At 62.0% G+C, this 111,736-nt stretch carries 118 protein-coding genes (2 of these 118 only partly in view); 43 read left to right on the top strand and 75 right to left on the bottom strand.

The annotated features are described in order from the left end of the window. The 6 genes from PQR32_RS19965 to PQR32_RS19940 all read left to right on the top strand — a co-directional run. On the top strand, positions 1-488 hold the 3' portion of the coding sequence (locus tag PQR32_RS19965; RefSeq protein WP_408230542.1) for an ABC transporter permease. 367 nt of this gene lie to the left of the window's left edge; the window shows 488 of its 855 coding nt (coding positions 368-855); the start codon falls outside the window, past its left edge; its stop codon occupies positions 486-488. Further along, positions 485-1,276 (top strand): ABC transporter ATP-binding protein, encoded by a 792-nt coding sequence (locus PQR32_RS19960; RefSeq protein ID WP_408230539.1) that lies wholly within the window; start codon positions 485-487, stop codon positions 1,274-1,276. The genes PQR32_RS19965 and PQR32_RS19960 overlap by 4 nt, the downstream gene beginning before the upstream one ends. A gap of 64 nt (positions 1,277-1,340) precedes the next feature. Continuing rightward, positions 1,341-2,339 carry a HEAT repeat domain-containing protein gene (locus PQR32_RS19955; protein ID WP_408230536.1) on the top strand — a complete coding sequence of 333 codons (999 nt, stop codon included), beginning with the start codon at positions 1,341-1,343 and terminating at the stop codon, positions 2,337-2,339. Then, on the top strand, positions 2,336-2,614 hold the full coding sequence (locus PQR32_RS19950; protein WP_408230533.1) for a DUF971 domain-containing protein: 279 nt from the start codon (positions 2,336-2,338) through the stop codon (positions 2,612-2,614). The genes PQR32_RS19955 and PQR32_RS19950 overlap by 4 nt, the downstream gene beginning before the upstream one ends. Positions 2,615-3,005: 391 nt before the next feature. Further along, the gene (locus PQR32_RS19945; protein ID WP_408230530.1) at positions 3,006-4,415 is read left to right on the top strand and encodes a hypothetical protein; all 1,410 of its coding nucleotides are present in this window, start codon (positions 3,006-3,008) and stop codon (positions 4,413-4,415) included. Between the two features lie 591 nt (positions 4,416-5,006). Further along, positions 5,007-7,160, top strand: a complete 2,154-nt coding sequence (locus tag PQR32_RS19940) for an RHS repeat domain-containing protein (protein ID WP_408230527.1) — start codon at positions 5,007-5,009, stop codon at positions 7,158-7,160. Between the two features lie 513 nt (positions 7,161-7,673). Here PQR32_RS19940 and PQR32_RS19935 read toward each other — a convergent pair. The 6 genes from PQR32_RS19935 to PQR32_RS19910 all read right to left on the bottom strand — a co-directional run bounded on the left by PQR32_RS19935 (position 7,674) and on the right by PQR32_RS19910 (position 12,901). Then, complete coding sequence (locus PQR32_RS19935) at positions 7,674-9,764, bottom strand: family 2A encapsulin nanocompartment cargo protein cysteine desulfurase (protein ID WP_408230524.1); 2,091 nt, start codon at positions 9,762-9,764, stop codon at positions 7,674-7,676. Then, on the bottom strand, positions 9,739-10,671 hold the full coding sequence (locus PQR32_RS19930; protein ID WP_011493308.1) for a family 2A encapsulin nanocompartment shell protein: 933 nt from the start codon (positions 10,669-10,671) through the stop codon (positions 9,739-9,741). The genes PQR32_RS19935 and PQR32_RS19930 overlap by 26 nt, the downstream gene beginning before the upstream one ends. Positions 10,672-10,781: 110 nt before the next feature. Continuing rightward, positions 10,782-11,057, bottom strand: a complete 276-nt coding sequence (locus PQR32_RS19925; RefSeq protein WP_408230520.1) for a helix-turn-helix domain-containing protein — start codon at positions 11,055-11,057, stop codon at positions 10,782-10,784. Next, on the bottom strand, positions 11,054-12,034 hold the full coding sequence (gene epsC / locus PQR32_RS19920; protein WP_408230517.1) for a serine O-acetyltransferase EpsC: 981 nt from the start codon (positions 12,032-12,034) through the stop codon (positions 11,054-11,056). The genes PQR32_RS19925 and epsC overlap by 4 nt, the downstream gene beginning before the upstream one ends. A 45-nt stretch (positions 12,035-12,079) precedes the next feature. Beyond that, positions 12,080-12,547: a rhodanese-like domain-containing protein gene (locus PQR32_RS19915; protein WP_408230514.1), complete on the bottom strand. Its 468-nt coding sequence runs from the start codon at positions 12,545-12,547 to the stop codon at positions 12,080-12,082. Between the two features lie 198 nt (positions 12,548-12,745). Continuing rightward, positions 12,746-12,901 carry a hypothetical protein gene (locus PQR32_RS19910; protein WP_408230511.1) on the bottom strand — a complete coding sequence of 52 codons (156 nt, stop codon included), beginning with the start codon at positions 12,899-12,901 and terminating at the stop codon, positions 12,746-12,748. A gap of 414 nt (positions 12,902-13,315) precedes the next feature. Here PQR32_RS19910 and PQR32_RS19905 point away from each other — a divergent pair, with 414 nt between their 5' ends. Further along, complete coding sequence (locus PQR32_RS19905) at positions 13,316-13,912, top strand: nitroreductase family protein (RefSeq protein WP_408230508.1); 597 nt, start codon at positions 13,316-13,318, stop codon at positions 13,910-13,912. Positions 13,913-13,960: 48 nt separating this feature from the next. Here the strand turns inward: PQR32_RS19905 and PQR32_RS19900 are convergent, their stop codons facing one another. The 11 genes from PQR32_RS19900 to PQR32_RS19850 form a co-directional block, all read right to left on the bottom strand. Next, complete coding sequence (locus PQR32_RS19900) at positions 13,961-14,278, bottom strand: 4Fe-4S binding protein (protein ID WP_408230505.1); 318 nt, start codon at positions 14,276-14,278, stop codon at positions 13,961-13,963. Further along, positions 14,275-15,924, bottom strand: coding sequence for an FAD-binding protein (locus PQR32_RS19895; RefSeq protein ID WP_408230502.1), 1,650 nt, complete (start codon positions 15,922-15,924; stop codon positions 14,275-14,277). The genes PQR32_RS19900 and PQR32_RS19895 overlap by 4 nt, the downstream gene beginning before the upstream one ends. A 49-nt stretch (positions 15,925-15,973) precedes the next feature. Further along, complete coding sequence (locus PQR32_RS19890) at positions 15,974-16,786, bottom strand: ABC transporter permease (protein ID WP_408230499.1); 813 nt, start codon at positions 16,784-16,786, stop codon at positions 15,974-15,976. Between the two features lie 20 nt (positions 16,787-16,806). Beyond that, complete coding sequence (locus PQR32_RS19885; RefSeq protein ID WP_408230496.1) at positions 16,807-17,607, bottom strand: ABC transporter ATP-binding protein; 801 nt, start codon at positions 17,605-17,607, stop codon at positions 16,807-16,809. A 34-nt stretch (positions 17,608-17,641) separates the two neighbouring features. Further along, positions 17,642-18,679, bottom strand: coding sequence for an ABC transporter substrate-binding protein (locus tag PQR32_RS19880; protein WP_408230493.1), 1,038 nt, complete (start codon positions 18,677-18,679; stop codon positions 17,642-17,644). 44 nt (positions 18,680-18,723) lie between these two features. Next, positions 18,724-19,656, bottom strand: coding sequence for a TauD/TfdA dioxygenase family protein (locus tag PQR32_RS19875; RefSeq protein WP_408230490.1), 933 nt, complete (start codon positions 19,654-19,656; stop codon positions 18,724-18,726). Between the two features lie 709 nt (positions 19,657-20,365). Then, on the bottom strand, positions 20,366-20,506 hold the full coding sequence (locus PQR32_RS19870; protein ID WP_408230487.1) for a hypothetical protein: 141 nt from the start codon (positions 20,504-20,506) through the stop codon (positions 20,366-20,368). A gap of 17 nt (positions 20,507-20,523) precedes the next feature. After that, a complete protein-coding gene (locus tag PQR32_RS19865) occupies positions 20,524-21,570 on the bottom strand; it encodes an ABC transporter substrate-binding protein (protein ID WP_408230485.1) in 1,047 nt (348 codons plus the stop codon). 41 nt (positions 21,571-21,611) lie between these two features. Beyond that, the gene (locus PQR32_RS19860; RefSeq protein ID WP_408230483.1) at positions 21,612-22,442 is read right to left on the bottom strand and encodes an ABC transporter ATP-binding protein; all 831 of its coding nucleotides are present in this window, start codon (positions 22,440-22,442) and stop codon (positions 21,612-21,614) included. Further along, complete coding sequence (locus PQR32_RS19855; protein ID WP_408230480.1) at positions 22,436-23,491, bottom strand: ABC transporter permease; 1,056 nt, start codon at positions 23,489-23,491, stop codon at positions 22,436-22,438. Before PQR32_RS19855 ends, PQR32_RS19860 begins: the two co-directional genes overlap by 7 nt. Before the next feature lie 369 nt (positions 23,492-23,860). Next, a complete protein-coding gene (locus PQR32_RS19850; RefSeq protein ID WP_408230477.1) occupies positions 23,861-25,204 on the bottom strand; it encodes an LLM class flavin-dependent oxidoreductase in 1,344 nt (447 codons plus the stop codon). Positions 25,205-25,464: 260 nt separating this feature from the next. Here PQR32_RS19850 and PQR32_RS19845 point away from each other — a divergent pair, with 260 nt between their 5' ends. After that, entirely contained in the window at positions 25,465-26,277 is an 813-nt protein-coding gene (locus tag PQR32_RS19845) for a VOC family protein (RefSeq protein ID WP_408230474.1), read from the top strand. 58 nt (positions 26,278-26,335) lie between these two features. On the opposite strand, the gene PQR32_RS19840 is transcribed toward PQR32_RS19845, so the two are convergent. The 4 genes from PQR32_RS19840 to PQR32_RS19825 form a co-directional block, all read right to left on the bottom strand. After that, positions 26,336-27,076, bottom strand: coding sequence for an ABC transporter ATP-binding protein (locus PQR32_RS19840; RefSeq protein ID WP_408230471.1), 741 nt, complete (start codon positions 27,074-27,076; stop codon positions 26,336-26,338). 62 nt (positions 27,077-27,138) lie between these two features. Continuing rightward, complete coding sequence (locus PQR32_RS19835) at positions 27,139-28,008, bottom strand: ABC transporter ATP-binding protein (RefSeq protein WP_408230468.1); 870 nt, start codon at positions 28,006-28,008, stop codon at positions 27,139-27,141. 11 nt (positions 28,009-28,019) lie between these two features. Beyond that, the gene (locus tag PQR32_RS19830; RefSeq protein WP_408230465.1) at positions 28,020-29,843 is read right to left on the bottom strand and encodes an ABC transporter permease; all 1,824 of its coding nucleotides are present in this window, start codon (positions 29,841-29,843) and stop codon (positions 28,020-28,022) included. A 40-nt stretch (positions 29,844-29,883) separates the two neighbouring features. Beyond that, the gene (locus PQR32_RS19825; protein ID WP_408230462.1) at positions 29,884-31,062 is read right to left on the bottom strand and encodes an ABC transporter substrate-binding protein; all 1,179 of its coding nucleotides are present in this window, start codon (positions 31,060-31,062) and stop codon (positions 29,884-29,886) included. A gap of 339 nt (positions 31,063-31,401) precedes the next feature. Here PQR32_RS19825 and PQR32_RS19820 point away from each other — a divergent pair, with 339 nt between their 5' ends. The 6 genes from PQR32_RS19820 to PQR32_RS19795 all read left to right on the top strand — a co-directional run bounded on the left by PQR32_RS19820 (position 31,402) and on the right by PQR32_RS19795 (position 37,310). Next, complete coding sequence (locus PQR32_RS19820) at positions 31,402-32,415, top strand: LysR family transcriptional regulator (RefSeq protein WP_408230459.1); 1,014 nt, start codon at positions 31,402-31,404, stop codon at positions 32,413-32,415. Next, positions 32,412-33,908, top strand: a complete 1,497-nt coding sequence (locus PQR32_RS19815; protein ID WP_408230456.1) for an NAD(P)-binding domain-containing protein — start codon at positions 32,412-32,414, stop codon at positions 33,906-33,908. The genes PQR32_RS19820 and PQR32_RS19815 overlap by 4 nt, the downstream gene beginning before the upstream one ends. Before the next feature lie 27 nt (positions 33,909-33,935). Further along, entirely contained in the window at positions 33,936-34,487 is a 552-nt protein-coding gene (locus PQR32_RS19810) for a CMD domain protein (protein ID WP_408230453.1), read from the top strand. Beyond that, positions 34,484-35,065, top strand: a complete 582-nt coding sequence (locus tag PQR32_RS19805; RefSeq protein WP_408230450.1) for a peroxidase-related enzyme — start codon at positions 34,484-34,486, stop codon at positions 35,063-35,065. Before PQR32_RS19810 ends, PQR32_RS19805 begins: the two co-directional genes overlap by 4 nt. 124 nt (positions 35,066-35,189) lie before the next feature. Next, complete coding sequence (locus tag PQR32_RS19800; RefSeq protein WP_408230447.1) at positions 35,190-36,368, top strand: ABC transporter substrate-binding protein; 1,179 nt, start codon at positions 35,190-35,192, stop codon at positions 36,366-36,368. Positions 36,369-36,614: 246 nt separating this feature from the next. Next, positions 36,615-37,310, top strand: coding sequence for an HD domain-containing protein (locus PQR32_RS19795; protein ID WP_408230444.1), 696 nt, complete (start codon positions 36,615-36,617; stop codon positions 37,308-37,310). Between the two features lie 131 nt (positions 37,311-37,441). Here the strand turns inward: PQR32_RS19795 and PQR32_RS19790 are convergent, their stop codons facing one another. From PQR32_RS19790 to PQR32_RS19770, 5 genes are all read right to left on the bottom strand, one after another. After that, a complete protein-coding gene (locus tag PQR32_RS19790; protein WP_134456050.1) occupies positions 37,442-37,633 on the bottom strand; it encodes a DUF2964 family protein in 192 nt (63 codons plus the stop codon). Between the two features lie 350 nt (positions 37,634-37,983). After that, a complete protein-coding gene (locus tag PQR32_RS19785; protein ID WP_408230440.1) occupies positions 37,984-39,546 on the bottom strand; it encodes a DHA2 family efflux MFS transporter permease subunit in 1,563 nt (520 codons plus the stop codon). A gap of 82 nt (positions 39,547-39,628) precedes the next feature. Next, positions 39,629-40,870: an HlyD family secretion protein gene (locus PQR32_RS19780; RefSeq protein ID WP_408230437.1), complete on the bottom strand. Its 1,242-nt coding sequence runs from the start codon at positions 40,868-40,870 to the stop codon at positions 39,629-39,631. A gap of 42 nt (positions 40,871-40,912) precedes the next feature. Continuing rightward, entirely contained in the window at positions 40,913-42,430 is a 1,518-nt protein-coding gene (locus tag PQR32_RS19775) for an efflux transporter outer membrane subunit (protein WP_408230434.1), read from the bottom strand. Between the two features lie 71 nt (positions 42,431-42,501). After that, positions 42,502-42,939, bottom strand: a complete 438-nt coding sequence (locus PQR32_RS19770) for a MarR family winged helix-turn-helix transcriptional regulator (protein ID WP_408230431.1) — start codon at positions 42,937-42,939, stop codon at positions 42,502-42,504. Between the two features lie 227 nt (positions 42,940-43,166). On the opposite strand from PQR32_RS19770, the gene PQR32_RS19765 reads away from it, so the two are divergent. Further along, complete coding sequence (locus PQR32_RS19765; protein ID WP_408230428.1) at positions 43,167-43,850, top strand: FMN-dependent NADH-azoreductase; 684 nt, start codon at positions 43,167-43,169, stop codon at positions 43,848-43,850. After that, positions 43,847-44,278, top strand: a complete 432-nt coding sequence (locus PQR32_RS19760; RefSeq protein ID WP_408230425.1) for a cupin domain-containing protein — start codon at positions 43,847-43,849, stop codon at positions 44,276-44,278. The genes PQR32_RS19765 and PQR32_RS19760 overlap by 4 nt, the downstream gene beginning before the upstream one ends. Positions 44,279-44,497: 219 nt before the next feature. Here PQR32_RS19760 and PQR32_RS19755 read toward each other — a convergent pair whose 3' ends face one another. Then, positions 44,498-44,869, bottom strand: coding sequence for a hypothetical protein (locus PQR32_RS19755; protein WP_408230422.1), 372 nt, complete (start codon positions 44,867-44,869; stop codon positions 44,498-44,500). Between the two features lie 296 nt (positions 44,870-45,165). On the opposite strand from PQR32_RS19755, the gene PQR32_RS19750 reads away from it, so the two are divergent. Next, a complete protein-coding gene (locus tag PQR32_RS19750; RefSeq protein WP_408230419.1) occupies positions 45,166-47,034 on the top strand; it encodes a glycoside hydrolase family 15 protein in 1,869 nt (622 codons plus the stop codon). A 117-nt stretch (positions 47,035-47,151) separates the two neighbouring features. After that, the gene (locus PQR32_RS19745; RefSeq protein WP_408230416.1) at positions 47,152-48,504 is read left to right on the top strand and encodes an MFS transporter; all 1,353 of its coding nucleotides are present in this window, start codon (positions 47,152-47,154) and stop codon (positions 48,502-48,504) included. 53 nt (positions 48,505-48,557) lie between these two features. Here PQR32_RS19745 and PQR32_RS19740 read toward each other — a convergent pair whose 3' ends face one another. Next, complete coding sequence (locus PQR32_RS19740; RefSeq protein ID WP_408230413.1) at positions 48,558-51,050, bottom strand: penicillin-binding protein 1A; 2,493 nt, start codon at positions 51,048-51,050, stop codon at positions 48,558-48,560. Positions 51,051-51,231: 181 nt separating this feature from the next. Between PQR32_RS19740 and fabV the strand changes: the two genes are divergently transcribed. Then, positions 51,232-52,428, top strand: a complete 1,197-nt coding sequence (gene fabV / locus PQR32_RS19735) for an enoyl-ACP reductase FabV (protein WP_408230410.1) — start codon at positions 51,232-51,234, stop codon at positions 52,426-52,428. A 45-nt stretch (positions 52,429-52,473) separates the two neighbouring features. Here the strand turns inward: fabV and PQR32_RS19730 are convergent, their stop codons facing one another. Next, positions 52,474-53,112 (bottom strand): TetR/AcrR family transcriptional regulator, encoded by a 639-nt coding sequence (locus tag PQR32_RS19730; RefSeq protein ID WP_408230407.1) that lies wholly within the window; start codon positions 53,110-53,112, stop codon positions 52,474-52,476. A 97-nt stretch (positions 53,113-53,209) separates the two neighbouring features. Between PQR32_RS19730 and PQR32_RS19725 the strand changes: the two genes are divergently transcribed. Then, positions 53,210-53,569, top strand: coding sequence for a darcynin family protein (locus tag PQR32_RS19725; RefSeq protein WP_408230404.1), 360 nt, complete (start codon positions 53,210-53,212; stop codon positions 53,567-53,569). A 30-nt stretch (positions 53,570-53,599) separates the two neighbouring features. Here the strand turns inward: PQR32_RS19725 and PQR32_RS19720 are convergent, their stop codons facing one another. From PQR32_RS19720 to PQR32_RS19710, 3 genes are all read right to left on the bottom strand, one after another. Continuing rightward, positions 53,600-53,947: a hypothetical protein gene (locus PQR32_RS19720; protein WP_408230401.1), complete on the bottom strand. Its 348-nt coding sequence runs from the start codon at positions 53,945-53,947 to the stop codon at positions 53,600-53,602. 135 nt (positions 53,948-54,082) lie between these two features. Further along, a complete protein-coding gene (locus PQR32_RS19715) occupies positions 54,083-54,706 on the bottom strand; it encodes a glutathione S-transferase family protein (RefSeq protein ID WP_408230398.1) in 624 nt (207 codons plus the stop codon). A gap of 98 nt (positions 54,707-54,804) precedes the next feature. Then, a complete protein-coding gene (locus PQR32_RS19710) occupies positions 54,805-55,752 on the bottom strand; it encodes an AraC family transcriptional regulator (protein WP_408230395.1) in 948 nt (315 codons plus the stop codon). Positions 55,753-55,971: 219 nt separating this feature from the next. On the opposite strand from PQR32_RS19710, the gene PQR32_RS19705 reads away from it, so the two are divergent. Next, on the top strand, positions 55,972-56,802 hold the full coding sequence (locus PQR32_RS19705) for an oxidoreductase (RefSeq protein WP_408230392.1): 831 nt from the start codon (positions 55,972-55,974) through the stop codon (positions 56,800-56,802). 115 nt (positions 56,803-56,917) lie between these two features. On the opposite strand, the gene PQR32_RS19700 is transcribed toward PQR32_RS19705, so the two are convergent. Beyond that, entirely contained in the window at positions 56,918-58,534 is a 1,617-nt protein-coding gene (locus tag PQR32_RS19700) for a hypothetical protein (RefSeq protein WP_408230389.1), read from the bottom strand. 515 nt (positions 58,535-59,049) lie between these two features. On the opposite strand from PQR32_RS19700, the gene PQR32_RS19695 reads away from it, so the two are divergent. From PQR32_RS19695 to PQR32_RS19685, 3 genes are all read left to right on the top strand, one after another. Continuing rightward, complete coding sequence (locus PQR32_RS19695) at positions 59,050-60,399, top strand: glutamine synthetase family protein (protein WP_408230386.1); 1,350 nt, start codon at positions 59,050-59,052, stop codon at positions 60,397-60,399. A gap of 46 nt (positions 60,400-60,445) precedes the next feature. After that, the gene (locus tag PQR32_RS19690) at positions 60,446-61,804 is read left to right on the top strand and encodes an aspartate aminotransferase family protein (protein WP_408230604.1); all 1,359 of its coding nucleotides are present in this window, start codon (positions 60,446-60,448) and stop codon (positions 61,802-61,804) included. 61 nt (positions 61,805-61,865) lie between these two features. Continuing rightward, positions 61,866-62,513, top strand: coding sequence for a GntR family transcriptional regulator (locus PQR32_RS19685; protein WP_408230383.1), 648 nt, complete (start codon positions 61,866-61,868; stop codon positions 62,511-62,513). A 252-nt stretch (positions 62,514-62,765) separates the two neighbouring features. On the opposite strand, the gene PQR32_RS19680 is transcribed toward PQR32_RS19685, so the two are convergent. Continuing rightward, positions 62,766-63,662, bottom strand: coding sequence for a LysR family transcriptional regulator (locus PQR32_RS19680; RefSeq protein ID WP_408230380.1), 897 nt, complete (start codon positions 63,660-63,662; stop codon positions 62,766-62,768). Positions 63,663-63,808: 146 nt separating this feature from the next. Between PQR32_RS19680 and tam the strand changes: the two genes are divergently transcribed. Together tam and PQR32_RS19670 are read left to right on the top strand one after the other, a co-directional pair. Next, a complete protein-coding gene (tam, locus tag PQR32_RS19675) occupies positions 63,809-64,585 on the top strand; it encodes a trans-aconitate 2-methyltransferase (RefSeq protein WP_408230377.1) in 777 nt (258 codons plus the stop codon). A gap of 163 nt (positions 64,586-64,748) precedes the next feature. Beyond that, positions 64,749-65,114: a hypothetical protein gene (locus PQR32_RS19670; RefSeq protein ID WP_310811900.1), complete on the top strand. Its 366-nt coding sequence runs from the start codon at positions 64,749-64,751 to the stop codon at positions 65,112-65,114. A 643-nt stretch (positions 65,115-65,757) separates the two neighbouring features. Here PQR32_RS19670 and PQR32_RS19665 read toward each other — a convergent pair. From PQR32_RS19665 to PQR32_RS19650, 4 genes are all read right to left on the bottom strand, one after another. Further along, positions 65,758-67,437, bottom strand: coding sequence for a sensor domain-containing protein (locus tag PQR32_RS19665; protein ID WP_408230601.1), 1,680 nt, complete (start codon positions 67,435-67,437; stop codon positions 65,758-65,760). 321 nt (positions 67,438-67,758) lie between these two features. Beyond that, positions 67,759-68,157, bottom strand: a complete 399-nt coding sequence (locus tag PQR32_RS19660) for a hypothetical protein (protein WP_408230374.1) — start codon at positions 68,155-68,157, stop codon at positions 67,759-67,761. After that, positions 68,126-68,812, bottom strand: coding sequence for an SOS response-associated peptidase (locus PQR32_RS19655; RefSeq protein ID WP_408230371.1), 687 nt, complete (start codon positions 68,810-68,812; stop codon positions 68,126-68,128). The genes PQR32_RS19660 and PQR32_RS19655 overlap by 32 nt, the downstream gene beginning before the upstream one ends. A 98-nt stretch (positions 68,813-68,910) precedes the next feature. Beyond that, positions 68,911-69,168, bottom strand: coding sequence for a hypothetical protein (locus PQR32_RS19650; protein WP_408230368.1), 258 nt, complete (start codon positions 69,166-69,168; stop codon positions 68,911-68,913). 429 nt (positions 69,169-69,597) lie between these two features. Between PQR32_RS19650 and PQR32_RS19645 the strand changes: the two genes are divergently transcribed. Continuing rightward, positions 69,598-70,047: an ester cyclase gene (locus PQR32_RS19645; protein ID WP_408230365.1), complete on the top strand. Its 450-nt coding sequence runs from the start codon at positions 69,598-69,600 to the stop codon at positions 70,045-70,047. A gap of 803 nt (positions 70,048-70,850) precedes the next feature. On the opposite strand, the gene PQR32_RS19640 is transcribed toward PQR32_RS19645, so the two are convergent. Beyond that, complete coding sequence (locus PQR32_RS19640) at positions 70,851-71,978, bottom strand: ATP-binding protein (RefSeq protein WP_408230362.1); 1,128 nt, start codon at positions 71,976-71,978, stop codon at positions 70,851-70,853. Between the two features lie 126 nt (positions 71,979-72,104). Between PQR32_RS19640 and PQR32_RS19635 the strand changes: the two genes are divergently transcribed. From PQR32_RS19635 to PQR32_RS19610, 6 genes are all read left to right on the top strand, one after another. After that, the gene (locus tag PQR32_RS19635; protein ID WP_408230359.1) at positions 72,105-72,479 is read left to right on the top strand and encodes a response regulator; all 375 of its coding nucleotides are present in this window, start codon (positions 72,105-72,107) and stop codon (positions 72,477-72,479) included. A gap of 508 nt (positions 72,480-72,987) precedes the next feature. Further along, positions 72,988-73,194 (top strand): hypothetical protein, encoded by a 207-nt coding sequence (locus tag PQR32_RS19630; RefSeq protein WP_408230356.1) that lies wholly within the window; start codon positions 72,988-72,990, stop codon positions 73,192-73,194. Between the two features lie 24 nt (positions 73,195-73,218). Next, a complete protein-coding gene (locus tag PQR32_RS19625; protein ID WP_408230354.1) occupies positions 73,219-73,635 on the top strand; it encodes an antirestriction protein in 417 nt (138 codons plus the stop codon). Between the two features lie 33 nt (positions 73,636-73,668). Then, positions 73,669-74,211 carry a hypothetical protein gene (locus tag PQR32_RS19620; RefSeq protein WP_408230351.1) on the top strand — a complete coding sequence of 181 codons (543 nt, stop codon included), beginning with the start codon at positions 73,669-73,671 and terminating at the stop codon, positions 74,209-74,211. Between the two features lie 10 nt (positions 74,212-74,221). Next, positions 74,222-74,527 (top strand): hypothetical protein, encoded by a 306-nt coding sequence (locus tag PQR32_RS19615; protein ID WP_408230348.1) that lies wholly within the window; start codon positions 74,222-74,224, stop codon positions 74,525-74,527. A 107-nt stretch (positions 74,528-74,634) separates the two neighbouring features. Next, positions 74,635-74,994 carry a hypothetical protein gene (locus tag PQR32_RS19610; protein ID WP_408230345.1) on the top strand — a complete coding sequence of 120 codons (360 nt, stop codon included), beginning with the start codon at positions 74,635-74,637 and terminating at the stop codon, positions 74,992-74,994. Between the two features lie 300 nt (positions 74,995-75,294). Here PQR32_RS19610 and PQR32_RS19605 read toward each other — a convergent pair whose 3' ends face one another. The 25 genes from PQR32_RS19605 to PQR32_RS19485 are packed head-to-tail and all read right to left on the bottom strand — an operon-like array spanning position 75,295 to position 95,810. Next, positions 75,295-75,480 (bottom strand): hypothetical protein, encoded by a 186-nt coding sequence (locus PQR32_RS19605; protein WP_408230342.1) that lies wholly within the window; start codon positions 75,478-75,480, stop codon positions 75,295-75,297. A 46-nt stretch (positions 75,481-75,526) separates the two neighbouring features. After that, a complete protein-coding gene (locus PQR32_RS19600; RefSeq protein WP_408230339.1) occupies positions 75,527-75,754 on the bottom strand; it encodes a hypothetical protein in 228 nt (75 codons plus the stop codon). Continuing rightward, complete coding sequence (locus tag PQR32_RS19595) at positions 75,751-75,960, bottom strand: hypothetical protein (RefSeq protein WP_408230336.1); 210 nt, start codon at positions 75,958-75,960, stop codon at positions 75,751-75,753. Before PQR32_RS19595 ends, PQR32_RS19600 begins: the two co-directional genes overlap by 4 nt. Before the next feature lie 38 nt (positions 75,961-75,998). Continuing rightward, the gene (locus tag PQR32_RS19590) at positions 75,999-76,394 is read right to left on the bottom strand and encodes an XkdW family protein (protein WP_408230333.1); all 396 of its coding nucleotides are present in this window, start codon (positions 76,392-76,394) and stop codon (positions 75,999-76,001) included. A gap of 2 nt (positions 76,395-76,396) precedes the next feature. After that, positions 76,397-77,332 (bottom strand): hypothetical protein, encoded by a 936-nt coding sequence (locus PQR32_RS19585; RefSeq protein WP_408230331.1) that lies wholly within the window; start codon positions 77,330-77,332, stop codon positions 76,397-76,399. Positions 77,333-77,379: 47 nt separating this feature from the next. Further along, positions 77,380-80,706 carry a TipJ family phage tail tip protein gene (locus PQR32_RS19580; protein ID WP_408230328.1) on the bottom strand — a complete coding sequence of 1,109 codons (3,327 nt, stop codon included), beginning with the start codon at positions 80,704-80,706 and terminating at the stop codon, positions 77,380-77,382. Beyond that, positions 80,706-81,296, bottom strand: coding sequence for a tail assembly protein (locus PQR32_RS19575; protein WP_408230325.1), 591 nt, complete (start codon positions 81,294-81,296; stop codon positions 80,706-80,708). Before PQR32_RS19575 ends, PQR32_RS19580 begins: the two co-directional genes overlap by 1 nt. Beyond that, positions 81,290-82,078, bottom strand: a complete 789-nt coding sequence (locus tag PQR32_RS19570) for a C40 family peptidase (RefSeq protein ID WP_408230322.1) — start codon at positions 82,076-82,078, stop codon at positions 81,290-81,292. Before PQR32_RS19570 ends, PQR32_RS19575 begins: the two co-directional genes overlap by 7 nt. A gap of 7 nt (positions 82,079-82,085) precedes the next feature. Then, a complete protein-coding gene (locus PQR32_RS19565; RefSeq protein WP_408230319.1) occupies positions 82,086-82,787 on the bottom strand; it encodes a phage minor tail protein L in 702 nt (233 codons plus the stop codon). After that, positions 82,784-83,278 carry a phage tail protein gene (locus tag PQR32_RS19560; protein WP_408230317.1) on the bottom strand — a complete coding sequence of 165 codons (495 nt, stop codon included), beginning with the start codon at positions 83,276-83,278 and terminating at the stop codon, positions 82,784-82,786. Before PQR32_RS19560 ends, PQR32_RS19565 begins: the two co-directional genes overlap by 4 nt. Then, on the bottom strand, positions 83,275-85,404 hold the full coding sequence (locus PQR32_RS19555) for a phage tail tape measure protein (protein ID WP_408230314.1): 2,130 nt from the start codon (positions 85,402-85,404) through the stop codon (positions 83,275-83,277). Before PQR32_RS19555 ends, PQR32_RS19560 begins: the two co-directional genes overlap by 4 nt. A gap of 6 nt (positions 85,405-85,410) precedes the next feature. Next, positions 85,411-85,563 carry a hypothetical protein gene (locus tag PQR32_RS19550; protein WP_408230311.1) on the bottom strand — a complete coding sequence of 51 codons (153 nt, stop codon included), beginning with the start codon at positions 85,561-85,563 and terminating at the stop codon, positions 85,411-85,413. Between the two features lie 38 nt (positions 85,564-85,601). Further along, the gene (locus PQR32_RS19545) at positions 85,602-85,937 is read right to left on the bottom strand and encodes a hypothetical protein (RefSeq protein WP_408230309.1); all 336 of its coding nucleotides are present in this window, start codon (positions 85,935-85,937) and stop codon (positions 85,602-85,604) included. A gap of 1 nt (position 85,938) precedes the next feature. Next, positions 85,939-86,886, bottom strand: a complete 948-nt coding sequence (locus tag PQR32_RS19540; protein ID WP_408230306.1) for a phage tail tube protein — start codon at positions 86,884-86,886, stop codon at positions 85,939-85,941. Next, positions 86,883-87,242, bottom strand: a complete 360-nt coding sequence (locus PQR32_RS19535) for a DUF3168 domain-containing protein (RefSeq protein ID WP_408230303.1) — start codon at positions 87,240-87,242, stop codon at positions 86,883-86,885. Before PQR32_RS19535 ends, PQR32_RS19540 begins: the two co-directional genes overlap by 4 nt. Then, a complete protein-coding gene (locus tag PQR32_RS19530) occupies positions 87,239-87,736 on the bottom strand; it encodes an HK97-gp10 family putative phage morphogenesis protein (RefSeq protein WP_408230300.1) in 498 nt (165 codons plus the stop codon). Before PQR32_RS19530 ends, PQR32_RS19535 begins: the two co-directional genes overlap by 4 nt. Continuing rightward, a complete protein-coding gene (locus PQR32_RS19525) occupies positions 87,733-88,074 on the bottom strand; it encodes a phage head closure protein (protein ID WP_408230297.1) in 342 nt (113 codons plus the stop codon). Before PQR32_RS19525 ends, PQR32_RS19530 begins: the two co-directional genes overlap by 4 nt. A gap of 2 nt (positions 88,075-88,076) precedes the next feature. After that, positions 88,077-88,646: a head-tail connector protein gene (locus tag PQR32_RS19520; RefSeq protein WP_408230294.1), complete on the bottom strand. Its 570-nt coding sequence runs from the start codon at positions 88,644-88,646 to the stop codon at positions 88,077-88,079. 10 nt (positions 88,647-88,656) lie between these two features. Further along, positions 88,657-89,841, bottom strand: coding sequence for a phage major capsid protein (locus tag PQR32_RS19515; protein ID WP_408230291.1), 1,185 nt, complete (start codon positions 89,839-89,841; stop codon positions 88,657-88,659). Positions 89,842-89,851: 10 nt separating this feature from the next. After that, positions 89,852-90,559 carry an HK97 family phage prohead protease gene (locus tag PQR32_RS19510; protein ID WP_408230288.1) on the bottom strand — a complete coding sequence of 236 codons (708 nt, stop codon included), beginning with the start codon at positions 90,557-90,559 and terminating at the stop codon, positions 89,852-89,854. A gap of 4 nt (positions 90,560-90,563) precedes the next feature. After that, positions 90,564-91,895, bottom strand: coding sequence for a phage portal protein (locus PQR32_RS19505; RefSeq protein WP_408230285.1), 1,332 nt, complete (start codon positions 91,893-91,895; stop codon positions 90,564-90,566). 11 nt (positions 91,896-91,906) lie between these two features. Further along, positions 91,907-93,637, bottom strand: coding sequence for a terminase large subunit (locus tag PQR32_RS19500; protein ID WP_408230282.1), 1,731 nt, complete (start codon positions 93,635-93,637; stop codon positions 91,907-91,909). Further along, positions 93,609-94,088, bottom strand: a complete 480-nt coding sequence (locus tag PQR32_RS19495; RefSeq protein WP_408230279.1) for a phage terminase small subunit P27 family — start codon at positions 94,086-94,088, stop codon at positions 93,609-93,611. Before PQR32_RS19495 ends, PQR32_RS19500 begins: the two co-directional genes overlap by 29 nt. Positions 94,089-94,110: 22 nt before the next feature. After that, positions 94,111-95,184 carry a DNA cytosine methyltransferase gene (locus tag PQR32_RS19490; RefSeq protein ID WP_408230276.1) on the bottom strand — a complete coding sequence of 358 codons (1,074 nt, stop codon included), beginning with the start codon at positions 95,182-95,184 and terminating at the stop codon, positions 94,111-94,113. A 5-nt stretch (positions 95,185-95,189) separates the two neighbouring features. After that, a complete protein-coding gene (locus tag PQR32_RS19485) occupies positions 95,190-95,810 on the bottom strand; it encodes a ParB/Srx family N-terminal domain-containing protein (RefSeq protein ID WP_408230273.1) in 621 nt (206 codons plus the stop codon). A 208-nt stretch (positions 95,811-96,018) separates the two neighbouring features. Between PQR32_RS19485 and PQR32_RS19480 the strand changes: the two genes are divergently transcribed. After that, the gene (locus PQR32_RS19480; RefSeq protein ID WP_408230270.1) at positions 96,019-96,270 is read left to right on the top strand and encodes a hypothetical protein; all 252 of its coding nucleotides are present in this window, start codon (positions 96,019-96,021) and stop codon (positions 96,268-96,270) included. A 515-nt stretch (positions 96,271-96,785) separates the two neighbouring features. Here the strand turns inward: PQR32_RS19480 and PQR32_RS19475 are convergent. From PQR32_RS19475 to PQR32_RS19440, 8 genes are all read right to left on the bottom strand, one after another. After that, positions 96,786-97,106 (bottom strand): HNH endonuclease signature motif containing protein, encoded by a 321-nt coding sequence (locus tag PQR32_RS19475; RefSeq protein WP_408230267.1) that lies wholly within the window; start codon positions 97,104-97,106, stop codon positions 96,786-96,788. 423 nt (positions 97,107-97,529) lie between these two features. Beyond that, on the bottom strand, positions 97,530-97,742 hold the full coding sequence (locus PQR32_RS19470) for a hypothetical protein (RefSeq protein WP_408230264.1): 213 nt from the start codon (positions 97,740-97,742) through the stop codon (positions 97,530-97,532). A gap of 228 nt (positions 97,743-97,970) precedes the next feature. Beyond that, entirely contained in the window at positions 97,971-98,462 is a 492-nt protein-coding gene (locus PQR32_RS19465) for a RusA family crossover junction endodeoxyribonuclease (RefSeq protein ID WP_408230261.1), read from the bottom strand. Beyond that, entirely contained in the window at positions 98,459-98,848 is a 390-nt protein-coding gene (locus PQR32_RS19460) for a DnaB-like helicase N-terminal domain-containing protein (protein ID WP_408230258.1), read from the bottom strand. The genes PQR32_RS19465 and PQR32_RS19460 overlap by 4 nt, the downstream gene beginning before the upstream one ends. Before the next feature lie 8 nt (positions 98,849-98,856). Then, entirely contained in the window at positions 98,857-99,051 is a 195-nt protein-coding gene (locus PQR32_RS19455; RefSeq protein ID WP_408230255.1) for a hypothetical protein, read from the bottom strand. After that, positions 99,048-99,518, bottom strand: coding sequence for a hypothetical protein (locus PQR32_RS19450; protein WP_408230252.1), 471 nt, complete (start codon positions 99,516-99,518; stop codon positions 99,048-99,050). Before PQR32_RS19450 ends, PQR32_RS19455 begins: the two co-directional genes overlap by 4 nt. Beyond that, complete coding sequence (locus PQR32_RS19445; protein ID WP_408230249.1) at positions 99,515-100,459, bottom strand: hypothetical protein; 945 nt, start codon at positions 100,457-100,459, stop codon at positions 99,515-99,517. Before PQR32_RS19445 ends, PQR32_RS19450 begins: the two co-directional genes overlap by 4 nt. Before the next feature lie 109 nt (positions 100,460-100,568). After that, a complete protein-coding gene (locus tag PQR32_RS19440; protein ID WP_408230246.1) occupies positions 100,569-100,979 on the bottom strand; it encodes a YdaS family helix-turn-helix protein in 411 nt (136 codons plus the stop codon). A gap of 557 nt (positions 100,980-101,536) precedes the next feature. Here PQR32_RS19440 and PQR32_RS19435 point away from each other — a divergent pair. From PQR32_RS19435 to PQR32_RS19395, 9 genes are all read left to right on the top strand, one after another. Next, positions 101,537-101,773 (top strand): hypothetical protein, encoded by a 237-nt coding sequence (locus tag PQR32_RS19435; RefSeq protein ID WP_408230243.1) that lies wholly within the window; start codon positions 101,537-101,539, stop codon positions 101,771-101,773. Between the two features lie 10 nt (positions 101,774-101,783). Continuing rightward, a complete protein-coding gene (locus PQR32_RS19430) occupies positions 101,784-101,915 on the top strand; it encodes a hypothetical protein (protein ID WP_408230240.1) in 132 nt (43 codons plus the stop codon). A gap of 31 nt (positions 101,916-101,946) precedes the next feature. Further along, positions 101,947-102,837: a YqaJ viral recombinase family nuclease gene (locus tag PQR32_RS19425; RefSeq protein WP_408230237.1), complete on the top strand. Its 891-nt coding sequence runs from the start codon at positions 101,947-101,949 to the stop codon at positions 102,835-102,837. After that, the gene (locus PQR32_RS19420) at positions 102,834-103,964 is read left to right on the top strand and encodes a RecT family recombinase (protein WP_408230234.1); all 1,131 of its coding nucleotides are present in this window, start codon (positions 102,834-102,836) and stop codon (positions 103,962-103,964) included. Before PQR32_RS19425 ends, PQR32_RS19420 begins: the two co-directional genes overlap by 4 nt. Positions 103,965-103,993: 29 nt before the next feature. Next, positions 103,994-104,506 (top strand): hypothetical protein, encoded by a 513-nt coding sequence (locus PQR32_RS19415; RefSeq protein ID WP_408230231.1) that lies wholly within the window; start codon positions 103,994-103,996, stop codon positions 104,504-104,506. A 162-nt stretch (positions 104,507-104,668) separates the two neighbouring features. Next, positions 104,669-104,881, top strand: coding sequence for a helix-turn-helix transcriptional regulator (locus PQR32_RS19410; protein ID WP_408230228.1), 213 nt, complete (start codon positions 104,669-104,671; stop codon positions 104,879-104,881). A gap of 59 nt (positions 104,882-104,940) precedes the next feature. Continuing rightward, entirely contained in the window at positions 104,941-106,605 is a 1,665-nt protein-coding gene (locus PQR32_RS19405) for a P-loop NTPase fold protein (protein ID WP_408230225.1), read from the top strand. A 61-nt stretch (positions 106,606-106,666) separates the two neighbouring features. Then, positions 106,667-107,218 carry a hypothetical protein gene (locus PQR32_RS19400; RefSeq protein ID WP_408230222.1) on the top strand — a complete coding sequence of 184 codons (552 nt, stop codon included), beginning with the start codon at positions 106,667-106,669 and terminating at the stop codon, positions 107,216-107,218. Between the two features lie 110 nt (positions 107,219-107,328). Further along, complete coding sequence (locus PQR32_RS19395; RefSeq protein WP_408230219.1) at positions 107,329-108,741, top strand: hypothetical protein; 1,413 nt, start codon at positions 107,329-107,331, stop codon at positions 108,739-108,741. 108 nt (positions 108,742-108,849) lie between these two features. Here the strand turns inward: PQR32_RS19395 and PQR32_RS19390 are convergent, their stop codons facing one another. The 3 genes from PQR32_RS19390 to PQR32_RS19380 form a co-directional block, all read right to left on the bottom strand. Then, complete coding sequence (locus PQR32_RS19390; RefSeq protein ID WP_408230216.1) at positions 108,850-110,154, bottom strand: tyrosine-type recombinase/integrase; 1,305 nt, start codon at positions 110,152-110,154, stop codon at positions 108,850-108,852. A 258-nt stretch (positions 110,155-110,412) separates the two neighbouring features. After that, positions 110,413-111,627, bottom strand: coding sequence for a porin (locus tag PQR32_RS19385; RefSeq protein ID WP_408230213.1), 1,215 nt, complete (start codon positions 111,625-111,627; stop codon positions 110,413-110,415). 46 nt (positions 111,628-111,673) lie between these two features. Further along, positions 111,674-111,736: the 3' end of an APC family permease gene (locus PQR32_RS19380; RefSeq protein ID WP_408230210.1), read on the bottom strand. Its footprint extends 1,389 nt past the window's final position; 63 of the gene's 1,452 nt are visible here — the last part of the coding sequence; its start codon lies off the right edge, out of view — the gene reads right to left on this strand; the stop codon is at positions 111,674-111,676.

Raw genomic sequence — 111,736 nt, 5'->3', positions numbered from 1 at the left:
CGCCGCTCGAAGTGTTGCGGCCGATTCCCGCGGTCGCGTGGATCCCGCTCGCCATCCTGATGTTTCCTTCGTCGGAGATGAGCATGATGTTCATCACCTTCATCGGCGCATTGTTTCCGATCCTGCTCAACACGATCCACGGCGTGGAAGGCGTCGATCCGCGGCTGGTCGCGACGGCGCGGTCGCTCGGCACGCGAGGCGGCGCGCTGTTCAGCGAAGTGATTCTGCCGGGCGCAGCGCCTGCCATCGTCACGGGCCTGTCGATCGGCATGGGCACCGCGTGGTTCTGTCTGGTGAGCGCCGAGATGATCGCGGGCCAATACGGGATCGGCTATTTCACATGGGAGTCGTACACGTTGCAGAACTATGCGGACATCGTCGTCGGCATGCTGCTGATCGGCGCGTTGGGCATGGGCAGTAGCCTGCTGGTGCGGCGCGCCGGCCTGGCGCTGATACCGTGGTACCGGATGGAGGCGTCGCAGCGATGAGTACGCAATTGCAATCGAAACCGGCGGGACGCATCGACGTGCGGGCGCTGAGCGTGGAGGTGGGTTTACGCGAGCAACGTTTCACCGCGCTCGATCAACTGGAGTTCAGCGTCGAACCAGGTGAGTTCGTGTGCGTGCTGGGACCGTCGGGATGCGGTAAATCCACCCTGCTGGCCGCGCTCGCCGGTCATGTAACGGCCAGCGCGGGCGAGATCGCCGTCGACGGCGAACGGGTGCTGCGCCCTCACCCCGAACGCGGCCTCGTATTCCAGCAGCACACCCTGTTTCCGTGGAAGCGCGTGATCGACAACGTCGCGTTCGGCCTGAAGATGAAGGGCCTCGCCGCCGACGAGCGGCGCCGGCAAGCGAGCGATCTGCTCGATCTGGTCGGCCTGAGCGGATTCGGCACACGTTATCCGGCGCAATTATCGGGCGGCATGCAGCAACGCGTGGAAATCGCGCGCGCGCTGATCAACCGGCCGCGTGTGTTGCTGATGGACGAGCCGTTCGGCGCGCTCGACGCGCAAACACGCCGCATGATGCAGGCCTTGCTGCTCGATGTGTGGACCCAGGTCCCCACGACCGTGCTGTTCGTCACGCACGATATCGACGAAGCGCTGTTTCTCGCCGACCGTATTCTCGTGCTGTCGCAGCGGCCGGCGCGCATCGTCGCCGATCTGCGCGTGACGTTGCCGCGTCCGCGCGACGACGAGACCACGACCGAAGCGCAATTCGTCGAGATCAAGCGGCGCTGCCTCGCGTTGCTGCGCGAAGCGGCGGCGGCGTGACGGGCTTCGCCCGCCCGACCGGCGTAATGGCCCTATTCGTTCCACTTCACACATCACTCCATTCATGACCGATATCTCGCTTCCGCTGACGTTCGACCCCGACTCTCTCGATCCGGAAGCCGCCGAACTGCTGCCGCGTTTGACATCCACGGACGCCGCCGTGCGCCGCATCGCTCTGCTGGCGCTCGCCGACCTCGAGGACGAAACCGTGCTCGAACCTATTGTCGCGGCCTTGCGCCACGACACGTCTTCGGAAGTCCGCGCTCAGGCCGCCCAGGTGCTGGGTGCGTGGGAACGTGCCGACGCGGTAGAGGTGCTCTGCGCGGCATTAATGGATCCGGTCGACGAGGTCCGCGAGGCGGCGGCACAGAGCCTCTCCGGTTTGAAGGACCCGCAATCGGGAACGCTGCTCGTCCCGTGGACCACGCATCAGGATCCGTTCGTGCGCCAGGCCGTGCTTCGCGGACTGCGCGAATTGCGCTATACGGGCGCACTGGAACCGGCACTGGCCGCGCTGACAGCGAGCGAAGACCTCGTGCGGCTCGAGGCCGTGAGCGTGCTCGGCTGGCTGAAAAGCGAGCGCGCGCTTGGCCCCCTCACCCGCATCGCCGCGCATGATCCGAATGCCGCCGTGCGGCGCGCGGCGATCGGCGCGTTGGGCATCGGCGCCGCGTCGACCGAAGACACCGTTGTCGCGTTGCTGGGCGCGTTACGCGATGCCGCATGGCAGGTCCGTGAAGAAGCGGCGGCTACGCTCGGCAAACTGCGCGCGACGGCCGCGCGAGATGCGCTGATCGAGGCGCTCGATGACGACTACTGGCAAGTCCGGCTGCAAGCGGTCCGTGCCTTGGGCAAACTACACGACGCAAGCACGAGCACGGCGGTCGCGTCGCTGTTGACGCACGCGATCAGTAATTTGCGCAAGGAAGCGGCCTTGTCGCTCGGCGAACTGGGCGACGCAGCGTCGTTGCCGGCCTTGCAGGCGGCCGCCACGGATCCCGATCCGGAAGTCCGCAAGGCGGCGCGAATCGCCCTGACTCAAATCGAAAGCGCACGGCGATGAATGCCCCTCAGCAGATCACGGTCCACGCCGCGAGCGGGCGATTGTCCCTGAAGTGGGACGACGGTCGCACGCAATCAATCGACAACACAACGTTGAGAGACCGCTGCCCTTGCTCGACATGCCGCCGCCTGGCGCATTCGGGCAAGGCGCGATTCGATTCGCCGCGTGTCGCGATCGTCGACATGCAGCCGATGGGCTACGGCATGCAGATCGTGTTCAGCGATGGGCACGCACAGGGGATCTACCCGTGGGAATATCTGAAGAGAATCAATTGAATGCAGGCGCCAAGGCCGATGGTTTAGGACCTGACGCAAGTGCTTTCAAGAATAGTTGCGTCGATCAGTGACGCGATTGACGGATGAAAACGAGTTTAGGCCCTGTCCGTAGCGCTTTCAAAGCGGGCGGCAACTGGTCGAATTCGCGCTTTACTACGCCATACATTCCTACGCCATAACATTCGCACACACGCTTTTTCGCGCCGCGGCCTATCCAATACAAGTCATGGACTTCGGCTAAAAACGCGCATCGAGTGAACTATCACCACCCGCTCGGGATGCTGACCGACACACTGCCTCTTACCGCGTACACCGCGCGGATCTCTCGCGTGTCGCGCATGCAGATCAGCAGAACGCGACACGTATATCAATCAGCTACCGGCGAATGAATATGGCATTGAACACGAGTATTGGAATGCGGCCGCTTACTGGCCAGGAATCATACTGGGGCGACGTGAAGCTCACGCCAGAGGAAATCAGGCTCATCAACGCAAGCCCAACGCTGCAGTCCCAGCTACGGGACTACGGCGCCGATGTGAGTTCGGGCAAGTTGAAGCCAATGACGATCGGCAAGGACAATGGCACCTATTTCGCAGGCCAAGACGAGCGACGCATTGTGGTCGGCAAGGATGTCAATTCGTCGGGGAGCGCTGGCGCGATGGTAGGCTCCCTGTCGCACGAAATCGGTCATTACGAAAATCAGGCGAATGAGAATACGTTCACGTCCCGGTACGAGGTTAATCCGCGCGACCCTAACGCCTATAGCGTAGCGGCGTTAACCGGGGCGCATGGGGAAGGCGAAGCAGTCTTTAACAACTGGCAGGTGCAACAGGACATCGAAAAGAACACGGCCACGCCCAACGCGCCCGGAACCCGAATCTACCTGGGCGGACATAACCTCCAACAGAAGCTCGATGACCAGCATGCTGCCGATGTCCATGACGGAAAATCGGACGCAGAGGATCGCAACCATCTCATCTTCGCCGGAATGAACGACTACGTTAATGAAGTCCCCAGCACCGCACCGGACAAAAGCTACTACCAGTATTACGGAGATTCCAGCGGCGCATCGGCGCCTGTGCCCGGCCGTCCGAAGGAGGTCGTATTTGGCGGCGACGACAAGGGCGACATCAATCAGATGACGGAGAGCTGGCAGTCCGGAGACCATGCCATACAGACATTCTCCGGGGGAAAGATCCAGTCTTCAGAGTTACTGGACGGCAAGGGCAAGGTGACTTCCGCATCGGTTTACGAGCACAACCAGGACGGCGGCTATTCGGTCGACGTCAAGAACGGCAACGGACATGAAACCGAACATGCAGACTTCAACGCAGACAAGTCAGGCACAGTCCGCAATTACGCAAACGACGGCTCGGCGCAAGCCACTTCGTTCAACGCCGGCAATCACAACACGCGGATTGTGGTTTACGACGCCAAGGGCCAAAAGTTCGATGCGAATTATCTGGACCCGGACACGGGCTATTCCACGAACCAGGACCATACGACGCCGGACGGTGGCCACACGGTGGCCGACTACGATACACAGGGCCGCGTCCGTTCGCAGTTCCAATACGATCGCAATGGGAACCCCATGTTGTCGGCTGACTTCGACGAAACTGGCAGGAATACATTCGCTGTGAAGTACAACAACGACGGCAGTCGGGCCGTGGCTAAGTTCAACGCCGACGGTTCTCAAACCGACCATGTCGTCGACAGGAACGGCAACCGGGGGCAGGATTACACGTATCCGGCGGCGGGCGTGGCAACGCCGAAGGGCGCACCGGCTCCGGTACAGAGTTAGCCAGTTAAAGCCATCGAGACGTCCAGACCGCAGCGGCAACCAGTCAGGCCGGCGCCTGCCGCTCCCACACGGCAGGCACACGGCAGGCAGCGAGCAACCTGCCCCAGTCCCCCGCCAGCAACAACGGCGGCAGCGGACGGTCTGTATATGCTGCGGTCGATGATGGCTCGCAACTAGATACGGCCGACGCATCCGGAGCGGCCACTGGACGGACCGCGATGCAGACAGCGGACACAGATTCCGACACAGACCGTCAGACGGCCATGAGTCCGCTGCCGCACCTGCGGCCTGAGCAAAGATGCGTAGCTTCGTTGCTGATCCGTCGCCCGACTTCAATTGTCACAGTCTTGGGTACACCCTTCTGGCCGATCGTTTTCGAAATGCCAGCGCGCGGCAGCGTTCTCCGGGCACGCAGTACAAATCCTTCAGCGCGCTATTAGTGCCGAATGAACAGCTACCGCCACGAAAATCCGCGGAAGCACATCCTACCCTAACCGCGCATTGCGCGGCCGTGCCGCCGATCTACTGCTGTCGAGTCGCGCACTGCAGCTCGGGACGGCATGCCCTCAATTGACTGAAAAGGATGACATCATGAGCGTGAACCTGCAACCTGTCACCGGCCAGGAAGTCCTCTGGGGCGACATGAAACCTACGCCGAATCAGCTCAAGCTGATCAACGCGAGTCGGACCTTCGTCTCGGATATCCATGAAGCAGATGAACGAATCAAGAGCGGCGCGTACCGGCCTATTGCGGTGATCAACGACTCGTATACGCAATTTGATCCGGTTCGCAAACAAGTCATCTTGACTCCGCAATTGCTTAATGATGACGATACTGAGCTGCTCGGAACCTTGTCTCACGAGCTAAGCCATTTTCTCGACGATCCCAAAGAGAGGGCATTCGCACAAAATTACGGTGTCAATCCCCGCGATCCGGACGCATATAACCAGGCGGCCACGAGGTACATAAGAGCCCAGGCTGTAGCGGAAGGCAATCAATGGAAGATCGCTCGGGAAGTCGAGCAGAACACAGCGACGCCAGATCGGCCGGGGACAAAGCTCACAGGAGCTGGTTCACCAGCGCTCTTCCCATATTTCGACGAAGCCTACGCAAAGAACACCAACGCTGGTCTTACGGAAACGCAAATCCAGAACCGGCTCATCTCCAGCTTCATGGGATCTTTCGCGAACGGTCCGAGTGACGTTGGCGCCGGCAGCGAGTACAACGCTGACGGCAGCATGAGCGGATCCGCGCCTATCGAACCCGGCCAACCGACGGTTCACTACAACAGCGACGATCGCGGCGACATCACGTCAATGACCGAGACGTGGCCGTCCGGCGACGTGTCCACACAGACCTTCAAGGATGGCAAGCGCCTGCAATCGCAAACAGTCGACTCGCAAGGCAAGCCGTTGCGGACGGCCAACTACTCATACTACCGCCCTGACGGCAGCTATGGCGTCAACGTAACGGACGGTGGCGGAAAGACGATTCAGCAGAGTGACTTCAACGCCGACGGTTCCGGCACTGAGCGCGGCTACCGTCCGGACGGCTCGCGCATGGAAACGCAATTCGGCCCCACCATGAAAGGGGAAGATGCGTACTTCTCCGCGGAAAACCGGACCAGGCTGATGACGCAGTACGACTCCCAAGGCCGGGAAACCCAAAAAGACTATTTCGATCCCAACGAGGGAGTCGACACGAATCAAGTCGTAACACGTCCGAACGGCAGCAAGACGCTGTATTCATTCAACGATCAGGGCAAGATCGGCTTGCAGAGCGACTACGACGCCAAGGGAAACCCTGTTGACAAGTACCGTTACGATCCCGGCTCGGGACGGGTTTCGTCACACACGCATTACAACCAGGACGGCAGCCGCACGCTGGATTCGGTGCGCGCCGATGGAAACGGCACGCGCGTGACCATCAAGAAGGACGGCAACCGGTCCGTGGAGCAGCCCATGACGTTCAGCGCGACGGATCAGCAGGCGTTCAAGGAGCACAGCGAGCGCGCGGCGAAGATTGCACCGCCGCAGCCGGTCGGTGCGGAAACAGCACTCGGTGGTCAGAACAACTACTACGATCCAGGCAACAACCGCCTGACCAATCAGGACATCACCCATCCGGATGGCAGCAAGACGAGCTATGCGTACAACGACCAGAACCTGGTGGGATACGAGCAGAACTTCGACAAAAACGGGCGCATTGTCTCCGCCAGGCATTACGTCCCGGCAGGAGGGCCGGATGTGATCGTCCAGTACGCTCCGGACGGCGGCCGCCAGGTCATGAGGCCCAACAACGGGCAACCGGTGGTCGAACACTACAACGCAGACAACCAGCTGACGCGGAAACAGATGATGGGTGGCGGTGAGACCGAGACAGACGATTACGATCCGCTGTCCGGCCGCGCCGGGGACACGACCGTGCGGAAGCCGGACGGCGGCCATTCCGTCTATTCATACAACGATCTCGGCAACGTGGGCGAGAAGGTCGACTACGATTCGAAGGGCCGACCGACCGCGTCCATCGCCTTCGACCGCAACGAAGGCACGGGCACGCTCACGACGGTCGACTACAACAGGGACGGCAGCCGCAATGTCACAAAGGCTGATCGTTCCGGCGCACGGGCCTATACCGTCGGCAGCGATGGGCAGGTCTCCGCCACGCAGTCTCGCCCACTGACTTTGGCCGATCACGCAGCCTTGAATCGATGGATGTGGAGCGCGGGCATGACAACGGGTTAGGCCGGGACACAGCCGCAGGCACAGCAGACTGCTCCTGTAGCGCCAGACGCCACCGCCGGGCAGTCCGCCTCGTCAGGCGCGAACGGGTCCGGCGATCAGACGGCGCCGGCGTCGACCGCTGATGCAGGCCAGAACGTTTCCTTCGACTCTGACGCCTGACCCGGCACTCCGCTAATGTGCCGCCGCCATGCCGCTCCGTATAGCGGCGTGGTGGCGGCCCGTGCGTGGACTCGATTGAGGAGAAATCGCTCAACGCGCTCGCGCGCCGATGCAGTTCGAAGCCTTTGCGATCGAGCGATAACGTACCCGGCGGCGGCGCGACTCGCGTATCCGATATCGTCACCCGATGCGGCGGGTACACGCCGCTGCGCTTACGGATCGTGGAAAGTTAAGCGGCCCGTACCTCAACGGTGACGCGCACACGACGCGTCCAGCGCCAACCGGCTGGTTTGGAAAAGCCGTTGCGCAAGTAAGAGTAAGAAAAGCGGCGGCCATCGCGACCGCCGCTTATCGTCAACGTCGTGAAGACAGCCGCCGCACGACCGACACCAGCGCGTCGACTTCATCGCAGGTGTTGTAGAACGCGAGCGACGGCCGCACGGTTGCTTCGACGCCGAAGCGCCGCAAGATCGGCTGCGCGCAGTGATGCCCCGAGCGCACCGCGATGCCCTCTTCGTTCAGCGCCTGCCCCACTTCCTCCGTCTCGTAGCCCTTCAGCACGAAGGACAACACGCTGGCCTTGTCGCGCGCCGTGCCGATCAGACGTACACCGGGCACCGGTTGCAACACGCTCGTCGCATACGCCAGCAGATCGTGCTCATAGCGCGCGATATTCTCGATGCCGACGCGCTGAACGTAGTCGATTGCCGCACCCAGCCCGACCGCATCGGCGATATTGCCCGTGCCGGCTTCGAAACGATTCGGCGGAGGCTGGAACACCGTGCGCTCGAAAGTTACGTCAGCGATCATGTTGCCGCCACCCTGCCACGGCGGCATATCTTCCAGAATCGCGCGCTTGCCATAGACGACGCCGATGCCGGTCGGACCGAATACCTTGTGACCCGAGAACACGAAGAAGTCCGCGTCGAGCGCCTGTACGTCCACCCGCATGTGCGACACCGACTGCGCACCGTCGACGAGTGCCTTCGCGCCCGCGCGATGCGCCAGCTCGACGATTTCCTTGACCGGCACGACGGTGCCGAGCGCGTTGGACACCTGCGTGACCGAGACGATCTTGGTCCGGTCGTTGAGCAACCGCCGGTATTCGTCGAGCAGAACCTGGCCACTGTCGTCCACCGGAATCACGCGCAGCTTCGCGCCGGTTTGCGCGGCAAGCTGCTGCCACGGCACGATGTTGGCGTGATGCTCGAGGTGCGAGACGATGATCTCGTCGCCCTCGCCGACATGCTTCACACCCCACGTCTTCGCGATCAGGTTGATCGCCTCGGTGGTGCCGCGCACGAAGATGATTTCCTCCGGCGACGCCGCGCCGATGAAACGCTGCACCTTGCTGCGTGCGGCCTCATAGGCGTCGGTGGCGCGGCCGGCCAGCGCATGCGCCGCCCGATGGATGTTCGAGTTTTCATGCGCGTAGAAATACGCCAGCCGGTCGATCACCGCCTGCGGTTTCTGGGTGGTCGCCGCATTGTCGAACCATACGAGCTGACGGCCGTTGACACGCTCCTGCAGGATCGGGAAATCCCGACGGATCGCATTCACATCGAATGGCGGATGCGCTGACGGCCCGGCATGCGGCACGCCGTGCGCCGCGCCGGGTGTCTGCCCAGGAAAGCGCGACGGCTCATTCAGGCTCAGAAAATAATGCGAGCCGTCCGTGTGCTGCGACGGCATCGGCGGTGGCGCCGCGTGCGAGGCGGCCGGACGGTCGTACGGGAAACGTTGCTCGGCAAGCGGTTCATCGACAGCGGGCAGACCGAACGATCGCGCACTCACCTCGTTCCACACCGGCACGACGATATCCGGCGACGCCGCTGTCGGCGTGTGAGGCTGTCCCAACTCGCCCAGAAAATAGTACGGCGATGCAGATGCCGGCGAGACCGGCGACGCAACTGACGCAGGCGACGCACCGCCGGCCGACGGACGCTGCGCGCCATGTCCCTCTGGCACACCCAGCGCGGCTCCGCCAAAGCGCGGATCGAGTGCGGGCGCAACGGTCACCACGTTATCCGGCAAGCCGTTCGCAGCCGTGGCATGCGGCGCCAACGCGGGTGCGCGATTACCCAGCGACAGAATCTGCGTCGGCGCCGAGGGCAGCAGGTTGCCACCGGGCACATGACCTTGCGGCAACGCTGCGCCGGGCACACCGGTGCCCGTGCCGCCAGGGCCCGCGAGTGGCGAACCAGCCGGAGCCGGATTGCTGATTTCGCTGGTCACGGGCGCCGTGAACGGCAGCGTGCCGGCGACACCGGGCGTCGCGCCTGCATGCGAAGCAGTGCCCGGCAACGCCGAGAAGAACGCATTGGCGAGCGACGCCAACGTCGCCGGATCGGGCAATCCCGCAGGCAAACCCCCAGGCGGACCGGTCGGCACATCGTGCGGCAGGACGCTGTCCATGGGCTTACTTGTAGGTGTCTGGGTAGTCATGGTACTTGCCGATCTCCACGTCATCGAGAACTGCCAGCGCGTCCGGCGAATGCACCGCAAGCGAGCAATAGAGCGAGATCAGATACGACGCGATCGCATGATTGTTGATGCCCATGAAGCGAACCGACAGACCCGGACCCTGCTCGCCGGCCACGCCCGGCTGGAACAGGCCGACCACGCCCTGGCGCTTGTCGCCCACGCGCAGCAACAGGATCTTGGTCTTGCCGTCGGCGACCGGCACCTTGTCCGACGGAATCAACGGAATACCGCGCCACGTCAGGAACTGCGAGCCGAACAGGCTGACGGTCGGCGGCGGCACGCCACGGCGCGTGCATTCACGGCCGAAGGCGGCGATCGCAAGCGGATGCGTCAGGAAGAACGCCGGCTCTTTCCATACCTTGGTCAGCAATTCGTCGAGATCGTCGGGCGTCGGCGCGCCGGTCAGCGGAAACACGCGCTGCTCCTCGGCCACATTCGCGAGCAGGCCGTAGTCCGGGTTGTTGATCAACTGACTTTCCTGCAACTCCTTGATCGTCTCGATCGTGAGGCGCAGTTGTTCCTTGATCTGATCGTGCGGGCTGCTATACAGATCCGAGATCCGCGTGTGCACGTCGAGCACCGTGCTGACGGCATTCAGGAAATACTCGCGCGGCTGCTCTTCGTAGGGCACGAAGGTGCGCGGCAGAATGCTCTCGTCTTCGCGCGCGGTGCAGGCGGCCACCACGGCTTCGGGATTCTTCACCTGGTTCAGACGATAAATGCCTGCCTCGACCGGCAGCCATTGCAACAGATGCGTGAGCCAACGCGGCGTGATCGTGGCAAGTTGCGGAACGGTTTTGGTGGCATTGGCTAGTTGCCGTGCTGCGGTATCGCCGAGCGCCGTCAGGCCGCCCACTGTTGCTGTCATCTGAAGCTCCGGGGTTGATAGAAGAAAAACGGGAAAGCTTATGAGCGAAAGTGATTATCGGGAGGCAACCCCAGCCCTTCAACATGCTATAGACGGCAACAGAAGGTCTGCTAACTCGCCGGGACTGGATCGACACGCAAGGGACGCGCGAGTGCGGAGATGTCCGCGCCGTCGGAAGATGGATTGAGCAGGCGTTCGATCGGCACCTGGAACGCGCGGGCCAGCTTATCGACCGTGACGATCGACGCGATGGCGGAACCGCGTTCGATCTCGCCGACATACGATCGGTTCAGTCCTGCGTGTTCGGCCAATTGCTCCTGCGACCAGCCGCGTGCCTCGCGAAGGCGCCGCACAGCGGCGCCGAACTCCCTGACGAGTCCGCTCATCGCGCGGCTCCCGCCGCCGCGACGTGCTCAGCGCCTGCATGAACGCGCGGTGGGCGGTCGAGCCCTGCGGCAGCCTCCGTGCCTTCGTTGCGCGACACCGCCTGCGTCACATGCGAACCCGGCGCGACGTCCTGTGTCAGCCACACATTGCCGCCGATCACCGAACCCTGTCCGAGCGTGACGCGCCCGAGAATCGTCGCGCCCGCATAGATCACGACGTCGTCCTCGACGATCGGATGACGCGCGTGGCCTTTCTCCAGATGCCCCTGCGCATCGCGTGGAAAGCGCTTCGCGCCCAACGTGACGGCCTGATAGAGGCGCACCCGTTCGCCGATGACAGCCGTTTCCCCGATCACCACACCGGTTCCATGATCGATGAAGAAGCCGGCGCCGATCTTCGCGCCGGGATGGATGTCGATACCGGTTTGCGCATGCGCGAGCTCGGCGACGATCCGCGCCAGCAGCGGCAGGCCGAGTCCATAAAGCTCGTGCGCCAGCCGGTGGTGAATCATCGCCAGCACGCCGGGATAACAGAGCAGCACTTCGTCCACGCTGCCCGCCGCGGGATCGCCGTGAAACGCCGCCAATACGTCGCTGTCGAGCAAGGTGCGAATCGCCGGTAGGCGCGCCGCAAAAGCGCGCACCGTGATGGCCGCCTGAGTCTCGATCGTGTCGGCGGGCGGCGGTTGATGCCGGCTGCGGTAGTGCAGCTCCAGCCGCGCCTGGGCGAGCAGTGCGTGCAGCGCGGCGTCGAGCGCATGCCCGACGTAGAAGTTTTCGCTTTCCTGACGCAGATCGGGTGGCCCGAGCCGCATCGGAAAGAGCACGCCTTTGAGCGTATCGATGATCTCCGCGAGCGCCTCGCGCCCCGGCAATTCCCGCCCGCCCGGTTCGAGCGAGCGCTTCTGCACTTCGCGCCATTGCTGACGGACCGTTTGAAGCGCCTCAACAATCTCATCGACATCAAACACAGCCACAGCGGTTACTCCCCGTAAAGTGCAGCGTGGACGATCCGGTTCGCTTCAGTCCTGAATCCATGGCAGCCCGTGAAAGCGCCAACCATTGCTGGCGCCGCGCCGTTGCGCGCCATCCAGTTCCCCTTCAAAACCTTCCAGAACGTTGAAAACCTGCGTGAAGCCGGCTTTCGCGGCGGCCTCGGCGGCTAGCGCCGAGCGGTTGCCGCTGCGGCACAGCAGCAGCACGACCGCATCTTTGCCGGTCTTGGCCTCCAGTTCACGCACGAAGCGCGGATTGCGCGTCAGACTGGTGCCGGTTGCCCAGGCGACATGCAGACTGTCCGGCACGAGTCCGACAAATTTGCGTTCTTCGGCAGTGCGCACATCCACCAGTACCGCGTCGCCGGCCTGGACGAGTGCCCACGCAGCCTGCGGCGACACGCCGCCTGCGTAGGAGAGGCCGGCTTCGGCCGCGTGGGAGCGCGCGGCTTCGAGCAGCGCGTGGGTGGGTCGTTCTGCGAGTTCAAGCGTCATGACGTCTCCTTCGATATCGCGCGAATCCTTACGCGCTGGTTCAAGGCACCGGCGAAAGCAACCGCCTATAGCCATCAGGAGACACTATGAAAGAGACGCGGCCGAAGCCGAACTAATTAATTGTGATTTCTAAAGAAGCATCGGTTTGGTCGCTCCGGCTCGCGGCCACCCTGCTCCACGCCACCGTCCGCCGCGAACTCATTCCGGCATGTCGAGCGGCACGACAAACATGCCCGCGGTGTATTCCATATGGAAATAGCCGCAGCGTGCGTAAGCCGCGATGCGTTCGAGCCGTTCGGCAGACTGGCATGCGTAGCTGGCAATGGGTGTCTCGCGCGTGGTTTGCTCAGACATGACGGGTGCGCGATTTGACCATTGCTTTCGCAGACTTCGCACAGGATGCCGAAGGCCGCCCCAGATCAGCGTCGTTGAAAGCGTGGCCATGCGGCCTCCGTCGATTCATTGCCCTACGAACGAATCTAGCGGCCTGAAAAAGGAAGCGCAAACAAGGTTTTGTGGATTAGTTTTCGGAAAACGCATTAAACGCTAATCACGCCGCGCGCAGAGCGACGCGTCAGGATGACGCCGGGCATGAAGACACACGTCGAGCCGGATTTGCGAAGTCGAATCGATCGCGGAATAACGTTGCGAGAATAAATCGGTTCGGTCATGCAGAGCGCTCGGATAAAGTGATCCGGCATCGCCAGGGGCATCTTTTTGCCTCTCAGGCTCAAGCGTCGAATTCATTCTTCCCAGGAGCAACCACCCATGACGACATCGAACGCACGTACGGCCGACCATTCGATCGACCGGCAATTCCTCGACCGCTGGTCGCCGCGCGCTTTCCGTTCTGATCCCATCCCCGAAGCCACGCTGCTGACGCTTCTCGAAGCGGCCCGCTGGGCACCCTCCTCCTATAATTCCCAGCCGTGGCGATTCGTCTATGCACGACGCGACACGCCCCATTGGGAACAATTCCTCGGATTCCTCAACGAATTCAATCGTGGCTGGGCGCGACACGCCGCGGCCATTGTCATCGTGCTGTCGAAGAGCACGTTCACGCCGCCCGGCGCCGCAGCCGAAGTCCCCGCGCCGACTCATTCGTTCGATACCGGCGCCGCGTGGGGCTATCTGGCGCTACAGGCCAGCCTCTCCGGGTGGCATGCGCACGGCCTGGCCGGCATCGAACGCGAGAAGATTCGCCAGGCACTCGCCGTACCCGACGTCTACTCGATAGAGGCCGCGATTGCGATCGGCCGCGCGGGCGACAAGGCGTCGCTGCCTGAAGCGCTGCAGGCGCGCGAAGTACAGAGCCAGCGCAATCCGCTGTCCGTCATTGCGTCCGAAGGGCGGCTCGCGCTCTGACGAGCGGTTTCGAAGCGGCGCGCGTCGATGCGCGCCCATCACGGTTTATCAATGCGCCCGAACCAGCAACTCGTAGCTCGCGTCCTGGTTCGCGGTCGACTGCCGTGCGCGACCCCAGCCGACTGCGCGGCGGTAGTGCCCAAACACCCTGTCGCTGAGTTCGCCGACCGGCATCGGCCCGGTTTGGGGCGCGACGAAAAGCGCATCTTCGGGACAATACAGCTCACACATGAAGCAGGTCTGGCAATCGTCCTGGCGGGCGATACGGGGCACGCCGTCCTGCACGGCGTCGAACACATTGGTGGGACACGCGCGCACGCAGATGTTGCAACCGGTGCAGCGCGCGCTGTCGACGATTTCGATCATGCCGGCACTCCTTCAATTTCAGTAGCCGGCCGCGACACGGCCAACCTGTCGATCCAGACTTCGTCCAGTCCGCCGCTCAACAGACGCTGCCTCTGCGACGGGTCGAGCGCGGCATGCTCGCGGCGCCGATGCATGCCGCGGGTCTCCGTGCGTTGTTGCGCGCTGCGATACATCCAGCGCGAGGTCGCCAGCATCGCCGCCGCCTCACGCGCACGCACGGCATCCAGCGCACTTCGCGCCGGCGCGGCACGGCGCACGCGATGCCACAGCGCATCGAGACGCGAGAGCGAGTCATCGAGCAGATCGCCCTGGCGAGTCCAGTTGCGCTGTGTCGGAAACACTTCGTGTTGAACGCTGCGAATCACTTCATTGCTGTCGCAAGGCGCCGTGCCGCCGCCGTCGCGCAATCCTGCGCCGCCGGCACGCAAGACCCTGCGCGGGCGCGCGGAACGCCATTGTGAACGGGCGTAGTCCGCCGCGCCCGCACCGGCCCAGAAACCCGAAGACATCGCCCACGCCGCGTTATGACTGCCGCCGCCGGTAAAGCCGCCGCAGATCAGTTCGCGCGTCGCTGCATCGCCGGCCGCATAGAGTCCCTCGACCGAGGTCGCGCACGTCTCGTCGATCAGATGGAGGCCGCCAGTGCCCCGCACCGTCCCTTCGAGACGCAGTGTGACGGAGAAATGCTGCGTGAATGGATCGATGCCGAGCCGGTCGAACGGCAGGAAGAAGTTTGGTTGCGCCGTGCGCATCCATGCGCGAATCTGTTCGTCGGCGCGATCGAGGCAAGCGAACACCGGTTGGGTCTGCAGCGTTTGAGCGATCACACCCCGCCCGTGCGACGAACCCGCGCCCGGAATCACGGACCCGTCCCGGTAATAGAACGTCGCCCAGTTATAGAACAGCGATTTCGTTACCGATGAGAACGCCGGCCCAAGGCCATAGGCGTTCGAAAACTCCATGCCTGACAGCGCCGCCCCGGCTTCGGCGGCCATGAGCTGGCCGTCGCCGGTGAGGACGTTACAACCCAGCGCATTGCTGAGAAACGCACAGCCGCCTGTCGCGATCACGACTGCACCCGCGCGCACGATCCACGCGTCGCCGGCCTGGCGATCGACGCCCGCCGCGCCGGCTACCGCGCCGCCTTCGTCGACCAGCAGTTCCAGCGCCGGGCTGTGATCGAGTATGCGGACGTTGGCTTCCTTGACGCGCTTGCGCATCAGGCGCATGTACTCAGGTCCTTGCAACGACGTGCGTCGTTGCTGGCCGTCTTCGTCGACCGGGAAGGGATAGCCCCACTCGGCTAGCTGCTGCGCGTTGATCCAGGTCTGCTCGAGCACGCGATCCATCCATGACTGTTCAGCGAGCTCTCCGCCCAGCTTGAAACGGCTCGCTTTCGCGTGGCCGCGCGCGTCGTCGCCGGGCGGCACGTACCAGACGCCCGTGCCGGCCGGCGCGGTCGCGCCCGACGTGCCGCAAAATCCTTTGTCCGCCAGCACCACGCGCGCACCGCTGGCCGCCGCGCTGATCGCCGCCCATGCGCCGGCCGGTCCGCCGCCGATCACGAGGACGTCGGCGTCATGCCGCACCCCACTGTCCGCGGCCGTCACCGGTGGCCGGCCGTGTTTTCCCGCATTGTCCGTCATGAAAGACATTCCCTAAGTGATGCACCGAGTGCCCGACGAAGGTGAACGCTCAGCGTTCGCCCTGCCAGGCCGTCAGCCGCCGCTCCGCCAGCAGGACGGCGTGATTGAACACGAGTCCGAGAAGCGCGAGCGTGACGATGCCCGCGTACATCTTCGGAATCTCGAACGTGAATTGCGAGTAATTGACGAGGTAACCGAGTCCCGCCTTCGCGCCTACCATCTCGGCCGCGATCAGCACGAGAATGGAATAAGCGCCCGCGACACGAATGCCCGTGAAAACAGTCGGCACCGACGCGGGCAGCACGACCTTTCGAAAGAGCTGCAACGGAGTCAGCCCCATCGAGAGCGCGGAGCGGATCAGCAATGGATCGACATTGCGCACGCCGCTCACGGTATTGAGTACGACAGGCCAGATGCATGAGTACACGACCATCGAGACTTTCGATGTCTCGCCCATGCCCAACACCAGCACAAAGACGGGCAGCAGCGCGAGCGGCGCCGTATTGCGAAACAACTCGAGCAGCGGATTGAGAATCTCCGCAAGCGTGCGATACCAGCCGATCACGAGACCCAGTGGCACGCCGATGGCCACCGCAATCGCAAAGCCGCCCACGGCTCGCGTCGCGCTGGCAAACAGATGCTCGGCGAGCTCGCCCGAACGCACCATCTCGAACAGCGCGCCGAGTACCGTCGAAAATGGCGGCAAAAAGGTCGCATCGACCCAGCCTGCGCGCGGCAGAATCTCCCACAGTGTGCAGAAGGCAACGATGGCAACGCTGCCACGCAGCACGCGCGGCAATGCAGTGACGACACCCGAGGCAAGCGAGTTCGCCGCTGAGAATCGTGTCGATAAGGTACTCATCACTCAGACTCCTTCCTGTATCAAGCCGCATGCGCGACCGCGAGGCGCGAAGTCGCCCGGCGGTGATGCGTCAATTGCCAGATCTCGTGTCTGAGCCGCACGAATTCCGGTGTCGAGCGCAAATCTTCGGAGAGGTCGCCGCGTTCGAGATGCACGTCGAGTGCATGGGTGATGCGACCGGGTGCGGCCGCCATCACGAGGACCCGTTGGCCGAGATAGATTGCTTCATCGATTGAGTGCGTGATAAACACGACGGTCGTTCCGGTGCGTTGCCAGATGCGCAGCAGTTCGTCCTGCAAGGTCTCGCGTGTCTGCGCGTCGAGCGCGGCAAACGGCTCGTCCATGAGCAATACGGCCGGCTCGAAAGACAGCGCGCGCGCAATCGCAACACGCTGCTTCATGCCGCCGGATAGCTCATGCGGATACCGATCCCCGAACCCGCCGAGGCCGACCAGATCGAGAAACGAACGGGCGCGCGCGGCACGCTCGGCCTTGGGAACGCCCTTCGCTTCCAGACCGAACTCGATATTGCCGAGCGCCGTCTTCCACGGAAAGAGCGCGTACTGCTGGAACACGATGCCGCGATCGAGCCCTGGTCCTTCAATCGCCTGGCCGTCGATCAGTATCTGCCCGCGATCCGGCTTCGCGAGCCCGGCGACCAGATCCAGCAAGGTTGTCTTGCCGCAGCCGCTCGGACCGACCAGCGTAACGAACTCGCCCGCCCGCACATTGAACGACACGTCCTCCAGCACGCTGAAGTGTCCGCGCCGCTTGAGATGAAATCCCTTCGTGACGTTGCGCACGCCGATTGCAGCACCCATATTCGCGGGCCTCGTGATTCGACGCAGTGGCCGCCTAATGGGCCGCCACCGACTGGTTGAACGGATTGAACTGATTCGAATAGATGTTTTCGGGCTTCACCTGACCGGGCTTCAGCACACCGTTTTTCACGTACCAGTCGATATATGTCGTGAAGTCATTGGCGTCGATCAGGCCGCCCTTGCCGCCCACGCCGGCCGATTTCCAGTAGTTGACGATCGAGGTATCTTCATTGCGACGCCGCGCCTCCACGATCTTCTTCAGACGCGCGATCACTTCCGTACGCGGCGTGTTCTTCGCCCATTCAATCGCGCGCGCCGTGCCGTCGACGAATTTGCGCACCGTGTTGGGGTTCTGCGCAATGAAGCGGTCAGTGAACAGATAACTCGCGTAGCCGAACGAGCCGAAGAGTTGATAGTCGGTGGTCAGCAGCGTCGCACCGCCGTCCGCGAGCAGCTTGTCCTTGATGATGTCTTCGAGGAACACGGCATCCAGTTGTTTCTGCCTGAGCAACTGCGCGAGATTGACCGGCGGCGCCGCGACGAACACCACCCGTTGGATCTCTTCCTTGGACAGGCCGGCCTTCTCGAGATACGCGGTCACCAGATACTGTTCGTAAGCACCCGGCGTATTCACGCCGACCTTTCGACCGATCAGGTCACGCGCGCTATGGATCGGACTGCCTTGCAACACGAACAGTCCGCCATTGGTCTCCTTGTCGGTGCCGACGTAGGAAATCACCGCCTTGACGGGCGCATGCGCCGCCACCAGCTTGACGATCGAACCGTTGAACGCACCGCCGAAATCGACGTCGCCGGTGACCGCCGCCTGGATATCCTGCGGCCCGCTAATCGTATTGCCCACCCATTTGAGTTTGATCGGCGCAAGGTAGCCCAGGTCTTCGGCGAGTTCGGGATACAACACCTTGCTGGCCCACCCCTGATAGCGCAGCTCGAGCTTCTCAGGGGTTTGCGCCAGCGCGGCGTTTCCGAAAGACATCACGCCTGCGACGAGCGCCGGCAGATAAAACAGGCGAGCAACACGATGCCGCAAGTGACGCGCGGTTTGCTTCATGCTTCGATCTCCGTGATCCGACATTGACGGCGGGCGTACGCCGCTCAGAACACGCCGTCGTGTTCCAGCGTGATGCGGTGAATACGCCGGCGCGCCGACCCGTAGTCGCGCGCCGCGTAATGCTGGACCTGACGGTTGTCCCAGATCGCGACATCGCCGGCGCGCCATTCGAAGCGGGCCTGCACTTCGGGCGTCTTGATCAGGTCGTAGAGATAATTCAGCAGGCTCTGGCTTGCCGTCTTCGATACGCCGAGCAGATGGCTGGTATGCCCTTCATTCACGAACACCAGCTTGCGGCCGTTCTCCGGATGCGTCTTGATGACCGGCACTTCAATGGGCGGATACTTTTGCGCGGCATCGCGCACGCGTGCCAAACCGGCTTCGACACTTTGCTCGCTCGTACCCTCGGGAATGTCGTAGCCGCTCAACAGATCGGACAGCGCGTTCTTTTTGGGCGACGCAAAGAACGTGTTCACTGCTTTCAGCTTCTCGAAGTAGCGGGCCAGATCGGGATCCAGCAAGTCGTAGACTGCCGCCGACGAGGTCCAGATCGTGTCGCCGCCACCCCCCTCAGGAATCTCCTGCGCGTGGAGGACGGTGGCTTTGGGCGGCTGCGACTGCCATGAAACATCGACGTGCCAGTTGTCGGTGCCGCCCGATTGTGTTTTATCGCTGTGGGCAATGACCTCGATTTCCGGAAAGCCCGCGACGGCCGGCAGATAGATATTCTTGCGGATCGGGGTGCCGAAGATCCGCGCAAGCGCGACATGCTGTTCTGGCGTAAGCGTCTGCTCGCGAAAAAAGATCACACCGTGATCGACCAGTGCCTGCCTCACCGTTTGCTGATTGTCATCACTCAGAGGCTTTGACAGGTCGACGTTTTCGATCACCGCGCCGATCAATGGCTTGTACCGGCGTACGCGAAGATCCTGGTGGGCGGCGGATTGCTGATGCTGTTGCTCGAGCACTGTACTCATGGCGTCCTTCTCCTTGGGGTCGATGGCGTGGTCCATGAAAGCAGGATCGATGCGGCATCGGCAACCAACGATTCAGCGCATGCATATGCGTTGGGGAGCGATTCGATTAGTCGCCGTCGCGGCAAAAAGAGTCCATGAAAGAAGCGCTTTGGTTCGAACAAAAGCTTATTTCGAAGGCCGTTGCTGCTTGCCTATAGTCGAAGGTTGGGCGATTCGCGGCGCGACACCCGCATCGCGTGATGCGTCGCCTGCTATCACAGATGCATCCGCGCGGTCGCGACGCAACGCACTGGTATCGCTTTGCAAATACCAAATCGATATTGGCGTGCGCTCGGGACTGCTGCAGATAATCATCTATGTCATTCTGAGAACAGGTACTTCGAGGCCCTGCTTGAGCGGATCGGCACGCGCGCCGCGCTGTACGATCGCGAGAATCGATTCTTTTACGAAGACATCGAGGAACTGAAGGAAGCCGGCTTTTCTACGTGCAAGCGTGCCGGTTGAGGGGGGCGAACCGTGGATCGCCAGGCTTCTGGCCGCGAAACAGCACGCGGTAGGCGGCGCACTGCGCGTCGTGAATCTCTCGCTGCACATTGCGGGAGCAGGTGCATTGGCGAGGCCTGGTGTGAGCGAATCCCGGTCTACAGTTGCGGTTGCGGGCGTCGCCGACGCCCGCGTGTCGTTCAACTAGCCGTTTTCACCCGCAGCGTCAGGCGTTCGACACCTCACGCTGCCACACGCTCGACGCATACGCGGACTCGTCGAAGTCAGCAGGAATCTGCGCAGCGAGGCGCTTTGCATGCGCACCGATATCCGCGAGAAACAGATCGCGGCCGATGCGCCGGACCATTGCGGGATTATCGCGCTTTAGGCCAGCACATCCGAGAACACCCGATTCGCCAGGCGATTCGAATCGGTCCCGCTGTTGAGCACGCCCACCGCTTTCAGGTCGTCGGCATAGAGCGAGATTTCCTTCCTGAACGTATCGCCGACCGGATGATGGTGATCGGTATGGCTCTTGAGCATGGCGGCCAGTTGGCTCACCTCGGCGGACGGCGTATAGGCCGAGAAAATCGTCGCCGCGTCGTCGGGATGATTGGCGGTCCACTCGGTTGCTTCGAGCAACGCCTGCGTCAAAGCCTGCGCGGTAGCGCGATCTTTACGCACCAGCGAGCCACGCACGCCGAGCACGCAGCACGAACGCGTCTGGTACTCGCCACACAGATTGTTCGACACCTCATAAAGGTGATCGGATTCGCGGATCGTCCAGATGGTCGGGTCGCCATCCGCGATGGCCTGCACTTCACCTTTCTTCAGCGCCTCGCCCAACAGATTGGCCGGATACTGACGCCAGTTCACGTCGCGCTCGGGATCGACGCCGATCTTCTTCAACACAATCGCGAAGAAATTCTTCGTCGGGCTCGCCATATCGCTGACGCCGATCGTGCGGCCCTTCAGCCCAGCCACGTCGACGATGCCCGAGGCCCGCGTGGCCAGCAATCGCATGCAGCCGCCGTGAATCCCGGCCGTCAGTTTCACATCGAAGCCCTGTTCCAGTGGTTTGATCCAGCGCAGCGCCATGCCGACGCCCGCGTCGGACTTGCCTGTCGCGATGGCTTCGAGCAACTGGTCGGTCGAACCCGAAAAATTCACGAGCTCGACCTGCAAACCGTGTCGCTGAAAAAATCCCTGCTTCACCGCCACGGCCACGGGCGCGGTACAGATCGCGCCGGCGTTCCAGGAGAGTTTGAGCGGCTTGAGCGGAGCTTGCGGCGTTTGCGGCGTTTGCGCCAACGTCAGCGCGCCCGGCATCAACGCAGCGCCACCGAGCGCCGCCGCACCCGCGCTCCAGGCCGTCTTGCGCAACCATGCGCGGCGCGCCGGGCTCAATGGGGCTTCATCGTAGGGATTCATGGTGACTGTTCCTCAGGTCGTTTATCGATTGTTGTATTCGTTCAGGTGTCGAGGCCGAGTTGCGCGAGCACCTCGCGGCGTAATGCCACCAGTTTCGGATCGTCGCGATGACGCGGATACGGCGCGTCGTTGCGAACCTCGGCGACTACCCGCGCCGGCCGTTCGCTGAAGACGATCACACGATTCGCCAGCAACAACGCCTCTTCAACGTCATGCGTGACCAGTAAGACGGAGAACCGCGCGTCCTGCCAGAGTCGCGCGAGTTCGCCCTGCATGCGGATGCGCGTCAACGAATCGAGCTTGCCGAAGGGTTCGTCCAGCACCAGCAGCGCCGGGTCGTTGACGAGCGCGCGGGCCAGCGCGACGCGCTGCGCCATGCCGCCCGACAATTGATGTGGAAACGCCTCGGCGAATTCACTGAGACCGACCAGTTCCAGCGCCGCGTCGATGCGTTGCTGCACACGCTCCTCTTGCGGCCCGCTGCGCCGCGCAAAGCGCCTGCGCTGCGCCTGCGGACCGATGCCGACGTTGCCGCGCACCGTACGCCACGGATACAAGGTCGGATCCTGGAACACGACCACGCGCGACGGATCCGGCCCGACGATGCCAACGCCGTCGGCCTGCACGGTGCCTTGTGTCGGCGTATCGAGGCCGGCAACCAACCGCAGCAAAGTGGACTTGCCGCAACCGCTCGGGCCGAGCAGTGCGACGAACTCGCCCGGTTCGACCGCGAAGCTCAAATCCTGCAGCACCGGCAATGCGGCGCCACGCAGCGCGAATCGATGGCTGACGTGACGCACGTCGATGCGCGCGCCATCGCGGACCGGCGTCGCGGCGGCCGGCTGATTCAATACCTCGGGTACGGCTACCATTTGAGCAATCCTTTTTGCCAGGCCAGCAAGCGGTCGCGCAGGCGGAACAGCAGCGTGATCAGGCCGGAGCACATCAGCGCCATTACCAGCAGTGCGGCGTACATGTTCGAATACGCCGCCCAGCCCTGCGCCCATTGCAGATACCAGCCGAGGCCCGCTTTCACACCCATCATCTCCGCGACGATCAGCACCGAAAACGATGCGCCGAGACCCATGAACAGTCCAACGAACACCGACGGCAACGCGGCGGGAATCGCAACTCGCAGGATCAGGAAAGCGGGTCTCGCGCCGAGCGTGCGCGCGATGTCGTAATAAGCGGAGTTGACACCGGCCACACCCGACCAGGTCAGCACGGCAACCGGAAAAGCGGTGGCCAGCGCGATCAGGAACACGCTCGCGCTAAAGCTCGACGGAAAGAAGAAGAACGCCAGCGGCAGCCATGCGGTGGCCGGCAGCGGTCCAATCAGACGCAGAACGGGATGCACCCAGTAGCTCACGGCCTGCGACCAGCCGATGCTGACGCCCGTTATGAAACCCGCCGCTGCGCCGAGAACGTAGCCGTATGCGAGCAAGCCGAACGAATGCACGACACTCGTGCCGAGTCGCGGGTAGTCTTCGGCAAAGACGCCAATGAGCGCTTGAGGCGGCGCAAAAAAGGGCCGCGGCAACCATTCGAGCTGTGCCGTGACGGCCTCCCATGCGCTGATCCCGAGCGCCAGCGCGAGCAGCCACGGCATCGCGCCAAGCCATGCGCCGGTGCGCGTCGTCGCTTTCACGGAGGGCGGGGCACGCACGCCGGCGATGGCGGTTGCAATAGCGAAGGCCGCAAGCACCAGCTTGAGCGCAATGAATTGCTTTGTGTAGGGCCAATCGTCGAGACTCGGCCACCACCCGGTTTGCGCCGCACTGGCGAACCACGCGATGGCAGCAAGGCCCGCGATCAACACGCCGCGTGAGAGGCCGCGCGGTCTTCGGGTTCGGTCGGCGCCAGCCAGGTCCGTGTCGACGGCTGGAGCATGCGTCGCTATCGATTCGAGCTGGGTGGACATAAGCGTTACCGCCTCCTGCAGGGTGAATTGACGTGAGCTACTGCGGCGGCGAGGAGATCGCGGTGGAGTCGCTGCGACTGGTTCAGACCGCCATTAGCAAATCAAGTATCGCGGCGACGATGGTTCATTCAAACCAACTAATTTCGCTTGCTTATTTGTTTCGCGGCGCTGCTTCTGGGTGCATGACGGACATCGTATGGACCTCGCCGTCGATACAAAAACACCGTGAATATCGAAGCAAAATCGCTGTTATCACATACAGGGGCATTCTACTTTCGCGCCATTGCTGGTCGAAGATTGGCGCCTCAAATGCAAACAGGGCGGCACGCTTTAACAGCATGCCGCCCTGCTACTGCGGACCGAACCGCATCAAGCGGATCGAGTGCGGTGTTCAGGCCGACGCAACCCCAGGTTCTCACGTAGCGTGCGCCCTTCATACTCTTCGCGAAACAGACCACGCCGCCGCAATTCAGGCAATACCAGTCCGACGAAATCGGTCAAGCCATCCGGCAGCACCGGCGGCATCACGTTGAAGCCGTCGGCGCCGTGATTCACGAAGCGCTCTTCGAGTTGATCGACGATGTGCGCCGGCGTGCCAACCAGTTGCCAGTGACCGCGCGCGCCCGCGACCCGCAGGTAAAGCTGGCGAATCGTAAGATTCTCGCGGCGCGCCAGTTCCAGCGTCAGCGACTGTCGGCTCTTGCTGGCATTCGTTTCCGGCAGTTCGGGGATTGGACCGTCCAGTGGATACTCCGAGAGATCGAATCCGCCCGTCAGTCCGGACACCAGCGCGAGTCCCACCTTCGGATCGACGAGCGACTGCAACTGCTCGAATTTCTCGCGTGCCTCGCTTTCCGTGCGACCGACGATCGGCAATACACCCGGCATGATCTTCAGGTCATCCGGATCACGGCCATAAGCTTGCATGCGTCCCTTCACGTCCGCATAAAACGCCACCGCGTCCGGCAGCGTTTGCTGCGCCGTGAAAATCACCTCGGCCGTTCTGGCCGCCAGATCCCGCCCCGCTTCAGACGATCCCGCCTGCACGACGACCGGATGCCCCTGCGGAGAGCGGGCGACGTTCAGTGGACCCTTGACCTGAAAGAAGCGTCCCTTGTGATCGAGCACATGGCGCTTGCGCGGATCGAAAAAGCGGCCTTCCGTCTTGTTGCGCACGAATGCGTCGTCTTCCCAGCTATCCCACAGTCCCGCGGTGACTTCGGCAAACTCGGTGGCGCGCTCATAGCGCTCCGCGTGGTCGAAATGCTTGTCCCGGTTGAAGTTCTTCGCCTCATGCTCGCTCGACGACGTGACCAGATTCCACCCCGCGCGTCCTCCACTAATGTGGTCGAGCGAGGCGAACTTGCGGGCAACGTGATATGGCTCGTTGAAGCTCGTCGAAGCCGTGCCGACCAGCCCGATGCGCTCCGTCACCGCCGCCAGCGCCGACAGCAGCGTGAGCGGTTCGAACTGCGCCACGTAGCTGTGCGCCGTGCGGCTCAGAAAGTCGACGTCGTCGCCGCGCGTGCCTACGCCGTCGGCGAGAAAGATCAGATCGAACTTCGCAGCCTCGGCCTGCTGCGCAAGACGGACATAGTGACGAAAATTGACGCCGGCATCGGCCTGCACGTCTGGATGGCGCCATGCCGCAATGTGATGGCCGGCGGGATAAAGGAAAGCACCAAGGCGCAGATGTCCGCTACGTTTGCTCATGAAGGTTCGGGAAAATGGATTGAGGGCGTGTCGCCTGACTTACCCGATTCTCGGCGTCCCTCACGCTTCTCGCCACGAACAAATCCATCGATCCATATTCGTCTGTGAACTAACGAAATCAAACCGAAAGCCACATGGACCGATGACGAGCTTGCCGCGCTATTGCACGCACAATGCTATGCAATCGACAATCCGTTGCTGGCGTTTTCGCAAACGGCTTCGCATACTCTTCAGCCACCCACCTGAGGAGTTCGTCCGGCATGTCCCTCTCACTCGACCACATCGTGATCCGCGTGCAGGATCTCGAGCAGGCCATCGCCCATTTCAGCGCGCTCGGCTTTACGGTGCAGCGCGGCGGCACGCATGCCGACGGCGCCACGCATAACGCGCTGATCGGTTTCGCCGACGGCAGCTACTTCGAACTGATCGCCTTTACGCGCGACGCGCCGGAACATCGCTGGTGGGACGCCGGGCATCGCGTCGGTGATGGTTTCGTCGATTTTGCGCTGCTGCCGCAATCGGTCGGGGCAACGATCGATGCGGCTCACCAGCGTGGACTCGTCTACGACGGCCCCATTGCGGGCGGACGCGTCAGGCCCGACGGCGAACGGCTCGAATGGCAGATCGGCAAGCCGCCTGCCGCCGACCTGCCCTTCCTCTGCGGGGATCTGACGCCGCGCCGTCTGCGCGTGGCCGAAGGTGATGTGCGCCACCATGCGAATGGCGCACGCGGCGTCGCGAACATCACGGTTGCCGTGAATGATCTAAATGCGAGTCTCGCTCGATATCACGCGTTGCTCGGTGAATTCGACGCGCAGCGCGCGCCTCTGCCCGGCTATGGCGTCACGCTTGCCATCCTGCCGCTCGGCACGACGACATTGACGCTCGTAAGTCCTGCGCGCGTTTCTCACGAACCTGCAGTTGGCTTCGAATCTGACGTTCGCCAACATCTGGCCACGCGCGGCGAAGGCGTCTTCGCCGTTGCGCTGGAAACGCACGCGAACGGCCCCACAGGCGAGCTTGCACGCGAACTCACGCACGGCGCGAAACTCGAACTCGTCGCAAGTTCCTGATCGCGCAGTGCGCGTGTAGCGTCCCGGAGCATAAAGCGCGGGACGTCCCCCCTTTTGTTCACGACGCAGTTTCCGCCGCAAGCGCTCCGCCCAGATAAGCATCGCGAATCCGCTGATCGCCGAGCAGCTCGCTCGCGGTGCCGGACAACACCACGCGGCCGGTCTGTAGCACATAACCGCGATGCGCGATCTGCAGCGCGAGGCTCGCGTTCTGCTCGACCATGAAGAACGTGATGCCTTGCCGGTTGACCGTCTGGATCAGTTCGAGCACCTTGTCGACATAGAGCGGCGACAAGCCCATGGTCGGTTCGTCCATGCAGACGAGCGCGGGCCGGCTCATCAGCGCGCGCGCCATGGCCAGCATCTGCTGTTCACCGCCGGATAGCGTGCCGGCGCGTTGCGTCAGCCGCTCCTTGACGCGCGGAAAGAGGTCGAGCATGCGCTCGTAATCCTCCGCGATGCCGGCGCGGTCGTTGCGCGTGAAGGCACCCATCAGCAGGTTTTCGCGCACCGTCATGTCGCCGAACAGCCGGCGCGCTTCCGGCACGGAGGCGATGCCGCGCCGCACGATCTGCGAGGTCGGCAAGCCGTTCAACGGCTTGCCTTCGAAACTGACCGTGCCGGCTCGCGGTTTGTGCAGGCCGAGAATGACCTTCATCGCCGTCGATTTGCCACTGGCGTTGCCACCTAGCAGGCTCACGATCTCCCCGCGTCCAATGCTGAGACTCACGCCGAAGTGCACCTGGATCTGTCCATAAAACGTGTCGATCCGATCGAGTTTCAGCAACGGCTCAGTCATGGCGGGTGATGGTGAAGGTGAAGGTGAATCGTTCGATGAAACAAGATGCAGGCTGGACGTATTCATGCGGCGGCCGTTTCGTTTCGGCCGGCCTGCGCGCCGACCTGTCGATGCCCAAGGTAGGCTTCGATCACGGCCGGGTCGTTGCGCACCTCGTCCGGCAAACCCTGCGCGATCTTGCGGCCGTCGTCGAGCACGAGCACGCGATCGGACAGCCGCATCACGAGGTCGAGCTTGTGTTCGATCAGCAGAATCGTCAGTCCGTCGCGCTTGAGTTCGAGAATCAGTTCGAGCATTTCCGCGGTTTCGGATTCGTTCATGCCGGCTGTCGGTTCGTCGAGCAAGAGAATGCGCGGACGTAACGCCAGCGCGCGCGCAATTTCGACACGCCGTCGGTTCGCGTACGACAGGCTGTGCGCCGGTTCGTCGATGCGAGGCGCGAGCCGTGTGCCGAAGCGCGCCAGCAGCGCCGTCACCTCTTCGCGCAGTTCGGCGTCCTCGCGACGTACCGATGCGGGCCCGACCAGCGCGCGCAGGACTTCCGCGAATGCGCCAATGACAGGCCAGCCGCGGCGCGTGGTGGCGAGTCGCGCGTGGGCGCCGATCAGCACGTTGTCCAGCACGCTCAGGTTGCCGAATACGCGTCCATGCTGGAACGTGCGCGCGACGCCACGCGCGGCGAGCAGCTCCGGCGCCATGCCGGTCACGTCCTCGCCGCCGAAGCGCACCTCGCCCGCGTCGGGCGTGTCGATTCCAGTGAGCAGATTGAAGAGCGTCGACTTGCCTGCGCCGTTCGGTCCGATCACGCTCACGCATTCGCCGCGCGCGATCGAAAGATTCACCTCGTCGACGGCGACGAGGCCGCCAAAGCGGCGCGTCACACGCCGCACGTCGAACAGAATGTCCGCGCCGCTGGTGGAAGTAGAGGTCATGGCCGTCTCCGTCATACCGCGCCGAACAGGCCCTGCGGCCTGAAACGCACCAGAAGCAACAGGATCACACCGTAGATCAGCATCCGGTAATCGGCGGCGAAACGGAAAAGCTCAGGCAGGCTGATCAGCGCGATCGCGCCCGCCACCGCGCCGATCACGCTGCCGAGACCGCCGAGAATGACCATCGTCAGCGCGAGAATCGACACCTGCGAGTCGAACGTCTGGTAGTTGATGTAGCTATACAGATGCGCCGCAATGCCGCCGCCGATGCCGGCCGCCAGCCCGCCGCACGCGAAAGCGATTGCCTTGTAGCGGTTTGGCCGGATGCCGTAAGCGCGCGCGGCAACGTCGTCCTCGCGGATCGCGCGCCACGTGCGGCCCAGATGCGAGCGCAGCAGCCGCACCTGCAACAGCGCGAGCAAAACGAGCACCGCGAGCGTGAACCAGTAGACGGCGCGCACGCCCGTCAATTGCCAGCCGAATAGCGACAACGGCGGAATCCCGGTGATGCCGACGGGCCCGCGCGTCAGGCTATCCCAGTTGAGCACGACGAGTCCGATGATCTCGCCGATGCCGAGCGTCGCGATCGACACATAATGTCCGCGCAGCCGGAACGACGGATAGACCAGCAGCGTGCCGATCGCCGCGGTGATGAGGCCGGCGAGCGGAATCGTCAGCGCGGGCGACCAGCCCAGGTTCACCGACAGCAGCGCCGACGCGTAAGCACCGATCAACAGCAGCGCCGCGTGGCCGAGCGAAATCTGGCCTACTGTGCCCGCAACCAGCGTGAGGCTCAGCGCAAGCAGCCCATAGATCCAGCCGTTGGTGAGCGTTTGCAGCACGTATGACGATGGCGTCACGAACGGCAACGCGAACGCGAGCGCCACCACGGCAACGATCACGCGGCGGGGAATCCGCACCGCGCGCCGGTTCGACAGAAACGTGCCCGTCAGCGGTTCGGGCGGCAGTCGGCGGTTCGAACTGAAGAGCCCATTGGGCCGCCACACGAGAAACGCCAGCAGCAGCACGAACGCGAACAGGTCGCGATAGCTCGTGCCGAAGAGCGCGACGCCATAGCTCTCGACGAGACCCAGCAGCAGGCTCCCGGCGATCGCGCCCGGCACGTTCCCCAGTCCGCCGATCAGCAGTGCGACGACGCCCTTGAGCGTCGCCTGAAAACCCATCGCGGGATCGATGCTGTTGTAGTACATGCCGACCAGCAATCCGCTCAGACCACCGAGGCCGCATGCGATCGCGAAGACCGCCTGATTCACGGCATTCACGTTGACGCCCATCTGCTGCGCGGCGTCGCGATCCTGCGCGGTCGCGCGCACGGCCCAGCCAAGCCGCGTGAAGCGCAGGAACACGTAAAGGACGGCCGCGGCGCCGACGCCGATCGCCGCGATCAGCAGATCGAGCGAACCGAGCGTCGCCCCGCCGATCGAAAGCGTCCATTGCGGCAGCGGGCTCGGCACCGGACGCGGATCGGGTCCGAAGACGATCTGCGCCAACTGGTCGAGTACGAAACTGATGCCGATGGTGGCGAGCAGCGGCGCGATACGCGCGGCGCCCTGTAACGGCCTCAGGCCGATCCGTTCGATCACGATGCCAAGTACCGCGCAGCCCGCGACGGTCGCCAGAAGCGCGACCGGCAACGGCAAGCCGAGCCGCGTCAGACATAGCCAGCCGATAAAGCCGCCCACCATATACACCGAACCGTGGGCGAAGTTGATCAGATGCGAAACGCCGAAGATCAGCGCGAGGCCGACCGCCAGCAACGCATAGATATTGCCGACGATCAGTCCGTTGATCGTGTAGTCGAACCAGGCAGTCATGGCGTGTCAGTCCCGTGGCCCAAGATGTTCGTGCGTTCGCTCATTGCGCATGCACGGCGCTCGCGCCGTCCCACAAGGCGAATTTCCCGTCCTTGACGACGAGGTCGAGGTTCTTCGCGCCGGCCACACGGCGCGTCTGCGGATCGAACTTGAACTTGCCGAAGATCACACTCGGCACGTCGCTGATTTTCGAAAAACCGTCATGCACGGCCGTACGGTCCGCGCCGTAGCGGCGAATCACTTCGCTCGCGAGAATCATCGCGTCGTAGGCGCGCGCGGCGAAGGTGTCCGGCTCGGCGCCGTACTTCGCGCGGTAGCGCTGCACGAAGCTCTGCACTTCCGGACGCGGGTCGCCCGGGAAGAAATTCGATTCGGTATAGACGCCGTTCACGGCGTCCCCGCCCAGATCGAGGAATTTCGGCGAATACACGGAGCCGACCGCCGCGATCGGCGTGCGCACACCCGCCGCGCGCGCCTGGCGAACGATCTGCGCGCCGTCGGAGTAGTACGAGATCAACACGATCGAGTCGGGCTCTTCGCTGCGCACGCGCGTGAGCGTCGCGCGAAAGTCCTTCTCGTTCGGCTGATACGCTTCGGCCGCGACCACTTGTGCGCCGTTCGCCGTAGCGGCCTTCGCGAAGATATCCTTGCTCGTGCGGCCCCAGTCGGTGTTCAGATAGAGCACGGCGATCTTTTTGAAGCCGAGCCCCTTGGTGACGTAGCGCGCGAGCATCGGCTGTTCTTCGGCCTGGCTGATCGCCGTGCTCCACATGTAGTCGCCACCCTTGGTGAAGTCGGGATGCGAATTGGTGAAGCCGAACTGCACGAGACCGGCGCGCTGATAAACCGGCGACGCGGCCATCGATGCACCGCTCGACAGATCGCCCAGTTCGAGCAGGATGCGTTTGTCGTCGACGAACTTCTGCGCAATGGCGACCGCCTGACGCGGATCGCTGCGGCTGTCCTCGAAGTCGTAGCTGAGCGGATGGCCGTTGATGCCGCCGTTGCCGTTGATCTGCTCGAGCGCGAGATCGAACCCGCGCTTCCATTGCTCGCCGTATTGCGCGTCCTGGCCGCTGAGCGGACCGGTCACGCCGACCCAGTACGGATCGGCAGCATTGGCCGCGGACATGGTGCCGCCGAACGCAATCGTCAATGCGCCGGACAGTTGAAGCAGTGTGCGGGCGGCGCCGCGCTTGTTGGTCCACAGAATCGACATGCTGTTCTCACGCCATGAAATAGAGTGAGCCGATGTAACCATGTCGCCCGGAAGCGGGCCAACGAAGATAAGCGTCAAAGCTTATTCCATCGCGAGCGCAAAGCTTATGAAAACGGCTAGGTAGCTAACGCGCCGAGGGTTGTGCGATGCGCTGATAACGGCACAAAACCCCTTGTTTCATGGGCTTTTCCGTGATCTACGGATGCGGCCGACCTGTCGCCGGATTTGGCTCACGCGGCAGCGCACTGCAACTTCCGTCAATTGCATAGCGGAATTTATTATAAGAATCGCGCATTCAACCGCCTCTAAAATGCACCCACCACATGGATGAGGCATCGCATGGAGCTGCATCAACTCGAAGCGTTTTCGGCGGTCATGTCGACGGGCAGCATCACCGGCGCCGGCCGGTTGCTCGGCCGCTCGCAACCGGGCGTGACGAGAATGATCCAGGACCTCGAACAGGAGATCGGCTATGCGCTGTTCGACCGCAAAGGTCCGCGTGTCACGCCGACCCGGCGCGCGTTTCTGCTGTATGACGAGGTCGAGCGCTCGCTGATCGGACTCGCGGCGATCCGTGCGAGCGCGCGCGCCATTGGCCGCGACGAGCCCATGCCGCTGCGCGTTGTCGCGACGCCTGCACTTGCAGCGGCACTGGCACCGCGCGCGCTCGCGCGGTTGACGCAACAACACGCGCCGGCAGGCTCTCGTATCGATGCGCAACTGCGCAGTGCCTCCGCTGAACAGGTCGTCCAGGCTTTGCTCTCGCGCGCAGCCGATATCGGCATCGCGACGCTGCCGCTCGATCATGCCGCCCTCGACGTGCACTACATCATCGAAGCGCCGTGCGTCGCGGTTCTGCATCGCGACGATCCGCTGGCACAAGATGCCGTGCTGCGGCTTGCCCAGCTTGCCGGCCAGCCGGTCGCGACGTTGGCGAACCGCTATCGCCTGCGTAACCGGATCGATCGCGCGTTCGATCAGGCCGGCGTCGAGCTTCACGTGGCGCTGGAAACGAACGCGTCGCTCAACGCGATGATGGCGGCGCAGGAAAGGCTCGGCGTCGCCATTGTCGATCCGGTGACGGCGTTCGGCATGCGTCTCGCTGACGTCGAGGTGAGACCGCTCGACGTGCCGATTCCGTTTCTGTACGGCGTCGTGACGCTGTCAGGCCGGCCGCGCACTAGCGAGGTGGACGCCATGATCGACACGTTGGCGGACGTATCGCGCGCGCTGCTGCCCGGCGCCGTGCGTCACGCGGCGTCCCACCACGGCGCACTGGTCGCACAGGATCGCGCGGATAACGCCGACGACGCCGCTTCTTCTACTCACCGCGACACCGGAGTCACGGCATGACCGCAACGAATCCTCCACACGCCGCCGACGGACTGGCCGCGCTCGAAGCCCGGCTTCGCGAAGACCTGAGCTGGCTCGAATTGCCTGCGCCTTCCTGGGTGCCGGCGCGCAGTGTCGACGCGCAACGCGTGCTCGACGTCGCGATTATCGGCGCCGGCATGGCGGGACTCGCGGCGAGCGCCGAGTTGCGTCTGCTCGGTATCGACAACCAGCAACTGTTCGATCAGGCGCCGGCCGGTCACGAAGGCCCATGGGTCACGTATGCACGCATGCAGACACTGCGCTCGCCGAAACAGTTGACCGGCCCCGCGCTGCGCTTGCCCGCGTTGACCTTTCGCGCATGGTACGAAGCGCAGTTCGGCCGCGAGCAGTGGAGCGCGCTCTACAAGATTCCACGCGCCCAATGGATGGACTATCTGCGCTGGTATCGCCGCGTGCTCGATCTGCCGGTGCGCAACGACACGCGCGTCGCGAAACTGCATACGCGCAGCGACGGCCTGCTCGAACTCGATCTTCTGCACGGCCCGGCTGGCGATAGCAGCCGCGCTCGGCGCGAAACCGTGCGAGCCCGCCACGTCGTGCTCGCCACCGGCCGCGAGGGTCTGGGCGGCCCGTTCACTCCCGAAGTGGCCCGCGATCTTCCCACGCGTTTCTACGCGCACTCATCCGACGCGATCGACTTCACCGCCTTGCGCGGCAAACGTGTCGGTGTGGTGGGCGCGAGCGCATCGGCATTCGACAATGCCGCGAGCGCGCTCGAAGCCGGCGCGGCACAGGTCGATCTGTTCGTGCGCCGCGATGCGCTGCCGCGCATCAACAAGCTGACCGGAATCGGCAGCCCCGGACTCGTTCATGGTTTCGCAAGTCTGCCCGACGCGTGGAAGTGGCGCTTTCTGCACTATTCCGCCCAGACTCAGGCACCGCCGCCGCGCGACAGCGTGCTGCGGGTCGCACGACATCCGCAGGCGCGGCTGCATCTGGCGAGTCCGCTCACACAGGTGCATCACGAAGGCGAGACGATCGTCGTCAATACGCCGAAGGGTCGTTACGCGCTCGACTACCTGATCTTCGCCACCGGTTTTCACTCGGAACCCGACACGCGCGACGAGTTCGCCCTGATCGCGCCGCACGTGCGCCGCTGGCGCGACCGCTTCTCCCCGGCAACCGATCTGCCGAACGACGACCTCGCCAGTTCGCCGGACCTCGATCGCAACCTCGCATTTCAGGAGCGCATTCCGGGTAGCTGTCCGGCACTGGCGCGCATCCACTGCTTCAATCACGCGGCGAGCCTGACACACGGCAAGATCGCCGGCGACATCCCCGCGATCAGCGACGGCGCGCAACGTCTGGCACGCGCGATCGCCGCGATGTTGTTCGACGCCGACCGCGAAACGCATTTCGCCGCGCTGCAGGCGTTCGACACCGCCGAACTCGCCGGCGACGAATGGACCGACGCCGATGCCCACGCCCGGCCCATCGACACGACTGCCTGACCACTCCTTCTGACGGACCGACACCTCATGTCTTCATTGCCCGACCATCGATCGCCTGCCGCGAGCGACGACCTCGTTGCACAGTTAGCGGGACTCGTGCCCGACGGCCACGTCGCCGCGCTACGCGTCTTCCGCGCCGACGCGACACGCTATACGCAAGGCAGCCACGACGCGCTTTTTTCGAGCGAGGTCACCGACCTGACGCTTCGCGAGCGGCTGTTCGTGGCATGGCACGCGGCGCGGCTGTCGCGCGCGGATCAATCCGCGCAGGCCTATCGCGCGCGTCTGCTGGCGCTTGACGCGGCGGACAGTGCCGCGACACACGCGCTGCTCGATGCCATCGCGCAGCATCGCGAGCTTCCATTCGAAACGAATGCCGACAAGCGGCTCGCGGCGATCCTCGCTCACACCGAAATCCTCGTCCTGCATCCCGCTACGAGCGGCCAGGCAGCGCTCTCTATACTGCAAACCGCCGGCCTGACGACGCGCGCCATCGTCGCGCTCGCGCAGCTCGTCGCTTTCATCACCCATCAGGTGCGAGTCGTCGCTGCATTGCGCGCATTGGAGGCAAAGGCATGAGTGCAGATCACGGCTTCACATCGCAGACACTCGGCTGGCGTGCATGGCTCGACGTCGTCCCGCTCGCGCAGGCAACGCCGGCGCAGACTGCCGTACTCGAGACGAGTCACCCGCAGGCAAAGACGTCCGACTATTACCTGCTGCTGGTGCACGAAGCAGAAATCCTGCGGCAGCGCTCGGGCGCGTTCAACAGCATCATGTATGCGCCCGGCGGCCTGTCACGCGCGGAGCGCGAGCTGGCGAGCACGGTCGTGTCGCGCATCAACGGGTGCGTATATTGCGCCTCGGTGCATGCGCAGCGCTTTCAGCAACTCGCGAAACGCGACGACGTGATCCAGCAGATTTTCGCCGACGCCGAAACCGCCGGCACGACGGAACGTGAACGCGCCATCGCGCGCTATGCGATCGATCTCACGCTGCATCCGGAAGCGATCGACCCCGCATCGCTCGACGCGCTTCGCCAGGTGGGGCTCGACGATACGCAGATTCTCGATCTGAGCCATGCGATTGCGATCTTTGCCTGGGCGAACCGGCTGATGCTCACGCTGGGCGAGCCGGTCTTTCCGGCGCAGTCTTAAGCTTCATATCGCGTTGACGTCACGGCGCGCCGGCCAGCGAATATGGATATGCCAATCGCTTCGTTGCCGCGCGATGCGATGCGTTGGAGACTCGGAGTCCGACTCATTTTCCGGGGAACCACTCATGTCCACCTCGCATTCACTTGCGCTGTACCGGCGATTCTTCGCATTAGCTGGCGCCGCCGTACTCGCCCTCTCCTTCCACCATGTGTCGTATGCGGCGCCGGCCAGCGGCGAGCCGGTTTTCTTCGGCGTCAGCGGTCCGTTGACCGGTCCGAACGCGCAATACGGTGCGCAATGGAAAGCCGGTTTCGACCTCGCGCTCGACGAAATCAACAGCCAGGGCGGCATCAACGGCCATCCCTTGCAGTATGTGTTCGAAGACAGCCAGAGCGATCCGCGCCAGGCGGTCGGCATCGCGCAGAAATTCGTCGATGACAAACGCATCCTGATCGAACTCGGCGACTTCTCGAGCCCGGCTTCGATGGCGGCGTCGCCGATCTATCAGCGAGCCGGCCTCGTCCAGTTGGGCTTTACCAACTCGCATCCCGACTTCACCAAGGGCGGCGACTTCATCTGGAGCCCGTCGGTCAGCCAGTCGGACGCGCAACCGTTGCTCGCGGACCTGGCCGTCAAGCAAGGTTTCAAGCGGATCGCCGTGCTGTTCCAGAATACGGACTGGGGCCGCGCCAGCAAGGACGTGTTCGTGAAGGCGGCGGCTGCGCGTGGCGCGCAAGTGGTGGCCGCCGAAGGCTACCAGCCCACCGACAAGGATTTTCGCGCGACGCTGTTGCGCGCGCGCGATGCGCATCCCGACGCGCTCGTACTGATCTCGTACTACTCCGACGGCGCGCAAATCGCGCGGCAGGCACGCACGAGCGGTATCAGCCTGCCGATCGTGGCCGCAAGCTCCGTGTATTCGCCGAAGTTCATGGAACTCGGCGGCGACGCCGTGAACGGCGTGACGACCAACACCAGTTTCTTCCCCGGCGACCCGAGCCCTGAAGTCCAGCATTTCGTGCGCGGCTTCGAAGCAAAGTATCACCACCAACCCGACGCCTTCAATGCATTCGCCTACGACGCCACGATCATCGCCGCCTACGCGCTGCGCGCCGGCGGCCCCGATCGCCGCGCCGTGCGCGATGCGCTGCCGAAGCTGCATGACGTGCCGAGCGTCGTGTTCGGCAAGGCGACCTTCGATCCGGCCACGCGCCGCGTGATCGGCGTCAAGAGCGTCAACCTCGTCGTCGAGAACGGCCAGTGGGCGCTGCTCGGCAGCAGGCCGGCGCTGGCGGCGAAATAAGCGGCGGTTGCACCACGAGCGCGTCATGAACTGCCGGCCACCGCGCACCAGGCGCGGATGGCAGAAAACAGCGTATCACTGGCATGCTTTACTGGTCGATTGCCACTCACCCCGATACGACTCCGACGGATACTTGGACATCACCGCGCGGTGCTCACAGCGAATCCATCACGCTGTCCGGGCATCGCTCGAACGACACGAAGTCCATCGCCTCACGAGGCACTATCTTTGTCCAGGAGAAATTCGATGAGTACGACCATTGCCGGCATTCAGATTCCAGACAGCCGTCTCGCGAGAGCAGCAACCGATCTGGTCCGCGACACCGAGAACGATCTGCTTTTCAATCACTCGCGCCGCGTGTTCCTGTGGGGTGCGTTGACGGGCGCGCGCCGCAACCTCGCGTACGACCCCGAGTTGCTGTACATCGGCGCGATGTTTCATGACATGGGCCTCACGCCGGGCTACAGCAGCAAAACGGATCGCTTCGAAGTGGACGGCGCCAATGCCGCGCGCGACTTTCTCAAGAGCCACGGCGTCAACGAGTACGACATCGAACAGGTCTGGTTGTCGATCGCGCTTCACACTACGCCGGGCGTCCCCGAGCATCTGAAGCCGGTCGTCTCGCTGGTGACCGCGGGCGTGGAAATGGACGTGCTCGGCATGCGGTATCACGAATTCGACGACGCGCAACGCGTCAGCGTGGTGGCCGCGCATCCGCGGGAGCAGGACTTCAAGAACCTGATCATCGATGCGTTCGCGCAGGGCACGATCAGCAAACCCGAAACCACGTTCGGCAACGTGAAAGCCGACGTGCTCGAGATGAAAGATCCCAACTACAAGCGGCTGAATTTCTGCAAGATCATTCTCGGCTCGGCATGGGACGACGGCCAGGCAGGTCACGTCCATCACGCGGGATGCAATCACGGCGCAGCGGCGGAATAACGGTCTGCGCAAGATGGCCGGCGCGTTGCCGCCCGGCCGATGCAAAACTCACGGCGCGCCAACCGGAAAACCGGTGGCGCGCCGCATTCGTTGGCTCGGCAATATTTCAGTTTGCTGTTGGCTGCCTGACTTCAGGAGCTATCCGTCGGTCGCGGCGTCAGCATCAGCGCCAGCACCGCGACGCCGAGCACCAGCGAGATCCCGCCATATAACATGGCATTGCGAATGTCGAACAACACACCGTGAATGACCATCGCCATGCCACCCAGCGCGACGAACACCGCAATGGCCGCGAATACGATCCGACGTTCGGCGCGAATCATGGCGCTCTCCCGCAAGATGTTAGTGCCGTAAGACGCACAGGAACAACGAAAGACCTCGAACCGCGCGGTATTTTTTCTGGCAACGAACGTCGCGCGCTGCAGTCGGGTCTTCCGCTCGGGTCACCGCGATGAGCCAGGTCGCTCATGGTTCGACGATGCCTGTCGGAAAGCTTGCACCGGTTCGCCCTCAACCTTTTGCAAGTCAATTTGTAAGCCGGTTTGTCAACCGGCTATCTGATCTCAGCCACAGCGATCGCGTGCGTCGTCAGGCTGAAACCTCAATCTATCGTAGGCGGCGAACGGGCAATAGTAAATACGGGTAACCATGCCGCTCGCCGCCTGTACCGCCTTCAATGGCCACCTGCGCCCGCCGCCGCAGCCGAACTGGCGCGATCCGGCTTCGTCACCCAGATCAACGGGATGATCAGTACGAAGATCACCGCCGACAGCCAGAAGATATCGTTCAATCCCAGCATGGCCGCCTGGGTATTCATCGACCGTTCGAAGAACGCCATCGCCTGGGCCTGACTGCCTCCCAGCGAACTTTGCAGCGCATCCAGTGCCCACGTGTAGGTCGGATTGTTCACGCTCGTCTGCTCGGCCAGTTGCGCATGATGCAGGATCGTCCGGTCGTTCCATCCCGTCGAAGCCAGCGACGTGCCCACCGCGCCGGCGAACACCCGCGCGAAGTTCGACAAGCCCGCCGCGGCCGGAATCCGGTCGGGCGCAAGGCCGGACAAAATGATCGCGGTCAGCGGCACGAAGAAGAGCGCCGTCGGGATACCTTGCAACAGCGTCGGCAAAACCAGCGTCCATGTATCCACGCCCGTGGTGTAGTTCGAGCGCATGAAGAACACGCCGGCAAAACCGACGAAAGCCAGCGTCGCCAGGACCCGCGCATCCGACTTCGGCATGATCTTCGCCATGACCGGCGCGAGAATCACGGCGAAGATGCCAAGCGGCGCGGTGGCCAGACCGGCATCGACGGAACGGTAGTTCAAATACGCCTGCATCCATTGCGGCAACAGCACGAGGTTGGAGAAGAACACCGCATACGCCACCGAAATCGCGACCGTGCCGCCGAGGAAATTGCGTTTGCCGAACAACCGCAAATCGACAATCGGGTTCTTTTCAGTCAACTCCCAGATCACGAAGAACGCGAAGCTGATCGCCGCGAACACAGTTAGCGCGACGATCACCGGCGAGTTGAACCAGTCGAGATCCTTGCCTTTGTCGAGCATGATCTGCAACGAGCCGACCCATGCGATCAGCGAGAGCAGGCCGACCTTGTCGATCGGCAAACGCTTCGTCGGGGTTTCGCGGGTGCGATAAATCGCCCACGTCACGCCGGCCGCGAACAGGCCCACTGGGATGTTGATGTAGAAGATCCATGACCACGAGTAGCTGTCGGTAATCCAGCCGCCGAGCGCCGGGCCCGCAATCGGACCGACCGTCGCGGTCATCGCCCACAAGGCGAGCGCGGTCGAGGATTTTTCTTTCGGGTACGAGCCGAGCAGAATCGCTTGCGACAGCGGAATCAACGGACCCGCCACCGCACCCTGCAGAATCCGCGCGGCGAGCAACACCGGCAGATTGGGCGCAATCCCGCACAGCCACGACGACAGCACGAACAACAGAATCGCCCACACGAACAACTTGATCTGCCCGACACGCTGCACGAGCCAGCCGGTCAACGGAATCGCGATGGCGTTGGCGGCGGCGAACAGCGTGATCACCCACGTGCCCTCGTCCACCGAAACGCCGAGATTGCCGGCGATCGTCGGAATCGCCACGTTCGCGATCGATGAATCCAGCACGTTCATAAACGTGGCGAGCGCCACGGCAAGCGTCGCCAGCACCAGCTTGCCGCCAGTCAGTGGCGGCAGCGTGGCGGGCTTCGTCGATCCATTCATTTCATCACCTGTCGAGGAAGGCAAAACTATCTGACTTATCAGTTAAATACGCGAAAAAAAACGGCGCTCGATGGCCGCGGGTTCAGCCTGCCTTGCGTGCGGTGTTTTTCTGCGTGGTGCTCGCGGCCACTTCGCGCTTCGCCGGCATGTTCTGCTCGATGATCCGCGCGATCTCCGCGTCGGCTTCATCGCCGTATTGCGCGAATACGTCCGTGTGGTACGAGGTGTTGACCGCCGCGCCGAGTTGGGCGCCGGTTTCCTCGTGGGTATCGACGTCGACCTGCATCGACAGGCCGATCCGCAACGGATGCGCATTCAATTCACTTTGATCGAGCTGGATCCGTGCCGGCAGACGCTGCACGACCTTGATCCAGTTGCCGGTGGCGTTCTGCGCGGGCAGCACGGCGAATGCGGCGCCCGTGCCAGCCGAGAAGCCCACGACCCGGCCGTGATACTTGACGCTGGAGCCGTACACGTCCGCGGTGAGCGTGACGGGTTGGCCGATGCGCATGTGCCTCAACTGGCCTTCCTTGAAGTTCGCGTCGACCCACACGCCGTCGAGCGGCACGATCGCCATCAACGGGGTGCCCGGCGCCACGCGTTGGCCGACCTGCACCGAGCGGCGCGCGACGTAGCCGGTCACGGGCGCGGGCAAGGTGTTGCGCGCGTAGCTGAGGTAGGCGTCGCGCACTTTCGAAGCCGCGGCCTGCACGTTCGGATGCTGTTCGATCGACGTGCGATCGGTCAGCGCGTGGTTGGCCTCGGCCTGCTGACGGGCAGCATCGAGCGCGGCCTGCGCGGAGCTGACGGCGTCGCGAGCGTGGGCGATGTCCTCGCCGGACACCGCGCCCGTTTCGGCCACCGCCTGACGACGCTTCAGGTCGTCGTTGGCGCGGGCCAGATCCGATTGACGTTGCGCGACGGTCGCCGCATAGAAATCGTTGTTCACGTACAGCCCGCTCACCTGCCGCACGGTCTGGCCGAGCGTCGCTTCCGCATTCGACAACGCGACTTTCGCGTCGGCGTTGTCGAGCGTGACGATGGGCGCGCCCTGCTTGACGATCTGCGTGTCGTCGGCGTTGACCGCGACCACCGTGCCGCTCACTTGCGGCGTCAGTTGCACGAGGTTGCCGCTCACGTACGCGTCGTCGGTGGACTGATAGTAGCGGCCGGCCGTGAAGTAGTACGCGCCGTAGCCCGCGCCGGCCAGCACCACGGCGGCCGCGAGCACGGAGAGCAGCAGTTTACGCTTCGTGGGGGCCTGCGTTTGCAGGGGTTGGTCCGCGTCCGCCTTCGCGCGGCCGGTGTTGATCGTGTCGCTCATGATGTGGGTCCTGACAGATTGGCAAAGTGTCGCGATGGCGTCTTAGCGAGCGGCCGCGACGACGGGATTGGCGGATGCTGCTGGAACGGCGGCGCCGCTGCTGGCGACAGAATCGGCGTTATCGACATAACCGCCGCCGAGCGCCGCGGCCAATGCGATCTGCTGATCGCGGCGGTTCATCTTCAGATTCGCGACCTGCTGGTCGGCGGCGAGCGCGGTGGTGTCGGCGTTCAGCACCGTCAACTGATTCGTGAGGCCGGCCTTGTATTGCGTGAGCGCCAACTGATCAGCGCCACGGGCGGCTTGCTGGGCGGCTTGCGCGTCGGTGAGCTGCTCGTCCGTCGAACGGATTTGCGCGAGTTGCGTCGCGACTTCGGACAAGGCGGTGACGAGCGTCTGGTTATACGTGGCGACGGCGTAGTCGAAATCGGCGTAGCGCCCTTTCAATTGCGCGCGCAATTGACCGCCGTCGAAAATCGGCAGATGGATCGCCGGGCCGACCGACGCCGTGCGGCTTGCCGCCGTCAGGAAACGGCCGAAACCGAACGCGTCGAGACCGATCGCGGCGCTCAGATTGATGTCGGGATAGAACTCGGCCTTGGCCTCCTTGACGTCGTGCGTGAGCGCGTCGACGCGCCATTTCGCCGCGACCAGGTCCGGGCGGCGGCTTACCAGATCGGCTGGCAGGTTGTCGGGCAGGCGCACTTCGTCGCCTACGCCGAGCGTCGGCCGCGTGATGGCGAGACCGCGGTCCGGTCCGGCGCCGAGCAAGGCGGCCAATTGATAGCGCGTCGTGAGGATGCTGCCGTCGATCGAAGCGAGCGTCGCGCGGCTGGTGGCGAGATTCGCCTGGGCCGTCTTGCGTTCGACTTGCGTGTCGAGACCCGTTGCAATGCGGCCGGCGGTAATGCGGTCGATCTGTTCGCGCTGCGTGATTTCTTCCTGCGCGATGTCACGCAACGCATAGAGTCGCGCAAGCTGGTTATAGTCGCGCGCGGTGGCCGACGTGAGGGACAGCTTGACGACTTCCTCGTCCGCCTGGGTCGCCTGCAACTGCGACAGCGAGGCTTTCAGCGCTTCGCGATTCTTGCCCCACAGATCGAGATCGTAGGAAGCGGACAGCAAGCCCTTGTTCTCCGATTGCCACGAACCGCCATACGGCGGCGGCACGAGCGCCGTGCCTGAGTACTGCTGACGCGTGAACGAATAGGTCGCGCCGACTTGCGGCATGGTGTTCGCCTTGGCCGTGTCGCTGTATGCAGCGGCGGCCGCGACGCGGGACCGGGCCTGCTCGACCGATGGATTGCCTTTCAGTGCTTCGGCAAGCAAGGCCTTCAGTTGGGCGTCGCCGAACTGGCCGGCCCAATCGGCGGCGGGCCAATGACCGTTGTCTTGCGGAATGCTTTGTTGAGTCGCGTAGGTCTGCGGTTGCGCCATCTGCTTGTCGCTCGAGATACCGGCGTAATTCGCGCAAGCGGACAGCACGGCCGCGACGATCACCGTCACACCAGCCTTCGCGACCCGCGACCCGGCTATCCGTGGAATTAACTGTGGTTTCATTTTCTGACTTGTCAGATATATGGTTGAAAAAAAACGCTGCGAGCGTCCGCAGCATGTTTGCCTGGCCTCGCCTACTCGGCGAGAAACTTGTTCAACAGACGGCGAAACTCGTCGAACTCGGTTTTCGTAAACCTCTTCAGGCGCCGGTTCAGCACCACCGGTGCGATCGAAGGAAGCTGCGCGGCGATCGCGTCGCCCTCTTTTGTCAATTCGAGGTTGACGACGCGGCGGTCTTCGATGCTGCGCGAGCGTTCCAGCAAACCCCTGGCTTCCAGCTTGTCGAGCATGCGCGTCATCAGGCCGGTGTCGATGCCGAGCAGCCGCGACAGTTCGAACGGCGTGGTCGCGACGCCCCAGCGCACGGACAGCAGAATGCCCATCTGCTGACTGGTGATGTCCAGATCCTTCAACGCAGTGTCCATTTCGGCAATCAGCAAGTTACGTGCTTTGTTGATCGAGAAACCCACGCTCTGCGTCAGGCTGAAATTTTCCGGCGTGTAGTGGTTCATTCATGCCTCCCTGTTCGATGCGTTGAACTTTATCTGCAAAGTCAGATATTGTCAAAGATCGATTTCGACATATAACTGTTTCAGTCGCGTGCATAATCGCGCCGCTTCACGACTATCGACAGGGCGAAAAGTGGTTACCTTGATTTAACCAAAATCGGTCATTTCACAAAGCCAGTCGAACATTTAATCTGCCCTCACGTTAAATCACTAATGGAAGGACGGAAATCATGAAGATCATGCACGTCGACGCCAGCGCGAAACGCGAGCGATCCAACTCCCGCGCGTTGAGCCACTATTTTCTGGAACGCCTGCGCGATGAAGGCGCGGAGTTCGAAGTCGATTATCTGGATGTGACGATCGACACCCCGCCGCACGTCACCGAGGCTTTCGCCATTGCCACGTACACGGCCCCGCAGGATCGCACGCCTGCCATGAAGGCGACGCTGGCCGGCTCGGACGCGCTGTGCCAACGCCTGCTCGCCGCCGACGCGTTCGTCTTCGCCATGCCCATGTACAACTGGTCGATGCCCTCCGCGTTCAAGGCGTTTATCGACAGCGTCACGCGTACGGGTCTGACCTATGTGAATGCGGACGACGGCCGCGTGGTCGGTCAGCTTTCACGGCAGAAGGTGCTCTTCATTACGAGCCGCGGCGCGGATTTGCGTCCTGGCTCGCCTTACGCGGGCATGGATGCGCTCACGCCCTCGTTGAAGGCTGCGTTCGGCTTTCTCGGCGTCGCCGATCCGAGCTTTGTCGATGCCCAGCCGCTGCAGTTTGCGAATCCCGAAGCGCGCACTGAAGCGCTTCAGCGCGCCCGCGCCGAACTGGACGCGGTGGCGTCGAGCTGGGGGTCGTCGTCTGCAGAGTCGAGCCTTGAAAACCATGATGTTTTGTCAGGAGTTACAGCATGAAAATCCGCACACTGATCGCGGCGGCCTCGCTCGCCGGCCTTTCTATTCTGGGGACCTCACAGTCCGCATATGCCGCTGACGCCACCGCGCCGCACGAGACGATTACGCCTGCTTTTGCTGAGGCGATCGCCAACGTGCCCGGCAAGACGATCACGGCGCTCGTCGTCGACTATGCGCCTGGCGCCAAGTCGCCCTCGCATCGGCATGGCCAGGCGTTCGTGGTCGGCTATGTGCTGTCGGGTGCGATCCGCAGCCGCGTGAACGACGGTGAAGAGCGCGTCTACCACGCCGGTGAATACTGGACCGAGAAGCCCGGCGTGCATCACACGGTCAGCGAAAACGCGAGCGATGCCGAACCGGCGAAGCTGCTGGCGATCTTCGTGGCTGACACGAAAGACAAGAATCTTGTTACGTTCGACAAGAAGTGACTGGGTTGACGTGACAGGATGAGCCGGCAGACAGGCACGCGAGCGCTGCGCCTTTTCGCGGCCGCGTTGCCTGCGTGCCGACTCATTCCGATGCATTCGCATGCACGGCCGTTGAGACCCACCGCCGACGGCTTCGACATGCGCACGCACGTTGCGTCGCTCGGGCCCGCTGCGGCCGAGACCCCGCACGCGCACCATAACTGGCCGGTCAATTCACGCCTAGAACTTCGGATGACATTCGAAATTCATGGACGACCCATGCTCCGTCAGCCCTTGCACGCCGCTGACGGTTTCCGTCGTCACGCTGGTCTGCATGCCGCGACGCTCACAGTAATCGCGCGCCTCGTTCATGGCGTGTTCATGCGCGCGGGCCCAGGCGAGGCGTCCGCCGGTAGCGCTTGCCGCGACCGTATACGTATTCGCTTTGCTGGTGGCGACCACGTCGCTGGAGCTGGCGCAGCCCACGAGGCTCGCGCACGTGGCCACGACCGCAATGAAGGCCCGCGCCCGTCTCGACAATGCGTTTCGCGCCGCGGGCGCGCCGGATGCCTCCTCCCGTTCGGGCATGCCGCCTGAAACAGTGTTGAACATGTATCACCTGCACATTTTTGCGGATTGACCAATCATGAAATTATCCGCAATCACGCGTAAGAGATCAGCCTCACCAACCGAAAACACTGTTGCGGGGCGCTGAACAATCACTCAGGACGAGGTTGCTCTGCTCCGGCTCAGGATCAATTCGACCGCCTGCCAGGCGCGCTTTACGGAAGACGGATCATTCGACGGCGTTTTTCATCCGCCTACGGCCTGCGCGAACGGTGCGGCACAGTCGTTGCTAGGGGGTTCCGTGTGAGCGCATCTCGGCTCGCTTCACGGAGTGTGCAGACATGCCCGATCACCGACCTATCCCACCCCGACCAGCACTGCCGACCGACGCGCGCGGCATGATCGGCAACATGAAAACCACGGCGCTCGTTTCGCTGCGTGGCTCGATCGACTTCATGTGCTTTCCGCGCATCGACTCGCCGGCCATTTTCGCCGGCCTGCTCGAGCCGTCGCGCGGCGGCGCTTTCTCGATCGGACCCACGTTCGAAGGCGCCAACGTCAAGCAGATGTATCTGCCCGACACCAATGTCCTGCTGACCCGTTTCATGACGCCCGAAGGCGTGTGCGAACTGATGGACTTCATGCCGGTGCCCGAGGACGGCAGCGGCGCCAGTGCCGACGCGCCGCTGCCCAACTGCGTGATCCGCGTCGTGCGGGTCGTGCACGGGCGCATGGCGTTCAGGATGCGTTGCGAGCCGCGCTTCGACTATGCGCGCGGCGCGCACACGGCGCACATCGATAAGGACGACGCAGTGGAATTCCACGCCGCTGCAAACGCTGGCATTGAAGGTGGCATGCAACTGCGCCTCAACAGCACCCTGCCGCTCGCGCTCGACGACGGCGCGGCGCACGCCGAATTCGAACTGAGCAATGGCGAGTCGGCCGGCTTCGCTTTTGGCGATGCAGAAGGCTTGCGTGAAAAGTCGTTCGATTGCGAAACGGCGCTGACCGATACGATCCGCTACTGGCGAAGCTGGTCGGCGCAATCCACGTATCGCGGCCGCTATCGCGAAGTGGTGATGCGCTCCGCGCTGACCTTGAAGCTGCTCAGTTCCAGCGAGCATGGCGCGATCGTGGCCGCGCCGACCTTCGGCCTCGCCGAAGCGCTCGACGGTTCGCGCCGCTGGGACTACCGCTTCACGTGGATTCGCGACGCCGCGTTCTCCGTGTACGCGCTGCTGCGCCTCGGCTATACCGGCGAAGCGCGGCATTTCATGACATGGATCGCGGGGCGCAGCCGTCATTGCGACTCGGACGGCTCGCTGAACGTCATGTACACCGTCGACGGCAAGGGACCCCCTGGAGAAACCGAAATCGCCGCGCTCTCGACCGGAGACGGCGCGGGCGTGCCGCTCATCGGCAACGCCGCGCGCGATCAGACCCAACTCGACGTGTACGGCGCTTTGCTCGACGCGATCTATCTGTACAACAAGTACGGCGCCGCGATCTCGCACGACGGCTGGCGCGACGTGACGCGCATCGTCGATTATGTGGTCGACCACTGGCGCGAACCGGACCACGGCATCTGGGAGTTTCGCAACGGCCTGCGGCCCCTGCTCCATTCGCGATTGATGTGCTGGGTCACGGTCGACCGCGCGTTGCGTCTCGCGGAAAAGCGTTCGCTGCCCGCGCCGCTCAAACGCTGGTTCGACACGCGCGACGCGATTCACACCGATATCCACGAGAACTTCTGGAACGAGGAACTGAACGCATTCGTGCAGACGCCGGATTCGCGGCGGCTCGATGCGTCAGCGCTCATGATGCCGCTCGTGCGCTTCATCGGCCCGACCGATCCGCGCTGGCTCGGCACGCTCGACGCGATCGGCGGCGAACTGAAAGTGGACCCGCTGATCTTCCGCTACACACGAGGGACGACACTCGACGGCCTGCCCGGCATCGAAGGCGGCTTCAGCGCCTGTTCGTTCTGGTATGCGGAAGCGCTGGCGCGCGCCGGTCGCGTGGACGAAGGCCGCCTCGTGTTCGAGAAGATGCTCGCGTATGCCAATCACGTCGGCCTGTTTTCCGAGGAAGTGGCCACCAGCGGCGAGGCGCTAGGCAATTTTCCGCAGGCGCTGACGCATCTCGCGCTGATCAGCGCGGCGTACCAGCTCGATCGCAATCTGGACAAGGTTCACGTTCCGTGGACCTGAGCATGCAGCATCGCTTGCATCGCTGATAGCGCAAAAATCTTCCGGAATCGGACTTCAGCGTCTAGTCTGTATCGACATCATTTAAACCAGCCGGACGCTGAACCGGAGGAGACATCAATGGAACTCGAAGCGCGCACCATGAAACGTGTAACGGTTCGGCTCGTGCCGTTCCTGATCCTGTGTTATTTCATTGCCTATCTCGACCGCGTCAACGTTGGCTTTGCTGCACTGCAAATGAACAAGGCGCTCGGCCTGTCCGCAAGTGCTTTCGGTTTCGGCGCCGGGATTTTTTTCATCGCGTATTTTTTCTTCGAAGTCCCATCCAATCTGCTGCTGGAGAAATTCGGCGCGCGCCGCTGGATTGCGCGAATCATGTTCACGTGGGGCATCCTCGCGGGCGCGATGGCGTATATCCCAGATATTGCGCGCTTCACGGGACTCTCCCCCGCGCACGTGTTTTACGCCCTGCGCATTCTGCTCGGGGTGGCCGAGGCGGGCTTCTTCCCCGGCATCATCTTCCTGCTCACGCTGTGGTTCCCCGCGGCTTATCGCGGTCGCGTGGTCGGCTATTTCATGGCGGCGATTCCGCTGTCCACGGTGATCGGCGGGCCGATTTCCGGCGCGTTGCTGTCGATGGACGGCTTCCACGGACTGGCCGGCTGGCAGTGGGTCTACCTGATCGAGGCCGCGCCCGCGCTGGTGCTTGCGTTCGTCGTGCTCTCCTACCTCACCGACAAGCCCGCCGACGCCACCTGGCTCGCCGACGACGAACGCGGCTGGCTGGTCGCGCGTCAGAAGCAGGAACGCGCCCATCGCGAAGCGGTGCATACGTTCAGCGTGAAAGAGGCGCTGTTCAATCCGCGCGTGCTTGCGGTCGCGTTGATCTACTTCGGTGCGAACGCAACCAACTACGGGCTGAGTTTCTTCCTGCCGCAGATCGTCAAATCCTTCGGCCTCACCAACCTGCAGACCGGCTTCGTGACGTCGCTGCCCTATATCGTCGGCGTGATCAGCATGGTGTTCTGGGGACGTCACTCGGATCGCAAGCTCGAACGCAAATGGCATGTGGCGATTGCGCTGCTGGTGGCGGCGGGAGGCATCGCGGCGGCGGCCGGGCTCGACAATCCGGTGCAGAAGATGATCGCGCTGTCGATCGCCGGGTTCGGCATCTTCGGCTGCCTGCCGGTGATCTGGACCTTGCCGGCTGCGTTCCTGTCGGGTGCGGCGGCGGCGGGCGGCATTGCCGCGGTCAACTCGCTCGGCAATCTGGCGGGCTTCTTCGGCCCGTACGCGATGGGCTGGATCAAGGACAGCACCGGCGGCTTCGGCGCCGGTCTGCTGTGTCTGTCGGGCGCGGGGCTCGTCGGGGTCGCGGCCGTGCTGTTACTGCATCACGATGCTTCGCTCGAAGCGTCGGCGGGTTTTCCGGATCCGGAGGTGGGAAGCGGGACTAAGGTGGCGAGGCCGTAGGGACGTGGGCTGCCGCGCCCCTGAGAAGGCGCGGCACGGCTACGCCACTTCGCTCAAGGCGACCCGCGGCCACCCGCCGACGTCTCCGGCAACGCGTTAGCCGGACTGCCCGCATCCGGCGGCACCACATCGTCCGGCGTGGGTGTCGGCGCCAGCGCCGGTTCACCGCCGCCACGTGCTTCACCGTCGACCGCCCCGCTCGCCGCCGCCGGCGCGGAACCCGGCGCCGGCAGTATAGGCGGCTGCGGCAACGCTCGCGGTTCGACCACGACAGCCGACGCCGACGGCTCGACCGGCGCAGCAGCCGGCGCGCGGCGCGTCGTGCTGCGCGGCACAACCGGCGCCTCCTGCTTCGCCGGTGACCCCGCAAACAGATTCTGGAACCACTGGCGCAACCTGCCCGAGCGCTCGGCGAACCAGCCCGGCTCCTGGTCGGTCGCGAATTTGACGCGACTGTCGACCAGCCTCGAACGCTGCGCGCGCTGGAAGAAATCGCCGACGATCGGCAGCGCGCTGTGCGCCCCCTGGCCCCAATAGTCGCTGCGCAGAGTCACGCGACTGTCGTTGAAGCCCACCCACGCGCCCGCCACGAGTTGCGGATGAATCAGAATGAACCAGCCGTCCGCGTTGCCCTGCGTCGTGCCCGTCTTGCCCGCGACGTCGCCGCGCACGCCGAAGCGGCTGCGAATGCTCGAACCCGTGCCGCGGTTCACCACGTCGCGCATGACGTCGATCAGCACGCGGTCGGCATCGGCGGACAGTTCCTGTTTCGGCGACACCGGTGCGAACTCGGCGAGCACCTCGCCTTTGCGGTTCTCGATGCGCGTCACCATCACCGGTTCCACGTAGCTGCCGAGGTTGGCGATCGTGCCGTAGGCCGAGACCATTTCCTTCAGCGTCACGGGGCTCGTGCCGAGCGCGAGCGACGGCACCGGGTCCAGTTCGCTATCGCGCACGCCCATCGCGCGAGCGAGGCGCGCGACCTTGTTCGGGCCGACCGTCTCCATCAGTTGGGCGGTGATCCGGTTGCGCGAATACGCGAGGCCGTCGCGCAGGCTGATCTTGCGCTCGCTCGGCTCGTCCTCGTCGCTCGGACGCCAGACTTCGCCGCCTGCCAGCGGAATTTCCACCGGCTTGTCGACGAAGGTGTCGGCGGGTTTCGCGCCCGACTCGAAGGCCGCCGCGTAGACGAACGGCTTGAAGGTCGAGCCCGGCTGGCGCCGTGCCTGCTGAACGTGGTCGAACGGATCCTGGCTGAAGTCGCGGCTGCCCACCCACGCCCGGATCTGGCCATTGCGCGGGTCCATCGCGAGAAAGTCCGCCTGCACGCGCGTCTTTGACTCGCAAACCGACTTCACGAGGTCGCGGTCGGACGAGACGCGCTTGAGCGCGTCGTCATCAGTCAGGCCGGCGTCTTTGGCGGCGCGGTAGTCGGGCGTTTCACGCAGGAAAGTCTGCAGAAGATCCTTGCCGTTCGAGCAGCCCGCGCGAGCGCCCCACGCCGAATTGGCGATGTTCTGCAACTGGTTGCCCTGCAAGGTCACGGCCTGAGTCGCCATGGTCTGCAGACGGGAATCGATGGTGGTGCGCACCACCAGCCCGTCGGAATACATGTTGTAGTCGTTGCGATCCGCCCACGACGCCAGCCACTTGCGCAGCTGCTGCGCGAAATGTGGCGCGGGTCCGGGCGGCTCGGTCTGGCGCTCGAAATCGATCCGCAGCGACCGGCGGCTCAATGTTGCGTAGGCCGCGGGCGTCAACTGGCCGTACTTGACCATCTGGCCGAGCACTATATTGCGCCGCTGCAGCGCGCGTTCGGGATTCAGCACCGGGTTGTAGTAACTGTTGCCCTTGAGCATGCCGGCGAGCGTCGCGCTTTCCAGCACGTTCAGGTCGGAGGCCGATTTGTCGAAATAGGTGCGCGCCGCCATCTCGATGCCGTAGGCGTTGTAGAGAAACGGCACCGTGTTCAGGTAGGTCTCGAGAATCTCGTCTTTGGTATAGAGCGCCTCGATCTTGAAGGCCGTGATCGCTTCCTTGAGCTTGCGCGTGAGCGTCGGCGCGCGGCCGATCTCGTCGGGATAGAGATTGCGGGCGAGCTGCTGCGTGATGGTCGAGCCGCCCTGCCGGTCGCCGGAAAACGTATGCAGCGCGGCCGACGCCGTGCGCCGCCAGTCGAGGCCCCAATGCTGGTAGAAACGGTGATCTTCGGTGGCGATGAGCGCATTCACCACGTTGGGCGAGATGTCCTTGAGCTTGACCCACTCGCGGTTGGAGGGCTTGAATTCGGCCAGCAGCTTGCCGTCCGCCGACAGGATCTGCGCCGGCTGCTCGATCTTGGCCTTGCGGATGTCGCCGATGCCCGGCGTGAACGGAATCAGGATCAGCACATACAGCACGAACAGCAGCGGAAGCGCCGCGCAAGCCTTCAGCACGCCGCGGCGCGTAGGATGGCGCAGGTGCCACAGGGCCTGAGCGACCAGCGGGTTCGCGAGAGTCAGCCCTTTTTCAAGGGCCGCCAGAAATGAGGGGATGAAGCGCTTCACACTAGCTTACCGTCGGCTTGGAAAGGCGCAATCCTACCAAGATGCGCGGCGGCAGCCGATTTTTTGCCGCGAGCGCGTTGCAGAAGCATCGCCAGCGCATCGCAATCCGCCAAACCGCTACGGCGCGCCCGCAACAATCGCGGCCCACTATAATGTCGCCAATTCCGACAAGAGGTGCTTCATGATCATCAAACCGCGCGTGCGTGGCTTCATCTGCGTTTCCACCCATCCGACCGGCTGCGAGGCCAACGTCCGCGAACAGATCGACTACGTCAAGGCACGCGGCCCCATCGCCAACGGCCCGAAGAAGGTGCTCGTGATCGGCGCATCCACCGGCTACGGCCTCGCCGCCCGCATCAGCGCGGCGTTCGGCTCGGACGCCGCCACGCTCGGCGTGTTCTTCGAGCGCGCCGGCAGCGAAACCAAGGCGGGCACGGCCGGCTGGTACAACACCGCCGCCTTCGAGAAATTCGCCACGGAAAAAGGCCTGTACGCGACCAGCATCAACGGCGACGCCTTCTCCGACGCAGTCAAGCAGCGCACCATCGAGGTCATCAAGCGCGATCTCGGTCAGGTCGACCTGGTCGTCTACAGCCTCGCCGCGCCCAAGCGCACGCATCCGAAAAGCGGCGAAGTATTCAGCTCGACGCTCAAGCCGGTCGGCCGTGCCGTGAATCTGCGCGGCATCGACACGGACAAGGAAGTCATCAAGGAAACCGTGCTCGAACCCGCCACCCAGCAAGAAATCGACGACACCGTCGCGGTGATGGGCGGCGAAGACTGGCAGATGTGGATCGACGCCCTGCTCGAGGCCGGCGTGCTCGCGGACGGCGCGAAGACCACCGCGTTCACCTATCTCGGCGAGAAGATCACCCACGACATCTACTGGAACGGCTCGATCGGCGCGGCCAAGAAGGATCTCGACCAGAAAGTGTTGGGGATTCGCGAGAAGCTGGCGGCCAAGGGCGGCGACGCGCGCGTTTCCGTGCTCAAGGCAGTCGTCACCCAGGCCAGCTCCGCGATCCCGATGATGCCGCTGTATCTGTCGCTGCTCTTCAAGGTCATGAAGGAGAAAGGCACGCACGAGGGCTGCATCGAGCAGGTCTACGGCCTGTACAAGGACAGCCTGTACGGCGCGGCGCCGCACATTGACGATGAAGGCCGTCTGCGCGCGGACTACAAGGAACTCGATCCCGAGGTGCAAGACCGCGTGCAGGCACTCTGGAATCAGGTGACCAACGACAATATCTACGAACTCACCGATTTCAGCGGCTACAAGACGGATTTCCTGCGTCTGTTCGGCTTCGAGATCGCGGGCGTGGATTATGAAGCGGACGTCAATCCGGACGTGCAGATTCCGAAGCTCGTGCAGGTTTGATGAATCGCGGGGCCTGGGCCGCCCCGCTTCAGTCTCTTGCGCCAGCTAGATCGCGTCGCCGTCCACCCTCCTCGACTGCGCCACGTAGCCGTCCACCGCGCGCATCACGCGCACTTCCAGCGCGGCGGCGTCGCGCTCGTCGCGCTCACCCGCCTGGTCGACCATGCCGCGTACGATCGCCAGCAGATCGCGCGCGACCAGATCCACATCGTCCAGTTCGGGCACCTGCGCCTTCTCCGTCAGCGCGCTGACCAGCGCCGTATGAATCGTGTCGGCAATGCGCTGATTGCGCTCGTCGACCGGCAAGCGGCGCTCCTCGATATCGATGATGCGCGCCAGCACCGGCCTGCGCATCTGATGCGCGACGGACGCGCGCACCATCGCCTGCACACTGTCACGCGAGTTCTCCAGTAACGACGCCGCCTCGACGTCCGCCACCAGTTGCGCGGTTTCGCGCTCGATCAACGCCACGGTCAACGCATCGCGATTCGGAAAATATTGATAGAGCGAGCCGATGCTGACGCCGGCCCGCTCCGCGACCGCATTGGTCGTGTAGCCGTCGAGTCCGCGCGTCTCCAGAATGCGAGCCGCCGCTTCGAGCACAGTCTCGACGGTTTGCGCCGAACGCCGCTGAAGCGGTGCTTTACGGGGCTTCAGACGCTGCGTGGAAGCTGATCTGGCCATGTTGGGAATGCGAGTTTTAAATGTGAGTGTTCGCTCGTATTCTAATCCTGTTTTCGCGAAACCATCAGCCTTCAGCATTCAACAGGAATCGAATCTCATGACTTCAAATGCGAAAGAACCCGTACTCACCGTATTCATGCTCGTCAAAACGACGCCCGAATGGCTCGGTTTTGCCGTCGACGAGCGCTTCCGTCTGCTGGCCGAACACATTGAGCCGATCCTCAAGCGCTACGCCGACGAGGTCAGCATGCGCTTTTACGACATCGAGTTTTATTCGGCGCGTGTCACCGATATCTGGGTGTGGAGTGCCACGAGCCACCATGCGTATGAACTCGTAGTCGAAGCCTTGCGCGAGACACCGTTCTGGGACCGCTACTTCGATATCGTGGAGATTCTGCCGGGCGTGGAGAACGCCTACGCAAAGAACTACGACCGCGACACGCTGACGGCGGCCTGAGCGGCGCCAGCCACGCCGTCGCGATCGACTTCAGCAGGGAAACGCGGCCTGAAGCGAACGAAGAATCGCAAGGCCGATCGGAAAGTCGTCCGAGATGCCCGGGTGATTTTTGAAGAACTCGTCAAGCAACGGGTAGACGTTCTGATTGCCGATGGCGAGATTTTGCGGCGGGCAGAAAAGCGCTGGCTTCTTCTTCGATACCAGCTCGCCGTTGGCCCAGCCGAACGCGTTGATCGTGCCCGTAATGTACGCGGCGTAGACCGAGTTGTTATCGGCATGCGCCCATTGTTTGTACTGGGCGGCCGTCATCTCGGCGCTCGCATTCAGAGTGAAACACGCGGCCAGTAACGCCAGCGCAACTTTCGATACCCGCATCATGGAACCTTCAATCGGTGTCGCAAAAGCGGCCATTGTAGGCGAGTCGGGTGTGCGGCGCAGAAGCGCTTGCATGGGCAGGCATCCGTAAGCATCGCATACGGATTTTTGTAAGCCGCGCGGGTAAGCGCGAACGCGTTACGGCGTGCCGTTGCGGCAATAGGTTCGGTAGGCTTCGCGCGTGGCGAGACGCGCCATATACGCGTCAACCGCGGGCAAATCGCCGTGCCGCAACGGCGTTTCCAGCCAGCGGTTGATAGACAGCGCGATCGGAATGTCCGCGAGCGAAAACGCTTCTCCCGCGATGAACGCGCCGGTTTTCCGCAACTGGCCTTCGATCATGGCCATATGCCTCGCCCAGTTCGCGCACGACAGCTCGATCTGCCGCGGGTCCTGGTGCGCCGGAGAATGCCGGACCAGCGCCAGAAAGGCGTAGCTCCAGGAACGGTTCAATTCGCTCGCCTGCCAGTCGATCCACTGATCGCAGCGGGCGCGCTCGCGAGGCTCGACGGGATATAACGACTCGCCGTGATAGCGGCCGGCCAGGTAACGAATGATCGAATTCGACTCCCACAACACGAACTCGCCGTCCTTGATGACGGGGACCATCGCGTTGGGGTTCAGCGCGAGAAATTCCGGCACGTTGGTCGCGCGAAATCCGGAGCCCCAGTCTTCCTGTTCGAATGGAAGCGCGAGCTCCGCGCACGTCCACAAAACTTTGCGGACGTTGATGGATGAGGTCTTGCCGAGTATCTGTAGCATGGGTTCAAAGCGTATCGACGGCTCAATGGAACGGACAGGCACGGTTTGCGCCGTGCGCACCGGGCCAGCGCCACTCAGTGCGCCGCTCAGTGCGCCGCTCAGTGCGACGCGACGAAGATCGACCCCGGCGCGGGCGGCGGCACGGCGAAGGTTTTGCGCATCCGGTTGGCCTCCTCAACCGGACTGAGCCCGAACAGGCGCTTGAATTCGCGGCTGAATTGCGAGGCGCTCTCATAGCCCACCTGCACGCAGGCGAGCGCCGCCGTCACCTCGTTTCTCACCATCAGCAGGCGCGCCTGATGAAGCCGCGTCGACTTCAGATATTGCATCGGCGACGTGCGCGTCACGGCCTTGAAATGCGAGTGGAAGCTGGGCACGCTCATGTTCGCTTCCAGCGCGAGTTGCTCGACGTCGAGCGGCTCACGATAGCATGCGTGAATCTTGCGGATGACCTTGGCGATCCGGGCGAACTGGCCTTGCGCGGTCAGCGCGGCGCGCATCGATCCGCCCTGCTCGCCGGTCAGCACGTGGAAATAGATTTCGCGCACCAGGGCTGGGCCGAGCAACTCAGCCTCGAGCGGCACGCTCATCGCCTCAAGAAAGCGCAGTACCGAAGCGCTCAGCTTCGCGTCGAGCGGCGTCGACATCATGCCGCGAGGCTCGGCCGGCACGCCCGCGTCCCGCTCGTCGAGTTGCAGCATCAGATCGGCGGCTAGCTTGAAATCGAGGCGGAAATAGATGGCAAGCAAGGGCTCGGCCTCGCTTGCTTCGGTTTCCATCGAGAACGGCACCGGCACCGACACGGCCAGGTAGTGCTGCGCGTCATACACGTAGACCGTCTCGCCGAGAAAGCCCCGCTTGCGCCCCTGGCAGACGATCACCACGCCCGGGTCGTACAGCACCGGTGTGCGGCTGAGCGGCCGGTTCGAGCGCAGAAAGCGCACGTCGGGCAGCACGGTGAGGTTGTAGCCTTCCAGCGGTGCGAGATTTTCGAGCAAGGCCACCATGCGTTGCCGCGCGCTCGGATCATGGTGTTTGTGGTTCACTGCGGGCCCCGTCGACATGGCTAAGCAGATTGCACTGTGCCATCGCCGCGCCAGAAAATCCATCCGTTCATAGAATTAGGCAATCACCGCAGACGAACCGGCATTCGCGCCCGGCCCTGCCACGCCTACCATTCAGTCCTGTCCTGGTTTCCGACGATGCCACGCGTTTTCGCCCGAAAGCGCCGTGTGATGACGGACAAAACAAAGGAGTGGATCACCATGAGCAAAACGTTTCTGATCACCGGCGTCAGTTCCGGTTTCGGCCGCGCGTTCGCGCAGGCGGCGCTCGACGCGGGCCACACCGTCGTCGGCACGGTGCGCAATGAAGCGGCGCGCGATGCGTTCACGGCGCTGGCGGCCGAACGGGCGCACGCCGCCGTGCTCGACGTCACGGACTTCGAGGCGATCACGCCCGCCGTCGCCGCGATCACTCGAACCGTCGGCCCGATCGACGTCCTCGTCAACAATGCCGGCTACGGACACGAGGGCACGCTGGAAGAATCGCCGCTCGACGATCTGCGCCGTCAATTCGACGTCAACGTGTTCGGCGCGGTCGCGATGATCAAGGCGGTGCTGCCCGCCATGCGCGAGCGCCGCTCGGGTCACATCATCAACATCACGTCGATGGGCGGCTTCATCACGATGCCCGGCATTGCGTATTACTGCGGCAGCAAGTTCGCGCTCGAAGGCATCAGCGACACGCTGGCGAAAGAAGTCGCGGGCTTCGGCATCAAGGTCACGGCCGTCGCACCCGGCTCGTTCCGCACGGATTGGGCCGGGCGCTCGATGGTCCGCGCGGGCCGCAGCATCGCTGACTACGACGCCCTGTTCGATCCGATCCGCGAGGCGCGCGAGGCCAAGAGCGGCAAGCAGGCGGGGGATCCGCACAAAGCGGCGCAGGCGCTGCTGGAGATCGTCGCGGCAGCGAATCCGCCGGCGCATCTGCTGCTCGGCAACGATGCATTCGATCTGGTAAAGACGAAACTGGCGGCGCTGAGCGGGGAGATCGAAACGTGGGAGGCGTTGTCGCGCTCGACTGACTTTGCCTGAAGCAACGCCCCTCATGCGCGCCATGGGCACGTGAGGGGTGCGTTGAAAGCGGCACCGCGCAATTGGCTCGCCGACTGCGCGCGCCCCAGGTCGCCGCCTTTGCTAACTCAACTGCTTACTGATTGCGAACCCGAATCGGACCGCCAATGCTGTTGAACAGCAAGTCGCCATTCGGGAAAAGTTGCGGCTGTGCGTACGCGCCGTTACCCCAGTTGGTCGTGCCGAAAATCGCGCGATACACGACCTTGCCGGTATTCCAGTCGAGGCCCGCCATTTCCCAGCCATCCTTGTAGTAGCCGTTGGTCATCACGATGCCAGAGGGACCGCTCATCGTCGGCGCCATGCTGATCGACACCGCGGAAGCGTTGGTCCACACCGACTTCCATTGATGTTTCACCGGATCCCAATCGACCCGTTCCGCGCCGCGCGCCGGCTTGTTGATCGGGCCAAGCGAAAGAACGTCGACCAGCTTGTCCTTTTCGCCGTGTTCAGCAATGTTGTTGACCACGAACGCGCCGTATCCGTTGACGACCACGGACTGCTCGGACTGAATGTATTTCGTGCTCAGCGGCACGCCCGCGCTCACCGGGAACTGCCCGGCAATCCGGTTCGACTTCGCGCCGGGCTGCTGTTTGAAGCCCGCGGGAATCTGGTCGCGCCAGAATGCGACGAGCTTCATGCGATCCGCGCCGTCCGTGATCACGACGAGCCGGTCATCGTCCTTACCGAAGCCCATCAGGGTCGGCGTCGAGCCGGTGCCCGTGCCGAACTTGACGGTCGGCATCCACTCGCCGGCGTCGTAAGGCGAACTCCACGCGCCGTCGGCCGGATCGTTGGACAGCTTGCTTCCCGTCCAGACGACCTTGTGCATCTTCTTGTCGGACGCGAAATACAGACCGTTTTTGTCGTCCACCGCAACCGAATTGCTGACGAACTCGTCTTCATCAAGGTGGACTGTTTGCGCCGGGCCAGCCAGGTCACGGTCGATCACGGAGATCGAGTTATTGCCCAGCACGACGAGCTTGCCGTCGTAGGTCAGGTTCAGACCCATGAGGCCTTCCTGGTTGTTGCCCCAACCACGCTTGCCGGTCAACACGTCCTTCGTCATATCGCGTGACGCGACGACGTGGATGCCCGCCGCCGGATTCTTCGGGTCCTTCAACGCATAGACGAAGATTCTGCCGTCCCCCGTGTTGTAGTACACGCGATTGTCTTTATCGACGAGACCATAAATACCATTGCCGACGCGCGTCTGATCGAGGCCCAGCTCCTTGAAGACCGCATCCTTGATCTGGTCGATATTCGTGTATTTCTGGTCGACCACCCTGGCCAGCAGTTCAGGCGGAAGGGCTTTGATGCCGGGCGGCGTGATGCGGGCGACTTCCTTGAACCCACCGTTGGAGACGTCGATGTACGTGGCACCTTCGCTCGAAACACCCCACATATAGTCCGTCGACGTGGATGCGAGCGTCATGATGTTCACCGGACCCCGAACCACGCGCGGCTCCCTGGCGAGGTCGATGTGGAACGTGCCTCGCGTGAGCGGATAGGGTGCGACGTCGGTAGCGGCTGGATCGACGTGTGTCAGCGCATAGGTTTTCGACGCGAGAAACGGGTTCGGCGCGGGCTCGCTCACAACCGCATACGCCGACGAAGCACTCAGAAACACCGCAGCAGCCATCGCGCCGAGCTGTAGCGCAATTTTCTTGTTATTGTTCTTGTTATTTTTCATTCGATTTCATCCTCACAATGTGGGTAGTAATGCGGTCGCTATGTTCAACTGATCGTCTTCACAAGACAACGCCGTGCAGGTTAAAACTCAATTTGAGCTTGTGAAATGACGAAGCGACACTCTTCCCGAAACGAAACGACGCCGGACAGGAAGCGCATTGAGCGAAGCACTCCCTGTCCGTTATCAGCGCCTGTTGGTATGCACGCCACGATCTCCGATAGACAGGATCGCCAGGCATTCGTGAATGCCCGGTGACGCTTCGATCGATTGTTCCGCATAGCTCGCCGCGGCGAGAGTGACACCGCGTCGCATAACGCCTGCGGCAAAGCAGCCCAGGGAGTGCCTGCACCGAACGTCGCGCGCACGGGTTTCATCCCATTTCCCAAAACGCGAATTTCGTGGCATGATTTGATCAAATCCCACAATGCAAAAAATCCAGCTTTTCCGAACAGGCGGCTCATCGCGCGTTGTCGAAAGCGCCTCGCGCCGCTGTCATCAACCGACTGGAGTCAACCTTGCAAAGCGACCTACACGGCGGCTTGCGCGAATTCCTGGAACATCACCGGATCCATGAAGTGGAGTGCGTGATACCGGACATGACCGGCGTCGCGCGCGGCAAGATCGTGCCGAAGAACCTGTTTCTCTCGGAAGGCAAGATGCATATGTCGAATGCGCTGCTGATGATCACCGTCAACGGCGAATTCGCGAATTTCGAGCGCTTTGTCGGGCCGAGCGATCCCGACATGGTCTGCATTCCCGATCCGAACACCGTGCGCCTCGTGCCGTGGGCTATCGAACAGGTTGCCGTGGTGATTCACGATTGCGTCGGGCTGGACGGCAAGCCGATCGGCATCTCGCCGCGCGCGGTATTGCGCCGCGTGCTGCAGCTTTACGAAGAGCGCGGCTGGCGCCCGGTGGTCGCGCCGGAGATGGAGTTCTACCTGATCGCGCAGAACAAGAATCCGCATGAACCGCTGCGCCCGCCGCTCGGCCGCGCGGGCCGCCACGAAGCCGGCCGCCAGTCGTTTTCGATCGATGCGGTCAACGAATTCGATCCGTTCTTCCAGGACCTGTCGCGCTTCTGCGAGATGACGCATCTCGGCGTCGAGACGCTCGTACACGAAGTCGGCGCCGGCCAGATGGAGATCAACTTTTCGCACGGCGACGCGCTCGACCTCGCCGATCGCGTGTTCCTGTTCAAACGCGCGGTGCGCGAAACGGCCTTCCGTCACGGCATTTTCGCCACCTTCATGGCCAAGCCGATGGAGCACGAACCGGGCAGCGCGATGCATATTCATCAAAGCATCGTCGATCGTGAAACCGGGCAGAACATTTTTTCGCTGCCGGACGGCTCGGCGAGCCCGTTGTTTTTCAACTATATCGGCGGCTTGCAGAAGTACATGCCGCAAGCCATGCCCATGTTCGCGCCGTACGTGAATTCCTACCGGCGCCTATCGCGCTTCACCGCTGCGCCGATCAACGTGCGCTGGGGTTACGACAACCGCACCTGCGGGATCCGCGTGCCGAACTCCGGACCGGACGGCCGACGGCTCGAAAACCGCGTGCCGGGCGTCGACGTGAACCCGTATCTCGCCATGGCGGCCACCCTCGCCTGCGGCTATCTCGGCATGGTGGAGCAGCAGGAAGCGTCGGCGCCGATGATCGAAAGCGCCTACGACCTCGAGTACGAGTTGCCGCGCGGTCTCGAAGACGCGCTCAAGGCGTTGTCGAAATGCAGCGAACTCGCCGAGGTGCTAGGCGACAGCTTCGTGCAGGCATATTGCGCGGTGAAGGAAAAGGAATTCGAGACCTTCTCGCAAGGCATTACCGCGTGGGAACGCGAGCATCTGCAACTGCTCGTCTGAGCGTGGGCTGCGGCCGATAACCTGATTGGAGAGCGCGCAATTGCAATTGAATACCCGTCACGGCATCAACTGGGCGCGCGCGCAAGCGCTTGTCGAACGCGAACGCCGCGCGTTTGTGGAAGCCATGCCCAAGTCGCGCGCGCTGTCCGAACGCGCGGCGCGCCACCTGCTGTTCGGCGTGCCGCTGCACTGGATGAACGACTGGTCGACACCCTTCTCGCTTTATGTCGAAGAAGCGCGCGGCGCCGCGTTTACCGATGTGGACGGTCACCGCTATGCGGACTTCTGCTTCGGCGACACCGGCGCGATGTTCGGCCATTCGCCGGCGCCGGTCGCACGGGCGCTCGCCGCGCAAGCGCAGCGCGGCCTGACGACCATGCTGCCGGGCGAAGACGCCGTGTGGGTCGGCGAAGAACTCGCGCGCCGCTTCGGGCTGCCGTACTGGCAGTTCGCGATGACCGCGAGCGACGCCAACCGCTTCGCGTTGCGCTGGGCACGCGCGGCGACCGGACGCAAGCAGATCGTGATTTTCAACGGCTGCTATCACGGCACCGTGGACGACGTTTTCGTCGATCTGGTCGACAGCAAGCCGCAACAGCGCGACAGTTTGATCGGCCAGGTGCACGACCTGCTCGGCAGCACGCGTGTGATCGAATTCAACGACCTCGCCGCGCTGGAAAACGCGCTGAAAGACGGCGACGTGGCCTGCGTGCTCGCCGAACCCGCGATGACCAACATCGGCATGGTGCTGCCCGAGGCGGATTACTGGCGCGAGGCGCAAGCGCTGATACGCCGCTACGGCACGCTGCTCGCCATCGACGAAACGCACACGATCAGTTGCGGCCCCGGCGGTTATACGAAGGCGCACGGCCTCGAACCCGATCTGTTCGTACTCGGCAAGCCGGTCGGCGGCGGTTTTCCGTGCGCTGTATACGGCTTTAGCGCGGAATTCGCCGCGCGTGCCCAGCAGGCCAAGCGTAGTGCGCCGCCGGGACACTCCGGCATCGGCACGACGCTCACCGCCAACATGCTGGCCATGAGCGCGATCCGCGCCACGCTCGCCGAGGTAATGACCGAGGCTGCTTACACGCATATGTTCGCGCTGGCGGAACGCATCGAGAGCGGACTGCGGGACGCGATTGCGCGGCACGGCCTCGCGTGGTGCGTGACGCGTGTCGGCGCCCGCAACGAATTCCAGTTCATGCCGACGCCGCCACGCAATGGCAGCGAAGCCGGACGTCAACTCGATCCGGAACTGGAACACGTCTTGCACCTTTATTTGCTGAACCGCGGCGTGTTGATCACGCCGTTTCACAACATGATCCTGGTGTGCCCGGAGACGTCGGTACAAGACGTGGACAAGCTGGTCGCCACCTTCGACGCCTGTCTCGGCGAACTGATCTGAGGTCGCGCCGACGCTCCGGCCTTTTTCGCCCTCTTTTCCACGGGGTTTTGCATCGAGCTCTATGAAAACTTCGCGCCATCACACGCTGCAGGACCAGACCTACGACACGCTGCGGCAGTGGCTGACGATCGGACGCTTCGTGCCCGGCGAGCGCATCAAGATCCGCCACGTCGCCGCCGAACTCGGCGTGGGCGAAATGCCGGTGCGCTCCGCCTTGCAGCGCCTCGCGGCCGAATCGGCGCTCGTCAACGTGCCCAATTGCGGCGTGACGGTGCCGCATCTGTCTAAGGAACAGTTCGACGATGTGCTGCGCGTACGCCTGATTCTCGAAGGCCAGGCCGCCGAACTCGGTGTGCCGCATCTCACGGCGCACGACCTTGGCACGCTGGAAAGCCTGAATGTGCAGATGGCGCAGGCGTTGCGCAGTGCCGACGCCAAAGGCTATCTCGACGCCAACGAGGCATTCCATCTGATTCTGTACCGGGCGGCCGGCTCGCCGCTGCTGCTGGAGTTGATCGAAACCGTGTGGCTGCAGGTCGGGCCGATTTCGAATTTGCTGTTCGGCGAGGCGCTGTTCGCCGATACGCTCAATGATGCGCACGACGATCTGCTGAGCGCCGCGTATGCGCGCGACGCCGCCGGCGTGCGGCGGGCGATCGAGCGTGACCTGAATCACGCTGCGACGTGCTTGCGGGCGCAGTGCTTGTAGACATGCGAAGGGGGATCGAACGCAATCCGCGGCTCGCGGAGATGTGTTTGCGGGGTGCATTGCCAAAGGCGTGCGACGGTGATCGATGCAACCTCAGGCTCTCGGCGATGTGTTTGGTGGCGGACTGCCTAACGGTGCTCACTCTGCGGCGTGCGACGGCGGCCAAATGCCACTGAGCCACGCGACAACCTATTTGCGTTTGCCGAGCCTTTGGACGCTTCGACTTGAAGCATCGGAGATACCCGGCCGCTCTCACGCTTTCAGCGTCGCCTGCTCGAGAATCATGTCGTAAAGCGCCTGCGCCGCCGGCGACAACTGCGCGGTCTTGCGCGCCACGAGGACGAGCGTGCGCGACACGGCCGGATGCGTGAGTTCAACGGTCCGCACCGTTGGATACGCGCCCTTCTGAAGCGCGAGCGCCGGCACCACGGCCGCGCCCACACCCTGAGCGACCAGCCCGACCGCCGTCGAACTGCGCTGCACCTCGTAAAAGGAGCGCAACGCCAGTTCGCTCGTTTCCAGCGCGACGTCCAGTAGCGCGCGGTTGCCGCTCACCTCGCCGGCAAAGATCAGCGGATAGGACTGCAGTTGCTGCCAGGCGATGCGGCGCCGCTTCGCGAGCGGATGATCCTGATGGCAGATCAGAACATAGCGGTCCTCCGTGAGCGGCACGCTGGTCAGATCCGGATGATGCTCGCGCGCGATGTTGATGCCGAATTCGACTTCCCGGCGCAGCACGGCCGCCTCCACCGCGGACGACGCGTGATCGAGAATCCTGATGCGGTTATGCGGATAGCGCGCCGAATACGCCTGCAGAATACGCGGCAAATATTGCACGCCCACGGTCGGCACGCAGGCGATCGACACATCGCCGCGACGCGCCACGCCGGTCTCGCGAATTTCGACCAGTGCGTCGGCGAGTTCGCCGAGCAAGCGGCGCGCTTGCGGCAAAAAACTGCGGCCGATTTCGGTGAGGGCCATGGAGCGCGTGGTCCGCTCGATCAGCGTGACGCCGAGGTAGGTTTCGAGCTTGCGCAGACGCTGCGTGATGGCCGTTTGCGTGACGTGCAATGAATCGGCGGCGCTCTGGAAGCTGCCGCGATCCGCGATGGCGACGAACGCCTGAACGCCGAGCGTGTCGATTTTCATCAGAAAAATGAAGGAATCGGAATGATAAATTCATTTTACTCCGCCCTTGGCGCCACCGAGAATGAGCGGATTGGATCGGTTGGAGCCGCCACGAAAGCGAAACCGGCCGCCACCGATCCGGCCACCACGGACACAAGGAGCATCAGATGACGTCGAAGAAGGATTGGCACGCGAAGCAGTACGTGTTGTTCGAAAGCGAGCGCACGCGTCCGGTCAGGGATCTGTTGGCGGCCGTGCCGCCGACGGACGTGAAGACCGCGGTAGACATCGGCTGCGGACCCGGCAACTCGACTGGGACGCTCGCCGCGCGCCTGCCGGGCGCGGCGGTCAGCGGCATGGACAGTTCGCCCGACATGATCGCGGCGGCCCGCAAGCGTCTGCCGCAGTTCCAGTTCGACGTGAGCGACATTTCCACGTGGGACGCGCCGGGACCATTCGACCTTATCCTCGCCAATGCGGTGCTGCAATGGGTGCCCGACCACGAGCGGCTGTTTCCGTCGCTCGTGACGAAGCTCGCGCCGGGCGGCAGCCTCGCCGTGCAGATGCCGGACAATCTGGACGAGCCCGCGCACCGTCTGCTGCGCGAGATCGCTGCGGACGGTCCATGGGCCCACAAGCTCAAGGGCGTCGAGCGCACCATGCGCTACGGCGCCGACTGGTACTACGGGTTGCTCGAGCCGCTGTGCGCGCGGGTCGACGTGTGGCGCACCGTCTACCACCACCCGCTCGCGGGCGGCGCGGACGCGGTGGTCGAATGGTTTAAGGGCAGCGCCCTACGGCCGTTCCTCGCCGAACTCGACGATGCCGGGCAAGCCGCTTTCCTGCAGCGTTACCGGGACGCGATCGCCGCGGCTTACCCGGCACTTGCCGACGGCACGGTGCTGCTGCCGTTTCCGCGGCTGTTCATCGTCGCCACCCGCTAGCGGCGCCAGCCAGCGAGCGGGTGGCCGTGCCGGCTGTGGCGCCGGCGCGCCAGGGTACTCAGGAATTGCCGCGCTTGAATTCTGCGTGATATTGTTCAGTGAAAGCGGGGGACGGCGGATCGCCGTTCTCACCGGAACGCAATTTTCAGCAGCGAGCGTCGCCATGAGTGATGTACGCCATCATCTGAGTCCACGAGACCGTTTGGAGCTGTTGTGCTGGCTCACATGCGGGAGTCTTGGCGCTTATTACCTGAATGAGGACTGGCCGGACGCGGCGTTCCATGTGCAGGCCGCGCATAAATGGCTCGACCGGCGGGCGCGCGAGGCGGATTGGCTCACTATCGCGAAGTTGACCGCTACCGCGGTGGAGATTGCGCGGCGGCACGCGCAGTTTGTCGAAGCGGATTGGGCGAGAGATGCGGTTGAGGAGATTCTTGATACTGATGAGCTTGATCCTCAAGCCAGGCTTGTGAGGCAGGTTATTGCGGATTGTCAGAGTGCTTTGGCGGATAAGAGGTTGGCGGATTGATCTTGGTTTTTTTGCCGGCTCGGCGGGTGGGTGTGGGTTTTGGGAGTTGGCCTTTCCTTGCTTTGTTAGTGGTCTATTAGCGTTGCCCCGCACAGGGGCAACTTCGAAAATCAGCCGGCTACCTATTATGCCGTGTCTAGCAAGGCTCTCCGGCAGGTCGCGCGTTTTTCTGACGGTTTCTATCTGGATTTTTTGCCTGCCCGTTGACTATTTCCGCGGGTTTCCCGCGAGCCGTACGAGCCGCGACTTTGTCCAAATGTATTCACCGATCTGGATCTCGGCCGCAGCGTGACCAGCGATATAAGGCGTCTGAGATCAACTGATCACGCTTTACGAGTGAGCCGAAAGACGCTTGTCGACCCACAGCGGCGGACCGTTGTATGTTGTCCGGGAGATCGCTTCCAGGTTCACGAACGGTCATTTACGACCGCATTGGTGACGTCGCCGTGCCAGAGGTCGATCCTGTGAGCGCTTGCGGTGTCATCGCGGACCCGATTTGCCCCCGTGGAGGCGCGCCTGCGTTCGCGCGGTGGCTCGCCATCCTGGGCGGATTCGAGTTGCCTCAGCCGTTCGATTGTTGCTTGCGAACGGGAGGCTATGGTGACATCGCTAACGAAGCCGCCGAGGGGCTGCGTGTTGACCGCTAGCGGGACGCGCTTCCTGCGTCGTACAACGACGAAGCTCCAGCCGGCCCGAACCGTGCCTCGGCGTAAGGTTCGATACGCGCTGCCGGTACCGGCCTGCCAATGAAATATCCCTGCACGGCATCGCACCCGAGTTCTTTGACGAGGATGAATTGCGGTTCGGTTTCGATGCCTTCCGCGACCGTTCTCATGCCCAGCGCGTGCGCGAGCGCCACCATCGCTTCGACCATCGCGCGTGCCTGGCGACAGGTCTCCTTAACAGTAAGCTCCTGCACGAACGACTTGTCGATCTTGATGCGATCGACAGGCAGCCGTGTGAGGTATGCGAGGCTGGAGTAGCCGGTACCGAAATCGTCGAGCGAGACGGTCACGCCGAGCCTCCGTACAGCTGAAAGCGCGCGCGACGCGGCGGCGAAGTCGCTCATGACGACAGTCTCCGTCACCTCGATGTCGAGTGCGGAAGCGCATACGCCGGCCGCCTCGGCCGCCTCCGAAACCAGTGCGGCGAGATCGCCGTTCTGGATCATCGTGGCCGAGAGATTGACGGCGACCTTGAACGGCTTGCGGTTCGCCGCCTGCCATTTCGCCGCCTGACGGAACGCAAGGCGAATTAGCCAGTCGCCCGTTGCCTCGTAGGCCGGCGATTCAAGCAGCAGGTTGAGGAAGTCGGCCGGCGTGAGCAGCCCCAGTTGCGGATGGTTCCATCGTAGAAGTGCCTCGGCTCCGTAGACGCGGCCAGTATGCAGGTCCAGTTGTGGCTGGTAATGCAGTTCGAACTGGCGCGTGGCGCTCGCACTCTCCAAATCCGCCCGTAGCCGCCGGCGTTGCGAGAGGCGCTGCGCATCCTCTTTGCCAAACGACCACACATGCGAACCGCCCGCGCGCTTCGCGTGATACATCGCGGTGTCCGCGTTGCGCAGCAGCTCGCCCGCATTCGATGCCGAGATGGGGTAGCGCGCCACGCCGATGCTCGCGCCCACCGATGCCCGCACGCATGGCGTCTGAATTGGTTCGCGCATGCGTATTGTGACCTTACGCGCGACCCGCGCGGCCTCACCCTCGGGAGCGTCGACGAGGAAAATTACGAATTCGTCACCGCCGATGCGCGAAACATGGGCACCTTCGGTAAAAATGTCGGAAAGACGCTCGCCGATGACACGCAGCACTTCATCGCCCGCCGCGTGGCCAAACGAGTCGTTGATATCCTTGAAGCGGTCAAGGTCGATGAAGAGCAAATCGACAGAAGCGGCCGCGCCTTCGTCGACAAGACTGTTCAGGCGCAGCAGCAGTTCGCGGCGGTTGATAAGGCCGGTCAGTTCATCATGCGTTGCTTGGCGCGACAAACGTTCGGAGATCGCGCGTGCTTCGGTGACGTCGCGAACCAGCACGACAATACCGTCGTCGCATGGGAACGCCCGCACTTCAAACCAGGTACTTAGCGGCGCGTAGAAGGCGGTCGCGGTGCTCGGCATACAGGTCTCGGCCGCCTGCCGATAGGCTGCTTCGTAGCTCGATCCGATGAGATCTGGGTATTCGACCCAGATCTCACGACTCAGCAGGTCCTCGGATCGACGCTTCAGCAGCCGCGCAGCGGTCCGGTTGATGTATCGAAACTTCCACTCCCGGTCGAGCGCCATGACGCCGTCCGTGATGTGGTCGAGTATTTGAAAACTTTCCACGTCCTTGCCCCTCCCTTCATCGACTGGTGCAACGTTCCCGATATGTCGGCGATTGCTAACAATGCGTATCGTAGGAGGAAAATGGCATGTTTGGGAACCGAAAGCTTTTCTGCACTGGCGCCCCGCGGTAGCGGCTCGGCGCGGCCGGGTCACGTGTGCCGTTCTGAGTATGACTCCTTCCAGCAGGGGACCGGACGCGTCAACGTCCGAACTCCGGCGCCATCAAATGACGCTTCATGGCCGAACTAAGTCGTGCGGTTCGCGCTGCCAGACCCGAGCAGGCGCCAGTCGGTGTGACACCCGCGGAGGCGAACGCACAACTTATTTCTGCGCGAGGAAGCCGGCGCAGACTCGGTGGATCTCACATACCATCGGCGATTGATAGTCGAGCATCCAGCCATCAGCAAATAGCGGTGCCAGTGACCGCTCGGTCGTGAGGTTGGTTTTCTTGGAAATATCTGGCGCAAGTCGGGCCGCCGCGCCAGCGAGCGCGATGCGATCCTGCCAATCGCATGCAACGCCGTTTGCCCTCATCCAGATTCGCGACGACTCTACAATGTGGTCCGTGCGCAACCAGTCTCCTGTACGGGCCATCGCGACGAGTTCTGCAACGACCAGATAGCAAAGCATCTCAGCGCGTGCGTCGGCGTCGAAGTATCGCGGAGTCGACATGATCGTGCCGATTCGGTCAGATGAGCGTTTGCTGTTCGTCGCCGGCATGCTTTGACGCCGGCTTGCGCGGAGGTAGCGGGAAAGGCTCGGCGTGCATCGCTTCCGTGGGATACAGGTTAAAGAACGAGCGCGCCTGTTCGGTCGTCTTGCACGAAAGCCAGTCCGCATATTCGGTCGGCGGAACGATCACGACCGACCGCTTCTCATCGCCGGGTCTGTGGAACCTCTTCATGAGGGGATGCTCGTTCGCATTGACGGTGAGCATCGTGAAGGAAAGCGCCTGCGCGCCGTCCGGTTCCTCCCAGGCGCGCCACAAACCAGCTATTGCAAGTGGCCCGCCGTCCGCGACACCGATCTTCCAGCGCACAGGCTTACCCGTCTCATAGTTCGGTTCAAAGAATGTCCGGCAAGGTATCAGGCAAAGCTGGAGGTTCTTCCATGCGCCACTGTAACTGCGCTTCTCTCCAACCGATTCGCTACGGGCGTTCATGGTGTCAAACACCTTCACGCCGGGCGGAATGCGTTTGCGTGGAACCATGCCGAATGAAGCCGGCGCCGTAATGAGGCCATCGCCGTCGCGGCGGAAGATCGGCGCGAAGTAATCCTTGTAGATCTCGGGCCTGTAGTCGAATTCCGGCACCGGAAACAGACTGAAGACGTCAAACGGCGCTCTGGGATTGTTCGATTCGTAGCTCGTACACATGACACCCTCCTTGAGGTGTCAATAGTAGCCGACCGCCGTAGGATCTTGAAGCAGACTCGATGTACCGGCGATTTCCGCAATCGACCCTTCTAAGTCATTCAGCGACTTGTGCCTCCCGACCCACTCCCGCGCAAATAGGAGCCGCTCGCCGTCGATCCCTCGACCCCGGAATCCTTCGCGAGAGCGTCGTCGGCAGCGTCAGTCACTTGGGAAAGCGACTCTTGTTCTACCGGCTCAATGGTAGCGGCAAGGCCCGTCGCCAGCCCGGCATGGCGTTCAAATAAAGCTTTCAGTTCAGGGCGCAGTCCACCGCCGCGTTGGGCCGCGAGCGCGTTAAGCGAGAGTAGTGGCAACATGATCGGACTCCAGTCAATGAAGGACAGGTGAGCCGTACATCGATAGTCGAGTTGGGGACTGCGCCCCTGCAGTTACAGGTGACTCAAGCACCACTCTTCATCCGATGACCGCGTCTGCTATGCGATTGCATAGACACGATATGGCAGCCGCGCGGCACAGGCACTCCGATTCTTGCTGTTTAATTGCTGCGAACACAGAGCAGCCCTTGACGCAGACGGCTATACCGTCTTGTCGTCCGTGCTCACTCGTTATGGTGAACGTCGCCCGACACGATACGCATAGAGACCATCGTCGCCGTAAGTCACATGTCGGCTTATCGAGTATTGCAGCAAGAAACCGGGGGCGCCTGACAGCTTGCGTCAATATCGTTCAGGTAGAGGGAAGCGACCGCGTCTCCCTCCCCAACTTCAGTCAATGAGGAATTCACCATGTCCAAGGAAGATGACAACAAAACCGTCGTCGGGCGTTGGTTCACCGATTTCTGGGGCAAGACATGCAATCTCGACATCGTCGATGAACTTGCTGCGCCCGACATGCTTCTCCAATACTCGCTACACGAACCGCGGCGTGGCCGCGAGGACATCAAGGCGTTCATGTCCGATTTCCGTAAAGCGTTCCCGGACCTCAACTTCTGGGGCGCGGCTGATCTTATCGCCGAGGGAGACCATGTGGTTGGTCGTTGGGACGGCGGCGGCACACATACAGGGCCGGCATTCAGCGATTTCCTCATTGGATCGTTACCTGCTGCGACCGGTCGGAAAATGCGTTTCACTGGCACAACCGTGCTCCGGCTCAAAGACGGCAAGATAGTCGAAGAAATCGGACTGGACGATGGCGTAACTGCGCTGCAACAGCTTGGACTCATCAAGGTAGCGTAATCGAAGGCGCCGCGCTTTCGCGGCCCCATGCAACGCTGTACGCATTTAGCATCACTCGACAACGGGCCGGATGCATCCCGGCCTGTTTCATGAGCATAGCTCTAACCGTGAAGGTCAACAGTGGGGCAAAGAGCATGCAGCCGAAGCGAGACTGTTGACCGTCTCTTGATGGCCGGGTACGGCCTATCGCCCATCGAACATAGCGATGATTAATCGCGTTCTGGCAGCTCAAGGCGCGCGACTTGGAAGGGATGGTCGCCAAGCGGCTTGACTCAACCTATTAGCGCGGACGTCCAAACGGCTGGCGGAAGGACGAGTTCCCACGCTATTGCCGACTGGCTGCGTTAGGATGGGGGCGAGAATCAAGACCATCTATCAGACTAGGCGCATATGGCAAAAGGAAGCGTTACCCTCGGAGAAGTGGCGGCGCGCGCCAGCCATATCGACGTGGCCTGTTCCCGTTGCGAAAGACGCGGGCGCTATCGGCTGACTAAATTGGTGGCTTCGCTCGGTGCAGACTTCCCAATAACTGATCTCGGCGGACGGTTAGCGGACTGTCCTAAACAAAACGCCGTCATCAGCAACCAACTATGCGATGTGCATTTTCCCGGTCTTCGAAAGGTCATGAACTCCGACGAGACGCCTGAGACGGCAAAGCCGCACCACGGAGACAATGACGACTATTGAGGTCGGTTGCTTGGGGGATTACCCCGCGCGAACGTTTCCCTTCGTACTGAGCGAACGAAATAACCTGGCAGTCTGGATCCCGTCGTGCCCTGACATGTTGATCTGGGCGTGGGACATCATGAGCGTTGTTTGTTACGGGGCAGGCGCGCAGAGAACACAGTTTCAAGCTCGTCGGATCGCGCGTCGATCTCGCCCCCGTGGGCCTTGGCAATCTCGCGCGCGATATACAGTCCCAGCCCCAGACTCGTGTCGGCATTTTTGTCCTGATGGTTCGGGCCACGCTGGAGTGGATCAAAAAGCCGGTCGAGAATCGTCGGCTCAATGGGGGCGCCAGCGTTCCTCACTTCCAGGAGGACTGCTGCGCCCTCGCCAGTCAATGTCACACCTACTGACGCGTCCTGTGCTCCGTACTTGAGTGCATTCAGAACCAGATTGCCAAGTAACTGCTGGAAACGTGGGCCGTCCCACATGCCCATACAGTCACCGGCGACGTGCAGATCAACGTGACGATCCGGATGGACCGTTTGCAGCTGGTCCAGTACATCGAAAGCCAATGGGGCGAGGTCAATACTGGTCGGGGCGATGTTGATACCCAAACCAAGCCTGGTTCGATTGAAATCAATCATGTCGTCCAATAGCGCCTGCATGCGAGTGCCGCTTCTGATCAGGCGGGACGCCGCCTCCGACACTTTCTCACCTGCGTTTAGCGCTGCCAGATATGACGCTGTTATCTGTATGGTTTGGAGCGGACTACGCATATCGTGTCCTAACATTCCAAGGAACAGATTTCGGGCTAGGTCTGCCTGCGCGCTGAACATGGCTACCGACTCAGTGATTGCCTGATCGATGGCTTCGTTGAAGCGACCGATGTCATCGACGAGATGACTTTCGGGGTTTGATTCGTCCATCCACATTCGTAGAACGCTGGCGCGCAGGGCGCGGTATTCGGCAACCATCTGGTTGATGTCGAAGCCGACTTGCGCACGCAGAAGCGCGTGAGTTTGTGCCGCGGTCTCTGGCGCACCCGCCACCCTAGGCGCATCACCCGTTGACTTTTCAAATTGGTCTCCCCTGTTTTGAGAAGTCGACAGATCCTTTGCCACGGCTTCCAGAATCTGCTGTGCGTGGTCTCGCAAAGCCAGCGACTTCATGTCTGCCGCCGCCGGCAACCGGGTGCGGGCAAATTCCTCCCATTGCGAAAGAATGGCTTCCATGTGGTCGACGATGAAGTTGGCTAATCGCATCTGTATCCCTTGGCCGACGGGAAACTCCCGTGTGAGTCATTCTTGCGGAATGTCTAGCATTAAGCAAATCTTGCGCCATTCTGCCCGGGCTCATTCATTGCGGCTTGCATGGCAATGGAGATATCTATGGCAACCCCGAACGCTGCGCGCCTGCTCATTGCGGACGACGACCCAAACATTCTGGCCGCCTACGCGTTATTCTTCACGGATCACGGTTATGACGTCCGGACTGCCGGAGACGGACTGGACGCGCTCGCGGAATACCGAGCTTGGCGGCCGGCGGCTGCAGTTCTCGACATACAGATGCCAGCTATGGACGGACGAGCCGTGGCAAGGGAGATTCGGCGCCAGCAATCCAGCCCGTTTCCTTTACTGGTCGCGGTTAGCGCTCTGTCATCGCCCTCTGAGCAGGCGGAATCAATTAGGTCCGGCTTTGATCACCATTTTGTAAAGCCTGCTGACCTGCTTGTAGTACTGGCGACGTTGCTCCCGCTCGCATAGGCCCTACGGGCACGGACGCAGATTTGCCTAACTTCCATTGAGGGGCCGAATCGCCCTTCAGAAGCATTTCTTGAAGTTGCACGCATTTCGCCCAAATTGCTCGCGCATCACCTATGGCTATCAGCATGTCGCCGCTGAGCGGCAGGGACGCAGCAATGTCGCGCTAGGCTTGTGGTTTCCGCGCGCACGCATGGGCGCCGTCCAAGCGTAACAGGCTGGCCGATGTGATAGACGAGTATCGCAACGGCGGCACGATCCTTCGCTGGTGGCCGCGCGTGTTTTTCACGGCCCGCTATCGCGCGGGCCTCTTCCCCGGTGTAAGCACTCCGAGCAAAAGCTTTAAAAGTTTATGTGTACGCCACGCAGGTGTCCTGACACTATAGATTCTGTTGTAACGCAGCACCCGAAACGCACGGCCCGGACCCGACCGGTCCCCGCAGGACAGAGAAACCCACAACCCGCCGCTGGCGGGTTTTTTAAGGGCGCCTTATTTAATAAGGACTACACGATGACAAAAATGAAGATTGGCGGCGATGCGCATCGGCTGTACGAAGCGCTGAAAGCGCTGTGCGAAGCGGGTGAATCCGACGCGTATCTGGACCTCGCCGAATCGCTTGCAGAAATTCACGGCGAGCGGTCTCGCGCTGCCTGCGATGAACTGGTGCGCGCTGGCTATATCACGATGCACGCAACGTACGTAACGATCAACCAATAACCGATTTTCAAAGGAGCAAATGAAGTGAGCAAGACGATTACCGCGACGGTTATCCCGACTGTTGACCGCCTGCGTTTTCTGCCCGGGATATTTACTGCGCGTCTGATGATCCAGGGCGAAGGGCTGACATATCAGCAGGCGACCAACCTGTCGGCTGACTACAAGGGCGGTCTCTGGACTTTCTACCGGCTGTCGAACGGCGGCGGATATCTGGCTCCCGATACGGACAGACGTTTCAACGTTTCCGTCCAGGGTAACGACTACGAGGGCGAAGTCAGCGCGGACGCGTTCGGCGTGATCGTGACGCTGTTCGTGTTCGGCGCACTGTGCTGGATCGATAACGAAACGCTGCGCGAGAAGTTCACCGACCACTATCACCAGCTGCGCGACTTCGCGAAGGACCACACCGAAGCCGGCGCTATCTTCCGCGCGATTGACTGACCAACCAATATCTCTGTTAAGGAACGCCGAATCATGAACACGAAGAACACGAAGAACACGACGAGCACGACGAGCACGACAAACGACAAAGCCCTGCGTATCGAATGCGGCGTCTGCAAAAAGACGTTTTCAACGTTGCAGGCAAAGCAGCGCTACTGCTCGGACGAGTGCAAGGCAGAAGGCAAGCGCGAAGCGAACCGCCGCTTCTACCGGGTCCACGGCTCGGCCAAGGCTGACCCGAAAAATCAGGCGCGCACGCTGGTCGAACATTACCTCTGGGCGGGTACGGGTGAAACACTGGCGAACGGATGGACCGGTGTCGTCAGTATGCCTTCTGCCCGGCGCACGGAGATGCAGTTCGCCAAGCTGGAACCGATGCTGAACGCGGACGCAAAGCGGCTGCTGGCCGACGCACAGAAACTGGTCGTGATGCTGAACGTGCGCGCACTCTGCAACGGTCGGCATGCGGACCTGACGACTGTCGAACAGAGCGAACAGAGCCTGCGCGAAGCGCTCGCCGTCGCGCTTGACGGACTGGCCCAGACGATGACACGAACCGAAGCGAAGGCAGGCTGAGAGACGGACGATGAAAGCGAAGAAAATTTACACGTATCAGGTCTATGTACTGGCACCCCGTCGCGAAGGCGTCAGGGCCGAACACTACTTCGACATCGAGCCATTTTCCGCGTATCCGGGCGACCGCAGGGCGATGGAGGCACACGTCCTGAAAATCGTTGCCGAACTGGTCGGGCTGTACGGAGCCGAGCGTATCGCGATCCGGCGCAACGTGAGCGAGGAAAGCGGCAGCTGGATTGCGAACGACTTTTCAACGCTCGATCTCAAGCAGCTTGTGGACAGTCCGTTCGCCGTGCCATACGCCAGCGGCGACTGACGCGTGAAGGCGCACAATCCTGAACGTGGGTTCGTGCTCACGTTTTGTCATGGTCTGTCGCACGACGGCGGCCGGACATTCTGTTTCTACCGAGTCGAGAGGGCCGTATGAAAACACGATCACTGTTTGCCGCAGTGCTCTTCGCCGCATCGCTGACGACCGGCGCGCACGCCGCAAAGCCCGCGAAACCCGTCGCGAAAGACGGCCCGGCCGGGCCGGTCTGTGACGCAGCAGGCACGCTCGCCCACAAGATGGCAGAGAACCGCGACGTTGGCATCACGGAGGAAAAGGCACGCGAAATAAGCGGATCGAAAATAACCGTGATCGACACGACCGACGCAGACAGACTGACCCACGACCTGATAACGATGGTTTATCACGATCCGCAGGTGAAGGACTCGGACCCGATCAATGCGCAGATTCGCGGCTCGCAAATCTGCGTCCGGCAGTACGGCCCGCGCTACTAATCGCCCCCCCGTCCGTACAGATACAAAGCCCGCCCCGAGCGGGCTTTTTTGCGTCTGGACGGCCGGTTTTCGCCAGTTCCCGCCGATAGCGACGCTACCGGCGTCTCCGCGCCCGCGGTCTGGCGCGAATCCGGCGCTTCTGGGCGCCCCCGGCGCCCCCGGCCGCCACTAGCCTGCGTCCTCGCTTGATCAGACGTCCCAGGCGTCTATAATCGCCTCTGTCGTCCGATGGTCCTCGTTCCAGCGAATGGCCCCTTGGGAGGCTCGCTCTGGCGAGCCATTTTTTTGGTCATGTCGCGTTCAGACTTCGCCGCCTTCGGACAGATCCTCCTGTGCGCCGCTGAGTTCACGGAATTCGATCACGCCATCGTCCGCTGACTCGAACGCTTTTTCCTCGCCGGCGTCCAGCTGCTGATCGTTCACGTTGTCCTTGTCGATGACGACGCGGATCGGGTTCGGTCCTTCGTTGTAGACGTTCACTTTCATGGTGGCGCTCCGGTAAATGCCTCGCAGTGCGAGACGGTGAATAACGCTAGTGTTCGTGCGTGAGACCGTTCAGCCGCTCACGTAGCGGGTCGTCCTGTCTCGGCGGGATCGTCAGACCGCCGCCATGACCACCCGTATCCGTCACGCTGTTCGAATCGCCTTCGATGTAGACCAGCGTGCAGCCCGTCAACACGGACACGATGGTAACGATGCCGAGTACTACGATGATCAGCAGTGCGAGAGCGCGCAGGGCATTGACGGTCGAGCGGTTCATGATCGTGGCGGAAACTGCTTGATCAGCGCTTCGTGTGCTTTCGCCGCGGATGATTCGACCGTTTCACCTTCAGGCAGTGGGGGAACGGGAGCGCTCATCGGCGGCATATCCGGCGATGGCAGATCGGGCGGTGGCGGTGCCGGTTCAGGGAGGATGGCTGCGGGCGGTGGAGTAACGGGCGCATTATCAAGGTCGTCGTCAATCATGATGCCTACTCCTTCGGTCTCATCCTCAGGGGCGGGTATTACGGCTCGGGCCATTCGACGCTCACCGGAAAGCCGGCCTGCTGCGGTACGTCGCGCAACGCCTGCCGGTACGTGCGGGCCCTTGCTATCACCTGCGGGTCGCCTGAGTCCTCGGCCTTGTAGACCATCGCGTCCGCAATGAGAAGCCGCTCGTTCCGCTCGATGCGTACATGCACAGCCGCCACGGTGTTCTTTATCTCCGGCCCATGCTGCCGCCACCACGCCCACAATTGCTCCGCTGTCGGCTCGGCATTCGGCAGTTTCCAGTTCGTGATGAACGCTTCACCGAACTGCGCGCCTTCAGTGTCGAGACGATGCCCGGTGAGGTAGTGCGTGCCGTTGATCGTGCCGGGATAGAACTTCTGCAGCAGATAGAAAAGTTCTTCGTTTGTCATGGTCACTGGTTCCTCAAACAGACACCGCGAAGCCATTGCGCGCCCGATACCCAGTTGCCGTTAGAGTTCGTGCGCCACCCGCACATCACCCACGGCGCGGGGATATCAAGCGTGGTGGGCCCGTTGATTGGTCCCCACTCTGCGACGCCGGAATCCCACTGGACGCGGGCATTGACGTTCGCCTTGTTGCCCATCCAGTTACTCAGATAGCCGCCCCACACCGCGCCGTACACGTTGCCGTCACCACTCACGAAGGCTTGCCCATTGCCGGTGTACATGGTGGTCCCTGCAACTAGCGCGCCCCCGGTTCTCATCTCACCGTTGCATGCCATGTTGCCCGCATCGTCTATCGATCCGACGACATTGTTGTATGCGTTATTCACATATTCAAGTCCACTGTTCCCACGTGGCCGGATATAGAAAACGTACGGACCCTGCAGGGCGAGTTCCGCGCTGTTCCTGATCGTGATGCGCCCACCTGAATAGAGGCCGCCGTTGTTGGCGATGGTGACGGTGGAGCGAAAGATAGCGCCGCCGCTATCGTCCACCTGGAAATTCCAGGCGTTCCACGCGGAATTCACGATGCCGATGCCGCTGCCCGCGCCACCTGTTCCGTACGTTCCGATATAGCCCGCGTTCGCGCCGCTCGCGTATTGATACGAGATGTTGGCAGCCTTCATGGTAAGTGAGCCGGTCATGGTGTCGCCTACCTTGCTGACCTTGCCTGCTGCGGTGTCGCTAACGAGCTTCTTCACGTCGCCAAGGAAGTCATCGAGCGGACCAATATCAATCCACGCATCGTTGACGTTATTGCGACGCCTGAGCCGCATCGCGGTCGTATCGCCCCACATCATTCCGGGATAGGTCTCCGACGGCTCGCCCGGTCCCGCGTTATCGCCAAGAATCGCCAGCACGATCAGGTTCAGCTGCGTGCGCATGTCGAGTCCCGATGGATGCGCCGGGACCTGATAACTGGATGGCTGTGTCATGCTGGTTCTCCGATAACGAGACCTGTCCGCGCGCGCGCCGCGAGAAACGCATCGACGTCACCACGCATCAGCGCGTGATAACCCAGCGCGTTGAGGTCCACGTGTTCATAACCGTAGCCGCGCGCGATCCAGTCGCAGGTCTTCGCAATGCCCGCGCCGACCGAGTTCTGGAACTGGATGCGGAAGCTGTAGGCGCTTTGCTGGTCGATGAGCCACTTGTCGCCAGTCTGCAAACCCTGGGCAATGATGCTGATTGCGGGCGCGTCCTTGAACGGGACCGAGAACGTCACCACCGTGCCACCGGCCGAGACTGGAATATTGTTGCGGCTCTCGATGCGGTCGGGTACATCGACGGTCGCGCCAAGGTCAATGATCCCCATGCCATAGATATCCTGCGGCACGACGACCGAGAGCGCGAAGCGCACCGCACGGAATGTCAGATCCGCCACGATCAGTCGCTGGTACGGCGACCAGTCTGCGGCCGCCGCTTTCGCCGGATCGACGTTGGTCAGCGACGCCAGCACCAGTGCGCCGCCTTCGTTGATCTTGGTTCCGTCCACGTCCGCGCGCAGGTCCCAGTCCGGCCACTGGTCGACGTCATCAAAGAGGTCATAGCGCGCGCCATCGACATACGCGCCGCAGTGCACCGTGTAGACCTTGCCCAGATCAACCGTCCGGTCGAAGTAGTAACCGCCCTGCAGCGCGACCGCATGACGGTCTTCGCCCTGCGAAAGGAACAGCACGCCATTACGCACTTCCATGTTGACGCGCTGGCCGGCGAACGCCGGATCCTGCCGCAGGTCCTCGATCAGGTTGTAGTCGCGCAGCGGACCTGTCGTGCTGACAACATAGGCCGGATTGTCCGAGTACGCGCCCGACGAGTTGACGAACTTCAGCAGGTACGTTCCCTTCATCAGCGCGACGAGCCCGCTGGACTGCGAGCCCGCGAAACGCGCGATTTCGTTCGCTTCCTCCCACACGACCAGCGTAGACATGCGCGACGAGAAGCGCACGACCAGCTGGCCGCCCACGATCACATCGAGGTCGGTCGCAACCAGCCAGACGAGATTGGCCGCGTCATTGAAGATATCAAGCTGCGCGCCTTTCACGTCCTCGGGCGGCTGGTTCAGTGCGCGAAGTTGGACCGTGACTGACGCGGGACCGCTACGCATGCCAATCGCGTTGATCGCCCACACCGTGAACGTCCAAGATCCTTCCCGCGTCGGCTCGATATCAATGCTGTTCATGAACGCGGTGGCATAGACAGCGGAATCCTGTCCGTATTGCCACGCCACATCGAAACGGACCGCGCCGAGCGGTGCGAGCCATGAAAACGTCGCGCGCGCACCGACAATGACGGGACTGATTTCGTACTTCGATTCGGTGACGTGCAGTTCGGTCGGCGTGCCAATATGGAACGGATCGATGATCGAGACGGGCAACGGTTCGAGCGTCAGGTTGTATTCAACCGCAGCGAACTTGTCCGGCCTGTACGCGATGCCCGATAGCTGCACGTTGCCATCGTCGTTTTCGGTCACGCCGATGCAGCGCCACTGTTCATTGACGAGCGCGGTCGATGACAGCGACCACACGGCCATGCGTGCGGGTACTTCGGAGAAAGGCGGCGAAACCGTCAGCGCTTCGTTAGGCCCGCTCATGTTCGACGTGACAGTGCGGGTCTCGAAGCGGCCCGAAGGCAGGACGACCGATAGCGTATAGCCCGCACCGCCGACCAGCTGCGCCGGCGCATCGAGCAGCACGTGCGACGCGTCGCCCCCGAGTATGCGGCCGCCCATGCGCAGACCCGCGCGTGTTTCGTCTGTCGTCGCGAACACATCGCCCGGCCGCGAGAAAGCCGCGTTGATGCCGGTCGCGAAAGTGACGGTCTCGGACAGCAGCCGCTCGGTCAGCAGCGCCCACTTGCCGATACGGTGGGCCATACCGCGCGACGTGCAGCCGAACGCAGTCAGCGCGAGCGGCCGGATACCCCACTGGTCGATGCCTTCGCGATCCTCGACATACTCGATGGCCTGCTGGTAAGTGTTGGCCGGATCGTTCCACGTGATCAGCGCGGTAGTGTGGCGCTGGTTAAGCGGCGTGCCAACATAACTGAACACGCCGTCGATCACGCCCGCTTTCGTGTAGACCGCCGACACATCGGCCGGCATGTCGGCGCTGAAGGTGAGCGTGCCGCCACTCCAGAAAATCAGGCCGTTAAAGATCGACGCGAACTGCTGTAGCAGCGCGATGGCTTCGGCGCGTTCCTGAATATAGACGTTGCACGTGTAGCGCGGTTCGTAGCCGCCGAAGCCGTCCGGCACCATGCCATCGCAGTACTGGGCGATACCGTAGAGCGTCCACTTGTCGATCAGGTCCGGCGTGACGAAAGCGCCGAGACCAAAGCGTGCGGTGGTGGCGAGGTCGTAGAGAATCCACGCCGGATTGTCGGTCCACACGACCTTGAATGTACCGTCCCAGATGCCGTTATAGGCGCGTGTCAGCGGATCGTAGTTTGACGGGACCTGAACCCGTCTCAGCTTCATGTCGAACGCGAGTTTCGGAATGCTCCTGAACGTCGAGGCGTCGATCTGCACACCCACCAGCGCGCTATACGGGTACATCAGCATCGAGTCGACAATTTCCGTCATCGTCTCCCATTGAAACGAATTCTGGACCGCTACCACCGTGCTGTCGGGCGTGAGGCGTCGCACCCGTGTGTCGAACGTGCCGCCCGCTTCACCGAAGCGCGACACCAGTTCAATGCGATAGCTGCGCTGGTAGCGGCTGGTCGTCTTGCCCGTCACCGTGTCAACGTATATCTGCTGGAAGCCGCCGCCGTTCTTCTGGATATCGATCGCAAGCTGTACGGTCGAGCCGGTGATGTTGCCGTTGGTGGTGTTCTGCTCGGTGATCTGCGCGAAGCCCAGCGTCACACGCAGCGCGGTCGCGTTGGGATTGGTGACGCTGCGCGTAACCGGCACCGCGGCCGTGACCGCGATACCGACCGAGCTTTCGGATTCGGTCGCGGAGAACCCCGTTATCGGAGCCTGTAAAGCGGTGCCGCTGCGCCACTCGATGGCCGCGCCGCTGAAATTCCACGACCCGTCAGCATTGACCAGAGGCGTGTCATCGAGATAGATGCCGCGCCCATCACCGACGATGCCCTCGACCTCGCCCTCGCAGATAACGTTAATCACGCGGGCGTATTGCGTGGAGCGCAGCGAGTCGGGCGATTCAATCGCGCCGGACGTACTGCCACTGCCACCGCCCTTACCGCCGCCGCCACCTGCGCCGATCACCGGAATCAGGTCGCGGGCAGCCATCAGCGCACCACGATTTCGTTATTGGTCGAGAAACCGACACTGACGATCTGCGAGCCGACCAAAAGGTGGCCGTAGCCGAGCGGGACCGGTCCGCCCTGGCCGGTGGTGTTGACCGCGCCATTGAACGCGAGCGACGGTTCGTTATCGGCTTTCTCGGGCGTGGCCGCACCTTTCGCGCGTGGCGCGATCATCTGGGCGATACCCGACGCCGCCAGTCCGACGCCGATACTGATCAGCGCGGGCGCGAGCGCCGCCCACGCTGTACCGCCCGTAAATACGCCCGCCGCGATGAACGCCACGCCGAGCACGACCTTGCCTATCGCGCCTGCGCCCTCGACCAGCGGCACGACCTTCAGCACGCCGGTGGACTGCGGATAGCCGAGTTCTTCGGCCTCATAGTCGGTGACGAATTGATCTCGCTGCTGGTTGCGCACGAGAAACTTCGAAGTGGCGTGCTGCTGGAAATACTGCCGCAGTCCCTTCAGCTGCACACAGAGCGCGTGGATCGCTTCGGCGGGCGAATGCACGGCAAGCGTATAGCGACGGCCAAAGCGCGTGCGCAGATCGCCATAGAAGATGACCGTCAGCATGATGGCTGCTCCGCGCTGGCATCGACGTTCACACGATGGCGCAGCACCGCGACCGTGCGGCGCTGGTAGAACTCTTGGTAAGCCTCGCGCCGTGACGCGTGGCCGATCATGTGATGGAGGATCACGCCATCACCGAGATAGACCGCCATGTGGTTGTCGTGCTGCGCACGGATACGCATCAGGATCAGGTCATCGGGGCGGATTGCCGTGAAGTCATCGAACGTGAGCGGTGCGTGATCGAGTACGACCGCAAAGCCTTCGGTGGCGAAGTTGTCGCGGTACAGGTCCGCGCCTCCCGCGTCATCCCACCAGCCATAGCTGCGCGGATAATCGTTCAGGACGATGCCGCGCTCTGCGTAGTAATCGCGGACCAGCGCATAACAGTCGTGGACGCCATGCACAAATGGTCGACCCAGTAGCGGCGCGACGAAGCCGCGCGGATGATTCACGCTCCACGTGCCGAGCGGATGGTTGACGATCAGCCACGGCAAGCCGGTGCGCTCGATGCCGGTCAGATCCGCGAGCGACGGCTCGGGCGGAATGAACGGATGCGAATGCACGATGGCGACCACCTTGCCCGTATCCTCGGCGCGTGCGTAGTCTTTCGGGTCGATGATGAAGTGCTCGGTCTCGCGGGCGAGATTCGTGCAGGCGATGTACATCAGCAGCGGCGGGTCGACGCGCGTGACGATCAGGCCGCAGCATTCGCGTGGCGCTTCGCCTTCGGCGTGGATGCGCACGAACGGCACCATATCGTCGAACGCCGGATTGTCGGGGATCATGGTCGCGTCACCTGTACTGTCCGGCGCCGGGAAATCCGCCGAACGGCAGCCACCCGGTACCGAAACGCAGCTTGCAGGACTTCAGCCGCTTGCCACACTGGTCCGCGTTCGCGTCGGCGGTCGGAGTGTCGTTGATATCGGCCACGGGCGGCCCGCCATAACCGCAGCCGTCGCCGCGATATTTCCACGGACACGAATTGCAGATCACCTGCCGACCGGGCAGCTGCACGCCCTGAACGTCGAACGGGACCGCGAGTTCAAATTCGACTGAGTCCATCGTTTCATGGACTTTCTGATTGATGAAAAAAGCGTCGTCTGCGAACGCCTCGTCGGGATTCGCGAGCGGATTGCCGGCCGGAAAATTGATCGCGTCGAGATAGCGCGTCAGCGTGCGCTTGCGCGTGACAGCCGCGCCCACCAGATCCGAATACAGGCGGCACATCGCGCTGATGATGCCCGTCACGTTCGAGACCGCGAAGTGCGGACGCGGAAGCGTTCCTTCGCCTTTCCACTCGAAGCCGGTTGCCGTGACCGGATGGCGTTGATACGTCAGTCCCTGCCACACAACATCGCTGTCGAGCCGGTTCGTACCCGCATGGAAGCGCACATAACGACCGTCCTCAGGCACGTTGAAACGTGTCAGGTCCAGCACGAACATTTCGATGACCGCGCCGGGTGAAAGCTCCTGTATCGCGCCTTTGAGCGTCATACGAACACCTGCTCAAACTTCATCGTGACCGTATAGACGCGCTCGCCATCGCTGATGAGGTCGCCATAGGCGAACGACCATGATGGGCAGAGAACGTCCTGGGCTTCGGTATGGCGCGGAGGAATCCAGCTGAAAACGTCCACGCCGTTGCGCGCTTCGAGAAACGCGAGCACGGCCGCCGCCACCGTCGCGCTGGCGTTGCGCATCTCGACGCTCCATTGCCGCGCCTGTGTATGGATGCCGGCCGGACGGCGCTGCGCATAGCCGTCGCCGAACTTCGCGATGACGATTTTCGGTTCGAGGTCGTACGAAGCGGACGTCACGCACCGGTCGAAGATCGCGCCGCTTGCCTGGATCGCGCTGGCGGTGATACGTGCGCGCCAGTCATCGGGCGAAGGCAGCACGAACGGCGGAAGCGGGCCAGACTGAAAGTCCGCCGCGACCATCGGCGACGGAGGAACGGGTGACGGGGCAAGCGAGAGCGTGCTCATGATGCGAGAAGCCCCCCGGAACGTTTCTCGGTTGCAATGACCTGACGCACAACGGCAGAAACGCGCTTGCCGAGTTCGGCGGCCTTGCGGCTGTCGGCCGTCGTGTCCTCCGTTGCTTCGTCGTTCTTGTGGACGTGCACCGTGACCGCGACGTTCGGACCGTTCGAGCCGGACATGCCGGCGTCGGTGACAACCTTGCCCGGTGTGTTCGGGATGAAGTACTCACGCCGGCCGGGCAGTTCGTTGATCTCGTACACCTGACCCGGTGAGACGGGGCCGCCCGCCATGCGGCCTGGGACGTTACCAGCCATGCTGGAGAACACGCTGAGCCAGCCGGTCGCACCGCCGCCGCTGATACCCTTGACCAGCGGTTCCATCACGTTTTTGTAGATCAGCAGCTTCGCCAGATCCTTCAGCATCGACGTGACCATCTCGGAGAACGAAACGCTCGCGTCCTTCGTGCTGAAGGCGAAATCAACCAGCGCATCGGTGGACTGTTTGCCAAAGCCCTCGATAGCCTGCTGGAGGTCCTTCAGCTGGTCTTTCGTGCCGTCGAGATTGTCCTGTGCATCCTTCATTTTTTTCGCCGCGCGTTCCTGCATGGCGGCCATCTGTTCGGCCGATATCGGGATCAGCTTCTGCGCCTCATCAAGCGCGGCGAGCGTGCGCGTGTACTCGCGGGTCGGGTCGATTGCATCGAGTTCGGACTCGGCAAACGAACGCGACGACTCGCGCGCGGCGACCAGCGACTTGTCGGCATCGTCGGCGACTTTGGCGAGATCGTCCTGTGACTTCTTCAGCGTTTCATTGGCCTTGGTCTGATCGAGCGTCAATTGCAGTTTGTCGCGCAGCGTGGCCTGCTGCTGTTCGTTGAACTTCAGGTACTTCGGATCGGTGGCCAGCATCTGCATCTGGTCGCCGTTGGCCTGCGCGGTACGCAGCGCTTCCGACAGCTGCGCCAGCATCTGCGCGTATTCGTTCACTTCCTTCTTCGCGCGCTGGTGCGCCTTCGCGTTCCTGTCGAGCGAGTCCGTGTAACTGTTCTGTGCCTTGCCCGCGTTTTGCGCGGCGGCGATCTCGGCGGCAGCGGCAGCACCGGCCGCGTTCTGCTGCTTCTCGGCTTCGGAGCGGATGTGCATCGTCCGCTCCATCGTGCTCATGGTGTCAGCCATGGTTTTCTGCGCGCCCGCCATGCCGGTTTTCCACGTCTCCGCGATCTGGCCGATCGGCGCATCGAGCGTGCGCGCAACCGTCATCACGAACTGGCCGAGCGAAACCACCGTGCCCGCCAGACCAATCAGTGTGGTGACGACGCCCTTTGCCGCGATCTCGATGCCGTGCAGCACGGTGTTCCATGTCGTGCCTTCCTTCTGCGCCTGCTGCAGGATGCTGACCAGTTCCTGAAGGTCGGGCGTCAGTTCCCCGGCGATCTGTGCGGCTGCACCCTTGCCGACGTTCTCCAACCGTTCAAGGTCGTCATTCAGATCGCCCATCGCCTTCGATGTCGCGGTCGATACGATCAGGCCGAGGTCCTCGGCTTCCTTGCGCGCAGCCGCAATACCCTCAGCGCCTTCGTTCAGCAGCGGAATCAGCACCTGCGACTGCTTGCCGAAAATCTGCTGCACGGCGGCGGCTTTCTGCGCGCTGTCGGCGTACTTCGAGACGGCGGTGGCGATGGAGTCGAACGCCGCGCCCGGGTCCATGCTGCGCAGCTGGACGGCGTCGAGTCCGAACGATTTGAAGGCGGCGGCGGTATCCGAGAGCGGATCGCGCGCATCGAGTACGGCCTTGTTCAGCCCCTTCATGCCGGCGGTCAGGTCATCGAGGCTGACACCGGCAAACGAGCCCGCATACTGCAAACCGGACATCGCTTCGGTCGTCGTGCCGATGCGCTGCGCAAGTTTGCCGAGCGCGTCGGCCTGATCGATGGCGGCCTTGATCTTGTCAGCGAAACCCCTGGCGAAGTTGATCGCGAACTCCGCGCCCGTCGCCAGCGCAGTGACCGCCGAGGATTTGGCGATGCTGTCGAGTGATGACTTGATTTCCGCCTGCGCCTTGCCCATGTCGGTGCGCAGGCGCGACACATCGGCGGCAAGTTCGAAGATCAGCGATCCAGCGGATGCCATGTTGACCTAACTCCATGCGCCGATTTCATCTTCGACGCTAAGAACCAGCGGTTCAGGTGCAGCGGGCGGCCGGGTGCGTTCGCCCAGCAGGTACGCCCAGCACATCAGTTCACTCGCGCCCATCGTGTTGCGGACCGCTCCGGCCGTCATATGCAGCATCTCGGCCACTGCAAAGACGAGGCGCGTTGTCGGAGCGGTCAGCCTTTTTCCACTTCATCCGTTGACAGACCATTCACGCGCGCGGCGGCGGTCATCAGCTTCACTCGGTCGTGAAAGCCACGCGCGGGCAGATGCGTGAGCAGGTCGTCGGTCAGCCGCTCGCCGTTCGCGCCGCGCGCACCCTCGACCAGCAGCGCGCGGATCAGCGCATTGGTGTCCTGCTGGTAGACCGGCTGGGCGAGCAGTGCCTCGAACTGTTCAGCGCCCACGTCACTGACCGTCACCACGCCAAAGCAGCGCGTCTCGATTTGCTCGGACTCGAACGCAGGCGGGTCGAATGCCGGACCATCAGGCGGAACTGAAAGATCGGTCATGTCAGCCTCCCGATACGGCCATGACCGTCACCGGCGCGGCGGCGGCCGGCGCTCCCTGGCTACCGTTGACGGTCGGCGTGGCGCGCGCCGTGAAGCTGCCGGGCGTGTCGTAGTTGTGCGTGCTGGTGGTCGTGCCAGTGAGCGTTTCCGCGGTGCTTCCGTCGCCCCAGTCAATCGAGAACGACGAGGCTGCGCCGTTCTTCTGCGTGAGAATCAGTTCGACGTGTAGCGGCGCTTCACCCGAGAGCGGCGAAATACCGGCCGTCAGCGTGTAGGTCGCGGGCGCAGCGCCGGCCGGCTGCGTGAGGATCGGCTGGCCAGTGATCTTCAGCGTGGCCGCGCCATGCACCGCCTGATCGACGCCGCCCGTTTCGTTGATCGACTGCACGATCACCGGCAGCGTGCGAACCGCTCCATTGCGATAGATGATCTCGAACATACGTTCCTCGCCATCGTTGTACGCATCGTTGAGCGCGAGATAGTCGGAGTCGGTCGGATCAATGAAGAAATCGAATGTCAGCGTGCCGGGATCGCGGAACCCCACCAGCGAGGTCTTTTCGTCATCGCATAGCGTGGTGGTGTCGATACTGCTTGCCGGGTTCTGGTTGATCGCGTAGGACTGCGCGCAGACGTCCGCGAACGCGTTTAGCGTGAAGGACGCAGCGGCTCCCCAGTCGGCGGTTTCGTCGGTTGTATCACTGCCGTATAGCGCGGCCGTTTTTGCGTCCTTGTCGAGGCTCTGGACGATCCATTCCTGATTGTCGAGCGAGGGCCAGCCGCTTCCGGTGATGTAGATCGGCTCACCATTGGCGAGCTTCGCAATATCCGCGAACGTGACATAAGCGGGGGCCGACTGGCTGGCAGTCGTCAGCTTGCCCGTTGCAATCGGTGCGGCATTCGGATTTTCCAGAAACATTTTGGTGTTCTGGGCAGAAATGGCCTTCTTCATGTCGTCACCTCCTGCGGTTCGTGCCACGTAGTGAGTTCGAGCGTTGATCGATGCAGCTTCGTGTCCTGTTCGTACAGGTCCTGTTCGTTATCGATGGTCGGCGGATCGGGACGCGCACGCAGCGCCGCAACCGCCGCCTCGATGTTGGCGAGTGCCTGCCGGTGGGTTTTGGCATAGCTGTCGATCTGGTAACGGACCTGATCGGACTGCATGTATCCGCACATGCTGTTCACCGGTCCCTGCCAGATGCGCTGTAGTAGGAGGTAAGGCTCGGGCGTGCCCTGCGGAACGAGCAGCAGGAATGCGCGCGCGGGCAACACCGTTTCGAGTACGGCGACGATCCCGGACTCAGTCATATGCCACCCGCCACGAACTTCACGCCGTTGGCTTTGCACCACTTCGCGATCTGCTTCTGGAGCGACATATTCAACTGGTGGCCAGCTTCGTCCTGTTTCGCCATGGCGGCCGGTCGCAGCCACGGACGCGCGGGCATTTTCGAGGTGCCCAGTTCGAGGAAGCGCCCATAGAACGGATCGCGGCCACGCGGCTTGCGCACGCCATTGATCACTTCGGGCCCCGCGCCACGGACCTTGCGCGTCTTGATGTTCACGCGTGCGGCGAGTCCGGTCTTGCGCTGCCTGGCGGCCACCACGCCCATTTCAAGCGTGCCGGTATAGCGCGTGCTTGATCCGAACAGCGCGCGGATATTGTTCTGCGCCTGGCTGATGATCGGCTTGCCTGCGGCGCGCAGCGCCGACACGAGCATCTTGCGTTGCAGTACATCGGGCAGCGTGGCGAGAAACCGGTCGAGTTCGGCCAGTCCCTCAACGTGCGAATCGATACGGATCACGGCTGGCCTCCCTCGGTGACGACACCCGAGCCGCACATCAGCTGCGCTTCGCGGTGCAGACCCATCACCGGCAGCACGGCCTGAATGTCATAGACAGTTCCAGCGTGCAGGATGCGCAGCGACGCATCAAGGTCGTCGCGCCAGCGCACCCGGATGCGCGTGGAAACGCCTGGGCGGAACTCGGCCGACGCCAGATATTCGCGGCCGGTCAGCGGTTCGACCGCGCCCCATATGGTGAAAGCCTCGACCCACTGGTCGACAATGACCTCGCCCGATTCGTCGCGGATGCGTACCGGCTTTTCGAAGCGCAGGCGGTAGCGAAGTCGGCCGGCCTGCATCGTCAGACACCGAAGGAGATACGGAACGGGTCGAGCAGTGCGACCGCGCGCGGATTGCTCTGGATCGACGTGCCGCTCTGCTGCGCTTCGCGGTTCTCATACGCGTCACCGACCAGCAGCAGCATCGCGAGCAGCAGATTGGGAGGGCACGTGGCGTCCGCGAAACCCGCCGTATAGGCGACTTCGAACTCGGTCGCAACGGGTAGCTCGGCCTCGCTCATCAGAACGGCGCGCATCTTGCGATAGGCGATGCTCATGCCGTACGTGTCGGGATCGAGCACGGTCCTGGTGCCGAGCCGGTCAAGCGCCGTCACGCCCGCCACGTCGGAGACGGGCGTATGCGGAAGCGGAATCGAGTGCGGCGTGCAAAGTCCCGACGCGACCCATGCGAGCGTCGGCTGCGCGAGGATGATCAACCCCGTATATTCCTCGGCGCTCTGGCGCGCGGCCGGGATATAGACGCTTTTGAACAGGCCGTCATCCTGTGCGCCATCGACACGGCAATGCTGTTTCGCCAGTTCAAGCGAAACGGGTTCATCGACAGCGAGATGACGGATAGCGGGCCTGTTCATCGTGTGCACCTCACGAAGACTTCTTCGCGGTGACGGGCGGCGTAACGGCCTTCGAGATCGGGCCATACGCGAACGCACCCTGGGCGAACACCGACAGGCCGAGCCGTTCCTCAACAAGGATCGTCACCATGTTGCGGCGGAAGTTGTCGGAATCCTCGCGCGACACCTCGACGGTCAGCGCCTGACGGTCCCACACCATCGCCTGACGACCATCGCCCACCAGCGCGTTACCCTGGGGCATCGCGTAGGTCGCGGCCGCGTCTATGTTCCACAGCCGCGGGGAGACCGGCGCGAGAGGTGAGCCGAACAGATACTCGCCGTTCACGCTTTTCGTCAGCTGCAATGCGGCCCAGTCAAGCGGATTCAGGACGACCATGCTCGGCTGGTAGAACTGCGCCTGAATCTGCGCCATCATCATTCGCACGTTGTCGGCCGTGTTGTACAGCGCATCTGTCGGCACATAGGCCGATGCCTGCCTGATCAGACCGTTGATGTGACCCGCCGCGCCATCGCCCGCCAGAATCTCGGCGTCCTCCTTCATACGCAGGCCGTAGATCATCCGTGTGTTGATGTAGCTCTGAAGCTGCGGAACGTCATCGAGCACCTGACGCGAGGCGAGAATCCAGTGCGCCAGTGTGACGATGGGTGCCTGCTTCATCTCGAACGACAGGTCGCTCTGTGCCTTGAGTTGCCCCTCGATCTGGTAGTCGGCGTTCAGCTGCGCGGCTTTTTCCTGCGGGTACTCGATCATGTTAGAGGACGTCTGGCCCTGCGGAAGCATGTCGCGCACCCAGATCGTATTGACGCCGGGACCGCGGATCGTCGGAATGTATTGCGACGGCACCGGGAACTGGTTTGGGTCGATCGACTCATAGATCGGTGCGACCGCCTTCAGCTGGTCGCCTTCGAGCGTGACGCGCGCGCGGGCCGAATTGCTGTTGCCGCCCTGGATGCCCTTGAACGCGTCGGACTTCACGAAGTACTCGCCGATGCTGTCCGCCCTGGTTTCGCGCCGGCCGTTTTCTGACAGACCTGCCAGCTTCTGGCCGAGGTCGATCAGGCTCACGTCCTGCCCCTGGATCTTGTCGGCCAGCGCCTTCAGTTCGGCGCGGATTTCGTCGGCGCTCTTGTTCTGCGCGTCCTTCACTGCGCCGAACGTTTCTTCGAGGGCGCGCTTGATTTCTGTCATGTCCATGATGTAGCTCCTATGCCTTGGAAAAATCGCGGATGAACGACGCGAGTACCGACGCCTCAACCGCTTCCGTTTTCACATCGCTGGCGCTGTCATCACCTTTGTCTGCATCACGCAGAACGATCTCGCGCACCCGGGCGAGCATCGACTTGGCTTCGATACGGGTCATGCCTGCGTCGCGCAGGATCGACTCCACATCTGCAAGGGATTTCATTTCCTCAGGGTCGAAGTCGGCCTTGAGCGATCCGAGGTCGGCGCGCGCGAGCTTGTTAGCGGGCGCAATCACCATCGAGATTTCGAGCAGATCCACGCGTGAGAGCTTGCGGACCTTGCCGTCCATGTCCGCGCCACCCGGCTGCACGCGGTAGCCGATGCTCACACCGTCGAGCGCCTGCGCCTTCATGTGCTGGTACACGTCGGTCGCCATCGACGCGCCGGGTGTCAGGCGCCCGTGAAACTGGAGGCCGATATCGTCCTCTTTCATGTCGGTCGCGCGGCCGATCAGGTTGTCCATGAAATGGTTGAACAGCATCGGCACCTGATCTTTCCTCGCGAGCGTTTCCTCGAACGCACCGGGCAGCACGATGTCGCCCCACGAATCGATGTTGCTGAACACAGACGCGTAGCCTTCGAAATTGCCCTGGCGCGTCGTATCGAACTTGACTTCCATCGTGTTGATGACCGCGCCGTAAGCGAGATCTCCGAACTGTTTGCGGCCCATGGCGTTACTCCTTGATCGGCGCGGTGGGTACTTTCAGGCCTTGTTGCGCGTTACCCTGTTGCACGACTTTTTCAAGTTCCTGCAATGGCGTGAGGTTCAGCTGTACCGTCAGGTCGTCGGCACCTTCGCGCATGTCGAGGTTTTCCTTCGCGCGCACTTCGTTGCGACTCATCAGGCCGTTCTGGACCATCGTTGAGTAATACGAGGCACGGCCCGCGCTATCTGCACGCAGCAGGCTTTCGAGATTGAATTCGACGTAATAGCGCTCGCGCTCCGCGGGCCTGAGCAGCCACCGGTTCATGGACGATTCGAGGCGGGTCACATAGGGCTGTACCGTGTAGCGCAGATACCCGAGGCTCATCGTCTCGATGCCGGTTCCGAATGACGTGCTCTTTTCGTTGCTGTTGACCATGAACGACGGCACGCGAAAAACACGGCAGATATCGTCCACGCCGAAATTCATCTGTTCGAGCATCTGTGCGTCAGCAGGCGAAATTGAAAGCTGCTGGTACTGCATGCCCGCTTCGAGCACAAACAGGCGGGATGCTGCCGTGCCGCCTGATTCCAGGTCCGCAAAATTGTTGCGCACGGCTTCGCGCTGGTCGGGCTTCAGTACGTGGTCGATCATCAGCACGCCGGCCGGCTTGCCGCCTTTCATGTTGAAGCGCATCGCGTTATCGCTGAGCGCCAGCGAGTTCGCTATTGCGCGGCGCGCATAGCCGAGCGGGGACAGACCTTTAAGCCCGTTGCCCATCAACCGCGATTGCAGGATCTGTTCGGGAACGTAGCGAATACGGTCGCTGTTGAACGAGTACAGGTACGTATAGCTTGCGTCGGGTGCTTCGATGATTTCCATCTGCTGCGACGCGCGCGGGATCAGCGCGATGCAGTCACCCTTGCCATCGCGGATCACACGGTTGTAGCAGTTGCCATCTATCGCGAGATTCATGCCCCACGATTCGAGCAGTTCGACGTTGGTCATGCGGTCGTTGGGCGCGACGTTGAGCACGTAGTTAAGCGGATGCGAGCGCACGAGGTTGCGGCCGTTCGACGTGCGCTCGTACACGTTCACGCTGAGCGTGCCGATGGTTTCGGTGATCAGCCGGATGCAAGCCCAGACGGTCGAGACCTGAAGCGCGCGCGTGTCGTCGGAGCCGCCGTAGGACGCGCCATCGGGACTATTGATCTGTACGCCCGGTTCATCTACGTTGCCACCGCCTAGCCATCCGCCGAGCCACGTCAACGCCTGGTTGAATGCGCGCGGCGCCCAGCCGACTGGATCGAGAATCGAGAGCTCCATCTGGCGCTGCGGGGTGTTGTAGCGGATATCGGCCATGGTCGCTCCCGTCACGCGAACAGCGGATGGTTCAGGAAGTCGTCAATGTTCTCCTCGACGACTTCATTGAACGCGTAGCCGATAGCCATCACCAGCGCGACCAGTCCGTCGATCCGGCCAGTTGACTTGCGCTTGGTGAAGATGCGGTTGTTTTTCGCGTCAGCCTCAATCACCGCGCTGGCGCTGTTCCACCGCAGGCAGGGGTTGAAGATCACGCGCAGCTTCCCGTCGAGCACCAGCTTTTCGGTGAGTTCTATCGAACGACACATCCAGAGACCCGACTCGCCCGACTTCGCAAAGCCCTGCGCGTGTGGCACCAGCGGAACCTGTACGGCCGCCTGATCGAGTTCGGCCTCCATGTACTTGATGCGGTAGGGGTCGTACGCGACCCCCTCGAAGTTCACGACCGCCATCAGTTCCTGGAGGCGTTCAACCACAGTGCCGTAATCGACAGCACGCCCCGGCGTGGCGATCACGTATCCGTCGCGCGACCATTCAACGAAGTGCGTTTTTTCCTTGCGGTCGCGCTCGGTCATCGTGTCGGCGGGCGTGAAGAAATTCACGAATGCATCGCATGAGTCGTCCTCATTGCGGCGCGCACCCGCGAGTGCGGTCAGGTCGCGCGTACCCGACAGATCGAGCCCGCCGTGAATGGTCGAACCGGTAAAGTCCGCGAGTGTCAGATCGTCGGTCTCGCACGCGCGCCACAGATCGCCATCGATCCATGGATCGGCCGCGTCCACCCACTGGCAGAAATTCAGCCGGCGCACCGTCGATTCAAGCGAAGGCATGCCGCGCGCCTGGCGGACCTGTTCCTCGAGATAGGATTTCTGGATGGTCTGGCCGAGCGAGGGATTCGCCTTGATCCAGCAGCGTTCGTCCTCGAACGGGTCGTCGCTCTCATCAAGCGAGCACACATACGCGAAGTAAGCGTCATCGGCCAGCTGCTGCGCCGCGACTTTGGTCCCGTAGTCGTGCTTTTCGTAGCACAGCGAGGTGCGGTCAAAACCAGAATTGGTGATCATGAAAATCAGCGGCTGGCGGCGTCCTTTCTTGCCGGCCTGCATGATGTCGATGACGGTGCGGTCCTTGTGTTCGTGGACTTCGTCAATCAGCGCGCAGTGCGGGCGTGGTCCGCTCTGGCGGTCCTTGTCCGAGGCAATAGGACGGAAGAACGAACCGCGCTTCATGTACGCGAGGTTGTAGCAGCGCTCGGCGCGTCCCGACTTGACCAGTCGTGAAGCGAGGTCCGGCGAGAGGTCGACCATTGCCACGGCATCGCGAAACAGCACCATCGCCTGATCGCGGCTCGTCGCGGCCGCATAGACTTCGGCGCGTGATTCATCGTCGGCCGTCAGCATGTACAGGCCGATGCCGGCCGCCATCGGCGACTTGCCGCAACCCTTGCCGCCCTCGATGTATGCCTCGCGGAAGCGACGCGATCCGTCTGCGCGCTTCCACCCGAACAGCGACCCGACGATGAACGCCTGCCACGGCAGCAGGACAAAGGGCACGCCTTCGAACTCGCCACCGTTCAGACACAGCACGTCAGAAAAAAAGCGGATCGCACGCAGCGCGGCGGCGAGATCCCACGTCAGACCCCGAGCGGGCCCCTTGACCAGATCATCGAGGTGTCGCTGGCACGCGGCGCGCACGTCAGGGCCGGCCACAGGCCTGCCTGCGACCACGCTCTTTGCATAGGCCGTGACCGGATCAGAAGTAGTTTTCTTTCGCGTCGCCATGATTGCCGCCATCGGGTGGCATTGCGGCAAGCCTTGCGCGCGCGGCGGGGCTCATTCCAAATTCGGATGCAAAGCGGACGGCCATCGTCATCGCCCGGTTGGCCGTGCCAACCAGCGGATTCTGGATCGCATTACCGTTGCTCGTTTTTATCATCAGGCCAGATGTCAGCTTGTCGCGCGCCTTCATCCGCGCGATGGCTTCCTCGGCCTGCATCCAGCGCGAGACACACTCGCAGTAGGCGGCGAGCACTGTCCCGTCGATGGTCGTCAGCAGCCCGATCGCTTCGAGTTCGGGCGTGATGCGGTGCCACTCGGCTATCGCGTACGCATCGAGATGCGCGGGCGCAGCCGGGATGCCTACGTGCGGCTTGACCTCGTTCTTCGGCAACGGGCGTCGGCCCCGGTTGCCTTCGATGATCCGCAGTGCGGTCGGTTTGGGTCGTCCTGCCATCACAATTCCAGGCGCGTCCGCTTCACGCGGCGCGCTCTGCCTCCACGGTCTGCTGCTGCGTAAGCAGCATCCGCACGTGCGTCGCTATCGCGCGCATGAAAAGCGGCGGCACGCAGTTGCCTATCGCGGCCCAGCGTTCGGTGAAATTGCCCAGCAGCACAAAGTCGTCGGGAAACGAGCCGAGCCGTTTCGCTTCGGCGATGGTGATGCGCCGATGCTCGGACGGATGACATGCTTCGCACGCACCGCCTGCGCCACCATTGCGCAGGATCGTTGGTGATGGCCTGTCGGGGTCGAGCCGGTGCAGTCCGTAAAGCTGTGCGTTCGGATGGTATTTGTCGCCATACTCGCCAGGCTTCAGGCGAAACAACAATCGGTCAACCAGTCGTGACGACGCGAACTTCGCGACCTCGCATTCGTCATCGGTGTTGACCACACCCGACCACGCCTCCCGCACGGTCGCGGGCCAGGAAGCGGGACGCGGATGCGACGGCTCGATGCCAGCCGCGGCGAGCTCGTCCCGGATGCCGATGAAGATCATGCGTGGGCGCATTTGCGGCACGCCGTAGTAGCCCGCGACCAGCACGCGCGCAGAGACGTGATAGCCTGCCGCCTTCAGGTCGCGAAGTATGTCCGCGAAGATCAGCCGCATCTTGCCGACGATCATCCCGCGAACGTTCTCCATCACGAACGCCTTGGGGCGAAACGCATTCAGCAGCCGCACGTACTCTAGAAAAAGCTGGTTGCGCCCGTCACCGAACTGGCGCGCGCCGGCGAGTGAGAAGCCCTGACACGGGGGCGAGCCGTCGAGCACGTCCAGTTGACCGGGTTGGAGTCGCGCACGGCGCAGCGCGTCATCATCGGCAAGCTCGGCCACGTCCCCGAGGTAGAGCGGGACATGCGCGAAGTTGGCCGCGAACGATGCACCCTGTTTTTCGTTCCACTCGACCGCGAGCCGTTCATCGAAGCCCGCCATCGAGTAGCCAAGCGATGACCCGCCGCAACCCGCGAACAGCGAGACAACCGTCGGTGCGTCATCGCTTCGTGGAGCGAGGTGATCGCGCCATGCGGCTTCAAGTCGTTCGGGATAGCTCATGCTGCTCACCGTGGAAACTCATGCCCGCACTTCGGGCACGTGACGTACTTCACGCCGTTCGCTGCGTTCTCGTCGTACTCGACGCCAAGTTCGGGCAGGTCGATCACGCACAGCGCCTCGATCTCGCCCTTCGAGAAGCCGGTCAGCGAGAGGTCGAAGAAGCCCTGCAGCGAAGCGAGTTCAGCGCCCAGCATGTCGCGGTCCCACGCCGCGTTCTCCGCGAGCCGGTTATCCGCGATCACGTAGGCCGCGATCTTTTCGCGACTCCATCCGCGGGCGATCATCACTGGCGCATCCGCGAGACGAAGCGAGCGGGCCGCCAGCACGCGACCGTGGCCCGCGATGATCATGCCGTCATCGCTCACCAGAATCGGCGCGGTCCATCCCCACTCGCGCATCGAGCCTGCGATCTGTGCGACCTGCGCGTCGGAGTGCAGCCGCGCGTTTTTCGCGTACGGCACCAGCGAGTCGAGCGGCCGCCGTTCGATGGCGTCGGCAGGCCACTCGGCAGTACGCGCCACCTTCGCCAGTTTGCCGTTCGTGTCGGCGCTCGTCGGCTTTTCGCGCGCGTCGGCAGGCGTCGGCGGCTGCTCGGCATGGCGGCTGGCACTAGCGGTGCGGGCCATTGTCGCGACCTATTGCCAAAGTGCGCCCATTGGGAAAAACCATTGCGCGGGGTGTTCCGCCAAAGCGCTCGGGAGTTTTTCCCCGCCCTAGGGTCGCCGCCCCGCCATGTGGGTGATAAATCGTCCTATACTCCCTATCAGCAGTGCTGTAGCGATTAATCGTGTCAATTGCATTTGACATTTGTTTTCAAATTCCCTGGTGAACGACGTGGACCAAGCAATCGCGCTTTCAGTCGTCATCACCGAGGGAACGCCAGCGGAAGTTGACAGTTTCCTTCTCGCGGCGCTCTGGACCGGGAAGGGGCGCGCCCCTTCCGTCCAGCAGGTCATCGAATGGAAGCGATTTCTGCAGCAACGTGGTGATGATTTCGCTTCCCATGCCATCGCTTGCTTTTACTGGCTGCGCAAGGACCAATTTACGAGGCCTCGAAATGCTTCCGCCTCGCCGCAAGGCAGGTAGGTACGGCCAGGCGCGATTAGGGGGACATCCGCCCGGATAATTCCGGCATGTTTTCCGGCCCTGACGACCCGGGACATGTATCGCATCGACTATTGAAAATCCGTCGCGGTGCGTTCTACAATGGAAGTCCGGTTTCGTGCTCTGTCTTGTATAGCCATGGACATCGACACTCGCGAATTGACTGAGATTCCTGCAGTTCTCGTTAGCGGAACGCCCGCCGAAGTGGATAGATTTCTCGTCCAGGCTCTTTGGGACGAGGCCGATGCCATCCCGGCGGTCCGGACTGTAAGGAAGTGGATAATCTACCTGCACATGCGCGGGGAAGGTTTCGAGTCCCACCAGTCGGCCTGTTACTACTGGCTTTGCGAACATCGGGCTGGCTATCCGCCGCCGCACTTTCCAAGGTGAACAGTCTCGGTCTCGGCGGTGTGCTGAGTTCGGCGAGCCTGACTCGAATCCTTCAACACATGCCGACGTGCTAACCCGCCCGATGTGATTTGTAGAATCACCGGGTTTCATGGGTCTATCCTCGCTCGATTCCAGGGATGGTTCGGATCGACGGGATTGCCGCTGTCGTCGCACCCGGCCTCCATTCCTCGATGTTCTTCCCATTGCTTGGTCGAGTCGTGATGTGGTTTGCATAGCGACTGCAGGTTGTCGGGATCGAAGAACAGACGCAGGTTGCCCTGGTGCGGACGGCGGTGGTCGACAATCGTTGCCTCGCAGACGTTGCCCTGTTCCATGCACATCACGCAGCAGGGATGCGCGTGCAGATGCGAGGCGCGCAGCCTGCGCCAGCGTGGCGTGTTGTAGAGGTGCGACCAGCGACCGGGCATCACGACTCCGAAAGAACAAGGCCCGCATACCGGTCTGCGTGCTACGCGGAATATGCGGGCCTGTTGCGGCGGAGTCTAGTCCGTTCGATACGACGATTCAAGCTTCAAATGAAGCAATATTTCGTTCGGTATCCACAGTAGTCTATGGCAGTCTACTAGGGTCTACTGTCCGGGTTCGAGCGGTGAACGTACGCACGGATCACGACGTTGCTCACCGGCCTGCATGACGATAAATACCTGCGTGGCACGACAGGCGGCGAGGCAGCTGTCGCTCGGATGCGTACCGGCATCCACGCCCTGACGGTACGCCCGACCGATCCACGAACGGAGGTTGTTCGGAAATGCGTGCCAGTGTTCGCGGCATCCCCACATCGCGCTGGAGACGACACGGTCACAGCCGGGCCATGCGCAGCGGTGCATCGCTCACGACTCCTGTGCCGGTACGACGGGCGTACCGCCGGGCGTCTGGGCGGGCGCGACGGGAGCAACGGGCACGACAGACTGAACCGGCTCGACCGGTACACCGGGCACGATGGGTGACGGCTGCGAACCGGGTACGGGCGCGACGGGTTGCGCGGGTTGGGGGGGTACCGGATTGACGGTGACTCCCGGTTGCAGCGGCTGGACTTCAGTCATGGCTTGAACCCCCTTGGTATTTTGGAGATAACGCAGCGAAAGATTCTCGTGTGCTGCGGCGACGAGCGCGGTGCGTGCAAGCCGCGCGATGTTGGGCAGACTGTTCTGCGGCCGTGCTGCCTTCGGCAATGTCCGCGATCAGTCGCAGCGCTTCTCGCAGTCGTTCGTTGTCATGGGCGAGGTGCGCAGTGTGACTGCGTTCAAGCAATGCTCGGGTCAGAAGCTGGTTCATGCGATGGCTTCGAATGGATCGAACTCCGGTTCGAGGGCAAGCGCGATCTGCTGCGCCTGCAGCGATTCAACGGCTACCTCCGCGCGAGGGTTCGCGCGGTCGATGCCGTGAAAAACAAACTTCTGGCGGACCTGACGGTCGTTGATATAAACGCCGTGCTGGACCAGCTTGCGGATCTTTTTATTCCCGACTTCGACGGTCCGGTACCGGTTCTGCAATACGTCGAGCACAACCGATTCATCGAGGTCCGGCCGCTCGCTCGCGTAGTAGATTTTCAGGACCACCCGCACCGGGCCGGTCATCTGCACGCGTGCTTTTGGCGGGATCTGCTTCAACGCGCTGCGTTCGTAGGCCAGCGCCTTGTCGCTTTTGCGCGAGATTGGACGCGTGCGCAGCTTGCCGTCATCGCCGCGCTGGCGGATCACGCCAATCTCACGCGAGTTCGCCTTGCTCGCAGGCTCGCCGAGAATCATGAATTCGATCTTCACAGCGGGAGCGGCACGTCATGGCCGTGTTCCGGATCGCCAGACAGGATGAACCAGCGCCCAGGCTCGGCGGTGCGTAGCTCGCACGCGTAGTAGCCTGCGTGCGCGGGGATCGCGCCCAGCTGTTCGAGCGCGTTCAGGTAGGCGAGCGTGCCGACCGCGCGCGGTCCGCGCGTGTGCATGATCGACTCGTACACGCTTGCTGCGTCGACCGGCTGGCACATCGCCATCAGCTTGACGACGTGCCGGAAGATCTGGCCGTGCAGGTCGTGGCTGAAGTCGGAGGGGCACAGCGTGTCGATGTGGCACGCACAACGGCTATCGCGCAGCAGCGCGCTGAGCACAAGCTGTTCGGAACGCGTGCGCCGGTCGTCTTCGAAGTTGAACATGGTTCACCTCAACGGGTTGTGTCTGCAACTTCATCATCGCAACCGGGCTCACGCTCGATGGCGGGATGGCTGACCTCGTAGTTGCGGATGGCTTCCTGAGCCATCGCAAGCTTGAGGGCGGGCACGGCTTCGGTTTTCGAGGCATTGACAATCCGACGCGCCCAATCGATGCCAGAATTCGCGCTCAGTGTTTGCGGCTTCATTCTTCATCCTTTGCGTGTTCGAGGTAGGCGGCGGCACGTGTCGGCCCGATGATCGGCGCGGTTGGAACGGTCGCCATCAGGCGGTGGGTCGTACCTACGCCCGCAGTCATGTCGATCAGTACGCGTTCAAGTCGCATCAGCCACGCACGTACACCGCCGCTGTGCCGTTCATCGGCGCTCATCAGCAGGTCCGCGCGTCCCGCCTCGAGCAGTCGTTTCTGGATGCTGCGGTACACCTCGGGCAGATCAAAAAATGATCCGTAGGCGCGACGGATATCAAGCGTTGAAGCGACTACCGGGGCGCAGGCAGCGGAGTGCAGAACCGCAGTGATCGCATCGTTGAGGCTGGCAGGTCTGCCGAAGTGGCACAGGCACCACCAACGCCCGTCACTACCGAACGTGCCGAACAGCGGACATCCGTAAGCGGCGCAGAACATGCGATCACGTTCGGATGCCGGCGCGTTCATGCCTGTGCCCCGTGGTCGTGTGAATCGCGCTGATGCAATTCGCTTTCGCAGCGTTCGCGCAGCGTGTCGTGCGATTCGCCTGGTCGTGCGTAGAGCCCGAGTTCGGACGCCTTGGCTTCGATGCCTTTGGGCGTACGGCGCCACGCATCGCGATTGCGGCGTGCGGGTTTGGGGTCGAGCAGCTGGGCGATGATCGGCGCGAGGTAGTTCGGCCCTGGCGCGTTGCTCCCGCTCGACTTCGCTTTCGCAATCGCTGCCAGCAGCAGGTCGTCGGTCACACGCGGATCGTCCGCCCAGCCGATCACGACCGGGTTTGCCGCGTTACAGCCCTGCGCGCCGTTGCTTCGCGTGAGCAGCGCGATAGCTGCGGCTCGCGAACGCGGAACCAGCGCGACAGCCAACGTTTTCCCCCCTCGTTCTGCCTCCTTGACTTCAGGAATATCTGGCCTATCCTCGCGCGCGGTATCTGCCAACGCCGGATATTCCTTAGGGTTTAAGGTTTTAGGTTTACTAGAAGATCCTGAAGACCCTGACGGGCTCTGCCAAACCTTGGCGTTGCCTTGGTCTGACCTAGGCATGTCCCTGGTCTGTCCTTGGCAATGGTTTTCCTTACAGTCCGCGCATGGCGGGATCATGCTTTTCACTTCGCGCGGATGCGGGTGCTGGTACTTGCGCCACTGGACAATCTCGATATAGGGCGTGCCTCTCACGGCATAGCGATGGATAAAACCCTTCATGTCGAGTTCGGCGAGCAGGACATCGGCGTCGAAAATTTCGTAAGGAAAAAGCTCGCCACGAATTCGCGCGGGCCGGTCTTCGAGCCGACCGTCGCGATCCGCGAGACACCACAATCCGGCGAACAGCAGACGTCCGAGAGGATCGATCGATGCAAGGTGTTCGTTCGAAAAGAAGCCCGGTGCGATGGTCCGCTGGCGTGTCATGTCGGCTCCCGTCAATCGGTGGCGCATGGCAGCGGACACACGGCCGTCAGATTGCAGAACGACTCGGGACGAGCATCCGCGGCAACGACCCTGTCATCAATCGCGGCATTCATGCCGGCACCCGATCGTCTTCGTCGCTCGTCACGCGCACAAAGTGCGACGGCATCGGATAGATCGCCGCGATGGTGTCGAAGTCGTCCTGCGTGAGCATCGTCGTGCGCGCCTTGCCCTTCGCACAGGCGGCAAGCTGCGGACTCAGCGTGTCCCAGAAGGGACTCAGGTCTGGTCTTAGCGTGTATGGCGTAATCATTGGATGCCTGAGCGCCGCGACGATGTGCGGGACCCAATCAACGGGGATTGCCAGATCGCGCAGCTTCCAGTGGCTGATTTTCTGGTCGGTCGCGCCGATCATCTCGGCAAGTCGGTTCTGACCACCGGCAACCAGCACGGCCAGTTCAAACGCGACGATCCCACGCCTTGCGAGCACGCGCATGTCGGGTGTCAAGCGGGGTCGTCCCATGATCGGTCTCCGGTCGAATAAAAACCATAGACCGTTTAATCATCGCTTTCAATTACCCCGAAATGGCAAACCTGAGACTATTAAACTTATCCACAAGAAGCATGTTGCTGTTAATAACTCAGATTTAAATCCACTGAAATCTGTCTGGGTCAACACCGGTCCACGGAGGTCTACGGAAAACAACTTTTGGTTGTGAAAATTCTGCAACGCAACACGACCGTTTTAAGTGTTATCCCTTATCTATGCGGGATGAATGACGCAGCGAAAAGTGGGGTCGGTGGCGCATTGCAGCAAATATGCTTACGCCACGGCTATATCGAAAGTTGTCCACCAGACGGGCCTCTGAACGACATTGCCTGACGCAAGCGCCAGCGCAAGCCGTCAGCCGTTCCGCATAGGGCATTTAGTCCTATCTTACGGCAACCTGAAGTCTAGTTATCCACCGGTTGCTGCGTTGCGATTAAGCATCCTGCGCGTCTTAAAACATTATAAAAAACGTTTGAAAAAGGTAAAACGCCGTCCTAGGATCAATCCCATTCGCCGCGTGGATATAAATCATGGATCCGGTCGTAAAGCCGATTATCAGGAAAGCTTTTTACCAGGCGGACCATCGTGTGCGGGTCGTTGTGATTGCCGGCAATGATCCCGACGCCGTGTGGTCCGCAGGGCTCGACGTAAAGAACGCCGCGGGCCTTAGAGGTACGCCCGTTTTAAGCGCACTCGAACCGGCCGGAGTCTTTGGCTGGTGGTTATGCCAACTGACGTCGCCGGTCCGTGATGTATCGCTTCAGTGAGCACTCCGCGATGAGCTATCGCGCAGTGCTGCGCACCTTGCCGCGTTCGTTGCGCCGGCAATGGTGGTCGATGCGCTGGCGCTATAGAGAGCCACGTGTCGCGATTTCAAGTCTGCACAACGTGCAGAAGCAGTACCGGTAGCAGCAGGACAGGCTTCAGGGAGAAAACACAAATGGATCGTGCTGAATGGCTGGAAGCGCGTCGCTCCGGTATTGGTGGCAGCGATGCAGCTGCGGCCTGCGGACTGAGTCCGTATGTCACGCAGGGCGAACTGTATCTCGACAAGACGGGCGAAGGCCCACTCGACCCGCCCGACAGTGAGCGGATGCGCATGGGCCAGCTGATGGAGTCCGTTATCGCCGACGCCTACGCTGAAAAATACGGCGTCAAGCTGCGCCGTTCGAACGTGATCAAGAGACACGACCGCTATCCGTTCATGCTTGCGAACGTGGACCGGACCATCGAAGGCCAGCGCGTCGGCTTCGAGGCGAAGAACGTCGATGGTCTGGTTCACAAGTTCGGTGACTGGGGCGCAGAGGATACGGACGAAGTACCGCAGGCGTATCTGCTGCAATGCGCCCACTACATGACGGTCCTGAATTACGACCAGTGGATTCTGGGCGCACTGGTCGGCGGCAATCACCTGGTGCGCTACGTCATCAACCGGGATCGCGAACTCGAGGGAATCCTGATCGAGAACGAGACGTCGTTCTGGTCGCATGTCGAACGTCGCGAACCGCCGCCAATTGACTATGACCGTCCCGACGCGGTCCGGCTGTTACGCAAACTTTATCCCGGTACGGGCGGCGGTGTGATTGACCTGCCCGACGAAGCCATGCACTGGCATCGTGTACGCGTCGACGCGGGACTCGAAGCGAAGGCGTACGAAGCCACACAGGACGGCGCGAGTGCCCATCTGCTGCACCTGATGGGCGATGCCGCTATCGGCCGGCTGCCTGACGGGACTGAGTACCGCCGGAAGGTTGTCGAGCGCAAGGGCTACACGGTCGAGCCGTGCCAGTACGTTGACTTCAGACATGGCAAAGCCAAGGAACCAAAATGAACGCACCTCTACAGAGCGTGGGCGAGGTCGTGCCCATCTCGCCTTACTTCGATCTGACGGCGGACCTGTTCGATCGCTTCGACCGGCTCGCGCATGTGATGGCAAGCGCAACTGTCCTGCCAGAACACTTTCGCGGCAAACCCGGAAACTGTTTTGCGCTGATCACCCAGTCCCATCGCTGGCGGATGGACCCGTTCGCGGTCGCGAGCAAGACACACATCACTCAGGGCGGCGCACTCGGCTATGAGGCGCAGCTGATCAGCGCGGTCGTGACCACGCTCGCACCGGTTACGGGACGTCCAACTTACGAATACATCGGCGACTGGTCGAAGGTGCTCGGCAAGGTCGATGAACGCAAGTCGGAGAAATCCGGAGGCAAGTACTACGTTGCGACCTACACGCAGAAAGACGAGGAAGGACTCGGCGTGATCGTGCGCGCGACGATCATCGGTGAGAGCGCGCCGCGCGAAGTGACCGTGATGATGGCGCAGGCGTGGCCGAGATTCTCCACGCAGTGGGCGACGGACCCACAGCAGCAGATCGGCTATTTGGCGATCCGCAAGTGGGCGCGACGCTATACGCCCGACGTTCTGCTCGGCGTCTATACGCCCGAGGAACATCGGGCCGGTGAGGTGATGCGGGATATGGGTGTGGCGGAAGAAGTGTCGCGCGGACCGACCGAGGCATCGGGACCGGCATCGCGTACCGACGAAATCAAACAGCGGATGAAACGGACCCAGCCGCCGAAGCTGGCCGATGTCCTGCGCGCGATCAGGGACGCGGACGGCGCAGCCGCGCTGACGGGGGCCGGTGAGATGGCGACGCGACTCGCGAACGACGCCGACAAGGAAACAGCGCGGCGCGCATACGCGGAAAAATTGCAGGCGTCGAAAAAAGCGAAGCCCGCGAACGCTACCGCGGAAGCGCCAGCCACAACAGAGACCGCGACCAATCATTCAGCCGTGACCTTTGCTGTGGTCGCGGACGGGCTGAACACTGCGAAGGACATGGACGCGCTCAACCTGGCCGCCGACATGATCCGCAGCGTGGCTGACGAAGCGCAACGCGTCGAGCTTTCGCAGTTGTATAGCGTGCGGGCGGCGGAATTCGATGCGGCGCAGTCGTGACCCCCGGCAAATAGACAGGGAGAGAGTCGATGCTGAACTTCGCGAATGTTCCGGTCCGTCTGCTGCACCTTTCGATAGGCAAGGAATTTCACGGCGAGGACGAAGTGACGGCGGCCGACCTGAAGATCGAGGTCGAGATGGACAACGACTCGCTCGATGCGCTGTCGGGCACGTTGCGTCCGTCACTGTTCGACGCGGACGGTACGGAAGACTTCGTGAGTCCCAATCACCGGCCACACGTGCGCAATCCGCAGTTGGGCACGATACGCTGGAACCTCGACTCGCAGGCGGTCGCGTTCGGCTTTTTGCTCGGCGGCCGGAAGAAAGACGCGATGCTGTTCCCCAACGCGAAGCTGACGCGCCTCGATCTGTTGCCGAAGGAAGGCGCGCGCGTGACCTACACGCTGCGCGTGCGCGTCTTTCCCAACGAAACCGAAGGCGCGCAGCTGATGGGCGTACTGCGGCTGAACGAAGTCAAGGGCACGCTCGCCGCGCTCGATCCGCCGGATGGTGACGAAGGCGCGGGCGGCGACGATGAATGAGCCACTACCGCGCCGGCGGATGCCAGTCGCCTCCCGCGTGCTCGGCCTGCTGCTGTACCTGTTCGTAGTGGCGCTGTTGCTACTGGCGATAACCGGCGCGGGCGTTGCCATTGTGCGACTAGTCCGCGCAGCTATCTAGGGAATTACGAAACGGCGGATATCATGAACCCGGTAGCAAACCATCAGCCCGTGCATCACTACGTGACGATTGCGGAATTCTGCGAGCGCTTTGGGATCAGCCGCGCTTTCTACTACAAGTTGCGCGATGCAGGCGACGGTCCCGATGAACTACGCATGGGCTCGCGCAAAGTCGTTATCACAATCGCCGCGCTCGCCGCGTGGGAAAAGAAGCGGACCAAGACGAGTTCTTCTTGAAAGCGTAGCTTGCGCTAGTATCTGATCATTAGACCAATCAGAAACTAGGAAATCAACAAATGACCCGGGCCGTGATCGAGAGTGTAATCAACGATTTTCTTGACAGTACGAAACCAGAGGTCCTTGCAATAAGTGGCAAATGGGGCGTAGGCAAAACGTTTGCGCTCCAGTCACTGGTTCAGTCGTACGCAGGCAATACATCCCTAGCTCGATATTCGTACGTATCCGCATTCGGCGCGAAATCTATTGGCGACCTCCGCTCGATGATTCTCATCAAGACGAGGCGCTTTCCCGTCCATCGTGACAAGCTCGGGAAAGTCGTTGAGGGTACCGAGCATGTTCTCGGCAAAGGTCGAGGAGATGCAATCTGGAAAATGATCTCGGCGCTTTCTGAGAAAATCCCATATGGCGGGAAGCAGGTCACGGTTTTGCTCGAAACAGTTGCTGTATCGCTGATCAGCAAGACGATCATTTGCATTGACGACGTCGAGCGCCTCGGCAAAGGCATCGAGATGGATGAACTGATGGGTCTCGTTTCTGAGCTCAAGATTGAGTCGCGGTGCAAGATCATCGTGCTGTTCAACGAAGAACAGCTTGGCGAGCGATCGAAGCAGTATGAGCAAGCCAGCGAAAAGGTCGTGGACAAAAAGCTGGCCTTCATCACAACAGCGGCAGAAGCTGGCGATATTGGCTTGCCAATTGATACTCCGCTTCGAGAATATGTGCTTCCTTGTGTCGTAAAGCTCGGCATTTGCAACATCCGAACAGTTCAAAAGATCGCGAATGCACTGCGAACTGTAAAGGCCGTCATTCCCAACTGTTCCGACGCGGTTGATCAGCAGGCCGCCATCGCGGTAGCAGTGTTCGCTGGGGCCCTCTATGAGGGTGGAATAGGCTTTCCAAATCCCGAAAAGGTCATTAGCTACAACTGGTACTCCACCGTCATGGGTGTTGGCAAGGACGCGATAGAGGAAGAATGGCGTGAAAAACTGCATGCCGTGGGATTTCTCGCGTGCGACGAATTCGACACCGAAGTGTTCTCAGTGTTGAGGAACGGCTACGCACACGGATCGGACCTAGCAAAGCACGCGCAAGCGTTGGACGACGTTCGCGATAGAGCTAATTTAGAAGCGGTCTTTGGTGATGCTTGGAAAGTATTTCACGACAGAATCGACGGGACGGCCGAGGAACTGTTGCGTCGCTTCGTTAGCGCTATCGAAGTCGCAGCAACTGTAATTTCTCCGCTCAACTTGAACAGCACGGTCAAACTCGTCCGGGAGCTTGGTTATAACGCGGAGGCGGATGAAATGATTGAAAAATACATCGACCTCAATGCGCACCGCAGCGAAGTGTTCAAGATCGACGAATCGCCGTGGAGTCGCGACGTGGATGACGAAACATTGAAGAAGCGTTTCGCGGAGGTGGTGACAGAAGAAGAAGGACCACTCGATCTAGCTACTGCAGCGATTCAACTGACTGAGGAAAAGGGCTGGAACGACAGGATGGAAAGCTCCTTTTTGAATGCATCGCCGGATGATTTCGTCGCATTGTTCAAAGATCGACAGGGGGATACTTTGCGGGGGCTAATTGATCACCTCTACCGCGCAGCGCACATGCGGGGAAACGACACGGAAGCGATTGCTGGGACAGTTACCGCCGCGTTAGACAAAATTGCGAAGGAATCGAAGTTGAACGATATCCGTGTAAAGCGTTGGCGAAAATAATGGGCGCGGGGACGTCGGTACCTTGATCATCTCAACGTGTAACTAATCAATGGTTGAACGGATGGACCATAACGAAGCGCGGCAGGCTATTACGGACATTTTTGAAGCAGCGAAGCTCAGCGAAATCAAGAAGATCTGCAAGAATGCGACGATAACTGAAGATGCTTTCTCGGATTTCGTTATGTTGTGCGATGCGGGAATTCTACCTTGGGTACATCACATTTCTTGGCGTGACTTTCTTCCGCCAAATCTCGCTTGGACTGACGAAGACAGTAAGCGACTTGGAAACATTGACAACGGGCCGCTGACCCGTGAGGCGACCAAGGCGATGAGGAAGTGGTATCAGCTTCTTAACGAACGGCGATACCTCGTAGGTCATGTTTTTTATCTGCGGGACCATTCCAATTGGCAATTCTTTTACTTTGATAATCGGGATTTATGGGCATACGCGAATCACTTCAAGGGCGGGCCGCACATCCATCTCATTAACCACTTGTGGCCCAATCGCACCCTCGAAGGGGTCTGGAATGAATTCAGAGAAGGCAATCCGGAAATGAATGGAGCCGAGCATATCCGATTTCACCGGGAGAACCCAAGGCCGCCGCAGTTATAGCAGCGCGGCGCAAGTGGGTGTGTGCAACGACCGCTTAGAGCGCCCGACTAGCAGATTTTGGTCGAGACATTCGCATCAAGCTGGGCTCTCCGCCGCGAACATCTATCTTCATGCACGCCAAGAAGCTGCTCAGATGGCGACCGTCTAGAAAGACGTTCATTGAGCTAACCCATACGAGCAGCGTCCTTACGAACTGCAATCTGCATACAATCAAACGACTGAAAATATCCTTTATGCGCCCAATCGATTTTCTTGATATTCCACCTGAGGTATCTACGCGTTCCTTGACCACGGTCGAACGATCATTTGGATTGGACTGGTTGGCGGCGTCAAACGGAGCGCACAAACTACAGCGTCTTTGGCAACGATTAGATTTTTTGGCGACTATCGAACTCATCACATTGGGTGACGCTATCGCTCTTGTCAAAGAAATTGACTCAGCTTGGATAGTCGATAGGATCAAGGACATCAAGGTGAGTAGCGCCACTAGCCACGGCCATCTGTTTGAGATCTTGGGTATCGCGATGTTGGCGCGTGCGGGTATGCGGGTGCGCCCAACACGTGGCAATCTTCCAGGTGTCGATGCTCTAGTGTCGTTCGCGGACGGGTTCGAAGTGAGGCTGTCCATGAAGAATCACGATATCTCGGATCATGAACGATTTTTTCGCGAGAGAAGCCGGAAAACGCGTGCGTCTATCCAGAAATCGTTGCGGGCGAAGAGTAGTTCAGCGCAGGTCGTGATCGAAACATTCGAATGCCTGACCGAGCCTGACTGGGCAAAAGTTGAGAATTTCATCAGTGCGGTACCCGCTATCACGGCGCAGCCCTACACGAGAGAAGCGATTCCGAAGAAGGTTGCGGTTGGGATCAGCAAACTTGCTCAAGAGATGGGTACGCCGCCGCTTGCAGCGACTCATTTCTCGGACACGTTCATTGCGATTTCCCCCCACCACAAGAACGAGCAGAAAAATTTTATCGATAAAGTCTACAAAGCCACGACGAACTTGCGAAAGCATGCAACGCGTTCAGAGCGCACGGCTAACGTTGTTTTCATGAAGCTGCACCCTACAGCCACTTTAAACGATATCGAAACGTATGCGAGGGAATTGCTAAATGATGCCGAGTCAGATCCAGGTGTCGACGCGATGCTCTTGTATCAGTCGTCGTTCATTCGTCGCGCCGACCAGTCGTCTGTCACTCACCATCTCAGGTTCATCACTTCGCCACGGTACTTCCCGGCCGAGCATCAGTTCAATCTGGCTGCGCTAATTGGCCTCGTATCAACCGAATCGTCACATAACAAACTGCATTCTTCAAACGGTGCAAAGCTTCTACTTGAGGGTAAGTACGTGTACCAGACCGGAGACCATTACTATCTTGCGCAGGTAACTGCAGATGGGTTTTCCGCGAAGTTGACGGCGGACGCACCAGGTATTTTGGCTCACGCGGTATTTACTCAGCCACCTCCCGGCTCGGTTATCAAAGGCCGGTTCCCGCCTGACGAAGAACTCGCGATTCTTTGAATTTAAATACAGGGCCCGCAAGGGACCCTGATTACCGAAAAGGTCGAAAGTCGAAGCAAAGCGCGCTAGGACACTTGCCTATTGTTGTTTTGGATACCCACATTCGTGTCAGGCAGCCTCGGCCACTTGGGCCGATACACGTGGCCGGTCGAGAACCGCCAGCGCTTCCTGAAGCTTCGCTTCGCGCGCTTTCAGGTAGCGCTGCGTCATGCGGCTGTCGGTGTGGCCGAGAATCTTTTGGACGTGATATTCAGGCACACCTTCGTTGATCATTCTGGTGGCGGTATGGTGGCGCGTGTCCATAAAGCGGAAATCTTCGATCTTTGCGACCTTTCTGATCCTCCCCCAGTCGCGCACAGCAGTCAGCCTCTCGCCTACCTCGTTTGTGAAGACAAACTCGAACTTTGTCTGACGCCGCCAGGCCTTGAGCACGGAAAGAGCCTCATTGTTAAGTGGTAGCACGCGCCGGCGTTTGACCTTGGTCGTCCACGGCTCGACTGTGAGGGTCCTTGCCGCCCAGTTGATCGATGTCCAGCGGAGGCGCAGCAGTTCCGAGCGGCGCATTCCTGTATTGATCGCGAGCAGGATCGCGGGTTTAACGTGATCGACATACGTGTGATAGTCGCCGGGCAGGTCGGCTAGTTTGCGGGCGTTGCGGCGACCGGGCGCGGCGGCGAGTTCGCGGATGGCCGTTTCGCGTGCGTCGAGCGTGTCGCGCAGTCGCTGCTCCTCATCGACTGTCAGTTCACGGCCGAGCTTGTCGGTTTCTTCGGGGTCGATCTTCTGCCGCAGCCTCGCGCATGGGTTCATGTCGATCTTTTCATGCTCGACCGCGTGAGAGAACAGCCCGCCAATCGAGCCGAGCGTACGATTGATTGCAGTCGGCTTGTGCTTCGCCGCAACCCGTTTCTCGATCCAGCGCTTGATCATTGGGCGCGTGACTTCATCGAGACGCTTGTCCATCAGGTCCGCAAAGTCGCGGCGAATGTTTTTCAGATTCTGCTCGGGCGTCTCGCTTCGCGTGATGCCGAGCCAGTATTCGCGATAATCGCCGTCCAGAAATTCACCAACGGTCGGCATCGCATTAGATTTGCGGTCCGCGAGCCGGCGTTCGTGTTTCAGTACGCGCAGCGCTGGCGTGTCGCGGATGTGATCGAGTCGACGGATTTCCTCGAGTACCTGTTCGCGTGCTTTCTTCACGTCCGCCTCGCTCGCCATCACGGCAATCGTTTTGCGGGTCTGCGAGCCATCGGGCTGAGTCCAGCGATAGAGAAAACTGACGGTACCCTTCGGCGTGATGCGAACACCGAAGCCAGTGATCGCATCGTCGTACACTTCACGCAGTTTGGGTTTGAGGCGGTTCTCGTCCTGAAGCCGGCGAACGAGTTCGCGGTTGATGCGCTGCTTTGCCATGGTCAAGCCTCGTTTCTGGTTAATCAGTCTGCGCGGTCATTGACTAATCGTTGACTGGGACCGCGGTAGACTCCGGTTTATTTCCATGTACTTCCATGGACCTAAGCCGCTGATTTCATTGACGAAGTAGACTCTAGTACACCTGTGTGAGCTATACAAATTCCCCGCACAGGGGCAACGCTAATAGACCGACATGAACTCAAGGCAACGCCAATACCCAAAGAACACAGCCAAATCAAGCACCCCAAAAACCCGGACTCAAAAATTATGCCGCAATCCCAAAACCACAGAAACCTGCCGATCCGAATCCGAATTAACCACATTGGGAATCTGCGCCAGGTTCTCCGTCCCCCCGGTCACGGGATCAACCCCTAACCCAGCTCCAGAAGACTTCTGCCCAATCGCCACAGCATAAACAGCCGTGCGCTTCGACAGGCTATACACCGCCCCGAGATTAATCTGATGCACCCGGGTCGACCCACTCCCACCCGGCTTGACATCATTGAAAACATAAGCCAACCCAAGCTGCAAATCCGGCGCAACCGCATAGGTGGTATTCAACTCGGCAATATCGAACGACACATCAGCGCCACCAGGCCGGGCCGCACTAGCAAAGTACTGACTCTGCGACAACCGCGTATGCGTATACGTCAGCGCCACATTCGCCTTGCCGAACGAATACGACCCCCCTGCCCCAAAAATCCGCACCTTGCTCGCATCCTGCAACAGACAATACGACGCGTCCGCATTCGCACAACTGAAGTCGCCGATATAGCCATTTGTACCCCCCAACGCCGCCTGCAATGGCTGATTCAACTCCAGATATCCCGCGCTCAGCGACAACGGACCCTGCGCGTAATTCGCCGCTAGCGCCCACCCCTTGTTCTGCGAAAAATTCCCCGCTACGCCGCCAAGGCTGAACAATCCCCCAACCGTCAATCCGCCGAAGCTCGGACTAATGTACTTGATCGAATTGTTGAAGTTGAACGCCTCATTCAAGTTATCGACGTCGCCGAAATGCGAACCGTACAGCGTCGCCCAGTTATTACTCGATGCATACGCACCCATGTAGTCCGAGAACGGATCGTATTGACGGCCGAACGTCAGCGCGCCATACGTCGAGTTGTTCACACCGACCCACGCATTGCGATTGAACAGCGTATTCGATTGCAGCATCACACCGCTGCCGATCAGAAAGCTGTTCTCCAGTGCGAAGTTGACCGTCGTGCCGCCGCCGATATCCTCCGTGCCCATCAAGCCCCAGCGCGACGGCACCAGGTTGCCGCCCGCCAGTTGATAGTTCGCGTGTCCGTTGGTGCTGCCGTCGGCGAGCGTCGTCTGCTGATTGCTCGTGTAGACGAGGCCGGCGTCGACCGTGCCGTAAAGCGTCACCGAGGATTGCGCGTGCGCGCCCATCGAAAGGCCGAACGCGGCCAGCGCAAGCGCCGAGCGCTTGACGAAAGTGTCTGCCATGATTGTCTTGTCGAGAAGTGAGGTAGGTGGTTGTCGCGCGGTTCGCTTACTGACCGAAGCGTGCGTAGATATCCGGGCGCTTCTTGCGCAGGATGAGACCGATCACCAC

This window comes from Paraburkholderia dipogonis (assembly GCF_046027395.1).
Lineage (GTDB): Bacteria > Pseudomonadota > Gammaproteobacteria > Burkholderiales > Burkholderiaceae > Paraburkholderia > Paraburkholderia dipogonis_A.
Note: the sequence above shows the minus strand (reverse complement) of the source record. Positions and strands in the feature narration are given on the sequence as shown.

Coding starts and splice junctions, on each gene's coding strand:
- PQR32_RS19960 (WP_408230539.1), top strand. CDS start 485: ATGAGTACGCAATTGCAATCGAAACCGGCGGGACGCATCGACGTGCGG.
- PQR32_RS19955 (WP_408230536.1), top strand. CDS start 1,341: ATGACCGATATCTCGCTTCCGCTGACGTTCGACCCCGACTCTCTCGAT.
- PQR32_RS19950 (WP_408230533.1), top strand. CDS start 2,336: ATGAATGCCCCTCAGCAGATCACGGTCCACGCCGCGAGCGGGCGATTG.
- PQR32_RS19945 (WP_408230530.1), top strand. CDS start 3,006: ATGGCATTGAACACGAGTATTGGAATGCGGCCGCTTACTGGCCAGGAA.
- PQR32_RS19940 (WP_408230527.1), top strand. CDS start 5,007: ATGAGCGTGAACCTGCAACCTGTCACCGGCCAGGAAGTCCTCTGGGGC.
- PQR32_RS19935 (WP_408230524.1), bottom strand. CDS start 9,764: ATGACTACCCAGACACCTACAAGTAAGCCCATGGACAGCGTCCTGCCG.
- PQR32_RS19930 (WP_011493308.1), bottom strand. CDS start 10,671: ATGACAGCAACAGTGGGCGGCCTGACGGCGCTCGGCGATACCGCAGCA.
- PQR32_RS19925 (WP_408230520.1), bottom strand. CDS start 11,057: ATGAGCGGACTCGTCAGGGAGTTCGGCGCCGCTGTGCGGCGCCTTCGC.
- PQR32_RS19915 (WP_408230514.1), bottom strand. CDS start 12,547: ATGACGCTTGAACTCGCAGAACGACCCACCCACGCGCTGCTCGAAGCC.
- PQR32_RS19910 (WP_408230511.1), bottom strand. CDS start 12,901: ATGTCTGAGCAAACCACGCGCGAGACACCCATTGCCAGCTACGCATGC.
- PQR32_RS19905 (WP_408230508.1), top strand. CDS start 13,316: ATGACGACATCGAACGCACGTACGGCCGACCATTCGATCGACCGGCAA.
- PQR32_RS19900 (WP_408230505.1), bottom strand. CDS start 14,278: ATGATCGAAATCGTCGACAGCGCGCGCTGCACCGGTTGCAACATCTGC.
- PQR32_RS19895 (WP_408230502.1), bottom strand. CDS start 15,924: ATGACGGACAATGCGGGAAAACACGGCCGGCCACCGGTGACGGCCGCG.
- PQR32_RS19890 (WP_408230499.1), bottom strand. CDS start 16,786: ATGAGTACCTTATCGACACGATTCTCAGCGGCGAACTCGCTTGCCTCG.
- PQR32_RS19885 (WP_408230496.1), bottom strand. CDS start 17,607: ATGGGTGCTGCAATCGGCGTGCGCAACGTCACGAAGGGATTTCATCTC.
- PQR32_RS19880 (WP_408230493.1), bottom strand. CDS start 18,679: ATGAAGCAAACCGCGCGTCACTTGCGGCATCGTGTTGCTCGCCTGTTT.
- PQR32_RS19875 (WP_408230490.1), bottom strand. CDS start 19,656: ATGAGTACAGTGCTCGAGCAACAGCATCAGCAATCCGCCGCCCACCAG.
- PQR32_RS19870 (WP_408230487.1), bottom strand. CDS start 20,506: ATGGTCCGGCGCATCGGCCGCGATCTGTTTCTCGCGGATATCGGTGCG.
- PQR32_RS19865 (WP_408230485.1), bottom strand. CDS start 21,570: ATGAATCCCTACGATGAAGCCCCATTGAGCCCGGCGCGCCGCGCATGG.
- PQR32_RS19860 (WP_408230483.1), bottom strand. CDS start 22,442: ATGGTAGCCGTACCCGAGGTATTGAATCAGCCGGCCGCCGCGACGCCG.
- PQR32_RS19855 (WP_408230480.1), bottom strand. CDS start 23,491: ATGTCCACCCAGCTCGAATCGATAGCGACGCATGCTCCAGCCGTCGAC.
- PQR32_RS19850 (WP_408230477.1), bottom strand. CDS start 25,204: ATGAGCAAACGTAGCGGACATCTGCGCCTTGGTGCTTTCCTTTATCCC.
- PQR32_RS19845 (WP_408230474.1), top strand. CDS start 25,465: ATGTCCCTCTCACTCGACCACATCGTGATCCGCGTGCAGGATCTCGAG.
- PQR32_RS19840 (WP_408230471.1), bottom strand. CDS start 27,076: ATGACTGAGCCGTTGCTGAAACTCGATCGGATCGACACGTTTTATGGA.
- PQR32_RS19835 (WP_408230468.1), bottom strand. CDS start 28,008: ATGACCTCTACTTCCACCAGCGGCGCGGACATTCTGTTCGACGTGCGG.
- PQR32_RS19830 (WP_408230465.1), bottom strand. CDS start 29,843: ATGACTGCCTGGTTCGACTACACGATCAACGGACTGATCGTCGGCAAT.
- PQR32_RS19825 (WP_408230462.1), bottom strand. CDS start 31,062: ATGTCGATTCTGTGGACCAACAAGCGCGGCGCCGCCCGCACACTGCTT.
- PQR32_RS19820 (WP_408230459.1), top strand. CDS start 31,402: ATGGAGCTGCATCAACTCGAAGCGTTTTCGGCGGTCATGTCGACGGGC.
- PQR32_RS19815 (WP_408230456.1), top strand. CDS start 32,412: ATGACCGCAACGAATCCTCCACACGCCGCCGACGGACTGGCCGCGCTC.
- PQR32_RS19810 (WP_408230453.1), top strand. CDS start 33,936: ATGTCTTCATTGCCCGACCATCGATCGCCTGCCGCGAGCGACGACCTC.
- PQR32_RS19805 (WP_408230450.1), top strand. CDS start 34,484: ATGAGTGCAGATCACGGCTTCACATCGCAGACACTCGGCTGGCGTGCA.
- PQR32_RS19800 (WP_408230447.1), top strand. CDS start 35,190: ATGTCCACCTCGCATTCACTTGCGCTGTACCGGCGATTCTTCGCATTA.
- PQR32_RS19795 (WP_408230444.1), top strand. CDS start 36,615: ATGAGTACGACCATTGCCGGCATTCAGATTCCAGACAGCCGTCTCGCG.
- PQR32_RS19790 (WP_134456050.1), bottom strand. CDS start 37,633: ATGATTCGCGCCGAACGTCGGATCGTATTCGCGGCCATTGCGGTGTTC.
- PQR32_RS19785 (WP_408230440.1), bottom strand. CDS start 39,546: ATGAATGGATCGACGAAGCCCGCCACGCTGCCGCCACTGACTGGCGGC.
- PQR32_RS19780 (WP_408230437.1), bottom strand. CDS start 40,870: ATGAGCGACACGATCAACACCGGCCGCGCGAAGGCGGACGCGGACCAA.
- PQR32_RS19775 (WP_408230434.1), bottom strand. CDS start 42,430: ATGAAACCACAGTTAATTCCACGGATAGCCGGGTCGCGGGTCGCGAAG.
- PQR32_RS19770 (WP_408230431.1), bottom strand. CDS start 42,939: ATGAACCACTACACGCCGGAAAATTTCAGCCTGACGCAGAGCGTGGGT.
- PQR32_RS19765 (WP_408230428.1), top strand. CDS start 43,167: ATGAAGATCATGCACGTCGACGCCAGCGCGAAACGCGAGCGATCCAAC.
- PQR32_RS19760 (WP_408230425.1), top strand. CDS start 43,847: ATGAAAATCCGCACACTGATCGCGGCGGCCTCGCTCGCCGGCCTTTCT.
- PQR32_RS19755 (WP_408230422.1), bottom strand. CDS start 44,869: ATGTTCAACACTGTTTCAGGCGGCATGCCCGAACGGGAGGAGGCATCC.
- PQR32_RS19750 (WP_408230419.1), top strand. CDS start 45,166: ATGCCCGATCACCGACCTATCCCACCCCGACCAGCACTGCCGACCGAC.
- PQR32_RS19745 (WP_408230416.1), top strand. CDS start 47,152: ATGGAACTCGAAGCGCGCACCATGAAACGTGTAACGGTTCGGCTCGTG.
- fabV (WP_408230410.1), top strand. CDS start 51,232: ATGATCATCAAACCGCGCGTGCGTGGCTTCATCTGCGTTTCCACCCAT.
- PQR32_RS19730 (WP_408230407.1), bottom strand. CDS start 53,112: ATGGCCAGATCAGCTTCCACGCAGCGTCTGAAGCCCCGTAAAGCACCG.
- PQR32_RS19725 (WP_408230404.1), top strand. CDS start 53,210: ATGACTTCAAATGCGAAAGAACCCGTACTCACCGTATTCATGCTCGTC.
- PQR32_RS19720 (WP_408230401.1), bottom strand. CDS start 53,947: ATGATGCGGGTATCGAAAGTTGCGCTGGCGTTACTGGCCGCGTGTTTC.
- PQR32_RS19715 (WP_408230398.1), bottom strand. CDS start 54,706: ATGCTACAGATACTCGGCAAGACCTCATCCATCAACGTCCGCAAAGTT.
- PQR32_RS19705 (WP_408230392.1), top strand. CDS start 55,972: ATGAGCAAAACGTTTCTGATCACCGGCGTCAGTTCCGGTTTCGGCCGC.
- PQR32_RS19700 (WP_408230389.1), bottom strand. CDS start 58,534: ATGAAAAATAACAAGAACAATAACAAGAAAATTGCGCTACAGCTCGGC.
- PQR32_RS19685 (WP_408230383.1), top strand. CDS start 61,866: ATGAAAACTTCGCGCCATCACACGCTGCAGGACCAGACCTACGACACG.
- PQR32_RS19680 (WP_408230380.1), bottom strand. CDS start 63,662: ATGAAAATCGACACGCTCGGCGTTCAGGCGTTCGTCGCCATCGCGGAT.
- tam (WP_408230377.1), top strand. CDS start 63,809: ATGACGTCGAAGAAGGATTGGCACGCGAAGCAGTACGTGTTGTTCGAA.
- PQR32_RS19670 (WP_310811900.1), top strand. CDS start 64,749: ATGAGTGATGTACGCCATCATCTGAGTCCACGAGACCGTTTGGAGCTG.
- PQR32_RS19660 (WP_408230374.1), bottom strand. CDS start 68,157: ATGCCGGCGACGAACAGCAAACGCTCATCTGACCGAATCGGCACGATC.
- PQR32_RS19655 (WP_408230371.1), bottom strand. CDS start 68,812: ATGTGTACGAGCTACGAATCGAACAATCCCAGAGCGCCGTTTGACGTC.
- PQR32_RS19650 (WP_408230368.1), bottom strand. CDS start 69,168: ATGTTGCCACTACTCTCGCTTAACGCGCTCGCGGCCCAACGCGGCGGT.
- PQR32_RS19645 (WP_408230365.1), top strand. CDS start 69,598: ATGTCCAAGGAAGATGACAACAAAACCGTCGTCGGGCGTTGGTTCACC.
- PQR32_RS19640 (WP_408230362.1), bottom strand. CDS start 71,978: ATGCGATTAGCCAACTTCATCGTCGACCACATGGAAGCCATTCTTTCG.
- PQR32_RS19635 (WP_408230359.1), top strand. CDS start 72,105: ATGGCAACCCCGAACGCTGCGCGCCTGCTCATTGCGGACGACGACCCA.
- PQR32_RS19630 (WP_408230356.1), top strand. CDS start 72,988: ATGACAAAAATGAAGATTGGCGGCGATGCGCATCGGCTGTACGAAGCG.
- PQR32_RS19620 (WP_408230351.1), top strand. CDS start 73,669: ATGAACACGAAGAACACGAAGAACACGACGAGCACGACGAGCACGACA.
- PQR32_RS19615 (WP_408230348.1), top strand. CDS start 74,222: ATGAAAGCGAAGAAAATTTACACGTATCAGGTCTATGTACTGGCACCC.
- PQR32_RS19610 (WP_408230345.1), top strand. CDS start 74,635: ATGAAAACACGATCACTGTTTGCCGCAGTGCTCTTCGCCGCATCGCTG.
- PQR32_RS19605 (WP_408230342.1), bottom strand. CDS start 75,480: ATGAAAGTGAACGTCTACAACGAAGGACCGAACCCGATCCGCGTCGTC.
- PQR32_RS19600 (WP_408230339.1), bottom strand. CDS start 75,754: ATGAACCGCTCGACCGTCAATGCCCTGCGCGCTCTCGCACTGCTGATC.
- PQR32_RS19595 (WP_408230336.1), bottom strand. CDS start 75,960: ATGATTGACGACGACCTTGATAATGCGCCCGTTACTCCACCGCCCGCA.
- PQR32_RS19590 (WP_408230333.1), bottom strand. CDS start 76,394: ATGACAAACGAAGAACTTTTCTATCTGCTGCAGAAGTTCTATCCCGGC.
- PQR32_RS19585 (WP_408230331.1), bottom strand. CDS start 77,332: ATGCGCACGCAGCTGAACCTGATCGTGCTGGCGATTCTTGGCGATAAC.
- PQR32_RS19580 (WP_408230328.1), bottom strand. CDS start 80,706: ATGGCTGCCCGCGACCTGATTCCGGTGATCGGCGCAGGTGGCGGCGGC.
- PQR32_RS19575 (WP_408230325.1), bottom strand. CDS start 81,296: ATGCTGACGGTCATCTTCTATGGCGATCTGCGCACGCGCTTTGGCCGT.
- PQR32_RS19570 (WP_408230322.1), bottom strand. CDS start 82,078: ATGATCCCCGACAATCCGGCGTTCGACGATATGGTGCCGTTCGTGCGC.
- PQR32_RS19565 (WP_408230319.1), bottom strand. CDS start 82,787: ATGACGCTCAAAGGCGCGATACAGGAGCTTTCACCCGGCGCGGTCATC.
- PQR32_RS19560 (WP_408230317.1), bottom strand. CDS start 83,278: ATGAGCACGCTCTCGCTTGCCCCGTCACCCGTTCCTCCGTCGCCGATG.
- PQR32_RS19555 (WP_408230314.1), bottom strand. CDS start 85,404: ATGGCATCCGCTGGATCGCTGATCTTCGAACTTGCCGCCGATGTGTCG.
- PQR32_RS19550 (WP_408230311.1), bottom strand. CDS start 85,563: ATGCTGCATATGACGGCCGGAGCGGTCCGCAACACGATGGGCGCGAGT.
- PQR32_RS19545 (WP_408230309.1), bottom strand. CDS start 85,937: ATGACCGATCTTTCAGTTCCGCCTGATGGTCCGGCATTCGACCCGCCT.
- PQR32_RS19540 (WP_408230306.1), bottom strand. CDS start 86,886: ATGAAGAAGGCCATTTCTGCCCAGAACACCAAAATGTTTCTGGAAAAT.
- PQR32_RS19535 (WP_408230303.1), bottom strand. CDS start 87,242: ATGACTGAGTCCGGGATCGTCGCCGTACTCGAAACGGTGTTGCCCGCG.
- PQR32_RS19525 (WP_408230297.1), bottom strand. CDS start 88,074: ATGCAGGCCGGCCGACTTCGCTACCGCCTGCGCTTCGAAAAGCCGGTA.
- PQR32_RS19520 (WP_408230294.1), bottom strand. CDS start 88,646: ATGAACAGGCCCGCTATCCGTCATCTCGCTGTCGATGAACCCGTTTCG.
- PQR32_RS19515 (WP_408230291.1), bottom strand. CDS start 89,841: ATGGACATGACAGAAATCAAGCGCGCCCTCGAAGAAACGTTCGGCGCA.
- PQR32_RS19510 (WP_408230288.1), bottom strand. CDS start 90,559: ATGGGCCGCAAACAGTTCGGAGATCTCGCTTACGGCGCGGTCATCAAC.
- PQR32_RS19505 (WP_408230285.1), bottom strand. CDS start 91,895: ATGGCCGATATCCGCTACAACACCCCGCAGCGCCAGATGGAGCTCTCG.
- PQR32_RS19500 (WP_408230282.1), bottom strand. CDS start 93,637: ATGGCGACGCGAAAGAAAACTACTTCTGATCCGGTCACGGCCTATGCA.
- PQR32_RS19495 (WP_408230279.1), bottom strand. CDS start 94,088: ATGGCAGGACGACCCAAACCGACCGCACTGCGGATCATCGAAGGCAAC.
- PQR32_RS19490 (WP_408230276.1), bottom strand. CDS start 95,184: ATGAGCTATCCCGAACGACTTGAAGCCGCATGGCGCGATCACCTCGCT.
- PQR32_RS19485 (WP_408230273.1), bottom strand. CDS start 95,810: ATGGCCCGCACCGCTAGTGCCAGCCGCCATGCCGAGCAGCCGCCGACG.
- PQR32_RS19475 (WP_408230267.1), bottom strand. CDS start 97,106: ATGCCCGGTCGCTGGTCGCACCTCTACAACACGCCACGCTGGCGCAGG.
- PQR32_RS19470 (WP_408230264.1), bottom strand. CDS start 97,742: ATGACTGAAGTCCAGCCGCTGCAACCGGGAGTCACCGTCAATCCGGTA.
- PQR32_RS19460 (WP_408230258.1), bottom strand. CDS start 98,848: ATGTTCAACTTCGAAGACGACCGGCGCACGCGTTCCGAACAGCTTGTG.
- PQR32_RS19455 (WP_408230255.1), bottom strand. CDS start 99,051: ATGAAGCCGCAAACACTGAGCGCGAATTCTGGCATCGATTGGGCGCGT.
- PQR32_RS19450 (WP_408230252.1), bottom strand. CDS start 99,518: ATGAACGCGCCGGCATCCGAACGTGATCGCATGTTCTGCGCCGCTTAC.
- PQR32_RS19445 (WP_408230249.1), bottom strand. CDS start 100,459: ATGACACGCCAGCGGACCATCGCACCGGGCTTCTTTTCGAACGAACAC.
- PQR32_RS19440 (WP_408230246.1), bottom strand. CDS start 100,979: ATGGGACGACCCCGCTTGACACCCGACATGCGCGTGCTCGCAAGGCGT.
- PQR32_RS19435 (WP_408230243.1), top strand. CDS start 101,537: ATGGATCCGGTCGTAAAGCCGATTATCAGGAAAGCTTTTTACCAGGCG.
- PQR32_RS19430 (WP_408230240.1), top strand. CDS start 101,784: ATGAGCTATCGCGCAGTGCTGCGCACCTTGCCGCGTTCGTTGCGCCGG.
- PQR32_RS19425 (WP_408230237.1), top strand. CDS start 101,947: ATGGATCGTGCTGAATGGCTGGAAGCGCGTCGCTCCGGTATTGGTGGC.
- PQR32_RS19420 (WP_408230234.1), top strand. CDS start 102,834: ATGAACGCACCTCTACAGAGCGTGGGCGAGGTCGTGCCCATCTCGCCT.
- PQR32_RS19415 (WP_408230231.1), top strand. CDS start 103,994: ATGCTGAACTTCGCGAATGTTCCGGTCCGTCTGCTGCACCTTTCGATA.
- PQR32_RS19410 (WP_408230228.1), top strand. CDS start 104,669: ATGAACCCGGTAGCAAACCATCAGCCCGTGCATCACTACGTGACGATT.
- PQR32_RS19405 (WP_408230225.1), top strand. CDS start 104,941: ATGACCCGGGCCGTGATCGAGAGTGTAATCAACGATTTTCTTGACAGT.
- PQR32_RS19400 (WP_408230222.1), top strand. CDS start 106,667: ATGGACCATAACGAAGCGCGGCAGGCTATTACGGACATTTTTGAAGCA.
- PQR32_RS19395 (WP_408230219.1), top strand. CDS start 107,329: ATGCACGCCAAGAAGCTGCTCAGATGGCGACCGTCTAGAAAGACGTTC.
- PQR32_RS19390 (WP_408230216.1), bottom strand. CDS start 110,154: ATGGCAAAGCAGCGCATCAACCGCGAACTCGTTCGCCGGCTTCAGGAC.
- PQR32_RS19385 (WP_408230213.1), bottom strand. CDS start 111,627: ATGGCAGACACTTTCGTCAAGCGCTCGGCGCTTGCGCTGGCCGCGTTC.